102 protein-coding genes, 4 tRNA genes, 1 other RNA gene, 2 pseudogenes and 1 riboswitch (1 of these 110 only partly in view) are annotated in these 113,862 nt (G+C 65.0%); of the genes and pseudogenes, 67 read left to right on the top strand and 42 right to left on the bottom strand.

The window, feature by feature from the left end; genetic code table 11:
* The 8 genes from AB3X94_RS27335 to AB3X94_RS27300 form a co-directional block, all read left to right on the top strand.
* A protein-coding gene (locus tag AB3X94_RS27335; RefSeq protein WP_368613218.1) for a gluconate 2-dehydrogenase subunit 3 family protein crosses the window boundary here: on the top strand, positions 1–559 show its 3' portion. Its footprint begins 107 nt before the window's first position; the window shows 559 of its 666 coding nt (coding positions 108–666); its start codon lies beyond the left edge, outside the window; the stop codon is at positions 557–559.
* On the top strand, positions 549–2,192 hold the full coding sequence (locus tag AB3X94_RS27330; RefSeq protein ID WP_368613217.1) for a GMC family oxidoreductase: 1,644 nt from the start codon (positions 549–551) through the stop codon (positions 2,190–2,192). The genes AB3X94_RS27335 and AB3X94_RS27330 overlap by 11 nt, the downstream gene beginning before the upstream one ends.
* 31 nt (positions 2,193–2,223) lie before the next feature.
* Positions 2,224–2,613 carry a VOC family protein gene (locus AB3X94_RS27325; RefSeq protein ID WP_368613216.1) on the top strand — a complete coding sequence of 130 codons (390 nt, stop codon included), beginning with the start codon at positions 2,224–2,226 and terminating at the stop codon, positions 2,611–2,613.
* 261 nt (positions 2,614–2,874) lie between these two features.
* Entirely contained in the window at positions 2,875–4,011 is a 1,137-nt protein-coding gene (locus AB3X94_RS27320; protein WP_368613215.1) for a muconate/chloromuconate family cycloisomerase, read from the top strand.
* 27 nt (positions 4,012–4,038) lie between these two features.
* Positions 4,039–4,329 carry a muconolactone Delta-isomerase gene (gene catC / locus AB3X94_RS27315; RefSeq protein WP_013090220.1) on the top strand — a complete coding sequence of 97 codons (291 nt, stop codon included), beginning with the start codon at positions 4,039–4,041 and terminating at the stop codon, positions 4,327–4,329.
* Positions 4,330–4,408: 79 nt separating this feature from the next.
* Complete coding sequence (gene catA / locus AB3X94_RS27310) at positions 4,409–5,344, top strand: catechol 1,2-dioxygenase (RefSeq protein WP_176105309.1); 936 nt, start codon at positions 4,409–4,411, stop codon at positions 5,342–5,344.
* A gap of 103 nt (positions 5,345–5,447) precedes the next feature.
* Entirely contained in the window at positions 5,448–6,704 is a 1,257-nt protein-coding gene (locus AB3X94_RS27305) for a GTPase (RefSeq protein WP_368613214.1), read from the top strand.
* Complete coding sequence (locus AB3X94_RS27300) at positions 6,701–8,281, top strand: GTPase (protein WP_368613213.1); 1,581 nt, start codon at positions 6,701–6,703, stop codon at positions 8,279–8,281. The genes AB3X94_RS27305 and AB3X94_RS27300 overlap by 4 nt, the downstream gene beginning before the upstream one ends.
* Before the next feature lie 81 nt (positions 8,282–8,362).
* Here the strand turns inward: AB3X94_RS27300 and AB3X94_RS27295 are convergent, their stop codons facing one another.
* From AB3X94_RS27295 to AB3X94_RS27280, 4 genes are all read right to left on the bottom strand, one after another.
* Complete coding sequence (locus tag AB3X94_RS27295) at positions 8,363–8,998, bottom strand: riboflavin synthase (RefSeq protein ID WP_184226352.1); 636 nt, start codon at positions 8,996–8,998, stop codon at positions 8,363–8,365.
* A gap of 15 nt (positions 8,999–9,013) precedes the next feature.
* Complete coding sequence (gene ribD, locus AB3X94_RS27290) at positions 9,014–10,165, bottom strand: bifunctional diaminohydroxyphosphoribosylaminopyrimidine deaminase/5-amino-6-(5-phosphoribosylamino)uracil reductase RibD (RefSeq protein WP_176124409.1); 1,152 nt, start codon at positions 10,163–10,165, stop codon at positions 9,014–9,016.
* Positions 10,166–10,228: 63 nt separating this feature from the next.
* Positions 10,229–11,512, bottom strand: a complete 1,284-nt coding sequence (gene hemL, locus AB3X94_RS27285) for a glutamate-1-semialdehyde 2,1-aminomutase (protein WP_368613212.1) — start codon at positions 11,510–11,512, stop codon at positions 10,229–10,231.
* A gap of 157 nt (positions 11,513–11,669) precedes the next feature.
* Complete coding sequence (locus AB3X94_RS27280) at positions 11,670–12,146, bottom strand: hypothetical protein (protein WP_176105314.1); 477 nt, start codon at positions 12,144–12,146, stop codon at positions 11,670–11,672.
* Between the two features lie 203 nt (positions 12,147–12,349).
* Here AB3X94_RS27280 and AB3X94_RS27275 point away from each other — a divergent pair, with 203 nt between their 5' ends.
* From AB3X94_RS27275 to AB3X94_RS27265, 3 genes are all read left to right on the top strand, one after another.
* Positions 12,350–13,570, top strand: coding sequence for a Bcr/CflA family multidrug efflux MFS transporter (locus AB3X94_RS27275; protein WP_176105315.1), 1,221 nt, complete (start codon positions 12,350–12,352; stop codon positions 13,568–13,570).
* Positions 13,571–13,785: 215 nt separating this feature from the next.
* Positions 13,786–14,016, top strand: coding sequence for a hypothetical protein (locus tag AB3X94_RS27270; RefSeq protein ID WP_176105316.1), 231 nt, complete (start codon positions 13,786–13,788; stop codon positions 14,014–14,016).
* A gap of 68 nt (positions 14,017–14,084) precedes the next feature.
* Complete coding sequence (locus AB3X94_RS27265; protein WP_368613211.1) at positions 14,085–14,489, top strand: RidA family protein; 405 nt, start codon at positions 14,085–14,087, stop codon at positions 14,487–14,489.
* 185 nt (positions 14,490–14,674) lie between these two features.
* Here AB3X94_RS27265 and AB3X94_RS27260 read toward each other — a convergent pair whose 3' ends face one another.
* The 5 genes from AB3X94_RS27260 to rph form a co-directional block, all read right to left on the bottom strand.
* Positions 14,675–15,094, bottom strand: a complete 420-nt coding sequence (locus tag AB3X94_RS27260; RefSeq protein WP_368613210.1) for a DUF4279 domain-containing protein — start codon at positions 15,092–15,094, stop codon at positions 14,675–14,677.
* Positions 15,095–15,547: 453 nt separating this feature from the next.
* Positions 15,548–15,637, bottom strand: a tRNA-Ser gene (locus AB3X94_RS27255).
* 55 nt (positions 15,638–15,692) lie between these two features.
* On the bottom strand, positions 15,693–16,922 hold the full coding sequence (gene hemW / locus AB3X94_RS27250) for a radical SAM family heme chaperone HemW (RefSeq protein WP_368613209.1): 1,230 nt from the start codon (positions 16,920–16,922) through the stop codon (positions 15,693–15,695).
* Entirely contained in the window at positions 16,919–17,524 is a 606-nt protein-coding gene (gene rdgB, locus AB3X94_RS27245; RefSeq protein WP_368613249.1) for an RdgB/HAM1 family non-canonical purine NTP pyrophosphatase, read from the bottom strand. Before rdgB ends, hemW begins: the two co-directional genes overlap by 4 nt.
* A 53-nt stretch (positions 17,525–17,577) precedes the next feature.
* Positions 17,578–18,315 (bottom strand): ribonuclease PH, encoded by a 738-nt coding sequence (rph, locus tag AB3X94_RS27240; RefSeq protein ID WP_368613208.1) that lies wholly within the window; start codon positions 18,313–18,315, stop codon positions 17,578–17,580.
* A gap of 337 nt (positions 18,316–18,652) precedes the next feature.
* Here rph and AB3X94_RS27235 point away from each other — a divergent pair, with 337 nt between their 5' ends.
* The 5 genes from AB3X94_RS27235 (at position 18,653) to AB3X94_RS27215 (ending at position 23,609) form a co-directional block, all read left to right on the top strand.
* Positions 18,653–19,576 carry a YicC/YloC family endoribonuclease gene (locus AB3X94_RS27235; protein WP_176105321.1) on the top strand — a complete coding sequence of 308 codons (924 nt, stop codon included), beginning with the start codon at positions 18,653–18,655 and terminating at the stop codon, positions 19,574–19,576.
* Positions 19,577–19,595: 19 nt separating this feature from the next.
* Entirely contained in the window at positions 19,596–20,279 is a 684-nt protein-coding gene (gene gmk / locus AB3X94_RS27230) for a guanylate kinase (protein ID WP_368613207.1), read from the top strand.
* 60 nt (positions 20,280–20,339) lie between these two features.
* Positions 20,340–20,543 (top strand): DNA-directed RNA polymerase subunit omega, encoded by a 204-nt coding sequence (gene rpoZ, locus AB3X94_RS27225; protein ID WP_008921215.1) that lies wholly within the window; start codon positions 20,340–20,342, stop codon positions 20,541–20,543.
* A 99-nt stretch (positions 20,544–20,642) separates the two neighbouring features.
* Positions 20,643–23,003 carry a bifunctional (p)ppGpp synthetase/guanosine-3',5'-bis(diphosphate) 3'-pyrophosphohydrolase gene (locus tag AB3X94_RS27220; RefSeq protein ID WP_176105323.1) on the top strand — a complete coding sequence of 787 codons (2,361 nt, stop codon included), beginning with the start codon at positions 20,643–20,645 and terminating at the stop codon, positions 23,001–23,003.
* A 120-nt stretch (positions 23,004–23,123) separates the two neighbouring features.
* Positions 23,124–23,609 (top strand): phage protein NinX family protein, encoded by a 486-nt coding sequence (locus AB3X94_RS27215; RefSeq protein ID WP_176105324.1) that lies wholly within the window; start codon positions 23,124–23,126, stop codon positions 23,607–23,609.
* Positions 23,610–23,676: 67 nt separating this feature from the next.
* Here AB3X94_RS27215 and AB3X94_RS27210 read toward each other — a convergent pair.
* Together AB3X94_RS27210 and AB3X94_RS27205 are read right to left on the bottom strand one after the other, a co-directional pair.
* A tRNA-Arg gene (locus tag AB3X94_RS27210) sits at positions 23,677–23,753 on the bottom strand.
* A 75-nt stretch (positions 23,754–23,828) separates the two neighbouring features.
* Positions 23,829–23,905 (bottom strand) — tRNA-Arg (locus tag AB3X94_RS27205).
* Positions 23,906–24,028: 123 nt separating this feature from the next.
* Between AB3X94_RS27205 and greB the strand changes: the two genes are divergently transcribed.
* On the top strand, positions 24,029–24,598 hold the full coding sequence (greB, locus tag AB3X94_RS27200) for a transcription elongation factor GreB (RefSeq protein WP_176105325.1): 570 nt from the start codon (positions 24,029–24,031) through the stop codon (positions 24,596–24,598).
* A gap of 108 nt (positions 24,599–24,706) precedes the next feature.
* Here greB and AB3X94_RS27195 read toward each other — a convergent pair whose 3' ends face one another.
* Both AB3X94_RS27195 and AB3X94_RS27190 read right to left on the bottom strand, forming a co-directional pair.
* The gene (locus AB3X94_RS27195) at positions 24,707–25,870 is read right to left on the bottom strand and encodes a porin (RefSeq protein ID WP_176105326.1); all 1,164 of its coding nucleotides are present in this window, start codon (positions 25,868–25,870) and stop codon (positions 24,707–24,709) included.
* A gap of 524 nt (positions 25,871–26,394) precedes the next feature.
* Positions 26,395–26,637: a hypothetical protein gene (locus AB3X94_RS27190; RefSeq protein ID WP_246391779.1), complete on the bottom strand. Its 243-nt coding sequence runs from the start codon at positions 26,635–26,637 to the stop codon at positions 26,395–26,397.
* Between the two features lie 398 nt (positions 26,638–27,035).
* Here AB3X94_RS27190 and AB3X94_RS27185 point away from each other — a divergent pair, with 398 nt between their 5' ends.
* Positions 27,036–27,239, top strand: coding sequence for a cold-shock protein (locus tag AB3X94_RS27185; RefSeq protein ID WP_013090197.1), 204 nt, complete (start codon positions 27,036–27,038; stop codon positions 27,237–27,239).
* A 312-nt stretch (positions 27,240–27,551) separates the two neighbouring features.
* Positions 27,552–28,700: an exonuclease domain-containing protein gene (locus AB3X94_RS27180; RefSeq protein ID WP_368613206.1), complete on the top strand. Its 1,149-nt coding sequence runs from the start codon at positions 27,552–27,554 to the stop codon at positions 28,698–28,700.
* A gap of 38 nt (positions 28,701–28,738) precedes the next feature.
* Here AB3X94_RS27180 and AB3X94_RS27175 read toward each other — a convergent pair whose 3' ends face one another.
* A complete protein-coding gene (locus tag AB3X94_RS27175; RefSeq protein ID WP_368613205.1) occupies positions 28,739–29,335 on the bottom strand; it encodes a chorismate mutase in 597 nt (198 codons plus the stop codon).
* A gap of 282 nt (positions 29,336–29,617) precedes the next feature.
* Positions 29,618–29,767 (bottom strand): hypothetical protein, encoded by a 150-nt coding sequence (locus tag AB3X94_RS27170; protein ID WP_008921206.1) that lies wholly within the window; start codon positions 29,765–29,767, stop codon positions 29,618–29,620.
* A gap of 668 nt (positions 29,768–30,435) precedes the next feature.
* On the opposite strand from AB3X94_RS27170, the gene AB3X94_RS27165 reads away from it, so the two are divergent.
* Positions 30,436–30,633, top strand: a complete 198-nt coding sequence (locus tag AB3X94_RS27165) for a hypothetical protein (protein WP_368613204.1) — start codon at positions 30,436–30,438, stop codon at positions 30,631–30,633.
* 217 nt (positions 30,634–30,850) lie between these two features.
* Here AB3X94_RS27165 and AB3X94_RS27160 read toward each other — a convergent pair.
* From AB3X94_RS27160 to pepN, 5 genes are all read right to left on the bottom strand, one after another.
* Positions 30,851–30,926: transfer RNA gene (locus AB3X94_RS27160), tRNA-Thr, on the bottom strand.
* 73 nt (positions 30,927–30,999) lie between these two features.
* Entirely contained in the window at positions 31,000–32,016 is a 1,017-nt protein-coding gene (locus AB3X94_RS27155; RefSeq protein WP_176105331.1) for a class 1 fructose-bisphosphatase, read from the bottom strand.
* Between the two features lie 86 nt (positions 32,017–32,102).
* Positions 32,103–32,555 (bottom strand): HigA family addiction module antitoxin, encoded by a 453-nt coding sequence (locus AB3X94_RS27150; RefSeq protein WP_176105332.1) that lies wholly within the window; start codon positions 32,553–32,555, stop codon positions 32,103–32,105.
* Positions 32,556–32,571: 16 nt separating this feature from the next.
* Complete coding sequence (locus AB3X94_RS27145) at positions 32,572–32,853, bottom strand: type II toxin-antitoxin system RelE/ParE family toxin (protein WP_368613203.1); 282 nt, start codon at positions 32,851–32,853, stop codon at positions 32,572–32,574.
* A 205-nt stretch (positions 32,854–33,058) separates the two neighbouring features.
* Complete coding sequence (gene pepN, locus AB3X94_RS27140; protein WP_368613202.1) at positions 33,059–35,755, bottom strand: aminopeptidase N; 2,697 nt, start codon at positions 35,753–35,755, stop codon at positions 33,059–33,061.
* Positions 35,756–36,079: 324 nt separating this feature from the next.
* Here pepN and AB3X94_RS27135 point away from each other — a divergent pair, with 324 nt between their 5' ends.
* Entirely contained in the window at positions 36,080–36,769 is a 690-nt protein-coding gene (locus tag AB3X94_RS27135) for a DUF4136 domain-containing protein (protein WP_176105335.1), read from the top strand.
* 1 nt (position 36,770) lies between these two features.
* Here AB3X94_RS27135 and AB3X94_RS27130 read toward each other — a convergent pair whose 3' ends face one another.
* Positions 36,771–37,343 (bottom strand): TMEM165/GDT1 family protein, encoded by a 573-nt coding sequence (locus tag AB3X94_RS27130; RefSeq protein WP_176124388.1) that lies wholly within the window; start codon positions 37,341–37,343, stop codon positions 36,771–36,773.
* 11 nt (positions 37,344–37,354) lie between these two features.
* Positions 37,355–37,567, bottom strand: a riboswitch (yybP-ykoY riboswitch).
* A 497-nt stretch (positions 37,568–38,064) separates the two neighbouring features.
* Here AB3X94_RS27130 and AB3X94_RS27125 point away from each other — a divergent pair.
* From AB3X94_RS27125 to AB3X94_RS27045, 17 genes are read left to right on the top strand one after another with little or no spacing between them, the layout of a single operon-like run.
* Entirely contained in the window at positions 38,065–38,790 is a 726-nt protein-coding gene (locus AB3X94_RS27125; RefSeq protein ID WP_176105337.1) for a beta-ketoacyl synthase chain length factor, read from the top strand.
* Positions 38,774–39,568, top strand: a complete 795-nt coding sequence (locus AB3X94_RS27120) for a 1-acyl-sn-glycerol-3-phosphate acyltransferase (RefSeq protein WP_368613201.1) — start codon at positions 38,774–38,776, stop codon at positions 39,566–39,568. Before AB3X94_RS27125 ends, AB3X94_RS27120 begins: the two co-directional genes overlap by 17 nt.
* A complete protein-coding gene (locus AB3X94_RS27115) occupies positions 39,543–39,848 on the top strand; it encodes a phosphopantetheine-binding protein (protein ID WP_176105339.1) in 306 nt (101 codons plus the stop codon). Before AB3X94_RS27120 ends, AB3X94_RS27115 begins: the two co-directional genes overlap by 26 nt.
* Positions 39,845–40,096: an acyl carrier protein gene (locus AB3X94_RS27110; RefSeq protein WP_368613200.1), complete on the top strand. Its 252-nt coding sequence runs from the start codon at positions 39,845–39,847 to the stop codon at positions 40,094–40,096. The genes AB3X94_RS27115 and AB3X94_RS27110 overlap by 4 nt, the downstream gene beginning before the upstream one ends.
* A 20-nt stretch (positions 40,097–40,116) precedes the next feature.
* Entirely contained in the window at positions 40,117–40,764 is a 648-nt protein-coding gene (locus AB3X94_RS27105; RefSeq protein ID WP_246392105.1) for a hypothetical protein, read from the top strand.
* Entirely contained in the window at positions 40,764–42,461 is a 1,698-nt protein-coding gene (locus AB3X94_RS27100) for an AMP-binding protein (RefSeq protein ID WP_368613199.1), read from the top strand. The genes AB3X94_RS27105 and AB3X94_RS27100 overlap by 1 nt, the downstream gene beginning before the upstream one ends.
* A complete protein-coding gene (locus tag AB3X94_RS27095; protein ID WP_368613198.1) occupies positions 42,461–44,197 on the top strand; it encodes a glycosyltransferase in 1,737 nt (578 codons plus the stop codon). The genes AB3X94_RS27100 and AB3X94_RS27095 overlap by 1 nt, the downstream gene beginning before the upstream one ends.
* A complete protein-coding gene (hutH, locus tag AB3X94_RS27090) occupies positions 44,184–45,803 on the top strand; it encodes a histidine ammonia-lyase (RefSeq protein WP_368613197.1) in 1,620 nt (539 codons plus the stop codon). Before AB3X94_RS27095 ends, hutH begins: the two co-directional genes overlap by 14 nt.
* Positions 45,800–46,240, top strand: coding sequence for a thioesterase family protein (locus AB3X94_RS27085; protein WP_176105345.1), 441 nt, complete (start codon positions 45,800–45,802; stop codon positions 46,238–46,240). The genes hutH and AB3X94_RS27085 overlap by 4 nt, the downstream gene beginning before the upstream one ends.
* Entirely contained in the window at positions 46,228–46,911 is a 684-nt protein-coding gene (locus AB3X94_RS27080; RefSeq protein WP_368613196.1) for an outer membrane lipoprotein carrier protein LolA, read from the top strand. The genes AB3X94_RS27085 and AB3X94_RS27080 overlap by 13 nt, the downstream gene beginning before the upstream one ends.
* Positions 46,911–49,370, top strand: a complete 2,460-nt coding sequence (locus AB3X94_RS27075; RefSeq protein WP_368613195.1) for an MMPL family transporter — start codon at positions 46,911–46,913, stop codon at positions 49,368–49,370. The genes AB3X94_RS27080 and AB3X94_RS27075 overlap by 1 nt, the downstream gene beginning before the upstream one ends.
* Positions 49,367–50,551 carry a beta-ketoacyl-[acyl-carrier-protein] synthase family protein gene (locus AB3X94_RS27070; RefSeq protein WP_368613194.1) on the top strand — a complete coding sequence of 395 codons (1,185 nt, stop codon included), beginning with the start codon at positions 49,367–49,369 and terminating at the stop codon, positions 50,549–50,551. The genes AB3X94_RS27075 and AB3X94_RS27070 overlap by 4 nt, the downstream gene beginning before the upstream one ends.
* A gap of 5 nt (positions 50,552–50,556) precedes the next feature.
* Positions 50,557–51,045 carry a beta-hydroxyacyl-ACP dehydratase gene (locus AB3X94_RS27065; RefSeq protein ID WP_176105349.1) on the top strand — a complete coding sequence of 163 codons (489 nt, stop codon included), beginning with the start codon at positions 50,557–50,559 and terminating at the stop codon, positions 51,043–51,045.
* The gene (locus AB3X94_RS27060; RefSeq protein WP_176105350.1) at positions 51,042–51,767 is read left to right on the top strand and encodes a 3-ketoacyl-ACP reductase FabG2; all 726 of its coding nucleotides are present in this window, start codon (positions 51,042–51,044) and stop codon (positions 51,765–51,767) included. The genes AB3X94_RS27065 and AB3X94_RS27060 overlap by 4 nt, the downstream gene beginning before the upstream one ends.
* Entirely contained in the window at positions 51,767–52,993 is a 1,227-nt protein-coding gene (locus AB3X94_RS27055; RefSeq protein ID WP_176105351.1) for a beta-ketoacyl-ACP synthase, read from the top strand. Before AB3X94_RS27060 ends, AB3X94_RS27055 begins: the two co-directional genes overlap by 1 nt.
* Complete coding sequence (locus AB3X94_RS27050) at positions 52,990–54,270, top strand: beta-ketoacyl synthase (protein WP_368613193.1); 1,281 nt, start codon at positions 52,990–52,992, stop codon at positions 54,268–54,270. Before AB3X94_RS27055 ends, AB3X94_RS27050 begins: the two co-directional genes overlap by 4 nt.
* Positions 54,267–55,511: an NAD(P)/FAD-dependent oxidoreductase gene (locus AB3X94_RS27045; RefSeq protein ID WP_368613192.1), complete on the top strand. Its 1,245-nt coding sequence runs from the start codon at positions 54,267–54,269 to the stop codon at positions 55,509–55,511. The genes AB3X94_RS27050 and AB3X94_RS27045 overlap by 4 nt, the downstream gene beginning before the upstream one ends.
* 23 nt (positions 55,512–55,534) lie before the next feature.
* On the opposite strand, the gene guaD is transcribed toward AB3X94_RS27045, so the two are convergent.
* The 7 genes from guaD to AB3X94_RS27010 form a co-directional block, all read right to left on the bottom strand.
* Positions 55,535–56,899 (bottom strand): guanine deaminase, encoded by a 1,365-nt coding sequence (gene guaD / locus AB3X94_RS27040; protein ID WP_368613191.1) that lies wholly within the window; start codon positions 56,897–56,899, stop codon positions 55,535–55,537.
* 145 nt (positions 56,900–57,044) lie between these two features.
* The gene (locus AB3X94_RS27035; RefSeq protein WP_368613190.1) at positions 57,045–58,094 is read right to left on the bottom strand and encodes an adenosine deaminase; all 1,050 of its coding nucleotides are present in this window, start codon (positions 58,092–58,094) and stop codon (positions 57,045–57,047) included.
* Positions 58,095–58,141: 47 nt separating this feature from the next.
* Positions 58,142–59,158: a xanthine dehydrogenase accessory protein XdhC gene (xdhC, locus tag AB3X94_RS27030; RefSeq protein WP_176105356.1), complete on the bottom strand. Its 1,017-nt coding sequence runs from the start codon at positions 59,156–59,158 to the stop codon at positions 58,142–58,144.
* The gene (gene xdhB / locus AB3X94_RS27025) at positions 59,139–61,652 is read right to left on the bottom strand and encodes a xanthine dehydrogenase molybdopterin binding subunit (RefSeq protein WP_368613189.1); all 2,514 of its coding nucleotides are present in this window, start codon (positions 61,650–61,652) and stop codon (positions 59,139–59,141) included. Before xdhB ends, xdhC begins: the two co-directional genes overlap by 20 nt.
* Complete coding sequence (xdhA, locus tag AB3X94_RS27020; RefSeq protein WP_368613188.1) at positions 61,652–63,190, bottom strand: xanthine dehydrogenase small subunit; 1,539 nt, start codon at positions 63,188–63,190, stop codon at positions 61,652–61,654. Before xdhA ends, xdhB begins: the two co-directional genes overlap by 1 nt.
* 321 nt (positions 63,191–63,511) lie before the next feature.
* The gene (locus AB3X94_RS27015) at positions 63,512–64,021 is read right to left on the bottom strand and encodes a disulfide bond formation protein B (RefSeq protein WP_176105359.1); all 510 of its coding nucleotides are present in this window, start codon (positions 64,019–64,021) and stop codon (positions 63,512–63,514) included.
* Positions 64,022–64,115: 94 nt separating this feature from the next.
* On the bottom strand, positions 64,116–65,495 hold the full coding sequence (locus tag AB3X94_RS27010) for an amidase (RefSeq protein WP_176105360.1): 1,380 nt from the start codon (positions 65,493–65,495) through the stop codon (positions 64,116–64,118).
* A gap of 213 nt (positions 65,496–65,708) precedes the next feature.
* On the opposite strand from AB3X94_RS27010, the gene AB3X94_RS27005 reads away from it, so the two are divergent.
* Complete coding sequence (locus AB3X94_RS27005) at positions 65,709–67,466, top strand: cation:proton antiporter (protein ID WP_368613187.1); 1,758 nt, start codon at positions 65,709–65,711, stop codon at positions 67,464–67,466.
* Positions 67,467–67,593: 127 nt separating this feature from the next.
* Positions 67,594–69,045 (top strand): gamma-glutamyl-gamma-aminobutyrate hydrolase family protein, encoded by a 1,452-nt coding sequence (locus tag AB3X94_RS27000; RefSeq protein ID WP_368613186.1) that lies wholly within the window; start codon positions 67,594–67,596, stop codon positions 69,043–69,045.
* A gap of 77 nt (positions 69,046–69,122) precedes the next feature.
* Here AB3X94_RS27000 and AB3X94_RS26995 read toward each other — a convergent pair whose 3' ends face one another.
* Both AB3X94_RS26995 and AB3X94_RS26990 read right to left on the bottom strand, forming a co-directional pair.
* Entirely contained in the window at positions 69,123–70,094 is a 972-nt protein-coding gene (locus AB3X94_RS26995; protein WP_368613185.1) for a hypothetical protein, read from the bottom strand.
* Between the two features lie 179 nt (positions 70,095–70,273).
* Positions 70,274–70,798: a GNAT family N-acetyltransferase gene (locus AB3X94_RS26990; protein ID WP_176105364.1), complete on the bottom strand. Its 525-nt coding sequence runs from the start codon at positions 70,796–70,798 to the stop codon at positions 70,274–70,276.
* A gap of 326 nt (positions 70,799–71,124) precedes the next feature.
* Between AB3X94_RS26990 and AB3X94_RS26985 the strand changes: the two genes are divergently transcribed.
* Positions 71,125–72,426: an MFS transporter gene (locus AB3X94_RS26985; RefSeq protein ID WP_368613184.1), complete on the top strand. Its 1,302-nt coding sequence runs from the start codon at positions 71,125–71,127 to the stop codon at positions 72,424–72,426.
* A gap of 77 nt (positions 72,427–72,503) precedes the next feature.
* On the opposite strand, the gene AB3X94_RS26980 is transcribed toward AB3X94_RS26985, so the two are convergent.
* Positions 72,504–74,351: a tetratricopeptide repeat protein gene (locus AB3X94_RS26980; RefSeq protein WP_368613183.1), complete on the bottom strand. Its 1,848-nt coding sequence runs from the start codon at positions 74,349–74,351 to the stop codon at positions 72,504–72,506.
* 191 nt (positions 74,352–74,542) lie between these two features.
* Between AB3X94_RS26980 and AB3X94_RS26975 the strand changes: the two genes are divergently transcribed.
* On the top strand, positions 74,543–76,267 hold the full coding sequence (locus tag AB3X94_RS26975) for an FAD-dependent monooxygenase (protein ID WP_368613182.1): 1,725 nt from the start codon (positions 74,543–74,545) through the stop codon (positions 76,265–76,267).
* 63 nt (positions 76,268–76,330) lie between these two features.
* Here AB3X94_RS26975 and AB3X94_RS26970 read toward each other — a convergent pair whose 3' ends face one another.
* The 4 genes from AB3X94_RS26970 to AB3X94_RS26955 are packed head-to-tail and all read right to left on the bottom strand — an operon-like array spanning position 76,331 to position 81,629.
* Positions 76,331–76,582: a formate dehydrogenase subunit delta gene (locus AB3X94_RS26970; protein WP_176105368.1), complete on the bottom strand. Its 252-nt coding sequence runs from the start codon at positions 76,580–76,582 to the stop codon at positions 76,331–76,333.
* 8 nt (positions 76,583–76,590) lie between these two features.
* Entirely contained in the window at positions 76,591–79,557 is a 2,967-nt protein-coding gene (gene fdhF, locus AB3X94_RS26965) for a formate dehydrogenase subunit alpha (RefSeq protein ID WP_176105369.1), read from the bottom strand.
* Positions 79,558–79,572: 15 nt separating this feature from the next.
* A complete protein-coding gene (locus AB3X94_RS26960; protein ID WP_176105370.1) occupies positions 79,573–81,147 on the bottom strand; it encodes an NADH-quinone oxidoreductase subunit NuoF in 1,575 nt (524 codons plus the stop codon).
* Entirely contained in the window at positions 81,144–81,629 is a 486-nt protein-coding gene (locus AB3X94_RS26955; RefSeq protein WP_368590496.1) for an NAD(P)H-dependent oxidoreductase subunit E, read from the bottom strand. Before AB3X94_RS26955 ends, AB3X94_RS26960 begins: the two co-directional genes overlap by 4 nt.
* Positions 81,630–81,764: 135 nt before the next feature.
* On the opposite strand from AB3X94_RS26955, the gene AB3X94_RS26950 reads away from it, so the two are divergent.
* Positions 81,765–82,844: a substrate-binding domain-containing protein gene (locus AB3X94_RS26950; protein WP_176105372.1), complete on the top strand. Its 1,080-nt coding sequence runs from the start codon at positions 81,765–81,767 to the stop codon at positions 82,842–82,844.
* A 130-nt stretch (positions 82,845–82,974) separates the two neighbouring features.
* Complete coding sequence (locus tag AB3X94_RS26945; protein ID WP_176369263.1) at positions 82,975–83,241, top strand: hypothetical protein; 267 nt, start codon at positions 82,975–82,977, stop codon at positions 83,239–83,241.
* Between the two features lie 166 nt (positions 83,242–83,407).
* Here the strand turns inward: AB3X94_RS26945 and AB3X94_RS26940 are convergent.
* The 5 genes and pseudogenes from AB3X94_RS26940 to ompA all read right to left on the bottom strand — a co-directional run.
* Positions 83,408–83,521, bottom strand: a pseudogene (locus AB3X94_RS26940) (hypothetical protein); the annotation flags it as partial.
* Positions 83,522–83,642: 121 nt separating this feature from the next.
* Positions 83,643–84,012, bottom strand: a transfer-messenger RNA (tmRNA) gene (ssrA, locus tag AB3X94_RS26935).
* Positions 84,013–84,099: 87 nt separating this feature from the next.
* Positions 84,100–84,813 carry a phosphoglycolate phosphatase gene (gph, locus tag AB3X94_RS26930; protein ID WP_368613181.1) on the bottom strand — a complete coding sequence of 238 codons (714 nt, stop codon included), beginning with the start codon at positions 84,811–84,813 and terminating at the stop codon, positions 84,100–84,102.
* Between the two features lie 41 nt (positions 84,814–84,854).
* Positions 84,855–85,553, bottom strand: a complete 699-nt coding sequence (gene ubiG, locus AB3X94_RS26925) for a bifunctional 2-polyprenyl-6-hydroxyphenol methylase/3-demethylubiquinol 3-O-methyltransferase UbiG (protein ID WP_176105375.1) — start codon at positions 85,551–85,553, stop codon at positions 84,855–84,857.
* Positions 85,554–85,788: 235 nt separating this feature from the next.
* Entirely contained in the window at positions 85,789–86,436 is a 648-nt protein-coding gene (gene ompA, locus AB3X94_RS26920; RefSeq protein WP_026228725.1) for an outer membrane protein OmpA, read from the bottom strand.
* Between the two features lie 476 nt (positions 86,437–86,912).
* Between ompA and gyrA the strand changes: the two genes are divergently transcribed.
* From gyrA to cysM, 17 genes are all read left to right on the top strand, one after another.
* Entirely contained in the window at positions 86,913–89,543 is a 2,631-nt protein-coding gene (gyrA, locus tag AB3X94_RS26915; protein ID WP_176105376.1) for a DNA gyrase subunit A, read from the top strand.
* 124 nt (positions 89,544–89,667) lie between these two features.
* On the top strand, positions 89,668–90,273 hold the full coding sequence (locus AB3X94_RS26910; protein ID WP_176105377.1) for a DUF2059 domain-containing protein: 606 nt from the start codon (positions 89,668–89,670) through the stop codon (positions 90,271–90,273).
* Positions 90,274–90,479: 206 nt separating this feature from the next.
* Positions 90,480–91,562: a 3-phosphoserine/phosphohydroxythreonine transaminase gene (serC, locus tag AB3X94_RS26905; RefSeq protein ID WP_176105378.1), complete on the top strand. Its 1,083-nt coding sequence runs from the start codon at positions 90,480–90,482 to the stop codon at positions 91,560–91,562.
* Positions 91,563–91,625: 63 nt separating this feature from the next.
* Positions 91,626–92,705: a prephenate dehydratase gene (pheA, locus tag AB3X94_RS26900; RefSeq protein WP_176105379.1), complete on the top strand. Its 1,080-nt coding sequence runs from the start codon at positions 91,626–91,628 to the stop codon at positions 92,703–92,705.
* Between the two features lie 82 nt (positions 92,706–92,787).
* Positions 92,788–93,909, top strand: coding sequence for a histidinol-phosphate transaminase (gene hisC / locus AB3X94_RS26895; protein ID WP_368613180.1), 1,122 nt, complete (start codon positions 92,788–92,790; stop codon positions 93,907–93,909).
* A 61-nt stretch (positions 93,910–93,970) separates the two neighbouring features.
* The gene (locus AB3X94_RS26890) at positions 93,971–94,912 is read left to right on the top strand and encodes a prephenate dehydrogenase (protein ID WP_176105381.1); all 942 of its coding nucleotides are present in this window, start codon (positions 93,971–93,973) and stop codon (positions 94,910–94,912) included.
* Between the two features lie 18 nt (positions 94,913–94,930).
* On the top strand, positions 94,931–96,235 hold the full coding sequence (gene aroA / locus AB3X94_RS26885) for a 3-phosphoshikimate 1-carboxyvinyltransferase (protein ID WP_368613179.1): 1,305 nt from the start codon (positions 94,931–94,933) through the stop codon (positions 96,233–96,235).
* Positions 96,236–96,282: 47 nt separating this feature from the next.
* Entirely contained in the window at positions 96,283–96,969 is a 687-nt protein-coding gene (gene cmk, locus AB3X94_RS26880; protein WP_176105383.1) for a (d)CMP kinase, read from the top strand.
* A 162-nt stretch (positions 96,970–97,131) separates the two neighbouring features.
* On the top strand, positions 97,132–98,865 hold the full coding sequence (gene rpsA, locus AB3X94_RS26875) for a 30S ribosomal protein S1 (protein WP_008921410.1): 1,734 nt from the start codon (positions 97,132–97,134) through the stop codon (positions 98,863–98,865).
* Between the two features lie 21 nt (positions 98,866–98,886).
* Entirely contained in the window at positions 98,887–99,210 is a 324-nt protein-coding gene (locus tag AB3X94_RS26870) for an integration host factor subunit beta (protein ID WP_006050255.1), read from the top strand.
* A 301-nt stretch (positions 99,211–99,511) separates the two neighbouring features.
* Entirely contained in the window at positions 99,512–99,805 is a 294-nt protein-coding gene (locus AB3X94_RS26865; protein ID WP_176105384.1) for a lipopolysaccharide assembly LapA domain-containing protein, read from the top strand.
* A 71-nt stretch (positions 99,806–99,876) separates the two neighbouring features.
* Positions 99,877–101,052 (top strand): lipopolysaccharide assembly protein LapB, encoded by a 1,176-nt coding sequence (lapB, locus tag AB3X94_RS26860; RefSeq protein WP_176105385.1) that lies wholly within the window; start codon positions 99,877–99,879, stop codon positions 101,050–101,052.
* A 126-nt stretch (positions 101,053–101,178) separates the two neighbouring features.
* A complete protein-coding gene (locus AB3X94_RS26855; RefSeq protein WP_176105386.1) occupies positions 101,179–102,582 on the top strand; it encodes a UDP-glucose/GDP-mannose dehydrogenase family protein in 1,404 nt (467 codons plus the stop codon).
* On the top strand, positions 102,548–103,555 hold the full coding sequence (rfaE1, locus tag AB3X94_RS26850; RefSeq protein WP_217709831.1) for a D-glycero-beta-D-manno-heptose-7-phosphate kinase: 1,008 nt from the start codon (positions 102,548–102,550) through the stop codon (positions 103,553–103,555). Before AB3X94_RS26855 ends, rfaE1 begins: the two co-directional genes overlap by 35 nt.
* A 96-nt stretch (positions 103,556–103,651) precedes the next feature.
* The gene (gene rfaD / locus AB3X94_RS26845) at positions 103,652–104,644 is read left to right on the top strand and encodes an ADP-glyceromanno-heptose 6-epimerase (RefSeq protein ID WP_368613178.1); all 993 of its coding nucleotides are present in this window, start codon (positions 103,652–103,654) and stop codon (positions 104,642–104,644) included.
* A 78-nt stretch (positions 104,645–104,722) separates the two neighbouring features.
* The gene (locus AB3X94_RS26840) at positions 104,723–105,097 is read left to right on the top strand and encodes a ComEA family DNA-binding protein (protein ID WP_368613177.1); all 375 of its coding nucleotides are present in this window, start codon (positions 104,723–104,725) and stop codon (positions 105,095–105,097) included.
* 238 nt (positions 105,098–105,335) lie between these two features.
* Positions 105,336–106,238 (top strand): cysteine synthase CysM, encoded by a 903-nt coding sequence (gene cysM / locus AB3X94_RS26835; protein WP_368613176.1) that lies wholly within the window; start codon positions 105,336–105,338, stop codon positions 106,236–106,238.
* Between the two features lie 111 nt (positions 106,239–106,349).
* Here the strand turns inward: cysM and mltB are convergent, their stop codons facing one another.
* Positions 106,350–107,528: a lytic murein transglycosylase B gene (gene mltB / locus AB3X94_RS26830; RefSeq protein WP_176105390.1), complete on the bottom strand. Its 1,179-nt coding sequence runs from the start codon at positions 107,526–107,528 to the stop codon at positions 106,350–106,352.
* Positions 107,529–107,862: 334 nt separating this feature from the next.
* Here mltB and AB3X94_RS26825 point away from each other — a divergent pair, with 334 nt between their 5' ends.
* Both AB3X94_RS26825 and AB3X94_RS26820 read left to right on the top strand, forming a co-directional pair.
* Entirely contained in the window at positions 107,863–108,786 is a 924-nt protein-coding gene (locus AB3X94_RS26825) for a histone deacetylase family protein (RefSeq protein ID WP_026228729.1), read from the top strand.
* A gap of 3 nt (positions 108,787–108,789) precedes the next feature.
* Positions 108,790–109,599 (top strand): enoyl-CoA hydratase, encoded by an 810-nt coding sequence (locus tag AB3X94_RS26820; protein WP_184226307.1) that lies wholly within the window; start codon positions 108,790–108,792, stop codon positions 109,597–109,599.
* Positions 109,600–109,626: 27 nt separating this feature from the next.
* Here AB3X94_RS26820 and AB3X94_RS26815 read toward each other — a convergent pair whose 3' ends face one another.
* A complete protein-coding gene (locus AB3X94_RS26815) occupies positions 109,627–110,532 on the bottom strand; it encodes a lysophospholipase (RefSeq protein WP_368613175.1) in 906 nt (301 codons plus the stop codon).
* Between the two features lie 239 nt (positions 110,533–110,771).
* On the opposite strand from AB3X94_RS26815, the gene AB3X94_RS26810 reads away from it, so the two are divergent.
* From AB3X94_RS26810 to AB3X94_RS26795, 4 genes and pseudogenes are all read left to right on the top strand, one after another.
* The gene (locus AB3X94_RS26810; protein ID WP_368590512.1) at positions 110,772–111,806 is read left to right on the top strand and encodes a methionine ABC transporter ATP-binding protein; all 1,035 of its coding nucleotides are present in this window, start codon (positions 110,772–110,774) and stop codon (positions 111,804–111,806) included.
* Entirely contained in the window at positions 111,796–112,449 is a 654-nt protein-coding gene (locus AB3X94_RS26805; protein WP_368613174.1) for a methionine ABC transporter permease, read from the top strand. Before AB3X94_RS26810 ends, AB3X94_RS26805 begins: the two co-directional genes overlap by 11 nt.
* 48 nt (positions 112,450–112,497) lie before the next feature.
* Entirely contained in the window at positions 112,498–113,295 is a 798-nt protein-coding gene (locus AB3X94_RS26800) for a MetQ/NlpA family ABC transporter substrate-binding protein (RefSeq protein ID WP_176105396.1), read from the top strand.
* A 236-nt stretch (positions 113,296–113,531) separates the two neighbouring features.
* Positions 113,532–113,862 (top strand): annotated as a pseudogene (locus tag AB3X94_RS26795) (electron transfer flavoprotein subunit beta/FixA family protein); the annotation flags it as partial.

Genomic DNA, 113,862 nt, shown 5'->3' with positions numbered 1-113,862 from the left:
CGAACGCCTCGCGACACCGCTCGAGCCGCGCTTTTTCAGCGCCGTCGAATGGCTCGCGGTCACGTCGCTGTGCGCGCGCATCGTGCCGCAAGCGAACGCGCATCCGGTGGTGCCGCTCGCCGCGCTGCTCGACGCTCACCTCGCCGGCAACAGCAACGACGGCTACCGCGACGCCCGTTTGCCGCCGATGCGCGACGCCTGGCGCATCGGCCTCGCCGCGCTCGATGCCGAATCCCGCGAGCGCGGCGGCCTGCCGTTCGCGAGCCTCGCGCAGGACGCGCAGATCGCGCTGCTCGGCGACATGCAGCGCGGCGAACTGACGAACCCCGCGTGGCGCGGCATGCCGTCGAAGCTGTTTTTCAGCGAGCGGGTGCTGCACGACATCTGCGGGCTCTACTACTCGCATCCGCACGCGTGGAGCGAGATCGGTTTCGGCGGCCCGGCGAATCCGCGCGGCTACGTGCGCATGTACCTGAACCGGCGCGATCCGTGGGAGGCGATCGAATCGACGCCCGACACGCACGAGCAGGCCGCGAGGGAGAGCCGCCGTGTCCGATGACGCGCAGCAACGGCCGCGCGGCAAGGACGGCCGCGCCCCCGACGTGTTCCAGCGCGGCGGCTGGGTGCCGATGCGCACGTACTCCGACGGCGAAGAAGTAGATTTCGCGATCGTCGGCACTGGCGCCGGCGGGGGCACGCTCGCGTGCCGGCTCGCGGAGCAAGGCTTCAGGGTAGTCGCGTTCGATGCCGGCGCGTGGTGGCGTCCGCTGGAAGAGTTCGCTTCGGACGAGGCGCATCAGGAAAAGCTGTTCTGGACCGACGAGCGCATCTGCGACGGCGACAATCCGCTGAAGCTCGGCCACAACAACAGCGGCAAGGCGGTCGGCGGCAGCACGGTCCATTTCGCGATGGTGTCGCTGCGTTTTCGGCCCGAGTGGTTCAAGTCGCGCAGCGTGCTCGGCTATGGCGCCGACTGGCCGCTCGACTGGCGCGAGATGTGGCGCTACTACGGCGAGGTCGAGGACGCGCTGAAAATCTCCGGACCGGTCAACTATCCGTGGGGTCCGAAGCGGCCGCGCTATCCGTATCGCGCGCATGAGCTGAACGCGGCGGCACTGGTGCTCGCGCGCGGCGCCGAGGCGCTCGGCATCGGCTGGTGCCCGACGCCGCTCGCAACCATCTCCGCGCCGCGCGGCCGCGCGCATCCGTGCGTGTACCGCGGCTTTTGCGTGTCCGGCTGCGCGACCAACGCGAAGCAAAGCGCGCTCGTCACGTGGATTCCGCGTGCGCTGCGTGCCGGCGCCGAAGTGCGCGATCTGGCGATGGTCGGCCGCGTCGTCACCAACGACGCGGGGCTCGCCACCGGCGTCGAATATCTGCGCGAAGGGCATTGGCGATTCCAGCGCGCGAAGCACGTGGTGGTGGCCGGCTACGCGATCGAAACGCCGCGCCTGTTGCTGATGTCGGCCAACAGCCGCTTTCCGGATGGACTCGCGAACAGCTCGGGACTCGTCGGCAAAAACCTGATGGCGCAGTCGAATCAGGCCGTCTACGGCACCTTCGACGAAGACATCCGCTGGTACAAGGGCCCGCCGTCGCTCGCGCTCACCGAGCACTGGAACTACGAAGACAAGGGCAAGGACTTCTTCGGCGGCTACTGCTACATGAGCCAGGGGCCGCTGCCGAACGGCTGGGTCGCGGTGCAGAACGGCCGTGGCTTGTGGGGTGACGCGCTCGGCGCGGAGATGCTCAAGTACAACCACCAGGCGGGGCTGAAGATCGTCGGCGAGATGCTGCCGCAGCAGCGCAACCGCGTGACGCTTGCAGACGAAAAGGACCAGTACGGGCTGCCGATCGCGCGCGTCACCTATTCATGGTGCGACAACGACAAGCGGCTCATCGCGCATTCGCTAGACTTCATGGAGCAGGCGCTCGCAGCCGCGGGGGGCAACGAGATCTGGCGCGAGACCGACGACACCTGCCATCTGAACGGCACCGCCCGCATGGGCGACGATCCGGCGACGAGCGTAGTCGATGCGGACTGCCGCAGCTGGGACATCCGCAACCTGTGGGTGTGCGACGGCTCGGTGTTTCCGACCGTCGGCGGCGTGAATCCGTCGTTGACGATCCAGGCGATCGCGTGCCGCACTGCCGACCGCATCGCCGCGCTGGCCGCGCGCGGTGAGCTATAGGTTTCGCATCGTTCGCCGGATGGAGGCTTGTATGAAGCGCACCTGGGCGATCATCGGGGTCGATGACGTGGCTCGCAGCTTCGGCTGGTATCAGCAACTGTTCGGTCAGCCGCCGACGTCGCCCGCTCACGACGACTTCGGACAGATCCGCGACACGGACGGCACCGTGTTGCTGTGTCTGCATCAGTGGGGCGCGCATGAACACCCAACGTTGACGAGCCGCGACAATGGTCTACCCGGCAACGGCCTGCTGCTGTTTTTCCGGGTGGACGATTTCGATTCGTGCGTCGCGCGGGCCCGGGCGCTCGCCGATCGCTTCGAAGAACAGCCGCGCATCAATTCGCACACGGGCACGCTGGAATTCGCGCTGCGCGATCCGGACGGGTACTACGTGATGGTCAGCGCGCTGTCCGAGGCGTGAGGCTTTGTCGCCAGTCACACCTACCGCGCACAACATGCTCCGCGAGCATCGAAGCTTGGCGCAGATCATGTTCGCGGCGAGAAAACGGCCTCTTTTTCAATGCGCAGCATGCATGGTGCGACGCAAAATCCATAGAAGGGCCGGGGTTGTGAGCCTCACCATACCTTGAGGGTATGAAAGAGGACGGGAAAAGTATTGGACGGGCTAAATGGGCGAGGGGTATAAAAACATCCAATGAACTCACTTCCCGCCGCAGCCGCCATGACCCAAGCGACCATCGAACGTATCGAAACCCGCCTCGTCGATCTGCCGACGATCCGCCCTCACAAGCTGTCGGTCGCCACGATGTACGGGCAGACGCTGATGCTGGTCAAGGTGTACTGCAGCGACGGCATCGTCGGGATCGGCGAAGGCACCACGATCGCCGGCATGGCCTATGGCCCGGAAAGCCCCGAGGCGATGAAGCTCGCGATCGACGCCTACTTCGCCCCGGCGATGATCGGCAAGGACGCGACGCAGATCCAGGCGCTGATGGCGCACCTCGGCAAGCTGGTCAAGGTCAATCATTTCTCGAAGAGCGCGCTGGAAACCGCGCTGCTCGACGCGCAAGGCAAGCGCCTCGGCGTGCCGGTGAGCGAGCTGCTCGGCGGACGTCGCCGTGAGCGCCTGCCGGTTGCGTGGACGCTCGCGTCGGGCGATACCGCGAAGGACATCGCCGAAGCCGAGCACATGCTCGACGTGCGCCGCCACAAGGTCTTCAAGCTGAAGATCGGCGCGAAGGAACTGAAGGCCGACATCAAACACGTCGCCGACATCAAGAAAGCAGTCGGCGAGCGCGCCGCGGTGCGTGTCGACGTCAATATGGCGTGGAGCGAGACCCAGGCCGCCTGGGCGATTCCGGCGCTGGCCGAAGCGGGCTGCGATCTGGTCGAGCAGCCGGTTGCATCCGCCGCGGCGCTTGCGCGCCTGATGCGGCGCTTCCCGGTCGCGCTGATGGCCGACGAAGTCCTGCAAGGTCCGGACAGCGCGTTCGAGATCGCGAAGAACGGCGGCGCCGATGTGTTCGCGATCAAGATCGAACAGAGCGGCGGCCTGTTCGCCGCGCAGCGCGTGGCCACGATCGCCGATGCCGCCGGCATCGAGCTGTACGGCGGCACGATGCTCGAAGGCGCGTTCAGCACGGTCGCGTCGGCGCATCTGTTCGCGAGCTTCGCGAACCTGCAATGGGGCACCGAACTGTTCGGGCCGTTGCTGATCACCGAAGAAATTCTGACCACGCCGCTTGATTACAGCGACTTCGAACTGACCGTGCCGAATGGCCCGGGTCTCGGCATCGAACTCGACGAGGCGAAGGTCAAGCGATTCACTCGAGACGGGCTGATGAAGGTCACCCGCTAAACGGATTCGGATCAAGAGGAGTCAACGATGCTTTTCCATGTGCGAATGGACGTGAACCTGCCGGTCGACATGCCGGCCGAAGTGGCGAACGAAATCAAGACCCGCGAGAAGGCTTACTCGCAGGAACTCCAGCGTAGCGGCAAGTGGCGTCATATCTGGCGCCTCGTTGGCGAGTACGCGAATTACAGCATCTTCGATGTAGAGAGCAATGCCGAACTTCACGACATTCTGTCCGGTTTGCCTCTGTTCCCGTACATGAAGATTTCGGTGACGCCTCTGTGTCGTCACCCGTCGTCGATTCGGGACGACGACATCTGAGCCCAGGGGCCAGGCGCTGTTTGAAGGCGAGCGCATCCAAAGCCATCTTTTCCCCCTATACCAACTGGAGACAGTCATCGTGAGCGTCAAAGTATTTGAAACCAAAGAAGTGCAGGATCTGCTGAAGGCCGCTTCCAACGTCGATGCCGGTAACGGCAACGCACGTTTCCAGCAGATCGTTTTCCGTCTGCTGGGTGACCTGTTCAAGGCAATCGATGACCTCGACATCACGCCCGACGAAGTCTGGGCCGGCGTCAACTATCTGAACAAGCTCGGCCAGGACGGCGAAGCAGCGCTGCTCGCAGCCGGCCTCGGTCTCGAGAAGTACCTCGACATCCGCATGGACGCCGAGGACAAGAAGATCGGTCTCGAAGGCGGCACGCCGCGCACGATCGAAGGCCCCCTGTATGTGGCCGGCGCGCCGGTGCGCGACGGCGTGTCGAAGATCGACATCAACGCCGACGAAGACGCGGGCCCGCTCGTGATCCGCGGCACGGTCAAGGATCTGGACGGCAAGCCGGTCGCCGGCGCGCTCGTCGAGTGCTGGCACGCGAACTCGAAGGGCTTCTATTCGCACTTCGATCCGACCGGCGCACAGACCGAGTTCAACCTGCGCGGCGCGGTGAAGACCGGCGCCGACGGCAAGTACGAGTTCCGCACGCTGATGCCGGTGGGCTATGGCTGCCCGCCGCACGGCGCGACGCAGCAACTGCTGAACGTGCTGGGCCGTCACGGCAACCGTCCGGCGCACGTGCACTTTTTCGTGAGCAGCGACGGTCATCGCAAGCTGACCACGCAGTTCAACATCGAAGGCGATCCGCTGATTTGGGACGACTTCGCGTATGCAACGCGCGAAGAGCTGATTCCGCCGGTCGTCGAGAAAACCGGTGGCGCGGCCCTGGGCCTGAAGGCGGATGCGTACAAGGACATCGAGTTCAACTTCACGATCACGCCGCTGGTTCAAGGTAAGGACAACCAGCTCGTCTATCGTCTGCGCGCTTCGGCCGAAGCGTGATCGCACGAGGCGGCGCCGTGGCGACACGGCCGCCGCCTTTCGTTGCCAACGGCCGGCAGTCCTGTCGGCCGGACCAATCCCCTGAAGCGTCGAGGAGTCGACGGTGTCGAGCAAACTTCGTGAGCAGGCAGCGCACGATGTCGCGTTCGTGCTGCCCGAGCGGGCTCACGATCTGGCGCGCCTGCTGATTCTGATCGACGACAGTGAGCCGGTCGTCACCGTCGTCGGCAAATACAACCACGGCAAGAGCAGCCTGCTCAACGAGCTGTTGGGCCGCGATGCGTTCGCGGTGTCCGACCGGCGCGAAACGGTGCGCCTGTCCGACAGCGTGCACCAGGGCGTGCGCTGGCTCGACGCGCCGGGACTCGACGCCGACGTCGGCAGCGAAGACGACCGCGAAGCGTTGCGCGCCGCGTGGCTGAAGTCCGACATTCGCCTGTTCGTGCACGCCGCGAAAGAGGGCGAGCTCGATGCGAAGGAACGGACGCTGCTGACCGAGCTCAACGCCGATCGCGTCAGGACCGGGCGGCAGACGCTGTTCGTGCTGTCACAAGTCGACCAGCTGCCCGACGACGCCGCGTTGCGGAACATCGGCGCAGCGATCGACCGGCAGATGCCCGGCATCACGCTGAACGCGGTGTCGTCGATGCGGCATCGCAAGGGGCTCGACGGCGGCAAGAAACTGCTGCTTGAAAAGAGCGGCATCCCCGCGCTGCATACCGCGTTGCGCGCGGAACTCGCGCGTGTGCCGGGTGCGCGCGCTCACGAAACCACGCTGCTGATCGGCGAAATCCGCGACGAACTGCAACGGCTGCGCGCGGCACGGCTGACGTCGCTGGAGATTCTGCGCACCACGCAGCAGCAACAAAAGCAGGCCTTCGATCGGAGCCTCGCGGCCGTCATCGACAAAGTCAGCGGGGACATCGGCGCGATGTTGAATGCGCTCGGCACCGATCACGCGATCGTGCCCGATACCGCGAAGGACGCCTACGCGATCACCGCGGGCAAACTGGAGCGAGCGCGCATCCAGATCGCGTACTCGCGCGCGTGCATCGAGATCGATGCGATGCTGGCCGGGCACGGTGTCATCGGTCTGCCGGCGGAGCAGCACACCGCGGCGAAAAGCCTGAACTCGGTGATGATCGCGGTGATGGGCGTGTCGGTGAAGTTTCGCAAGGATCTGCGCCGCATGTTCTGCGAAGCGACGGGACGCGAACGCATGCAGCGCGAGTTCACGCACTACTACGAGTTGTCCGCCGACCGCAAGGCGCTTGCCGTGCAGATCGCCGATACGCAAGCAGCGCTCGTCGCATCGGACGACGCGACGGCCGCGATGCGGATACTGGAGGCGCGCGCATGAAAGCCGACGCGAGCCACGAGCAACGATTCATCGCCGAGGTCGATGCATTCGACTTCATCGCCGAGGATACCGACGCGCTGCTGCATGCGCTGAACGACTGGCTCGCGAAGCTGAACGCCGAACTGCGGACCGGCTGTTTGACGTGCGACGGCTTGCACGCAAACAACGCACTGGCCATTCAGGCCGACACGATCAGCACGCTGCTGCGTGACAGCGTGCAAGCATCGATGCAACAGTGGTCGAGCCTCGAAGCAGTTCGAAACCTCGCCGATCATTTCGACGATCAGGCACTGCTGCTCGTGTTCGGCAAGTTCAACGCGGGCAAGAGCTCGTTCTGCAATTTCCTCGCCGAGCGCTTCGCCGCGCACGAGCGCAGCGTGCAGTATTTCCATGTGGATGGGGGCCGCGTCGTCGAGACATCGGAGCCCTTTACCGAAGGCGCGACCGAAACGACTTCGCGGCTGCAGGGCGTGCGTCTCGGCGCAAAGCTGGTGCTGCTCGACACGCCGGGATTGCATTCGGTGACGCCGGAAAACGCAGCGCTAACGCAGCGCTTCACCGATAGCGCCGACGGTGTGTTGTGGCTGACCAGCTCCACCTCGCCCGGCCAGGTGCAGGAGCTCGACGAGCTCGGCCGCGAATTGCATCGGAACAAGCCGCTGCTGCCGGTCGTGACTCGTAGCGACGAGTACGAGGAAGACGAAGTCGACGGCGAACTCGTCAAGTGTCTGGGCAACAAGAGCGCGTCGCGTCGCGCGCTGCAGGAGCACGACGTCAGCGTGCGGGCGGAACACAAGCTCGTCGCGATGGGCGTCGACAAGGCGCTGCTGAAACCGCCGGTGTCGGTCTCAGCGTATGTGGCGCGCGAGGCGGGGCAGACCGCGGCGGCCATGAGTGACGCGGGCTTCGAGCGACTGTACGCCGCGTTGCTCGACATCGCCGGACCGGCGCTCGCGTATAAACGGCGCAAGCGGGCCGAGGTGCTGCTGCATCATCTGGAAGAGAATGTGCTCGGCAACCTGCGAAGCGATGTGCTGCCGTTGCTTGCCGAACTTGGCGAGTCGTCGCAGGCGGCGCTCGAGCGGCTCGAGCAACAGCAGGAGCAGCTGGCCAACGCGGTGTGGCGCGGCATCGTGCCGACGCTGCCCGCGTTGCTCGATGCGCATGCGGCGACGCGTGACGCGATCGGGCTGTGCAATGCGCTGTCGCAATCGATATTCGAGCTGTATCGGCGCGAGGCAGACAGGCTGCTGGGCGATTATCTGATCGAGCCCGACGCTTCGCTCGCACGCATCGAACTCGCTGACGATGCCGGTTTCGACGATATCGTCGTCGAGCGTTTGGTCGGAAATGGACCGATGACCGAGGTCGCGGGCGTCGACTATGGCCGCCTTCACGCCGCGCTCAGCCGCGCGATTCGCGAGTGCGTGCTGAATCTGTCCAACCATGCCGCGCAACGGTGCCGCGCGTCGATCGCTCAGTTGATGAAGCTCGCGCGGCGTCTTGCAGCGTCGTTAGCGACGCATGAGGAAGGCTTGCTCGATCTGAAGTCGCAGGTGCGATCGGAATCTGTCTGACGCGCCGTGCAAATGCCGTGTCTCACCGTTCTCATCGCGCGGCATCGGATTGGAGCGCTTGACCGCCTCGACGGCGCGCGATTACTTCAACGATTGATCGCCATCGCGCGGCGCATTGAGCATTCGCTCCACATACCGCGCAATCAGATCGATTTCCAGATTCACTTTCACGCCATCGCGCAGATGCTTGAGCGCCGTTACCTGCACGGTATGCGGAATCAGATTGATCGAAAACTCGCAGCCGTCATCGCGATCAGCGACGGAGTTCACGGTCAGGCTCACGCCGTTGACCGTAATCGAACCCTTGTACGCGAGATAGCGGCCGATGTCGCGCGGCGCGAGGATGCGCAGCTCGTGCGATTCGCCGACCGGCGCGAAACGCGTGACGGTACCGAGCCCGTCGACGTGTCCGGACACGATATGTCCGCCGAGCCGGTCATGCGCGCGCAGCGCTTTCTCGAGATTGACCTCGCCGGTTTCGCCGAGACCGGCCGTGCGGTTCAGGCTTTCGCGCGATACGTCGACTTCGAACGAATGAGCGGTCTTCGCGACCACCGTCATGCAGGCGCCCTGGATCGTGATGCTGTCGCCGAGCTGCACGTCGGCGAGGTCGAGGCCGCCAGCTTCGACGTTCAGGCGTACGCCCGCGTCGCCGCCCGCGCCGAGCGGCTTGACTGATTCGATGCGGCCCACTGCCGCGACGATTCCTGTAAACATCGTGCTAATCCTTGATCATTTCGAAACGGTGGGGGACACGGCGTCGGTCCCGGGTACGGCCGCCTGCGCAAAGCGCGCGAGAATCCGCAGATCGTCGCCGATCCGCTCGACCGTGTGGAAATTGAGCTTCACACGGTCTTCGAGCAGGTCGGGCGCGTCCAGATTGAACATGCTCATCGAGTCCACGCCGAGCAGGCTCGGCGCCAGATAGACGAGCAGTTCATCGACGCAGCCTTCGCGCAGCAGCGAGCCGTTCAGCTTGTAGCCGGCTTCGACGTGCAATTCGTTCACGTTGCGCTCGCCGAGCACGCTCAGCATGCGCGGCAGATCCACTTTGCCGAACGCGTTCGGCAGCGGCACGATCTCGGCGCCGCGCTCGCGCAGCGCAACCGCGCGTTCTTCGAGACGCGCATCGAGCTCGCCGCAGAAAATCAGCGTCGGCGCGCCGGCCAGGATCTGCGCGTCGAGCGGCACGTCGAGCTGGCTGTCGATCAGCACGCGGTGCGGCTGGCGCGGCGTATCGACCGCCCGCACGGTCATGCGCGGATTGTCTTCGCGCACGGTGCCGATGCCCGTCAGGATCGCCGACGCGCGCGCACGCCACGCATGACCGTCGGCGCGCGCGGCCGCGCTCGTGATCCACTGGCTCTCACCCGAAGGCAAGCCGGTGCGGCCATCGAGCGATGCCGCCACCTTCATGCGCACCCACGGACGGCCGCGCGTCATGCGCGACACGAAGCCGATGTTCAGCTCGCGCGCTTCGTTTGCGAGCAGCCCGCAGCGCACTTCGATACCGGCTTCGCGCAGCATCGCGAGACCGCGGCCGGACACCTGTGGATTGGGATCTTCCATCGCCGCGATCACGCGGCCGATCTGTGCTTCGATCAGCGCGCTGGCGCACGGTGGCGTGCGGCCGAAATGGCTGCACGGTTCGAGCGTCACGTAGGCGGTCGCGCCGCGCAGGTCGTGGCCGCGCGAGCGCGCGTCCTTCAGCGCGCGAATCTCGGCGTGATCCTGACCGGCAGGCTGCGTGTAGCCTTCGCCGATCACCTCGCCGTTTCTGACGAGCACGCAGCCGACGCGCGGATTCGGGTCGGTCGTGTACATGCCGCGCTTCGCGAGCGCGAGCGCGCGTTCCATATGGACGAAATCGGTTTGCGAGAACATCGGTGTCCGTTGTGGTGCGGTGTCTGGGTCGTGCGGGTTGCGGCTTTTGCCTGAAGTCCGGGTTTAGCCCTTCAACGCTGCGAACGCGCCGCGCGCGGCGTCGATCGTCGCGTCGATCACTGCGTCGTCGTGCGCGCTCGACACGAAGCCCGCCTCATACGCGGACGGCGCGAAGTACACGCCCGCGTCGAGCATCTTGTGGAAGAACGCGTTGAAGCGCGGCACGTCGCTCTTCGTGACGTCGGCGAAGCTCGTCGGGATCGATTCGCGGAAGTAGATGCCGAACATGCCGCCGAGCGCATCGGCTGCGAACGGCACGTTTGCTTCGCGGGCGACCTGCGCGAGCCCTTGCGCGAGACGCGTGGTGCGCGCGGCGAGCGTGTCGTAGAAGCCGGGCGCCTGGATCAGCTGCAGCGTCTTCAGGCCGGCCGCGACCGCGATCGGATTGCCCGACAGCGTGCCCGCCTGATAGACGCCGCCGAGCGGCGCGAGGTGGGCCATGATGTCGCGCCGTCCGCCGAACGCCGCCGCCGGCATGCCGCCGCCGATCACCTTGCCGAGGCACGTAAGGTCCGGCGTGATGCCGTAGAGCTGCTGCGCGCCGCCGAGCGCAACGCGGAAGCCGCACATCACTTCGTCGAAGATCAGCACCGAGCCGTACTCGGTGCACAGTCGCCGCAGCGCCTGCAGGAATTCGGGGGTCGCGCGCACGAGGTTCATATTGCCCGCAACCGGCTCGACGATCACCGAGGCGATCTCGTTGCCGAACGCCTCGAACGCTTCTTCGAGCTCGGCGACGTTGTTGTATTCGAGCACGGTGGTGTGCTTCGCGATATCGACCGGCACGCCCGCCGAGGTCGGATTGCCGAAGGTCAGGAGGCCCGAGCCAGCCTTTACGAGCAGGCTGTCCGCATGGCCGTGATAGCAGCCTTCGAACTTGACGATGCGGCTGCGGTTCGTGAAGCCGCGCGCGAGACGCAGCGCGCTCATCGTCGCCTCGGTGCCGCTCGACACCATGCGCACCTGTTCGATCGACGGCACCAGCTTGCAGATTTCCTCGGCGATCTGGACTTCCGACTCGGTCGGCGCGCCGAACGAGAAGCCATTCACGAGCACGCGCTGCACGGCTTCGAGCACTTCGGGATGAACGTGGCCGAGGATCATGGGACCCCACGAGCCGATGTAGTCGGTATAGCGCTGGCCGTCCGCGTCCCAGAAGTACGGGCCTTGCGCGCGCTCGATGAAGCGCGGCGTGCCGCCGACGGAACGGAAAGCGCGCACCGGCGAATTCACGCCGCCGGGGATCGTGCGTTGCGCGCGTTCGAAGAGGGTTTCGTTTCTGGACATGGCGATGGCTGGAATAGGGAGCAAGGGTTGCGCAGCGGCGCAAAGGGCCTCGGACGATTCCCGCGGACACTTCGCGCGATGCTGGGATGGATCGAGAAATTGTACCGGACTCGGCGCCGGCGGGCTGTGCGTGCGGGCGGCCGCGGCGGCGGGAATTTCAGGCCCGGCTGCCCGGTGCGGGCAGCGCCGGCGGCTTGCGCTTGCCGGTCAATTCGGCCCAGCGCTTCTCCAGCGCGCCTTCGGCGATCGGCTTGATGATCGTGCCCGAGCTTTGCGCATCCCACGTCTGCACCGAGAACGGATGCACACGCAGCTGATCGCGCGGGATGACCGGCGCATGATGCGCATCGACGAGCCAGTCGTAGACGAAGTCGATGCACAGCCGGTAACCGCGTTTGGTCGACGCGTCGGGGACTTCGTACGGCGCGCGCGTCACGTAGCCCGAACCGAAGATACCCTTCGGCTCCTGCGCGACGCGATGCAGGAACACGCGATCGCCGGGCAGGATACCGCGCGCGAAGCCGCAGCCCCACGCGTCGGTCACCGCTTCGCCGGCCGCCACGCGTTTCGCGATGTCGGGCAGCTCGGGCCACGGCCATTTTTTGGGGCTCCAGATCAGCAGAAAGGCGGTCATCGCGGGTTCGAACGGGAGCGGGGGAAGGGGGTGGGCATGCAGGCGGCAGCTTAACCGATCGACGGTGTTTGCGCCGCGCGGCGCTGCCTCGCGCACAGTCAGCGGGTTAACCGTCGCGTACAATCGAGGCGGTCAGCTGATGGCCGTTTCCGCTTCACCCGTTCCGCTGCCGATGCCGGCGCGGCGTTCCATCCGGATTTCCCATGTCTCACGTCGTCAAACGCCGGCCCGATGGCCGGCTGATCCTGTTGCTCGGCGCGCTGGCCGCGTGCGGGCCGATTTCCATCGACATGTATCTGCCGAGCCTGCCGACCATCGCGCAGGCTTTCGCGGTCGGCACGGGCGCCGCGCAATCGACGTTGACGAGCTTCATGTTCGGCTTCTCGATCGGCATGCTGCTCTACGGTCCGCTGTCCGATACGTATGGCCGTCGGCCGATCCTGCTTGGCGGCATCATCATGTATGCGCTCGCGAGCATCGCCTGCGCGCTGTCGATCTCGATCGGCTCGCTGGTCGGCTTTCGCTTCGTGCAGGCGTTGGGCGCGGGGGCGGCGTCGGTGCTGGCTCGCGCGATCGCGCGCGACGCGCACGAGCCCGGCGATGCGGCGCGCGTACTGTCGATGATCGCGATCGTCACTGCGATCGGTCCGCTGCTCGCGCCGCTGATCGGCGGACAGTTGCTGCTGCTGGGCGGCTGGCGCGCGGTATTCGTCGCGCTGACGCTGTTCGGGGCCGTGTGCGCGGTGACCGCATTCCTGAAGGTGCCGGAGACGTGGCCGCGCGAGATGCGCGCGCAGTCGGCGCTGCTGAAGTCGTTCGGCGCGTATGGCACGCTGCTGCGCGATCCGGTCGCGTGGGGACATATGTTGTGCGGCGGCATGGCGTTCGCGTCGATGTTCGCGTACATCACGGCGACGCCGTTCGTCTACATCGAGTATTTCCACGTGTCCGCGCAGCACTATGGCTTCCTGTTCGCGCTGAATATCGTCGGCATCATGTTCGGCAATTACCTGAATACGCGGTTCGTCGGCCGGCTCGGGCCGGTGCCGATCATCTCGTTTGCGGCGACCGTGAGCTTCGTCGCGTCGCTGTTCGTGTCCGTCGTGTCGCTGACTGGGTGGGGCGGCTTGTGGTCGATCGTGTTTGGCCTCTTTTTCGTCGTCAGCGTGGTGGGCGTGTTGTCCGCCAACTGCACGACCGATCTGATGCATCGCTATCCGGTCAACGCAGGTGCCGCGGCGGCCGTGTTCGGCGCGGTGCAGCTCGCGCTGGGCGCGTTGTCGAGCCTCGCGGTCGGACTGTGGCAGGACGGCACGCCGAAGGGCATGGGCATCGTGGTCGGCGTGGCGGGCTGCCTGTGCTTTGTCGGACGCAGGCTCGTGATGCGCTGGAACGGGACGAAGTCGCCGGTTGCGGCTGTGTAGCGTGTGCTGTTTGGGTATTGAGGTCGAGCACTGCGCGGGCGCTGTGAAAACGGCGTGAAAGCCATATGACGCTCGAGCTACACGGGCTGTCGGTATCGACCGACGCGTGAGTTCACCGGGCGCGTCTCCGGAAAACACCTGGTGTTGCGCGCGCACCACCGTGCGTCGCGGTTTGCATTGCTATGATGAAGTCACTGTTCCTCGGAGCGGCAATCATGGCGATCAAAGACCTGATAAACGGCGAACGGCAATTTGCCGCATTCGCCGAAGCACAACGGCTGGCCGACAGCGGCGCTTACTACGATTACACCGACATCGAATATGTGTTGCGCTTTGATCACGGGTTGACGGATGTATCGGCTCTGCTCGATAGCCAGCTGATGCATCGCGATCTGAATCGCCGTTGTGCCGATGCGCGCGAGAAGCTCGAGATCGCGGATGCGTGATGCGCGGGTTTGCGCTGAATGAAGCACGGCGATGAACCGCTCCGGGAATTTCACTTCTGGAGTGGTTGATGACCGATAGCACGCACGCCTCACGTTTGCCTCACACCGACAACCCAGCCGCGCTGGCCAAACCCGGCGGTCACTACAGTCATGTCGCGGTCGCGAATGGCTTCGTCTTCGTGTCCGGGCAATTGCCGATCAATGCGCAAGGCGACAAGCTTGCCGATGCGTCATTCGACGCGCAAGCCGAACAGGTTCTGGCCAATGTGAAGGCGGCGCTCGAAAGCGTCGGCAGCAGCGTCGCGCAATTGGTGCAGGTGCGCGTGTATGTCGTCGATGTCGAACATTGGGCTAGCTTCAATCAGATCTACGCGCGCTGGGCCGGTGAGGCCAAATCGGCGCGCGCGGTTGTGCCGGTGCCGCAGTTGCACTATGGGTTCAAGATCGAGGTTGAGGCGGTGGGGGTGGTTTAGTTCGGGGTGGTGCAAGCGAGTACCTGAAGCTTCGCAGGCTTTTCTCGTTTTCACGATCAGATCCTGCCGAAGCACGCGGCAAAGGTCGAGCATCAACCGGCGATGCCTTGGCGCGACCCTTGCCGAACGGGCGCTTGCGCATACTGTGTCGAGCAAGGGATCGGCTTGTGCATTCGAGCGAGGCTCTATCGATATTCGTCAATCTCAACGGTGCCGCCCATGGCTTCCATCAGGGTGCGGATATCGTCGGGCACATCAGGCACGCGGTCGCCGCTCTCGTTGTCCCAATAACAGAAGAAACGCATCTGTGCGCCAGTGCGCTTGAGCAATTCGGGCAGGTCCAATCGGGGCAATGCCAAGCGTTCGACAAGATAGCGAAGGTGAGGCGCGAGAAGATCACTCTGAACATGCCCCTTGCTATCCACACTCCATACACCAATTCGAGCGGGGTACTTGCTAGTGCGCCCAGACGGTGTAGTGCGGAATTGCCCCCGAACGCTCTGCATGTCCGGTTCAACGCCAAAATAGTTTGTCCAGAATTCGGGCCGCTCCACGTCCTGATAGATAGTGAAAGAAGCATGTGCAAGTTGATGGGTCGTTACCATAACATTCCTTCAGGGTGCCCAACTGTGCATGTTGTCGATAACCACGCCGTTAAATTCCACGTCTCCATCGTCATGCCAGATCACGTTGTTGTCGCCGCGCAATTTGTTGTACTGCTTCATAGCGTGAAGCATGTCGCTGAACGTACATAGGTGTGTCGATGGTCTATCTGAAGCCGCTGCCGGTGTTGACAGCAGTCAGATAAGTACCGTGCGACAGGCAGTCCGTACATGGGCGACCGCCCAAAATCTCCACGGGTTTCGACGAAACAGATAAAAGCGCCCGCAAGAACATTGCGATTTTTCGCGCCCGTAGTGCGGTTGCTCGCGGGGAGCGACCGTAACTCTCGTCTATGATCTTTCCAGTCGCTGAGGGCACTCGCGCAGCGGATCATCGGGATAAGAAAAACAAAAACCCCGTAAGTCGCTGAACTTACGGGGTTTTTCTTGGGAGACTGGCGGAGGCGGTGAGATTCGAACTCACGGAAGGATTGCTCCTTCGCCGGTTTTCAAGACCGGTGCCTTAAACCACTCGGCCACACCTCCAAACCGCGAATTGTAACCTGGAAAGACTTCGCTGCCGAGTCCAGGCGAGTCGCCATCACTGCGGATCTTTCAGAAACAGCGCCTGCAGATCGTTCAGGAACGCCTGCCCAAGCGGCGTCGGCGCGATCCGTTCGTGGTCGCGGGTGATCAGCTTGCGCCGTTCCGCTTCCTGCAACGCGGGTTCGATCGTCGTGATCGACAGACCCGTGCGCTCGATGAACCGATGCACCGGAAACCCTTCCACCAGGCGCAGCGCGTTCAGCATGAACTCGAACGGCAGATCGCGTGGCCCGACCTCGTGCTCTTCCTGCACGCTTGCCCCGGCCTTGGCCTGCTCGATGAACGTGGTCGGATGTTTGTAGCGCGCCTGACGCACGATGCGATTCGGAAACGACAACTTCGTATGCGCGCCCGCGCCGATGCCGAGATAGTCGCCGAAACGCCAGTAGTTCAGATTGTGTTTGCTCTGGCGATGCGGCCGCGCATACGCGGACACCTCGTAGCGCTCATAGCCGGCCTCGGCGGTGCGTTGATGAATCCAGTCCTGCATGTCCGCGGACGCGTCGTCGTCGGGCAGCGCGGGCGGGAACTTGGCGAACAGCGTGTTCGGTTCGAGCGTCAGGTGATACAGCGACAGATGCGGCGGTGCAAACGACAACGCCGTTTCCACGTCGGCCTGGCATTCGGCGAGCGTTTGCCTGGGCAGCGCGAACATCAGGTCGAGGTTGAAGTTGTCGAACGTGGTCGCGGCGACTTCGACCGCGTGGCGCGCTTGCGCCGCGTCGTGAATGCGGCCGAGCGCCTTCAGATGCGTTTCGTTGAAACTCTGGATGCCCACCGACAGCCGGTTCACGCCGCTCGCGCGAAACTGCGCGAACTTGTCGGCTTCGAACGTGCCGGGGTTCGCTTCGAGCGTGATTTCCGCGTCGGCGTCGAGGGGCAGCAAAGCGCGAATATCCGACAGCATGCGATCGAGCCCCGCCGCCGACAGCAAACTCGGCGTGCCCCCGCCGATGAACACCGTATGCACCTGGCGGCCCCAGATCAGTGGCAACGCCATTTCCAGATCGGCGCGCAATGCGTCGAGGTAGTCGTTCTCCGGGAACGTTTCGCCCTTCCACTCATGCGAATTGAAGTCGCAGTACGGGCACTTGCGCACGCACCACGGAAAATGCACGTACAGCGCGAGCGGCGGCAGGGACGTCAAACGGATGCCGCCTGGCGACGTGAATGCCTTGACGACACCGTTGCCGATGTCCGCCGGTGTCGATCGGATCGGAATCACGCTTCCTCCGACAGGCGAGCGAGCAGTTGCCGCAGCGCGATCGCGCGATGACTGCTGGCGTTCTTGACCGCTGGCTCGAGCTCGGCGGCGCTCGCGTTAAGCGAGGGCAGATAGAAGTACGGGTCGTAACCGAAGCCATGTTCGCCGCGCGGCGCGTCGAGGATTTCGCCATGCCAGCGGCCTTCGGCGATCAGCGGTTCGGGATCGTCCGCGTGACGCACGAGGGCGAGCACGCAGTAGTAATAGCCGCGCCGATCGCTCACGCTCCGCAGTTCTTCGACGAGTCGCGCGTTGTTCGCCGCGTCGCTTTTGTCGCCGCCGGCGAGTTGCGCGAAGCGGGCCGAGTAGACGCCCGGCGCGCCGCGCAGTGCACGCACGCAAAGGCCCGAGTCGTCGGCGAGCGCGGGCAGGCCGGTCAGCTTCGCCGCGTGACGAGCCTTGGCGAGCGCGTTTTCGACGAAGGTGGGGTGCGGCTCTTCCGCTTCCGGTACATTGAGCGCGCCTTGCGGGATCAACTGGATGCCGGCCGCGCCGAGCAGCGCCGCGAATTCGCGCAGCTTGCCCGCGTTGTTCGACGCGAGCACGACTTTTTTCAACGGCATGCCCGACGTTATGCCGAGAGCATCGTTCCCGCCGCCGTCCTGACGAACCTCATTCACTGCTGCACTCCCAGCGCTTCTTTCTGCTTCGCGATCAGCGTGCTGATGCCGTCGCTCGCGAGATCGAGCAGCGCATTCATTTCTTCGCGCGAGAACGCCACGCCTTCCGCGGTGCCCTGAATTTCGACGAAGCCGCCCGCGCCCGTCATCACGACGTTCATGTCGGTGTCGCACTGCGAGTCTTCGTCGTAGTCGAGGTCGAGCACCGGCACGCCGTCGTACACGCCGACCGAAATCGCGGCGACGTAATCCGTGATCGGCGAGCTTTCGATGCGGCCCGTGGCGAGTAATCTGGCGACCGCATCATGCGCGGCGACGAACGCGCCGGTGATGCTCGCGGTGCGCGTGCCGCCGTCGGCCTGGATCACGTCGCAGTCGAGATTGATCGTGCGCGCGCCGAGCTTCTCGAGATCGAACACCGAGCGCAGCGCGCGGCCGATCAGCCGCTGAATTTCCTGCGTGCGGCCGGTCTGTTTGCCGCGCGCGGCTTCGCGATCGCTGCGCGTATGCGTGGCGCGCGGCAGCATGCCGTATTCGGCGGTGAGCCAGCCCTGGCCGCGATCACGCAGGAACGGCGGCACGCTCTCGCTGACGCTCGCGGTGCAGATCACCTTGGTGTCGCCGAACTCGACCAGCACCGAGCCCTCCGCATGCTTCGTGTAGTGACGCGTGATGCGCACGTCGCGCAACTGGTTGGGCTGGCGGCCGCTGGGGCGTGGGGTGTCGTTGCTCATGTCGGAATGGGTCGCGTTGAGTGCCGAAAGGCCGGAAGAGGGGCGGAGGAAAAACTCTAATTTTACCGCCGATTGAATCGGGCGGTTGCCCATACGCATGGCACACGAGCTTGCGGGCGATGAGCGCCGCTTGAGCACGCGAGAGTCATCGTTACGACGAGCGGCAATCCGTACCGTGAAAGCAGCCGCGTGCCGGGCCGCATCCGTGCTCGCTCACGAGCGGATGGCGCCGCCAAAAATGGGATAATGCCGGTTCCCCGCCCCGCGTCTCGTACACGCCGGGCGATCCGCTTCTCAGGCCATCGTTGAACGCATGGCCGCAATCGCGAGATATACGATGATCTACAGCATGACTGGCTATGCGAGCGCCACGCGCGAACTCGTGGCGGCCTCGGGCACGGGCGGCGTCAGCGTGTCGGTCGAATTGCGCACGGTGAACTCGCGCTTTCTCGATCTGAACTTCCGCATGCCGGAGGACGTGCGCGTCGTCGAACCGACGCTGCGCGAAATGCTGATGAACAAGCTGTCGCGCGGCAAGGTCGACATTCGCGTGAATCTGCAGCGCAGCGAGCAGTCGGCGAACGCGGGCGCGATCAACCACGACGCGCTCTCGCAGCTCGCGCAGCTGGAACGCGCGGTGCTCGACACGTTTCCGGAAGCCGGCCGTCTGCGGACTGGCGAAATTCTGCGCTGGCCGGGCGTGCTCGCCGAAAGCGGCATCGCGCCCGAGACGTTGCGCGACACGGTGCTCGCGTGCGGCAAGCAGGCGATCGCGGATCTGATCGACGTGCGTGCGCGCGAAGGCGCGCAACTCGCGACGATGCTGCTCGGCAACGTCACCGAAATGGAAACGATCGTCACGAAGATCACGCCGCTCGTGCCCGAGCTGATTGCGCGGCATCAGCAGAAGATCGTCGAGCGTCTGCAGGAGGCGCTCGGCATCGCCGCACCGGATGCGGCTGTGACGATCGTGTCGCGCGAAGAGATCAACGAGCGGATTCGCCAGGAAGTGACGATGTACGGCATTCGCATCGACATCGCCGAAGAGCTGTCGCGCCTCACCGCGCACCTGAACGAAACGCGTCACGTGATCGAGAAGGGCGGCAAGGTCGGCAAGCGGCTCGACTTCATGATGCAGGAGCTGAACCGCGAAGCGAACACGCTCGGTTCCAAGGCGGCGGCGAAGGAACTCGCGGATTCGTCGATGACGCTGAAACTACTGATCGAACAGATGCGCGAGCAGGTACAGAATCTCGAATAAGGCTGGAGCACTACACATCATGACTGACCACCATCCACGCGAAGCCGGCGCGCCGCGCCATCCGTACGCCGGCGCCTATCCCGGCAATCTGTTCATGGTCGTCGCGCCGTCGGGCGCGGGCAAGTCGACGCTCGTGAACGCGCTGCTCGCGTGCGACGACGCGATCCGTCTGTCGATCTCGTACACGACGCGCCCGCCCCGTCCGAAGGAGCAGGACGGCGAGCACTATCACTTCACGACCGTCGAAGACTTCATGCGGCGTCACGACGCGGGCGAGTTTCTCGAAAGCGCGGAAGTGCACGGCAACTACTACGGCACGTCGCGCGTGTGGATCGAGGAGCAGATGAAAAACGGCCATGATGTGCTGCTCGAAATCGACTGGCAGGGCGCGCAGCAGGTGAAGAAGCAATTCCACAACGCGGTGGAGATTTTCATTCTGCCGCCGTCGCTCGAAGCGCTCGAAGAGCGTCTGAAAAAGCGCGGCCAGGACGAACCGAACGTGATCACGCGACGCCTGCTCGCGGCGGGCGGCGAGATCGCGCACGCGGCCGAAGCGGAGTACGTGGTGATCAACGAAAACTTCGATCGTGCGCTGGCTGAATTGCAGTGCCTCGTCGGCGCGACGCGCTCGCGCTTTGCATCGCAGTACGCGCGTCACACGCAGCTTTTCATGCAGCTCGGCATCCACCTGCCGCACGCGTGAGCGCGGCGTGCCGTCAGGCACATAAGGTAGAATAAGCAACATACTGAGAAGGAACCCAACATGGCCCGCATTACCGTCGAAGACTGCCTCAAACAGATCCCGAACCGTTTCGAACTCGCGCTTGCCGCGACCTATCGCGCGCGTCAGCTAGCTCAAGGCCACACGCCGAAGATCGAAAGCCGCGACAAGCCCACCGTCCTCGCGCTGCGTGAAATCGCATCGGGTCAGGTCGGCGTCGAAATGCTGAAGAAGGTGCCGGTCTAAGGCGCACGGATTTTCGTTTTCGACTTGTCCGGTATTCGCCACACCGGATTGCTCAACGTGCAGAACTGTGTCCAACCCTGACCGCTACCGGAGGCGACCATGAGTGCTACCCCGCCCACCGCCACGGAAGCGGAACACGACACCGACGCGCCGTCGTCTGCACGCAAGTACATCGACGCGGTCCTCGAGCAATCGTTTCGTCATCTGTTCGGGCCGACCGCCACGCCGGAGCAGCCGCGCCGGCATGACGTCGTCTCCATCGCCAATCTGACGTCCGCGTTGTCCGGCTATCTGCCGCCGGAAGAAATCAAGGACATCAAGGCGGCGTTCCACTTCAGCGACGAAGCCCACCTCGGCCAGTATCGCCAGAGCGGCGAACCCTACATCACCCATCCGGTCGCGGTCGCGGAAATCTGCGCGGGCTGGAATCTCGACGCCCAGGCGATCATGGCCGCGCTGTTGCACGACGTGATGGAAGACCAGGGCGTGACCAAAGCGGAGCTCGCCGAGCGCTTCGGCGCGAAGGTCGCAGAACTGGTCGACGGGTTGTCAAAGCTGGACAAGATGGAGTTTCGCAATCGCGAGGAAGCGCAGGCGGAGAACTTCCGCAAGATGCTGCTCGCGATGGCGCGCGACGTGCGCGTGATCCTCGTGAAGCTCGCCGACCGGCTGCACAACATGCGCACGCTCGGCGCGGTGCCGCCGGAGAAACGTCGCCGCGTGGCGCGCGAAACGCTCGACATCTACGCGCCGATCGCTCACCGGCTCGGCCTGAACAATACCTATCGCGAGTTGCAGGACCTGAGCTTCGCGAATTTCAACCCGCATCGTTACGCGACGCTCGAAAAAGCCGTGAAGGCGGCGCGCGGTAATCGTCGCGAAGTGGTCGGCAAGATTCTCGAATCGGTGCAGCGCGCGATTGCCGACGCAAAGCTCGACGCCGAAGTCACCGGTCGCGAGAAAACCATCTTCAGCATTTACAAGAAGATGCGCGACAAGCAGCTGTCGTTCTCGCAGGTGCTTGACGTGTATGGTTTTCGCGTGGTCGTCGACAGCGCGCTCGAGTGCTATACCTGCATCGGCGCGCTGCATGCGCTGTTCAAGCCTGTTCCGGGCAAGTTCAAGGATTACATCGCGATCCCCAAGGTGAACGGCTATCAGTCGCTGCATACCACGCTCGTCGGCCCGTTCGGCGCGCCGATCGAGTTTCAGGTGCGCACCCGCAAGATGCACGAGATCGCCGAGGCGGGCGTTGCCGCGCATTGGCTTTACAAGAACGGCAGCGCGGACCTGAACGACGTGCAAAAGCGCGCGCACCAGTGGCTGAAGTCGCTGCTCGACATTCAGAGCGAAGCGGGCGATTCGAGCGAATTCCTCGAGCACGTGAAGATCGACCTGTTCCCGGACGCGGTCTACGTGTTCACGCCGAAGTCGAAGATCATGGCGCTGCCGCGCGGCGCCACCGCGCTCGACTTCGCGTATTCGATCCACAGCGACCTCGGCAACCAGTGCGTCGCGGTGAAGATCAACAACGAGCTGCTGCCGTTGCGTACCGAACTGAAGAGCGGCGACATCGTCGAGGTCATCACGGCGCCGTATTCGAAACCGAACCCCGCATGGCTCGGCTTCGTGCGCAGCGGCAAGGCGCGCTCGGCGATCCGTCATTATCTGAAGACGATGCGCCTTAACGAGTCGGTGCAGCTCGGCGAGCGTCTCGTCGATCAGGCGTTGAAGGGCTACGGCCTCGCGCTGTCGGACGTGACGCCGGAAGCGTGGGAAAAGCTCGTGCAGTGGACGGGCAACAAGAACCGTCAGGAAATTTTCGCGGACATTGGTCTCGGCCGACGGGTCGCCGCGGTGATGGCCAAGCGCATCGAAGTGCTGATGAGCGGGCGCGACGGCGACGACGACGGCTCGCGCTCCGAGTCCGGCTCGACGCCGCATGCGCCGCCGGTCGTCATCACTGGTACCGAGGGCATGTCGGTGCAGCTGTCCGCGTGTTGCCGTCCGATACCGGGCGACGACATCATGGGTTATATCGGCATCGGCCTCGGCATGGCGATCCACACCACCGACTGCCGCGTCGCGCAGCGTATCCACCGGCGCGATCCGGGGCGCTGGATCGACGTTGCGTGGGCGCCGCAGCCGGGGCGTCTGTTCGATGTCGCGGTGAAGGTGCTGGTCAAGAATACCAAGGGCGTATTCGCCCGCGTAGCGGCCGACATCACGTCGGCGGACGCGAACATCGTCCATATCGCGATGGACGAAGATCTGTCGCAGGAATCCACAATTCTGCGCTTCGTGATTCAGGTCAGCGATCGTGTGCACCTGGCCAATGTGATGCGGCGCGTGCGCACCAATCCGGACGTGATGCGCATCGCGCGTGAACGGCCAAGCGAAGAAGGGCATCACCGCCACGACGGCGGCATGCGTATCGACCGCGAGCGCGCGGATTACTGAGCGGCTTCCGGCTGGGCGTCGGCGCGGCCTGGACTGGCGCTTCACGCCAGTCTGGCATCTTTCGTGCGGCTCAGGATACAACTGAAGGCAAGTCTCACCTGAACCCCGGGGAGAACGCAGATGAACGTATCCGACCTCGCTGGCGTGGCGCTCGATTACTGGGTGGCGCGCAGCCTGCACGACTTCGTGCGCGAAATCTACTTTACCGATAGTGGCGAGACTGTTGCGATCCGCGGCAACGATCGTGGTCGTCCGTGGGACGGGCGCTTCACGCCTTGCGCGTCATGGGAAACGGCCGCCGTTGTGCTCGAGCGCGCGATACGGCTCGATGTGCGCGAGCAGAGCGAAAAAGGCGCGTTGTGCGTCGCGGAGTTCAAGGGCGGACAGCGGGCCTCGGAGGGGAGCGGCGACTCGCTGCGCATTGCTTTGCTGCGGGCGTTCGTCGCGAGCCATTTCGGCGATACCGTCGACGACGTGCTGCGCGAGCGCCAGGCACTGACCGGCATGCGGGCCGAGACGATCAGCGAGCAGACGGTAGGCGGGGTCGTCGAGGACTTGCCGCACCCGGACGGGCAGATTGGGGATATCCAGTCGCCGCCGCGTTGAACTGGCGCACCGGGTATGGTGCGCCAGAAAAAACAAAGGGCCTTCCGACTGGAAGGCCCTTCATAGGTGGCGCGGCTGGCAGGATTCGAACCCACGACCCCTTGGTTCGTAGCCAAGTACTCTATCCAACTGAGCTACAGCCGCACGCAAAACGGTGATGCTTGTTGCAAAAACCGGTCAAACCTGAGAGCTCCCGGCAAGGAAGCTCTCGCAAAAAAGTGGCGCGGCTGGCAGGATTCGAACCCACGACCCCTTGGTTCGTAGCCAAGTACTCTATCCAACTGAGCTACAGCCGCACACAGAAACGAGATTATAGCCAACGGAATTAAAAAATGGAAGCCCATCACGGCGATTTGTGTCGCGGGCCCGATCGTGTAACCTTTAATCAGGTTGTTGCTAGCTGCTGTTATTGGATGATTATGAACAAGGCCTTTGTCAAAGAGTCGAGCGAGGACAACGACGACGATCTCGACGTCACCCAGCCCGACGTGCCCGCAGGCACCAAAAATTACATGACTCCCGCCGGTCATCGGCGTATGCGCGATGAGTTGCTGCATCTGATCGATGTCGAGCGGCCCGAGGTCGTCAAGCTCGTGTCGTGGGCGGCGTCGAACGGCGACCGCTCGGAGAATGGCGACTACATCTATGGCAAACGACGTTTGCGCGAAATCGACCGGCGCATCCGTTTCCTGACCAAGCGGCTCGATCTGGCCGAGGTCGTCGATAGCAGCCAGCAGGAAAACCTCGACCAGGTGTTCTTCGGCGCGACGGTCGACTATGCGACCGAGGACGGCGAAGAGCATAAGGTGACGATCGTCGGTGTCGACGAGGTCGACCTGGACATTGGGCACGTGAGCTGGATTTCGCCCATTGCGCGTGCGCTGCTGAAGGCCAAGGTCGGCGATACGGTCACGCTGTTCACGCCGGCCGGCCCTCAGCCGATCGACATTCTCGACGTCAAGTACCCGCCACCTGATGCCGACCGCTAGGGCGCTGGCGGAGGAGCAGGCAAAGTCTGGCGAAAGACCCCTTCGGCGCGAACATAAAAAAAGGCGCCGCGAACGGCGCCTTCTCTACTGTCAGCCCTTGCGCAGTGCTTAGAAGCGGTGACGCAGACCAGCCGTCACGGCGACTTGCTTGTTGTTGCCCGAAGCGTTACCCACGCCATTGATGAAGGCGGGGACGATCGAGTCTTCGTTTGCCGCCTGATACACGCCTTGCAGATACACGTCGGTACGCTTGGACAACGCGTATGCGGTTTGCAGGTCGACCTGGTTCCAGTGCACGTGCTGGCTGGACAGGTTAGCGCGGGTGTACGTGTACGCAGCGGCAATGCTGATCGCCGGTGTCAGAGCGTAACGAGCGTTACCCTCGAAATTCTGGAACTGGGCGCTGTTGGACGGGAAGCCGATACCGCCCGAGACACCCGATGAGCCCTGGCTGATGCCGACGAGGCCATGCAGGTTCGTCTGCGAGTACACGATGCCAACGGTTGCCGGGCCGAACGCGTAGTTGGCGCCTGCGCCCCATGTTTGCTGACGTTGCGCGAAGAAGGTGTTGTCGCCCGATACTGCGCCACCCGAATTGAACGCTGCGGCCGCGCCGGTTGCGCCGTTGGCGTTCAGTTGCAAGTAAGCGGCTGCGACGTTCAGGCCGCCCCAGTTGTACGATGCGCCCGCGCTGTATGCGCGGTTGTTCGCGAAGCCGCTAGCCTGGTTCGAAAAGCCGTACAACGCGCCGAACTTGAAGCCGCCGTAGTTCGCGCTCGTGTACTTGGCCGAGTTGTTGATACGGAACGAGTTGTTCAGGTTGTCGTTGTCGAACGGGTGGGCGAACTGGGTGCCGCCGTATTGCGTGCCGGTCAGCGCCAGCGGGCCGACGAAGTCGACCATGCTGTCATATTGACGGCCGAGCGTGACAGCGCCGAACTGGTCGCTCGACAGACCGACGAATGCCTGCCGGCCGAACATACGGCCGTTCTGCTTGAGCGTGCCGTCGTTGATTCCAAAGCCGTTTTCCAACGTGAAGATGGCCTTCAGACCACCGCCGAGATCTTCAGCGCCACGCAGGCCCCAGCGGCTACCGTTCACCGAACCGCTCGTCATCGCAACGTTGGCGCCGTGCTGGGTAGCACTGACGCGCTGGTTATTCGTATAAGTAATCCCGGCGTCGATCAGGCCATACAGGGTGACGCTACTTTGCGCGTGCGCTGCCGTGACGAAAACGCCGGACAGGGCAGCGACCATGAGTGTCTTCTTCATTGATATAACTCCAAGAGCGAGAGAGGTATAAAACCCTGGCTTAGGAGACCTTCACGCGAGCGCTGCGAGAAGCGGAATCCGCGTGAGAAGCGCGCTGACCAGATCCGCGCCGGTTTCCGATTACGCAGAGTGTAGAGAGACACTTCCAGGAGTTGATGTTCCGATTTGCGCAATAAAGTATTACGCATCAAGAAACGATCGTGATTCGCCATTCGGGCCTTATGGATAAAGGCTTTGCGACGACTCGGCGGAATTCAGCGTCTGATTTTTCCTAAACCGCGTTGCTGATTCGCGACACCAAACGATGCGGAAAAACAACGGGAAGAAATGCGGAAAAACCATTGTTGTTATTGCGGCAATACACGATTGTCAATTGTGTGAATAATCGAAATCGCATACGACCGCTATACTTTAGTTTCTGCTTTCCGAAGCAGACTTTTTCGTTGACGAAAAAGATCTCCAAACCTTTGTCAGCGCGACCTTCAAGTCGCGCTTTTTTTATGGCGGACGACCTTCGAACTGCTCTAGTGAGCGGGGGCGGTGCCTTCCGTGTCGTCCCAATCGCCCTGCGCGGACACGCTCCAGTCTTCCATCACATAACGGCGCGCATCCATCGGCGAGGAGAGCAGGTTCTGCCAATGGTCTCCATGCCACATCGGATCGAAGTCGAAAACCGTGGATGATTCCGCGGTTGCAGGTTGATCTGGTATGACCTTTGCATGCGAATGAGTTAGCCAGGCGAACAGACGGCGAATTTCCTGGAACATGACAACCTCCTGAAGCACATCGCTGCAACTCATCTGCATCATGCGAGTCGGACTGCGCAGCAACAAGTCGGACAAACACTTACGCAAAGATGGATTTTGTTACATTCGCATTGCATATTTTTCGCAAATTTTTCCGTTTCCAGTCTGGGCTAAATCATTCCAGGTAAGTTTGACGGGTTGACCTGTATCGATGCGATTTGAAGCATTATCTTTTTATACGCTAAACGCATATGAAAAGTTTACTTGACGGCGATTCTCTGTTCCCCGTATAACGGCAAAGCCGAATTTGATTGGCTGTTTCTGGTTTTTGTCTTGATCAGATATGGGCAACTGAATCGGGGTTGGATCGATTCAAGGGCAATGCCCGCTTTGGATAAATCACCGAGGAAAAACAGGAAATGGAAACTGGTGTCGTCAAATGGTTCAACGATGCTAAGGGTTTTGGCTTCATTACGTCGGACGCGGGTGGCGAGGATCTTTTCGCCCACTTTTCGGAGATCCGCAGCGAGGGCTTCAAGTCGTTGAAGGAAAACCAGCGGGTGTCTTTTGAAGTCAAGACCAGCCCGAAGGGCAAGCAGGCGGCCAACATTCAGCCGCTGTAAGTGCGCTGCGCCAGGCGTGCCGGCCCACGCAGTCGGGAGCGAAAAACCCTCGCCGTCGCGCGAGGGTTTTTTATTGTTATTGAATCCCAGCCGAGCTTCGGTGACTCCATGTTCAACAATTATTGTCGGAAGATGATTCACTGAAGCGAAATTGGCTACGTCCGGATTAATGATTTAAGCGTCTGTGGGATATCTGCGCAAAATTGAGGGGCCGCCGACCAGTTTCTGCCTCAGCACGGCGCTCAGTGTGGATGCGCACCGTCCAGCTGGTGCATACTTGCCGCAAATTCACGCATCCGAATCTCTTGCCCCATGTCTGAACTGCTTTCGCCGGAACCGGCGCTCGATACACCCATCGTTTTTGTCGACCTCGAAACGACCGGCGGCTCGACGAGCGAGCACCGCATTACTGAGGTGGGCGTCGTCGAAGTCGGGCCGGCCGGCGTATCGCGCTGGAGCAGCCTCATCGATCCGCGCCAGCCCATTCCGTCGTTCATCCAGCAACTGACCGGTATCACGAACGACATGGTGCGCGGCGCACCGACGTTCGAGTCGATCGCGCCCGCGCTGTTCGAGCGCCTGAACGGCAAGCTGTTCGTCGCGCACAACGCGAGTTTCGATCGCGGATTTTTACGCAGCGAATTTCGTCGCGCGGGAATTGCGTTCGATCCGGACGTGCTTTGCACGGTGCGGCTGTCGCGCGCGCTGTTTCCCGGCGAAAAGCGCCATGGTCTCGATGCGCTCGTCGAACGTCATGCGCTGGTGCCGTCCGACCGTCACCGCGCGCTCGCCGACGCCGATCTGATCTGGCAGTTCTGGCAGCGTCTGCCGACGCTCGTACCGCTCGAAGCGCTGCGCGCGCAGATCGAGCGCACGACGCGTCGCTACCGGCTCGCCGGCGACATCACCGAAGACCTGCTCGACACCGCGCCGGCAGGCTGTGGCGTGTATGCGTTCTATGGCGAAGGAGATGCACCGCTCTATGTCGGCCGCAGCGTGCGCGTGCGTCAGCGGCTGCGCTCACATCTGACCGGCGAGCGGCGTTCGTCGAAGGATATGCGGCTTGCGCAGCTGGTGCGGCGCGTCGAATGGCGCGCGACTGGCGGCGAACTCGGCGCGATGCTCGCGGAGGCGCAGTGGATCGCGACGCTGCGGCCGGGCCACAACCGTTTGCCGCGCGTGACGAAGAGCGATCCCGCGAACGCGCCGTGGCCGTTCGAGGGGCCGATCGTTTTCGAGGAGCGTGAGGACGCGCAGCGCATCTTCCACGTGGTCGATCGCTGGCGATACCTCGGGCACGCGCCGTCGCTCGTGCAGGCGGCGCAACTGCATGCGTCGACACTGGCGGGGTCGTTCGAACTCTCGACGTACCGTATCCTGCAAAGCCATCTGGCTCGTGGTCTGCGCGTGATGCCGTTGAGCGTATCGCGTGACACGCCGGAGTCGAGCATCGTCGTGTGACGCCTATGCAGCGTGCGCTCGTGGTAGCGTTGGCGGAATCAGCCGGTCGCGCCAACTCCACCGGTCTCGCACACGTGACCTAGCGCGCGCGTCATCGCGCTCGAATGCGCGGAGTCATAGCGCGTCAGCGTTTTCCAGTTAGCCAGCGATTGCGCGATGCGCGACGGACAATCGTCCGCTGCGCGCAGCGGCTGCACGCGCGCCAGACTCGCCATCAACGATTGCGTCAGCTCGTCGAGCCGTGGTCGCGTGCTGGTTGCGAGATCGGGTGCGGGACCTTGCGGTGGCTGCGTGCTGCGCCATTTCGCGAACAGCGCGTTCTGCACGTCTTTGCTCGCATCGATCTGGTCCTGGAAGAACGCGCGCGCGAACGCCGGGTCGACGTTTGCCGCCGCAGCGCGCTTTTCCACATCGGCGAGCAGCGCGTTTTCACGCGGCGTATCGGTGATCGGCTGGTGGTTCGCCCATTTCCAGCGCGCGACCGGCTCGGCGAGCGCAAGGCGCTGCGAAACCAGTCCGATCAGGTTCGTGAGCGCGGTGTCGTCACCATCGGCAAGGGCGGGGGCGGGCGAGAAAGCGACGGTGGCGGCGATGGCGAGCGCGCATGACGCGCCGAAGCGATGCAAACGATTCATGAGGTGGACGTGGCCGGGCGGCCGTTGACGGAAAAACCAGAAGAATAAATGATGCCCGGCAAACCTCGCGCGACGGGCCACTTTACACAGTTGTCGGAGAGGAAATTGGTGCGTGAAGGACGCGCGTATTCGTACGCTCGAGCCGTGTGGCCCAGTATAGCTGCTGTGATCAGGCGGACTGATCCAGCGTCCTGACGGAGGTGTCGGACGCGTAATGAGGGCGCGAGTACTCACCGCGCAGGACATCAACGAGCGCGAATGCTGCGTCGCGCCAGTGGTCCGTTACTTCGGATCGCACGACTTGCGTTGTTCGTCGAAGAAAGCGCGAACATGCTCGGGCAGCTCGGCTCCCAAAAACTCGACGGCCACAGGTTCCGGATCCGGGTAAAAAACCTTGTCCGGGGTCGGAATCTTCGGTGGTTTGGCATCCATGATCTTTCTCCTTTGCGAACCGATTATCGGCCTCGTTCCCCGCATGGCACCAGTGCCCAATGCGAGTCAAACATACTCTGTTGCTTTAACGGCACAAGCCGACACATCAGCAGAGGGATTGAATAAAATTTATCGTCTAACTATCGCTTGGGTTTCGCGATCTGCCTGATCCGCTTAATTCCCAGCGTGAAATGATCTCGATCCGGCTCCCTCCGCCATTCGCTCTCGCGCCGTGCCACACCTCGGTTTGAGCACGTCCGATCGATATTTCCCCGCACTGCATCTGACGTTCTCGTGTGAAAAAACGTGACAAATTTGTGCGTTGCCGCATCGGCAGGATTTTCCCGTTTTCTGAATTGAACGTTCCTAATTTGCCGATTGCATAACTGCGTGCCTAATACTTGGTAAACGGCACATTCCGCGCCGCGTTGACCGGACCAAGCGCTGTTTAAAGATTTTTGTCGTTTAATTAAATGCTGACAGTTGGTTGGCATACCCATTCCCCATATTGCTGTGACAAAAGGAACGCATTTTGCGACATGTCGAACATACGCGATCGCGCCTCCTATGATTGAAGCGACTACCGATGTTTCGACGTGCGTTGACAGACGGACACGCGACCCGCAGAGCGGATCATGACGTTCTTCATGTTGGGGGAGAGGTCGCCGATGGAAAACGCTGTCTACTGGAGCGGACGTCAGGTTGGCATCGAGTGCGCCGGCAGGATCTTGTGGTTCGCGTCGGCACCCGCGCAAGCGCTAGCCGCATACGGCGCGTCCGAGCAGCCGACCCCACAGGCCGATACTGTCGTTGCGCGGAACCTCGCGATGCCACGGTCATACGACCCGCTCCACGTTCCCGACTAGGCTGGCCCGCGCGCACCGCGCTAGAGAACGTGCTGCTCGTCCACGCACGGGGAACAGGCTCAGCAGGAGCTTCGTGTCGTGGTCGATCAGCGCCGAATGCCATTGCCGGCTACCGGCTGTTTCAGCTCGTCAAGGGAGTGGGAGGTCGGCAACGTCTCGCGCGACGGCAAAACAAAAAGCCCAGTCACGAGGACTGGGCTTTTTGCTTGAAACTTGATGGTGCCGGAAAGAGGAATCGAACCCCCGACCTTCGCATTACGAATGCGCTGCTCTACCGTCTGAGCTATTCCGGCATCAGGAGAAACGAGATTATAGGGACTACTTCAGTGACTTGGCAAGCCCCTTGATGCATTTTTTCTTTCGCGATCACTTCTTCGCTTCGAGGTGATAGCGGGTTACGCGATCGACCTCGTTCTTTGAGCCGAGGAACACCGCGACGCGCTCGTGCAGGCTCTTTGGCTGGACGTCGAGAATACGCTTCTCGCCGTTGGTTGCGGCGCCGCCCGCCTGCTCGACGATGAAGGCCATCGGATTGGCTTCATACATCAGACGCAGCTTGCCGGGCTTGTCCGGTGTGCGCTTGTCAGCCGGGTACATGAAGATGCCGCCGCGATTCAGGATGCGATGTACGTCGGCGACCATCGATGCGATCCAGCGCATGTTGAAGTCGGCCTGGCGCGAACCGTCCTTGCCCGCTTTCAGTTCGCCGATGTATTGCTGAACCGGCGGATACCAGTGGCGTTCGTTCGAAGCGTTGATCGCGTACTCGCGAGTTTCGACGGGAATACGCATGTCGCTTTGCGTGAGCACCCACGAGCCGAGTTCGCGATCGAGCGTGAAGCAGTTCACGCCGTTGCCGGTGGTCAGCACGAGCACTGTTTGCGGGCCGTACACCGCATAGCCCGCGGCGACCTGCTCCGTGCCCGGCTGCAGGAACGATTGCTCGGTGGCCTGGTGGCCGTCCGGGCAGCGCAGCACCGAGAAGATCGTGCCGATCGACACATTGACGTCGATGTTCGACGAGCCGTCGAGCGGATCGAACACGAGCAGATATTCGCCCTTCGGATAGTTGGCCGGAATCGGGAAGAACTGTTCCATTTCCTCGGAGGCCATGCCTGCGAGGTTGCCGCCCCATTCGTTCGCCTCGAGCAGAATTTCGTTCGACAGGATGTCGAGCTTCTTCTGCACCTCGCCCTGGACGTTTTCGCTGCCCGCCGAGCCGAGGGCATCGCCGAGCGCGCCCTTGCTGACGTGGTAGCTGATCGCCTTGCACGCGCGCGCGACGACTTCGATCAACAGGCGCAGATCGGCGGGCAGGTTGTTGGTTTCACGCTGCTGCTCGATCAGGTACTTCGTGAGAGTGGTACGACGTTGCAAAGACATTGCTGTACTCCGGGAAGGCTAGAAGAATGATGGGATTTTAACCGCTCGTGTGTGTCGGCTCCGTGCTTTTGGCCGCACGGCCGCCTTCAGGTCTTGCGGCGCGTCCTGGCCGAGACGGTGCCGCGGACGCTGGCCGCGAGCGCCGCGGCCCGGGCGTGCCCGGCGGGCACGCTGGGCAGTTTCGGGCGCTCGGCGCGCGGCATCGGTTCGATTTCCCGTTCGATCTGCTCGCCGGCGGCGGCGGTGGCGACGCGCAGATCGTAGGCAATCTGCAGATTGAGCCAGAACTGCGCGCTGGCGCCGAAATAGCGCTCGAGCCGCAGCGCGGTATCGGCGGAGATGGCGCGGCGGCCGCGCACGACGTCGTTGATGCGCGGCGCCGGCACCCGCAGTGCAAGGGCGAGCGCGTTGACGGACATGCCGAGCGGCTCGAGAAACTCGCTGCGCAGAATTTCGCCTGGATGGATCTCGTCAATGGCCGCGCCCGTATCGATGTCGGAGAAATCGATGCTTTTCAGCGCGGAGCGTTTGATGACCATGTCGGTCTCCCAGTAGTCAGTGATAGTCGACGATCTCGACATTCAGCGCGTCCTCGCCGACGAAATGAAAACAGATGCGCCACTGCGCATTGATGCGGATGCTCCATTGCCCGCTGCGCTCGCCTTGCAACGCTTCGAGCCGGTTTCCGGGCGGCGCGTGCAAATTCGCGATGGAGCTCGCGGCGTCGATCATCAGCAGCTTGCGATGTGCTAGCGGCTGGATCGAGTGCGGCAACGTATGCACGAACCTGCCCTGGAAAATTCTTGCGGTGGCCTTGTCTGCGAACGTCGTGATCATCGAATCGTATAACGCATTGCGTTAAATGTAAATCATTAAACGTGTGCGTATGCTTTCTCCCCGCCGAGGTCCGATGAACAGTCGGCCAAATGGCTAACGCCGTGCCACGACCGGGGTAGCGCAGCCCATCAACGAAAAAGCAGCGCGAAAAAAAGCCGGCAACGCGTGCCGGCTTTCCGAAGCGACTCGAGAACTCAGCGAGGCATCACGCCAACGCCTTCTCGACGATCTCGCGCACGTCGCGCGACTTGACCTGCGCGGCCACTTTCTCGAGCGCCGCGCGCATGCTGTCGCGCAGCGCCGGCGTGAAGCGTCGCCACAGCTCGAGCGAACGCGCGAGGCGCGCGGCCACCTGCGGATTGAGCGCGTCGAGCGCGATCACCTGCTCGGCCCAGAATGCGTAGCCGGAGCCATCTGCCGCGTGGAACTGCGCGGGGTTCGCCGCGCAGAAGCTGAAAATCAGCGAACGTGCCCGGTTCGGGTTCTTCAGGTTGAAGGCCGGATGCGTCATCAGCTTGCGCACCGTATCGATCACCGGATGCTGTGCGCCGCCGCGCTGCGTGGCCTGCAACGCGAACCATTTATCGATGACGAGCGGCTCCTTCTCGAAGCGTCGATAGAAGTCGTCGAGCGCGTGCTGCGCCTCGGGGCTGCCGCCTTGCGGCGCGGCCGCGTTGAGCAGCGCCGACAGCGCGGCCGCGCGGTCGGTCATGTTGTTCGCGGCTTCATATTGCGCGGAGGCAAGACGTACGGCGTCCGCGGAATCGTCGAGCTCGGTCAGATACGACAGCGCGAGATTCTTCAACGCTCGATGACCGGCCGCCTCCGGCGTCGCCTCGTAGGCGCCCGGCGTGCGATGCTGCTCGTAGACCTTCAGCCAGTCGTCACGCAGCGCATTGGCGAGGCGCTTGCGCACGAACTGCCGTGCCGCGTGCACCGCGGCCGGATTCGACTCGGCCATCTGCTCGGCCAGATACGCTTCGGACGGAAGCATCAGCGCGAGTTCACGGAATGCCGGCGACAGCGTCTCGTCGGTCAAAACACGCGCGAACGCGGCGACCACCGAGTCGTCGAACTGCAGCGCCGCGCCCGTGGCCGCACGCCCAGCGAGCGCGAGCAGCTCGCGGGTGGCGAGTCGCTGGCCGGCCTCCCAACGGTTGAACGGATCGCCGTCGTGCGCAAGCAGGAACGCGAGCTGTTCGGCCGTGTAGTCGTATTCGACGATCACCGGTGCCGAGAAATTGCGCAGCAGCGACGGCAGCGGTTCCTGCCCGACGTTGACGAACGTGAAGGTCTGCTCGGTCTGCGCGAATTCGAGCACGCGCGTGGTCGACTCCGACGCCTTCGCCTCGCCGTCGAGCTGCAGTGGCAGATCGCGGCCGTCCTTGCCGATCAGACCGATCGCGAACGGAATCAGCAGCGGACCCTTCTGCGTTTCGCGCGCGGCTGGCACGGCATCGCCGTAGCCTTGGCGCAGCGTCACGCTGTAGCGCTGCTGCGCGGCGTCGTAGCGCGCGCGCACCGACACCCGCGGTGTGCCGGCCTGGCTGTACCAGCGCTCGAACTGCGCGAGGTCGCGGCCGTTCGCGTCGGCGAGCGCGTGACGGAAGTCGTCGCAGGTCACGGCCTGGCCGTCGTGACGCTTGAAGTACAGGTCCATGCCCTTGCGAAAGCCGTCGCGGCCGAACAGCGTCTGATACATCCGCACGACTTCCGAGCCTTTCTCGTACACGGTCATCGTGTAGAAGTTGTTGATCTCGACGTAGCTCTCCGGGCGCACCGGATGCGCCATCGGACCCGCGTCCTCGGCGAACTGCAATTGACGCAGCACGCGCACGTCCTCGATGCGCTTGGTCGCGCGCGCGGCTTCGTCGCTGGCGCCGCCCGCCATGTCGGCCGAGAACTCCTGGTCGCGAAACACGGTCAGGCCTTCCTTCAGGCTCAGCTGGAACCAGTCGCGGCAGGTCACGCGGTTGCCGGTCCAGTTGTGGAAGTACTCGTGGCCGACCACCGCCTCGATGTTCGCGAAGTCGGTGTCGGTGGCCGTTTCGGGATTCGCGAGCACGTACTTCGTGTTGAAGATGTTGAGCCCCTTGTTCTCCATCGCGCCCATGTTGAAGTCGCTGACCGCGACGATCATGAAGCGGTCCAGATCGAGCTCGAGCCCGAAGCGCTCTTCGTCCCAGCGGATCGAGTGGATCAGCGAATCCATCGCGTGACGGGTCTTGTCGAGATCATGCGGCTCGACCCACACCTGCAGCAGCTTTTCCTTGCCCGAGCCAGTCTTCACGCGTTCTTCGAGCGCGACGAGCTTGCCCGCGACGAGCGCGAACAGATAGCTCGGCTTCTTGAACGGATCTTCCCAGCGCGCGAAATGACGGCCGTCGGGCAGCTCGCCTTCTTCGAGCAGATTGCCGTTCGACAGCAGCACCGGATAGTCGGTCTTGCTCGCGCGCAGCGTGACCGTGAAGCTCGCCATCACATCGGGGCGGTCGAGGAAGTAGGTGATGCGGCGAAAGCCCTCGGCTTCGCACTGCGTGAAGAAGTTGCCGCTCGACACGTACAGCCCCGACAGCGTGGTGTTTTCCGCGGGATTGCAGATGCTCGTGAGGGTCAGCTCGAAGCTGTCCGGCACGTTGTCGAGCAGCAGGCCATGTTCGTGCGGGTGGGCGTTCGGGAACGGCTGCCCGTCGATCTCCGCGCTGACGAACTCCAGCTGCTCGCCCATCAGTTCGAAATGCGCGGCGCGCGAAGCATCCGGGTTGCGGCGCACGCGCATCGTATTTCTGACAACCGTGCGTTCGGGGACCAGATCGAACTCCAGCGCGACGGTGTCGATCAGGAAGGCGGGCGGCGCGTAATCGGCGCGGCGGATCACATTGGGCGTTGCGGTATCGGCCATGGTGTTCTTTGGTGGTGTACTCGAGCGGTCGGGCGCGCAAACGGCGCGCGAGCCGGGCTTGGTCGACTCATTGTACAAAGCCTCGGGCGATCGTGCGGAGGGGAAGGGGGCCGAGTTTCGGCGCCGGGCAGCGCGTCCGGTTTTGGACGGGCAGGGCAAGAACCTTTTGCTCGCTGCCGAGGTCAGCGTATTATCGGGCGCCGTGCGCGGCGGGGACCCGGCAGCGTCAGCCGGCGAGCGCATCGCACGACGGAATAATTGCGGCCGAAGCAGAGTTTTAACCGAAGCTGAATAGATGCAACCAGAGGCATCACGAGGCAGACCATGAACTTCGATCGATGGACCCGCCGCGTCGCGTTGCTGTTCGTCGCGCTGAGCGTGCTGTTGTCCGGCTGCACGACCTACGTGACGACACAGGTCACGGCGTTCTCCGACTGGACCGGCAGCGACGCAACCCGCACCTATGCGTTCACGCGCCACGAGGATCAGAAGAACAATCTCGAACTGAGCGCCTACGAGCGGATCGTCGCAAACGAGCTCGCCGTGCACGCGTTCCGCGAAGTCCCTCGCGACGAAGCGCGCTATCTGGTGGAACTCGCCTATGGCATCCGCTCGGATGTCGTGACCGTCGCGCAGCCGGTCTACTACAACCCGTGGCCCGGCCCTTACTGGGGCCGGCCGTTCGATCCGTGGGGTCCGTGGGGGCCGTTCCCGGCGACATACGTGAACCAGAGCTACCCGGTATTCACGCATCTGCTCGGCATCCGGATTACCGAGCGTGCGAGCGGCCGGGAGGTCTACAACGTGACGGCGCGCAATTTCGGCGAGGAGTCGTCGCTGGTTCGGGCGATGCCTTATCTGGCGCGTAGCGCGCTGGCGGACTTCCCGCTGGCCAACGGCGCCGTGCACACCGTGAAGATCCCGCTCGGCGGCGGCGCGGCTGCGAACGAAGTGTCTCTGCCAGCGGCGACGCCGCCCGCGGGTTCGGCGTCGGCGCCGAAGGCCGCGCAGTAGCTTAGACCCCGACCCCGAACAAGGCCATCGCGCCCAGCACGACGAACATCACCGCGGCGATGCCGTGCACGAGCTTCGTCGGCAGACGATGCGCGAAGCGGTCACCGAGCAGGATCGCCGGGACGTTCGCGATCATCATGCCGAGCGTCGTGCCGGCCACCACGCCGAAGAAATCGTGAAAGCGCGCGGCGAGGGCGACCGTCGCGATCTGCGTCTTGTCGCCCATCTCGGCGAGGAAGAACGTGACGACCGTGGTGCCGAACACGCCGAAGTGCGTGCGGTTCGTGTTGGCTTCCTCGTCTTCGAGCTTGTCGGGCACCAGAATCCACAGCCCCATGCCGACGAACGACGCCGCCAGCGCCCAGCGCATGACGGTCGGCGTCAGCATCGAACCGAGCCACGCGCCGAGCGCGCCGGCGCCCGCGTGATTGATCAGCGTTGCCGCGAACACGCCGAGAATGATCGGCATGGGCTTGCGATAGCGCGCGGCCAGCACGAGCGACAGCAGTTGCGTCTTGTCGCCGATTTCGGCGAGCGCGACCGCGCCGGTCGAAATGAGAAAAGCTTGAGTCACGTTGAATGGATTCCTCGGGCCGAAGATGAACGAGCGACGACCCACGACACGCCGGGCCCTGTTGCGGCGCGTGTGGATCATCGGTCTCGCCAGGCCAAAGGCTGCGACTGCCATGGCCGTGCTGGCCAAGTGTGTTGACAGGCGCCCCCGCGAGCCACACGTGCGACGCACCGGCGAAGCGGTGCGGACGTGCCGCGGGGCGGCTACTCCCCAATGAGGGGCGGAGTATAACAGGCGCCGCAGCATCGCTGTGACGAATGTTGTTCGCGTGCGGACGACGACCCTGCGGAGGTGTTTTCGCTCTACGACGTATTCCGCGAAAGACCAATGAAAGGTTTTTTGGTGGATTCTGTCGGCGTTGGCACGCCAGCGTCGACGCGCGAAACGGCCTTGCGGTGCGTCTCCGCAGCCGGCTTTGTCAAATCGTCTAACAATGTGTTGCGCCTCAGGCGCGGATACAGATGGATACGTCTTTCCTCGACGATTTGCTTCAAAATATCCGGTACTATTCGGCCACAAAAGGAGCCCGAGCCGCCATCCACCACACCGATTGTCAGGGGCGCCTGACAAGTCAGGCCGATCGCCGGTGCTGCATTCCCATGCCAGCTGACCGGTCGATCCCGGCTGGAACCTCCCGATCCGCGCGGCGCCGCTCGCTGTGACGGCTGTGTATTCCGTCAGGCGCTTGAGCCCCTTTCCCGTTTCTACGCGCGAACACCATATGCCCGATCTGCACTGGACCATTCCGGTCGGTCGCTGGTCTAGCTGGCCGGCTACCTCGTCTGCTGCACCCGATGTCGGCTTTATCGAGCCGATCGTGCGGCGGCGTCTCAGCACGCTGTCCAAGGTCGCGCTCAAGGTCGCGCACGACTGCGTCGCGCAGGAACCCGCGCGCGTGGTGTTCGCGTCGCGGCACGGGGAATTGCGGCGTACCACCGACATCCTGCGCAGCATCAGCGCGGGCGAACCGGTGTCGCCGACCGCCTTCAGCCTGTCGGTGCTGAACGCGATGACCGGCGTGTTCGGGATCGCGCGCGGCGACCGTTCGGCCGCGAGCGCGGTATCGGCTGGTGCGCAAACGCTCGGCTATGCGCTGCTCGAAGCGTACGCGCAATTCGCGACACAACCGGACGTGCCGGTGCTGCTCGTCTATGCCGACGAACCGGCCGATCTCGCGTACGGCACGATCGAAGACGAAGTGCACGGCGGAGCGATTGCGGTGTTGCTCGACAAGGATGCGTCGGCAGGGCGCGTTGTTTGCTCCCTGACCCGCGCCGACGAGGAGGCGGCCGGGCAACCCGGCGAGCCGCGAACCCCACTGAGCGGCGCCGCGAGCTTTCCGACCCAGAGTCAGGCGCTGCTGCACTGCCTCGAAACCGGCCAGCCCGCGCGCTGGCAGCGCGCCGGCGCGCTGTGGCACTGGAGGTGGGATGAGCGCGCGGCTTGATTACGCGTGGCGTTTTTGCGCGACCGGCCTCGCCTTCGTCGCGTTCGGCGTGTGCGGCGTGCTGTTTTCGGTGCTCGTGTTTCCGCTCGCGTGGCTGTGGCCGCATCGCGCGTCGCGGCAGCGTGCGGTGAGCGTCCTGATCCATCGGTTCTTTCGCGCGCTCGTCGCGGTGCTGCGCCGCCTCGGCGTGATGGAACTCGAAGTATCCGGTGCCGAGGCGTTGCGCGCGGGCGGACCGGCGATCGTCGTCGCGAATCACCCGACTTACCTCGACGTGATGGTCCTGCTGTCGCTGGCGCCGCGCGCATGCTGTGTCGTCAAGCACGCGCACTGGCACAACCCGTGTTTCTGGGGCATCGTGCGCGCGGCCGAATACGTGAGCAACGCGGACGCGATCGCGCTCGTCGAGGCGGGAGCCATGCAGCTCGCGGCCGGCTACACGATGATCATTTTTCCGGAGGGCACGCGCAGCCCCGCGCCCAACCGGCTGCACGCTTTTTCGCGCGGTTTCGCGCACATGGCGCTGAAGGCCGGCGCGCCGATCGTGCCGGTGTTGATGGATTGCGATCCGCCTGCGTTCACGCGGCAGATGCGCTGGTACCACGTGCCGGCGCGCGCTTTCCGGATGCGCGTGAACGTGCTCGCGCCGCTTGGCGTCGCCGAACTGGCCGCGCACGACACCACCCCGGCCATTGCGGCGCGCAGCGTGACGAATGCCGTAGAAGCCCACATTACCCAGCACCTGTTCGATTATGGATTCTTTAAAACTGGAAATTAAAAAGCTTCTGATCGAAGCCCTCGATCTCGAAGACCTGAGCCCCGCCGATATCGACGACGACGCCCCGTTGTTCGGTTCCGACGGCATCGGTCTCGATTCGATCGACGCGCTCGAAATCGGCATCGTGCTGCGCAAACAATACCAACTGACCATCGCGGCGAACGACGAACGTACCCGCGAGCACTTCCGCTCGATCAACACGCTCGCCGCGTTGGTCGCGAGTCAGCGCGAAGCGGCGCACGCTGCGAACGAAACCGCAAGGAAGGGGATTGAATCGTGACCGAGACCGAGATTCTCGAGCGCATCCGCGCGATCTTTCAGGAAAACTTCGCGATCGAGCCGCAGCGCGTGACGCAGGACGCTCATCTGTTCGAAGACCTCGATCTCGACAGCATCGACGCGGTCGATCTCGCGATCAAGCTGCAGGAGATGACCGGCCGCCGCATCAAGCCGGAGAACTTCAAATCCGTGCGCACGGTCGGCGACGTGATCGGAGCGGTCGAATCGCTGCTCGCGGCGCAAGGCTGATGCGGGCCGCGCACCCGCGCATGCAGATGTCGGAGCCACCGCACGCCGCAAGCGGGTCCGGCGCGCGGCCTCGCTGGAGCAGGACCGTCGTGCTGGTGCTGCTGAAACTCGCTTACCCCGTGCTGATCCTGTGTGCCTGGCGCTGGGATGCGCCGCGCCTCGTCGGCGGCATGCTGCTCGTGACCTTGTGGCTGCAGCGCTGGGCCGGCGGCGGTCCGGTCGCGATACCGCTGCGGCAGCTTTCCAGACTCGACTGGAGCGTGGTGGCGATGCTGAGCTGCGCGTCGGCGACGATCGTCGTCACCGATAGCGAACTGCTGCTGCGCTTCTATCCATTGCTCGTCAATCTCGGTTTGCTGATCGCGTTCGGCGCGACGCTCGTGCGCGGGCCGTCGATGATCGAAAAATTCGCGCGCCTCGGCAGTCCCGATCTGCCGCCGGGCGCGGTGCGCTATACGCGGCGCGTGACCCAGGTGTGGTGCGCGTTCTTCGTGCTGAACGGCGCGTTTTCCGCCTATACCGCCCTCTATTGGAGCCGCGCGGCCTGGTCGCTGTACAACGGCGCGATCGCTTATGGACTGATCGGCCTGCTGCTGGCGGGCGAATACGTGTGGCGACGCCTGTTCGTGCTGCCGCGCGCCGCGCGCGCGGATTCGGAGTCGGCCTGATGATCGCGTTGCATGACCTGTTGTCGGCCGATGCCGCGCTCGCGACGCCCGCCGCACCGGTGTGCCGCGACGGCGCCGTGCTGCTCGATCGCGCGGCGTTCCGCGCGCGCGTCGCGGGCTTGATCGAACTCGTGCAAACGCACGATGCGCGGCGCTGCGCGCTTTGTATCGACGATCCGTTCGAGTTCGCCTGCGCGTTGTTCGCGCTGTTCGCGTGCGGCAAGGAGCCGGTGATTCCTGCCAATGCAACGCCGGGCTATCTCGCCGATCTCGCGGATGCGTACGACTTTCTGCTGACGGACGCGGATCTGCCGCCGTTCGTCGCAGCGACGCATGTCGTCACGGCCAACACCGCGCAGCCGATCGACCCCCGCGCACCGCTGACGCTCTACACATCCGGCAGCACCGGCGCACCGAAGCCGATCCGCAAGACGCTCGCGCAATTCAACGCCGAAGTGCACACGCTCGAACAGCAGTGGGGCGCATTGCTCGGCGACGCGACGATGCTCTCGAGCGTGCCGCATCACCACATCTACGGTCTGCTGTTTCGTGTGTTGTGGCCGCTCGCGGCGGGCCGCGCGTTCGATCGCGCAATCGGCATGGAGCCGCTGCAACTACAGGCGCGTATCGCGCAATGCGGCGCGACGGCGGTCGTCTCGACGCCCGCGCAGCTTTCGCGCTGGCCCGCGTTGCCGGGCTTCGGCGCGCTCGCACCCGCGCCGCGCGCGTTCTTTTCGTCGGGTGGCCCGCTCGCGACCGACGCCGCGCAGGCCTATGCGGTGAGCTATGGCGCGGCGCCGCTCGAAATCTACGGCAGTACGGAAACCGGCGGGATCGCGTGGCGGCGTCAGGATCAGGGCGACGCGTGGCAGCCGGTCGCCGGCGCCGAGGTGCGCCGCGACGACGATGGAGCGCTGTGCGTGCGCTCGCCGCATCTCGACCACGACGGCTGGCATCGCACGGGCGATCGGATCGCGTTCGATGCCGACGGGCGCTTCCATTTGCAAGGGCGCCTCGACCGCGTGCTGAAGCTCGGCGGCAAGCGCGTGTCGCTGCCGGAGCTCGAGGCGCGTCTCGCGCTGCATCCGTATGTCGCGCAGGCGGCGCTGGTGCCGCTCGAAGGCGCGACGCGAGAGCGGGTCGGCGCAGTGGTCGCGCTGACCGAAGCGGGCGGCGCGACATTGCGTAACGAAGGCCGCGTCGCGCTCGCGAAAACGCTGCGCCGACATCTGGCCGATTACTTCGATGCGGTCGTGCTGCCGCGTCACTGGCGTTTTCGCGTGGGTCTGCCATTCGACGCGCGCGGCAAGCTGCCCGCAAGCGCGGTCGCGGCCGCGTTCGCGCCGCTCGCCGAGGGCATGGAAGTGCTGGCCGAAACGCGCGTCGGCAACACGCTGCACTTTGTGCTGCGTGTGCCGCTGTCGCTTCAGCATTTCGCCGGCCACTTTCCGGGCCTGCCGATTCTGCCGGGCGTCGTGCAGGTCGACTGGGCGGCGCGGCTCGCGGCCGGGCATTGGCCGCGGGTGCGCGCGGTGGCGTCGGTCGATCGCCTGAAGTTCATGGCGCCGGTGGCGCCCGGTGCGGTGCTCGAGCTCACGCTCGCCTACGATGCCGCGCGCCGGCGCATGCAGTTCGCGTACCGGCTCGATGGACGCGAATGCGCGTCGGGCGTGCTCGTGCATCGGGAGGACGCGTGATGAAGTTCGCGCCCTGCATCGTCATCCCGATCTACAACCACAAGGACGCGATCGGCGCGACCGTCGCCAATCTCGCGGTGCACGGCTTGCCGATCTTCGTCGTCGATGACGGCAGCGACGAGCCGACCCAGCAGGTACTCGCCGCGCTCGCGCTGCAATGCGCGCAGCAGATGACGCTGCTGCGTCTGCCCGAAAACGGCGGCAAGGGCGCGGCGGTGATGGCGGGTCTGCGCGCGGCGCGCGCCGCGGGCTACACGCATGCGCTGCAGATCGACGCCGACGGCCAGCACGACGCGACCGACGTGCCGCGCTTCATCGATGCCGCGCGCGCCGAACCCGGCGCGGTGATTCTCGGCCGTCCCGTGTACGACGACAGCGTGCCGAAGGCACGCCTGTACGGCCGCTATCTGACTCACGTGTGGGTGTGGATCGAGACGCTGTCGCTGACGATCCGCGATTCGATGTGCGGCTTTCGTCTGTATCCGCTCGCGCTCGCGTGCGAGCTGATCGACGGCGTGCGGCTGCCGACGCGCATGGACTTCGACATCGAGATCCTCGTGCGACTGCACTGGCGGCGCGCCGCGTTCCGCTCGATCCCGACCCGCGTGACCTACGCGGCCGACGGCGTGTCGCATTTCGACGTGCTGTGGGACAACGTGCGCATCAGCCGCAGCCATACGCGGCTCGTGTTCGGCATGCTGATGCGTCTGCCGATGCTGCTCGCGCACAAGCTGATGCCACGCCGCGGCGCGCTTGCCGACACAGCGGACGACTGTGCCGACGAACCCCGGCCCGAAGCCTGGTGGCGTATCGCCGAACGCGGCAGCCGGCTCGGCATGAGCCTGCTCGCGCTGAGCTGCAAGCTGTTCGGCCGCCGCCTTACCGCGCTGTGGCTGCATCCGGTCGTCGCGTACTTTCTGGTGACGGGCCGCGCCGCGCGCGCCGCGTCGGGCAACTACTTCGCGCATCTGAACGCGGTCGCGCCGTCGGCGGAGATGCCGCGCCCGGGGTGGCTGTCCGCGTATCGCCATATGCTCGCGTTCGCGCAATCTGGCTTCGACAAGCTCGCCGCATGGACCGGCCGCGTCGACGACACAGACGTGACGTTCGACGATCCCGCGGCATTCGAAGCCTTGATCGCGAGCGGCAAGGGCGCGCTCGTGATCGGCGCGCATCTCGGCAATCTGGAGATGATGCGCGCGCTCGCGATCCGCGGCGCTCACGCGAAGGTCACGGCGGTCGTCTACACCGAGCACGCGCGCCGCTTCAACGACGTGCTGGCGGCGTCGAATCGCGAGTTCGCGCGGCATTTGCTCGAAGTCGGCGACTTCGGTCCCGAGACCGCGGTGTTGATGCAGCAGCGCATCGATGCGGGCGAACTGCTGGTGATCGTCGGCGACCGGGTGCCGGCGCGTGAGGCGGGGCGCACCACCGACGCGCAATTTCTCGGCGCGAGCGCGCCGTTCGCGCAAGGGCCCTACGTGCTCGCGCATGCGCTCGGCTGTCCGGTCTATCTGTTCTTCTGCCTGAAGGAACGCGACGGCTATCGCATGTACTTCGAGCCGTTCGCCGAGCGAATCGAGCTGCCGCGCCGCGATCGCGCGCGGCATCTGGCCGCGTGGGCGCAACGCTATGCGCTGCGCCTCGAACACTATTGCCGCAAGGCCCCATATCAATGGTTCAACTTCTTCGATTTCTGGGCCAGCTCCGAGGGAGGCGCGAATGGCCGATCATGATCTGAACGATGTGCGACCCGCGCGCGTTGTTGCGAATGCCGCTTCCGCCGCCGGCTGCACGCCGATCGTCGTCGGTGCGCGCCGACTGACGATCGAAGAGGTCGTCGCGATTGCGCGGCAGCGGGCGTGCGTCGCGCTGAGCGACGATGCCGTATGGCGTGCGCGCATCGAGCGCGGCGCGGCGTTCCTGCGCCGCCAGTTGGCCGCCGGCGCGACCGTGTACGGCGTCAACACCGGTTATGGCGACGCCTGCGTGGTCGACGTGCCGACGGCGCTCGTCGAGGCATTGCCGCTGCAACTGACGCGTTATCACGGCTGCGGCATGGGCGCGTATCTCGACGATGCGCAAACCCTCGCCGTGATCGCCGCGCGTCTGAATTCCCTCGCGTATGGTTTTTCGGGCGTGCGCACGGTGCTGCTCGAACGCCTCGCGGCGTTGATCAATCATCGCGTGTTGCCGCGCATCCCGTCCGAGGGCTCGGTCGGCGCGAGCGGCGATCTGACGCCGCTGTCATACGTGGCGGCGGCGCTCGCGGGCGAGCGCGACGTGCAGTACGCCGGCGCGTTGCGCGCGGCGCGCGACGTGTGGATCGAGCTTGGTGTCGAGCCGCTGACGCTCGCGCCGAAAGAGGGCCTCGCGCTGATGAACGGCACCGCCGTGATGACGGGTCTCGCGTGTCTCGCGGTGGCGCGCGCGGAGCACTTGACGCGGCTGGCCGCGCGTTTGACCGCGCTGGCGACCGTCGCGCTCGACGGCCGCGCCGCGCACTTCGACTCGGCGCTGTTCGACGTGAAGCCGCACGCGGGCCAGGCCGAAGCGGCCGCGTGGATTCGCGCCGATCTGGCCGGCCGCGCCGACACGCCCGGGCATCGTCTGCAGGACCGCTATTCGATTCGCTGCGCGCCGCATGTGATCGGCGTCGCGCGCGATGCGCTGGGCTGGGTGCGCCGCGACGTCGAAAACGAGCTGAACAGCGCGAACGACAATCCGCTCATCGATCCCGACAACGAACGCATCTTGCACGGCGGCAACTTCTACGGCGGCCATATCGCGTTCGCGATGGATGCGCTGAAGGTCGCCGTCGCGAATCTGGCGGATCTGATGGACCGGCAGCTCGCGCTGCTGGTCGATATCAACTTCAACAATGGCCTGCCGCGCAATCTGTCGGGCGCGGCGCCCGCACGCTCGGCGATCAATCACGGGTTCAAGGCCGTGCAGATTTCGTCGTCCGCCTGGACCGCCGAGGCGCTGAAGAACACGATGCCCGCGAGCGTGTTTTCGCGCTCGACCGAAGCGCACAATCAGGACAAGGTCAGCATGGGCACGATCGCCGCGCGCGACTGCCTGCGCGTGCTCGAATTGACAGAGCAGGTCGCCGCCGCGCACACGCTCGCGACGGTGCAGGCCGTGCATTTGCGCTTGCGCATCGATAGCGCGACGCCGGTGCCCGCGCCGCTGCGCGCATTCATCGACGAGGTGGGCGCGCATTCGCCCTTCGTCGACGAGGACCGTGCGCTCGAAGGCGAGCTGCGCGCGCTCACCGCGCGCATTGCCGCGTGCGAACTGCTGGACATGATCGACGATCAGGAAGGAGTCAAGCTATGAGCGTGCCCGCGAAAACGCAGCACGTGCTCGCCGCGAGTGCGACCGTCGAAGTGCCGTTTCACGACGTCGACGCGATGAACGTGTGCTGGCACGGCAATTATCTGAAGTACTTCGAGCTGGGCCGCGCGGCGCTGTTGCGCGCGTTCGACTACGACTATCGCCAGATGCGGGCGTCCGGCTATCTGTGGCCGATCGTCGAGGCGCATCTGAAGTACGTGCGGGCCGCCGTGTACGGACAGAAGCTCGAAGTGCGCGCGCAACTGCTCGAATACGAAAACCGCCTGAAAATAGGCTATGAAATCGTCGATTGCGCATCCGGTGCGCGGCTCACGAAGGGCTATACGATCCAGGTTGCCGTCGATGCCGCCACCGAGGAATTGCAGTTCGTGTCGCCGCAGGTCGTATTCGACAAGCTGGAGCGCGTATGGGGACGATGAACCGAGGTGCGTCCGTGTTGCGGATCGCGGGCGTGATCGGCACGATCGGCGCGACGTGCGTGCCTGGATGGGTGGCACCAGCGCATGCGGCAACGGCTAACACTGCGCCCGCCAACGCCGCGCTCGTCTCGCAGATCGCCGCGCATCTCGCGCAGCCCAAGGGCGTGCGCTCGCAATTCACGCAGACGCAGACGCTCGCCGCGATGAAGCAGCCGCTCGTCAGCAACGGCACGTTGCTGTTCTTGCGCGAGCGCGGCGTGATCTGGCAAATCGACACGCCGTACAAGGCCACCTACGTGATCACCGATGCGGGCGTCGTGCAGGTCGACGCCAGCGGCCGCCGCGTAAGCACACATAGCGCGCAGGGCACGCGAGGCGTCGCACAGGTGTCGAAGATGATGCGCGCGATGCTCGGCGGCGATCTGTCGGCGCTGTACTCGCAGTTCGACGTGAGTGCCGAAGGCAGCGCCGCGCAATGGCGCATGCGCCTCACGCCGAATCAACCGCAGCTCGCGCAATCGATCAAGGGCCTCGACATGAGCGGCGGCGCTTATCTGCAAAGCCTGCGCATCACGCTCGCTAACGGCGACGTGACGAAGCTCGAGTTCGCGAACAGCACGGCCGTCGCCGAGCCGACGCCGGACGAGCGCAGCCTGTTCGGAGCGCCGTGATGGAGATACCGCAGCAGCGAGCCGCGAAACGCGCATGGGGCGTGCGCGCGGCATGGCTCGCGCTCGCGCTGCTGGCGGCGCTGTATTGCGGCTGGCGCTTCACCGGACCGTCACCGCTCGAAACCAATCTGCTCACGCTCTTGCCCGCAACCGAAGCGGACCCGGTCGCCGAAAAGGCGGTCGACACGCTCGCGAGCGCGCTCGGCGATCGCACCGTGCTGCTCGTCACGAGCCGCGACGATGCGCACGCGAAAGCGGCCGCGAAGCAGCTGGGCGCGTCGTTGCGAAAGAGCGGCGCATTCGCGTCGGTGACGGCCGAACTGCCGCCGTTCGACCTGTCGCAGATCTCGGCGCTGTATCTGCCGTACCGCTTCGGCCTGCTCGCGCCGGCCGATCGCAGCGCGCTCGCGAGCGCCAGCGCGACGACGTTGCACGACATGCTCGCGCAGCGCATCTACAGCCCGCTGCAAGGCGGCCTCAGCACGCAACTCGCCGACGATCCGTTCGGCTGGCTCGAACGCTGGCTCGGCGATCTGCCGCTCGCGGCCACGAATCTCGCGGTCGAGGACAACCTGCTGGTGTCGCATGGTCACGACGCGCAGGGCGATAAGACCAGCGTGCTGATCGTCGCGACGCTGCCTGGCTCCGCTTATGAAACGAAGACGCAGCGCGCGGTACACGCGGCGCTCGCCGACGCCGAAAACAGGTTGCGTCAGGCGTTCCCCGATGTATCGGTCGCGCGCACCGGCGCCGTGTTCTACGCCGAGGCTGCGCGCAGCGCTGCCGAACGCGAGGTGCACGTGATCGGCATCGCATCGCTATGTGGCATCGCTCTGCTGATGATGTGGGTGTTCCGCTCGCCGCGTCTGTTGCTGCTCGGCTTCGTTTCGACCGCGCTCGGCATTGTCTGCGCGCTGGCGGCGACGCTGCTGATCTTCGGCAAGCTGCATTTGTTGACGCTTGTGTTCGGCGCGAGCCTGATCGGCGAGGCCGTCGATTATTCGATCCAGTACTTCGTCGTCTATCTCGGCGCGGGCCGCGACTGGGACGCGCGGCAGGGCGCGCGCAGCGTGCGACCCGCGCTGAGCGTGGCGCTGGCGACGAGCCTGCTCGGCTACGCGATCCTGATGTGGGTGCCGTTCCCCGCGTTGAAGCAGATCGCGTGCTTCGCAATGGTGGGCATCACGACCGCGTTCGCGTCGGTGCTGTGGCTGCTGCCCGCGCTGCTCACGCGCGCGCCGAAGCACAGCCCGCGACACCTGTTCGCGAGCGCGGCGCGGCTGCTCGCGCGCTGGCGGCATGCGCTCGGCGGCAAGCGCGCGTGGCTGGTCGCCGCGCTGCTGCTGATCGCGTCGGTGCCCGGCTGGCTGCGGCTGAGCAGCGACGACGACATCCATCTGCTGATCCAGCGCGATGCGTCGCTGGCCGCGCAGGAAGACACGGTGCGCGCAGCGGTCGGCGTCGATAACAGCGCGCAGTTTTTCGTCGTGCGCGGCGCGAGCGAGGAAGCGGTGCTGCAACGCGCCGAAGCGCTCGGCGCGAAGCTCGATGCGCTGAACGGCAGCGCGGATAGCGTCGGCGGCTATCAGTCGGTCGCGCACTTCGTGCCGTCCGCGCAACGTCAGAGCGAAGATCGCGCGCTGCTTGCACAGCATGTGTTCGGCGACTCCGCCGCGTTGCGCGCGACGCTGCTGCAAGCGGGCTTCAAGGACGAAGTCGCCGAGGCGTGGCTCGCCGGCTTCGCCCGGCCGTCCGCGCCGCTGACCGTCGAGCGCTGGCTCGCGGCGCCTTGGTCGCAGCCGTACCGGCATTTGTGGCTCGGCGCGGTGGGATCGAACGACGCGAATCGGGCGCATGAAACAAGCTATGCGGCCGTCGTGATTCCGCAAGGCGTGACGCCGCGCAACGAACCCGCGCTGATCGCGCTCGCGCGCGGCCTGCCCGGCGTCGTGTTCGTCGACAAGGCCGCGAGCGTGTCGAAGCTGTTCGGTGCGTATCGCGTGGATAGCGGCTGGTGGCTGGGCGGCGCGCTCGTGCTCGTGTGCGTGCTGCTGATGGTGCGTTACGGGGCGCGCGGCGGTATCGCCACGACCTTGCCCGTGCTGTTCGCGGTCGGCGTCGCACTGGCGGTGTTCGGCTACGCGGGCGTGCCGCTCAATCTGTTCAACTGGCTCGCGCTGATGCTGGTGCTCGGCGTCGGCGCAAACTATGCGGTGTTCCTGCGCGAAGGCTGCGCCCGCGCGGACGCGGATCTCGGCGCGGTGTGGACCGGCGTGCTGCTGTCGGCGGCGACCACGTTGTTGTCGTTCGGCATGCTCGGCCTCAGTGCGATGCCCGCGCTCAGGAGTTTCGGCACCACGCTCGCGCTCGGCATCGCGGTTGCCGTGTTGCTCGCGCCTATCGGCATGCCATCGGCGAAGTCATCCGGCAAGTCATCAGAATCACGGAGAGCGGCATGAAAGCGCCAACAGTTTATTTGCACGCGCTCGGCATGATCAACGCGCTCGGTGGCGACGTCGGCCAGATCGTGCCGGCGCTCGCCGCCGCGAATTCGCCCGGCATGGGCAACGTGCATACCGGCATCGGCGACGCGTTCGTCGGCAGCGTGCTGACGCCGCTCGAACTCGCGCCGCGCGCCGATCTCGCGCGCTACGACTGCCGCAACAACCGGCTGCTGCTCGCGGCATTGGCGCAGATCGCGCCCGCGATCGAAGCCGCGCGCGAGCGCTATGGGCCGGAGCGGATCGGCGTCGTGCTCGGCACCAGCACGTCGGGCATCGAAGCGGCCGAAACCGCGTTCGTCTATCACGCCCGAGCCGGCGAGCTGCCGCAGAGCTTCAACTACCGGCAGATGGAAATCGGCACCGCCGCGCCATTCGCGGCCGCCGCGCTCGGCGTGCACGGGCCGGCGTTTACGATTTCGACCGCGTGCACGTCGAGCGCGAAGGCGTTCGCATCGGCGCGTCGGCTGCTGCAATTGCGGCTGTGCGATGCGGTCGTCGTCGGTGGCGTCGATTCGCTCTGCGAATTGACGGTGCAGGGCTTTGCGTCGCTCGAATCGACCAGCGGCACGCGCACCAATCCGAGGAGCCGCAATCGCCGCGGCATCAACGGCGGCGCGGGCGCGGCCGTGTTCCTGTTGAGCCGCGCCGAAGCGGCGGTGCGGCTCGCCGGCGTCGGCGAGTCGAGCGACGCGCATCATATTTCGGCGCCGGACCCGCAGGGCGTCGGCGGCGAACTCGCGCTTCGCGACGCGCTCGCGGACGCGGGCATCGCGGCGTCGGCGGTCGGCTATGTGAATCTGCACGCGACCGCCACGCAGAAGAACGACGAAATGGAAGCGCATCTGATGGCGCGCGTGTTCCCCGCTGGCGTCGCCGCGAGCGGCACCAAGCCGCTGACCGGCCATCAGCTCGGCGCGGCCGGCGCGACCGAACTCGGCTTCGTGTGGCTCACGCTCGCGCACGAGAACGCGACGCTGCCGCCGCATCTGTGGGACGGCGAAGCCGATCCCGCGCTGCCCGCGCTCGACCTCGTCGCCGGCGCGCGCCATTTGCCGCGCGGCACGGGCACGCAGTACGCGATGAGCAATTCGTTCGCGTTCGGCGGCAGCAATGTCAGCCTGATCCTCGCCCGGTAAAGCGCATGACGACTCCGCCACTCACCGTCGAGCAACTCGTGCGTCAGCCGATCGAAGCGATCATCCCGCATCGCGGCAGCATGCTGCTGCTCGACGCGATCGATACGTTCGCCGACTCCGCGCTCAGCGCGTTCGCCTGCGTCGATCCGCACGCATGGTATGCCGACGCCGCCGGCGCAATGCCCGCGTGGATCGGCATCGAGGTGATGGCGCAGGCGATCGCCGCGCACATCGCGCTCGTCGCGATGCGCGGCGGCGGCCATGCGCGTCACGGCGTGCTGCTAGGTTCGCGCAGCTATCAGGCGTTGCAGCCGGTGTTCCGAAGCGGCGCGCGCTTGCGCGTTCACGTGAGCGAACTGCTGCGCAGCGACGCAGGCCACAGCGCCTACGAATGCACGATCGACGACGGCGAGACGCGCTGCGCCGAAGCCGTGATCAAGGTGTTTCAACCGCCCGATTTCCAGTCATTCATCGAAGGGAGTATCAGTACATGAGCCGGCGAGTTCTCGTTACCGGCGCAAGCCGCGGCATCGGCCGAGCGATTGCGTACAAGTTGGCCGCCGACGGTTTCGCCGTGACCGTGCATTGCCGCACCGGACGCAGCGAAGCCGACGCGGTCGCGACAGGCATCGCCGCGCAGGGCGGCACGGCGCGCGTGCTGCAGTTCGACGTGCGCGAACGCGCCGCGTGCCGCGAGGCGCTCGAAGCCGACGTCGCCGCGCACGGTCCGTACTACGGCATCGTGTGCAGCGCGGGCGTCACGCGCGACGCGGCGTTTCCAGCGCTCACCGAAGAAGACTGGGACGTCGTGATCGAAACCGGCCTCGATGCGTTCTACAACGTCGTGCATCCGCTGACGATGCCGATGGTGCGCGCGCGTCAGGGCGGTCGTATCGTCACGATCGCTTCGGTGTCGGGCGTGATGGGCAATCGCGGCCAGGTCAACTACAGCGCGGCGAAGGCGGGGCTGATCGGCGCGACCAAGGCGCTCGCGGTCGAACTCGCGTCGCGCAGTATCACCGTCAATTGCGTCGCGCCCGGGCTGATCGAAACCGGCATGCTCGAACAGGTCACGGTCGACCACGCGTTGAAGACCGTGCCGATGAACCGCGTCGGCCAGCCGGCGGAGGTCGCGTCGGTGGTGAGCTTTCTGATGTCGGATGGCGCGTCGTACGTGACGCGCCAGGTGATCGGCGTGAACGGCGGGATGGTCTGATGAAGCGTGTCGTCATCACCGGCATGGGCGGCGTGACCGCGTTCGGCGATAACTGGGACGCGGTTCAAGCGCGCCTGAAGCGCGGCGAGAACGCGGTGCGCCGCATGCCCGAGTGGGACTACTTCGAGTCGCTGCATACGCGGCTCGCGTGTCCGCTGCCCGAGTTCACGACCCCCGCGCATTACCCGCGCAAGAAGGTCCGCTCGATGGGCCCGGTGTCGCTGTACTCGGTGCGCGCGAGCGAACTTGCGCTCACCGATGCAGGCCTCGCCGAAGACACGGCCATCGCCGACGGCCGCATGGGCGTCGCGTACGGTTCGTCGTCGGGCTCGGTGCAGCCGATCCGCGCGTTCGGCACGATGCTCGAAACCGGCTCGATGAGCAACGTCACGTCGAACAGCTATGTGCAGATGATGCCGCACACGGCCGCCGTCAACGTGAGCCTGTTCTGGGACCTCAAAGGCCGCATCATCCCGACCTCGTGTGCGTGCGCGTCGGGCAGCCAGGCGATCGGCTATGCGTACGAGGCGATCCAGTCCGGCAAGCAGACGCTGATGCTGGCGGGCGGCGCGGAAGAGTTGTCGGGTCCGGCGGTCGCCGTGTTCGACACGCTGTACGCGACCAGCACGCGCAACGACGAGCCGCATCTGACGCCGCGTCCGTTCGATGCCGCGCGCGACGGCCTCGTGGTCGGCGAGGGCGCGGCGACGCTGGTGCTGGAAGAGTACGAGCACGCAATGGCGCGCGGCGCGCGGATTCATGCCGAGGTGGTCGGCTTCGGCTGCAACTCGGACGGCGCGCACATGACGCAACCGACCGCCGACACGATGGCGCTCGCGATGCAGCTCGCGCTGCGCGACGCGCAATTGGCGCCCGAAGCGATTGCCTATGTGAACGCGCACGGTACGTCGACCGATCGCGGCGATATCGCCGAAAGCCATGCGACCGCGCAGACCTTCGGCGCGCGCATGCCGATCAGCTCGCTGAAAAGCTATGTGGGCCACACGCTCGGCGCGTGCGGCGCGATCGAAGCGTGGTGGACGATCGAGATGATGAAGCACAACTGGTACGCGCCGACGCTGAATCTCGATCACGTCGATCCGGCTTGCGCGCCGCTCGATTACATCGTCGGCGGCGCGCGCGAGATCGACGCCGAGTACGTGATGAGCAACAACTTCGCGTTCGGCGGCATCAACACGTCGCTGATTTTCCGGCACGTTCGATGAGCGGCGGCCTGCAACGCGTGGTCGTGACCGGCATGGGCATCGTGTCGTGTCTCGGCAATACGCTCGACGAAGTTTCCGCTGCATTGCGTGCGGGGCGCTCGCGCATCGAGCGTATCGACGCGTGGCGCGAGCGCGGGTTTGCATCGCAGGTTGCCGGCGTCGCGTCGGTCGCGCACGAGGCGCCGTTCGAGCGCAAGCTCGAACGCTTCATGGGCGACACCGCGCGCTTCGCGTGCCACGCGGCGCAACGCGCGATCGCCGATGCGGGGCTAGACCTCGTTTCGTTGCAGTCGCCGCGCGCGGGCGTCGTGATCGGCTCGGGCGTCGGCACGTTAGCGAGCTACGACGCGGCGCTCGCAATCGCGCAAACGCGCGGCGTCGACAAGGTGCCGCCGTACACGGTGCCGCAGGCGATGAGCAGCACCGCGTCGGCGAACGTCGCGCAGATGTTGGGGCTCGAAGGCGTCAGCTATTCACCGTCGTCGGCATGCACGACATCGGCGCTCGCGATCGGGCAGGCGATGCAACTGATCCAGACCGGCCGCCAGCAGATCGTGCTCGCGGGCGGCAGCGAAGCGCTGCACGACAACACGACGCTGATGTTCGACGCGATGGGCGCGTTATCGCGCCGTTTCAACCACACGCCGGCGAGCGCATCGCGTCCGTACGACACGCAGCGCGACGGCTTCGTGATCGCGTCGGGCGGCGGCGTGCTGGTGCTCGAAGCGCTCGATCATGCGCTCGCGCGCGGCGCGCGCATTTACGCGGAGCTGAGCGGCTTCGACGATTGCACCGATCCCGCGGGCATGGTCGCGCCGCGTGCGGCCGGCATCGCGCGCGCGATGCGCGGCGCGCTCGCGCAGGCGGGCCGCCGTCCCGACTACGTGAACACGCATGCGCCGTCTACGCCGCTCGGCGATCTCGAAGAACTGCATGCGTTGCGCGACGTGTTCGGTGCATCGGCGCAAGGGGTGCCCGCGTTTTCGTCGACCAAGGGCATGACAGGTCATTCGCTCGGCGCGTGCGGCGCGCACGAAGCGATCTATACGCTGCTGATGATGCGCGACGGCTTTATCGCGGGCACGGCGCTGGTCGAGACGCCGGAGCCGCAAGTGCGTGATATGCCGCTCGTGCGCGCGACGCGCGACGCGCGCATCGACACGGCGATGTCGGTTTCATTCGGGTTCGGCGGTAGTTGCGCGAGCCTGATGTTCGAAGCGTGGCGCGGTCCGCATACGGCGCGGCCGCCCATGCAAACCGTTGGAGGAGTGATTTGAACAGCGATTCTTCAAAGCGGACCGTGGTCGACGTTGCGATCATCGGCGCGGGTCCGGCCGGCGCGGTAGCTGCCGCGCTATTGCGCAAGGCCGGCCGCTCGGTGCTGGTGCTGGAGCGTCAGCATTTTCCGCGCTTCTCGATCGGCGAGAGCCTGTTGCCGCAAAGCATGGCGTACCTCGAAGAGGCCGGCATGCTGCAGGCCGTCGTCGAGGCGGGTTTCCAGTACAAGAACGGTGCGTATTTCGTGTATCGCGACCAGACCTCGTCGTTCGACTTCCGCGACAAGCATTCGCCGGGCTGGGGCACCACGTACCAGGTCGAACGCGCGCTGTTCGACGACGTGCTGATTCGCTGCGCCGCCGGGCAAGGCGCCGACGTGCGCTTCGGTCATACCGTGAGCGCAGTAAAAACGGGTGCGGCGCCGGTGCTCGACGTCGCCGATGAAGCTGGGCACACATATCAGGTCGAAGCGGGATTCCTGCTCGACGCCAGCGGCTTCGGGCGCGTGCTGCCGCGCCTGCTGAAGCTGGAGACCCCGACGCGCATGCCGACGCGCGCCGCATTGTTCACGCACGTGCGCGACGGCCTCGCGCTCGATGTCATCGATCGCAACAAGATCTGCATCGCGACGCATCCCGAGCGTCGCGACGTGTGGTTCTGGATGATTCCGCTCGCGGGCGGCCGCTCGTCGGTGGGATGTGTCGCCGAGGCGAGCTTTCTCGACGTGCCGGAAGGCGAGCGCGAGGCGGCGCTGCGCGCGCTGATCCAGCAGGAGCCGACGCTGAACCGGCTGATCGGGCAGGCGCCGTTCCTGATGCCGGTGCGGAGAATCGGCGGCTACGCGGCGAACGTCGCGAGTCTGCACGGGCCGGGCTATGCACTGCTCGGCAATGCGGGCGAGTTTCTCGATCCGGTGTTTTCGTCGGGGGTGACCATCGCCCTGCGCTCCGCGCATCTGGCGGCGCGCGCGCTGAACCGGCAGCTCGACGGCGAGAAGGTGGACTGGTCAGCCGATTACGACGTGCCGTTGCGCAAGGGCATCGACACGTTCCGCGCGTTCGTCGAGCGCTGGTACACGGGCGAGCTGCAGGACATCATCTACTACCCGGAGCAGGTGACGCCGATCCGTCGGATGATCTGCGCGGTGCTCGCCGGTTATGCGTGGGACGAGTCGAATCCGTATGTCGCGGACCCGGCGCGGCGGCTCAACGCTTTGCACGAGGTGTGCAAGGCGGGCTGAGGCCCCCGTCAACCGAGCGAGTCTCAAGCCGCGATCTTCGCGCGCCCCGGCACGTGCTGGCGCGCGTCGTCGCGGCGGTGCACGCGCTTGCCGGCCGCATACGTTTCATACACCGCACGATCGTCGCCGAGCAGCGCGAACGCGAACAGCAACTCTTCGAGCGATTCGCGCCGCGCGGTGCGGCGCGCGAGCAGCGGCGTCGCCTGCGGATCGAGCACGACGAAATCCGCTTCTGAGCCGTCCCTCAGCGTGCCGACCTTGTCGCCGAGATCGAGCGCTTCGGCCGCGCCCGCGGTCGCCAGATAGAACATGCGCGTCGCCGTCAGATGATGGCCGCCGAGGCGCGCAACCTTATGCGCTTCGTTCATCGTCTGCAGCATCGAGAACGACGTGCCGCCGCCGACGTCGGTCGCGAGCGCGATCGGCATGCCGGCCGAGTCGGCCTTCTCGAAGTCGAACAGCCCGCTGCCGAGGAACAGGTTCGACGTCGGGCAGTGCGACGCGAGCGCGCCGGTTTGCGCCATGCGCTTGCGGTCTTCGTCGTCGAGGTAGATGCAATGGCCGTACACCGCGCGGCGGCGTAAAAGCCCGTAGTGATCGTAGATGTCAAGATAGCTGCGGTGGCCGGGGAACAGCTCGGCGACCCATTTCACTTCGTCGGTGTTTTCCGCGACGTGGCTCTGGATGAACACGTCCGGATGCAGTCGCGCGAGCGCGCCGCATGCTTCGAGTTGCGCCTCGGTCGAGGTCGGCGCAAAGCGCGGTGTCAGCGCGTACATCTGGCGGCCGCGATTGTGCCAGCGGCCGATCAACTCGGCGCTGTCGTCGTAGCCCGATTGCGCGGTGTCGCGCAGGAATTCGGGGCAGTGGCGGTCCATCAGCACCTTGCCGGCGACCATGCGCAGATTGCGCGCTTCGCTCTCGGCGAACAGGGCGTCGGCGGATTCCTTGTGCACCGTGCAGTACACGAGTGCGGTCGTCGTGCCGCAGGCGAGCAGTTCATCGACGAAAAAGCTCGCGGTGTCGCGCGCGTGGTCGATGTCGGCAAAGCGGTGCTCGGTCGGGAACGTGTACGTATCGAGCCACGGCAGCAGACCCGGCGCCGGCGACGCGATCATGTCCGTCTGCGGATAGTGGATGTGCGTATCGATGAAGCCCGGCACGATCAGCTTGTCGCGTCGCTCCACGATCTGGGTGCCGGGCGCGAGCCGCGATGCGAACGCCGCATACGCGTCGGCCGCGACGACGCGGCCGTCTTCGACGATCAACAGACCGTCCTCGTGAAACACAGCGGCGTTCGGCGCGTGCGCCGGATCGCCGTTGAAGGTCAGCAGCGGCGCACGGAATGCAGTCTGTGCCGCTTGCGCGGTATGAGCCGATTCAGTCATGGAAAAGCTGTCTCCGAATGTTGAAAGCTGGGCGGCGCAGGCAACGGTTTCCCGGTTCGGGGTCTTACCGATCCCTGAACGAAGCGAAACCGCTGGCCGCCGACGTCAGTCGAGGCCGGTCAGTTGAAATCCATTAACGCGTGGCTTACTGCCGCCAGTGCGCGTCGAGCTTAGCGATCAGCATCGCGCGTTCCTCGGGCGTCACGAACGACGCCTCGAAGCCGTTGCGGATGATCGTGTAGACCTCGGCGTCGTCGAGCTTCAGCGCGTCGATCGTCGCCAGATAGTTCGCGTTCACGTAGCCGCCGAAATAGGCCGGATCATCGGAATTGACGGTCACCGCGACGCCGCGATCGAGCAGCTCCTTCAGCGTGTGTTTGGTCAGGTCGTCGAACACGCACAGCTTCAGATTCGACAGCGGGCACACGGTGAGCGCGACGCGCGTGTCGGCGAGGCGCGTGACGAGCGCCGGGTCCTCGATGCTGCGCACACCGTGATCGACGCGGTCGACTTTCAGCACATCGAGCGCTTCGTAGATGTAGGACGGCGGGCCTTCCTCGCCCGCATGCGCGACGAGCTTCAGACCGAGCGCGCGGGCCTTCGCGAATACGCGCTCGAACTTCGACGGCGGATGACCGCGCTCCGACGAATCGAGCCCGACGCCGATCAGCCGATGCTGGTACTGCTCGAAGAGGGGCAGCGCTTCGTCGAAGGTGGCGAGCGCGTCGTCCTCGGACAGATGGCGCAGGAAGCACAGGATCAGCTTGCTCGTGATGCCGCGCTTCTCCGCGTCGGCCAGCGCGCGTTCGATGCCGGCCACCACGGTTGCGATCCGCACGCCGCGCTCGGTGTGCGTCTGCGGGTCGAAGAAGATTTCGCTATGCACGACGTTGTCGGCGACACAGCGCTCGACGTAGGCCATCGTCATGTCGTAGAAGTCCTGCTCGTGCAGCAGCACGCTCGCGCCCGCGTAGTAGATGTCGAGGAACGATTGCAGATCGGTGAACGCATAAGCCGCGCGCAATGCTTCGACCGAGTCGTACGCGAGCTTCACGCCGTTGCGCTGCGCGAGCGCGAAAATCAGTTCCGGTTCGAGCGAGCCCTCGATGTGGATATGCAGCTCGGCCTTCGGTGCGCGCGCGGTTTTCTCGGCGAGCGCAACGGCGGAAACGGGGGTAGCGGTTGTCGTATTCATGGTGATTTGGAATTGTGTATGGGGTAGTGAGCGGTGCGGCTCGCGGATCAGACCGACTGCGTCGCGTGGCGCGCGCCCGCGTTCGCCTCGACCGCCTGCAATACCTGCGCGGCCGCCGAGATCGCGATGACCTCGGGCGACTTGTCGACGATGCCCTCGACGCCGAGCGGACACTTCATCCGCGCGATCCGCGCCGGATCGATGCCGTGCGCCGCGAGCCGGTGCTCGAACTGCTTGCGCTTGGTGTGCGAGCCGATCATGCCGAAGAACGCGAAATCGCCGCGCCGCAGGATGCGCTCGGCGAGGTCGAGATCGCGCGCGTGGTTGTGCGTCATCACGATGAAGTACGTGTTCGGCGCGGCCTGATCGATCGCTTCGTCGGGTGCGTCGTTCGCGTCGATCGTCACGTTCGGCGCATGCAGCGTATCGAGCGGCGGAAACTGCGCGTCGCGTTCGTCGACCCAGCGCACCGTGCACGGCAGCGTCGCGAGCACGCGCACGAGCGCCGCGCCGACGTGACCGGCGCCGAACAGCACGACGGCGAATTCGCCCGGCGCGATGGTTTCGGTCAGCAACGCGCTGCTGTCGTCGAAACCGGCGCCGTCCCACAGCAGACAGTCGGCTCCGTCGATGCCGGGCTCGGGCTCGGACAGCATCACCGCATCCGGCGCGGGGCCGAATGATACGCTACGCACCGTCGATTGCCCCGCCGCGAGGCGCTTGGCGAGCGACGCGAGCCAGCCGAGATCGCCGACGTCGAGCCGCTCGAATGCGAGGACCACGGCGCCGCCGCAGCACTGCCCGAGGCTCGGCCCCAGCGCGAAGCGTTCGAGCCGCCGCATGTGCGGTGCGCGCATGCCGTCGCGCAGCACCTGGCGCGCGGTCTCGATCGCCTTCCATTCGAGGTGGCCGCCGCCGATCGTATGCCTGGCCGCCTCGCGCGTGACGATCATCTTGGTGCCGGCTTCGCGCGGCGCCGAACCTTCGACGCGCGCGACCGTCACCAGCACGGCGGCGTCGCCATGTGCGAGCAGATGTTGCAGGTCAGTGAGCCAGGCTTGCATCCGGCGATTCTCCTTGCGGGGCCGCGTCGGGTGTCGGCGCGGCGGGTGGCGTGGGGGTGTCGGCGCTGTCGGGGTGCGCGGCGGCTTCGGTCGGATCTGCGTGCTGGGACGCGTCCGACGCGCTCAACGCGTCCAGCGCGTCGAGTATCGCCTCGGGCGTCGCGGGCGCGCGCAACAGCGGAGCATGTTGCGCGCCCGGCACCGCGGCTGCGATCGCGTCGCGAATCGCTAGAAACACCGAGAACGGCAGCAGCAACGGCGGCTCGCCTACGGCCTTCGAGCGGAACACGGTCGGCTCCGCATTGCTGTTGTCGTAGAGCCGCACGTGGAACGCGGCGGGCGTGTCGCTGACCGCGGGAATCTTGTATGTCGACGGCGCGTGCGTCATCAGGCGGCCGTCGCGGTTCCACCACAGCTCTTCGGTGGTGAGCCAGCCCATGCCCTGAATGAAGCCGCCTTCGATCTGGCCGAGATCGATCGCCGGATTGATCGATTGGCCCGCGTCGTGCAGCACGTCCGCGCGCACGAGCTTCCACTCGCCGGTCAGCGTATCGACGACGACCTCCGACACCGCCGCGCCATACGCGAAGTAATAGAACGGATGACCGGTCAGCGTCTTCGCATCCCAATGCACTTTCGGCGTCGCGTAGAAGCCGTCCGACCACAACTGCACGCGCGCGAGATACGCGGCGTTGACGAGCTGTTCGAACGGCAGCGCGCCACCGTTCACCGATACGCTGCCGCGCGCGAACTGCACGTCGCTCGCGTCGCCGCCGAGCTGGCGCGCCGCGACTTCGGCGAGCCGTGCGCGGATCGTCTGCGCGGCGGCTTCGGCTGCCATGCCGTTCAGATCGCTGCCGGTGGAAGCCGCGGTCGCGGAGGTGTTGGCGATCTTCGAGGTATCGGTCGCCGTCACCCGCACGCGCGATAGCGGCAAGCCGAACTGATTCGCGACTACCTGCGCGACCTTCGTGTTGAGCCCCTGGCCCATCTCGGTGCCGCCGTGATTGACGAGCACGGAGCCGTCCTTGTACACGTGCACGAGCGCACCGGCCTGATTCAGGAACGGCACGTTGAACGAGATGCCGAACTTGACCGGCGAAAACGCGAGGCCGCGTTTGAGCACGGGACTCTTCGCATTGAATTCGGCGAGCGCCGCGCGCCGCGCGCGGTAGTCGCTCGAAGCGAGCAGCGCGTCCGTCAGCGGCGCGATGATGTTGTCTTCGACGCGTTGTCCGTATGGCGTCGTATCGCTTTCGCCGACGCCGTAGTAATTCGCGAGCCGTACGTCGAGCGGATCGAGCCGCAACTCGCGCGCGATGCCGTCGAGCAGCACCTCCATCACGAGCGCGCCCTGCGGTCCGCCGAAGCCGCGAAACGCGGTGTTCGACTGTGTATTGGTCTTGCAGCACAGCGCGACGATATCGACGTCGGGCAGGTAGTACGCGTTGTCGAAGTGGCATACGGCGCGCGTCGCGACCGCGCCCGACAGATCCGCGGAGTAGCCGGCGCGCAGCGCGATTTCGACGCGCACGCCGAGCAGGCGGCCCTGATCGTCGAAGCCCGCCTCGTATTCGTAGACCGCGTCGTGGCGCTTGCCGGTGATCAGGAAGTCGTCGTCGCGATCGGCGCGCAGCTTGACCGGCCGACGCAAGCGTTGCGCCGCGAGCGCGGCCACGCACGCGAATAGCGCCGATTGCGATTCCTTGCCGCCGAAACCGCCGCCCATGCGCCGGCATTCGCACACGACGTTATGCGCGGGCCAGTCGAGCATATGCGCGACCACCTGCTGCATTTCGCTCGGATGCTGCGTCGAACTGTAGACGAGCATGCCGTCCATCTCCTTCGGCACCGCATAGGCGATCTGGCCTTCGAGATAGAACTGCTCCTGGCCGCCGACCTCGAACGTGCCGGCCAGTCGATGCGGCGCGGCGGCGATCTTCGCGTCCGGATCGCCGCGCCGCAGATGCAGCGGCGGCAGCACGAACTGCTTCGCGGCTTTGGCATCGGCGGCGGTGAGGATCGCGTCGAGCGGCTCGTAGCGGATCACGTCGTCGCTTTTCGCGAGCGCGGCCGCGCGGCGGGCGAGTTCGTGAGTTTCGGCGATCACCGCGAAGACCGGCTGACCGAGGTACAGCACTTCGCCGTCGGCGAGGATCGGATCGTCGTGCAGCACCGGGCCGCAATTGTTTTCGCCGGGGATATCGTCGGCGCCCAGCACCGCGATCACGCCGGGCGCGTTTCTGACCGCGGCGAGATCCATCGACACGATCCGCGCATGCGCATGGCGCGATAGGCCGAGCGCCGCGTGCAGCGTGCCGTGCAGCTCGGCGATGTCATCGGTGTAGGTCGCTTCGCCGCTCACGTGCAGCGCGGCGGATTCGTGCGGCAGCGGCACGCCGATCGACGCGCTGCTACTGCCATCGTTAGGCGTTGCATCGCGTTGATCGGCATGCTCGCCCGCGCGTTCGATAAAGGCATCGGTCCGGTTCATCACGGCGACTCCTTCGCGACGGCTGTGTCCGCTTCGAACGCGAACGCGTTGACATCGCAGAGCGCGAGCGGCGCGTCGTCGCGCGTTTCGAGGTAGAAGCGCCACAGCAGATTGCGCGCGACCTTCAGCCGATATGCGCTCGATGCGCGCATGTCGGTGAGCGGCTGGTAGTCGGCGGCGAGCGCGTCCATCGCGCGACGGGCGGTTTGTTCGTTCCACGCCGCGCCGTCGAGCGCGGCTTCGGCATGCGCGGCGCGCTTCGGTGTCGCCGCCATGCCGCCGAACGCGACGCGCGCCGCGCGGATCGTGCCGTCTTGCGCGACGTGCAGCGCAAACGCCGCGCACACCGCCGAGATGTCCTGGTCGTAACGCTTCGCCACCTTGTAGGTGCGAAACCGCAGCGCGCCTGCCGGGCGCGGCACGCGCAGCGCGCTGACGAATTCGCCGGCCGCGAGCGCGGTCTTCTGATAGCCGAGGTAGAACGCGTCGAGCGGCAGCGTGCGGGTCGTGCGATCGCGGCGCAGTTCGACCTCGGCGCCGAGCGCGAGCAGTGCCGGCATCGAATCGCCGATCGGCGAGCCGTTCGCGACGTTGCCGCCGAGCGTGCCCGCATTGCGGATCGGCAGCGAGGCGAAGCGCGTCCATAGTTCGGCGAGCTCGGGGTAGTCGGCGGTGAGCGCCGCGTACGCGTCTTCGAGCGTGGCCGCCGCGCCGATCGTCAGCGTTTGCGCGTCGCGCGCGATCGTCTTCAACTCGGCGACGTTGCCGATGTACAGCAGGTCGCCGAGATCGCGAAACTGCTTGGTGACCCACAAGCCGACGTCGGTGCTGCCCGCGACGATGCGCGCGTCCGGATACTGCGTGCGCAGCGTCGCGAACGCGTCGAGCGTGAGCGGGGCGTGGAAGGTGGGTGCGCCGAACGCGGCGCCACGGGTGTCGGGGGCGCTGTATTCGAACGTGTCTTTGCGCTGCAGCGTGCGCAGCGTGGCCGCGACCGCATCGCGGTCGAGCCCGACGCGCGGATGCTGCGCGTAGTCGAACATCTTCTGCGCGGCATCGATGATCGGCCGGTAGCCGGTGCAGCGGCACAGATTGCCGGACAGCGCGGCGTCGATTTCGTCGCGGGTCGGCAGGCCGGCGCTGGCGGGCTGGTTCTCGTAGAGCGCCCACATCGACATCACGAAGCCGGGTGTGCAGAAGCCGCATTGCGAACCGTGACAGTCGACCAGCGCCTGCTGCACCGGATGCAGCGCGCCGTTCGCGGCGCGCAGGTCTTCGACGGTGAAGAGGGCGCGGCCGTCGAGCGTCGGCAGGAACTGGATGCAGGCGTTGACCGCCTTCAGAGTGAGCTCGCCGCGCGCGTCGAGTTCGCCGATCACGACCGTGCACGCGCCGCAGTCGCCTTCCGCGCAGCCTTCCTTGGTGCCGGTGCAGCGCAGATCCTCGCGCAGGTGCTGCAGCACGGTGCGCGTCGCCGGAACGCCCGCGACCTCGCGGACGGACCCCTGGTGATAGAAGCGGATGGTTTGCGTTGTCATGGCGGATCGGAAGACAGTGCGGACCGGGCGCGCGTTACGCATGGGGTCGCAAAAGCCGGCCTCGCGCACGTAGATCGCCATCCATACCCGAAGATAGCACTACCCCGGCCCGAAAATATTTCCCCCGTCGCATGAAGCTCATGCGGCGGCGATCATGATCCTGGTACGATTCGCGCGGCAGCGAGAAGTTGCGTACGCGGGGCGGGGAGCGACGACAATGGTGCGCGATCGGTGGACATCGCGCAGAAAAAAACGCCGGACTCCGGTGGCCCAAGCATGGGCGACATGAAGTCCGGCGTCATTGGCAATGCGGATCGGTCGTCAGGACACCCGATGGCGATTGCGCACCAGGCTCAGCACCAGCGCGACGAACGCGACGATGAACGCGACCCCCGACCACATTGGCAGCGTCAGCCCGAGAATCGGCGGATATGCGGTTTCGCACAGGCCCGCGACCTTGAAAACGCTCGGCAGCCAGTGCGCGGGCGGCAGGCTGTCAACGATCGGCTGCAGCTCGTCGAAGCCGCAGCTGAAGCCAGGATTCGCCTGGATGTACACATGGCGCGCGGCGGTCGCGATGCCGGCGAGCGCCGACAGCGCCGCCATCACTTCGAGCAGGCGCACGCCGCGCCAGTTCTTGAAGCGCGCGCCAAGGAACGCGAAGATCGCGATCAGCAGAAAGAAATAGCGCTGGATGATGCACAGCGGACACGGGTCTTCGCGCAGGCCGAACTGCAGGTACAGCGCACCGCCCACGAGGGCGAGACAGATCAGGCCGAGCAGATTCAGCAGGGTGCGCTCGCGGCGCAGCATCGCGGAGTCGTTAGTCATGGATCTTCGATTGGTCTGGAGACGATAGAGCGGGTGCCGGCGATTCTAGCGCGAACGCCTTTCGCGCCGCTTCTCGCCTGACGATTGCCGCGCTTTAGCGGATCGCTTTCAACACCGCCTCGGCCGCGCGGCCGATTGCGAGCAGCGCGTCGTCGGCGTGCGGCGCGCCCGCCAGCATCAGTCCGACCGGCGCGTCGCCGCGCAGATGGCACGGCAGCGACAGCGCGCAGCTATCGAGGAAGTTGAACACGCTCGGGTTGCGCAGGATCAGCGCGTTAGTGTGGCCGAACGTGTCGTCGTCGTCGAGCAGGTCGGCGAGGCGCGGCGGCACGACCGGCACGGTGGGCGCGACGACCGCATCGAAACGCTGCCACAGCGTGCGCGCGGCTTCGTCGAGCATCGCGGCGCGCTCGGCGAGCAGGTCCAGATAGTCGACCGCGGTGGCCGGCTGTCCTTTCATGATGCGCACGAGCACGCGCGGGTCGTACTGCTCGCGATGCTTGTCGAGCAGCGGGCGATGCCACGCATATGCCTCGATCGGCGAAAAGCCGAAGCGGTTGATTTCCGGCAGGCGGTCGAGCGGCGCAAAGCGCACCTCGCTGACGATCGCGCCGGCCGCCTCCAGGTGCTTGAGCGCGGTGTCGATCGCGCGCGCGACTTCGGGCTCGACGCCGTCGGTCACGAAGTTGGTCAGCACGCCGAGACGCACGCCTTCGAGCGGCCGCGCGGCCGGGATGCGCGGCTCGAGCCCGGCGAGCATCCGGTCGACCAGCGCGCAGCAGGCGACCGATACGCCGATCGGCCCGAACGAATCGAGCGTCGACGACAGCGGCACGCCGCCCTGTTTCGGGATGCGCGCGGCGGTCGGCTTGAAGCCGGTCAGCCCGCACAACGCGGCTGGAATGCGGATCGAGCCGCCGGTGTCGGTGGCGAGCGCGACCGCCGCCATGCCGTCGGCGACCGATGCCGCCGCGCCCGACGACGAGCCGCCCGAAACCCGCTCGTCGCCCTTCACGCCGCGCCGGTACGGCGACAACGGATGGCCGTAGTGCGGATTCAGGCCGAGCCCGGAAAACGCGAACTCGCTCATGTTGGTGCGCCCGACGATCACGGCGCCGGCCCGCTTCAGCCGCGCGACCGCGACCGCGTCGGCTTTCGCGGCTGGCGCATCGGCGAGCACGACGGAGCCCGCGCGGGTCGGCTGGCCTTCGATGTCGAACAGGTCCTTGACCGACACCGGAATCCCGGCGAGCGGCGACAGCACGGTGCCGGCCGCGCGCAGGCGGTCGTGCGCGTCGGCGGCGGCGCGCGCGGCATCGGCGTCGACGTGCATGAAGACGGCGGCGCCCTGGCCGGCGGGGTCGGCGATCCGGTCGAGCGCGGTTTCGACGAGCGCGCGGCTGGTGGTGCGGCCGGCGGCGAGATCGGCGGCAAGCTGGGCAAGCGGCGGGAACGGAGCGAAGTCAGTGGCCATGATGTCGGTAGAGATCCGGTTGAGCGCGGCTCGGGCGCATGAGCGGGGCGGTGTCGAGCCAACGGAAAGGTCCGTCCGCATTGTAGAGCAAGGTTTTGCGGCCGAGCGGCCTGCCAGGGCCGGCGCGGCGCGGCGCGAGAATTCGCCAAAAACATCGCCGGCCCGTTTGTTACACTGCGCCTTCCGAGATTACCGTTTGTAAGGAAAACGCTCATGCACCATGGCATTGGCTTCATCCAGGATCTGGCTGTCGTGATGGCGCTGGCGGGCGTCGTCACCGTGCTGTTCCATCGCCTGAAGCAGCCGGTGGTGCTCGGCTATATCGTGGCCGGCGTGATCATCGGACCGTACACGCCGCCGTTCCAGCTGATCCATGACGAACAGACGATTCAGACGCTCGGCGAGCTGGGCGTCGTGTTCCTGATGTTTTCGCTGGGCCTCGAATTCAGCCTGCGCAAGCTGTTCAAGGTCGGCGCGACGGCGATCGTCGCCGCGCTGTCCGAGATCGTGCTGATGCTGTGGATCGGCTACGCGATCGGCAATGCATTCGGCTGGAGCCCGATGGATTCGCTGTTCCTCGGCGCGATCCTCGCGATCTCGTCGACCACGATTATCGTGAAGGCGCTGTCCGACCTCGGACTCAAACGCGAAAGCTTCGCCCAGCTCGTGTTCGGCATCCTGATCGTCGAAGACATTCTGGGCATCGCGATGCTCGTGCTGCTGACCGGCATCGCGCAGACCGGGCAGTTGTCGGCCGGGCTCGCGGCCGTCACGCTCGGCAAGCTGCTGCTGTTCATGACGGTGTCGCTGCTGGTCGGCGTGCTGCTCGTGCCGCGCGCGCTGAACTACGTCGCGCGCACCGGCAGCAGCGAGATGATGCTCGTGTCCGTGCTCGGCTTCTGCTTCGGCTTCTGTCTGCTGGTCGTCAAGCTCGATTACAGCATCGCGCTCGGCGCGTTTCTGATCGGCGCGATCATGGCCGAGTCGCGCCATCTGCATCGGATCGAGCATCTGATCGCGCCGCTGCGGGACGCGTTTTCCGCGATCTTCTTCGTGACGATCGGACTGATGCTGAACCCGGCCGTGATACTCGACTACGGATGGCCGATCGCCGTGATCACGCTCGCGGTGATCGTCGGCAAGATCGTGTCGTGCGGGCTCGGCGCGTTTCTGTCGGGGCAGGACGGGCGCACGTCGATGCGCGTCGGCATGACCGTGTCGCAGATCGGCGAGTTCTCGTTCATCATCGCGACGCTCGGTTTGACGTTGAAGGTGACGAGCGGGTTTCTGTATCCGATCGCGGTCGCCGTGTCGGCGTTGACCACGCTGACGACACCCTATCTGATCCGCGTCGCCGATCCGCTGACGCGCCGCATCGCGAACGCGATGCCCGCCACGTTATCCAACGCGTTCGGCATGTACGGGCAATGGCTGCGCAGTTTGATCGCGGCGCGCGGCGAGCCGACGCTGATCAGCATGACGCGGCGCATCGTCGTGCAGATCGGTGTGAATCTCGCGCTCGTCGCGGCGATTTTCCTGGTCGTGTCGTATAGCGCGCCGCATAGCGGCCGGCTGCTCGCGCACTGGCTCGACGATGAGCCATTGCAACGCGTCGTGCAGTGGAGTGTCGCGCTGGTGGTGTCGCTGCCGTTCCTCGTGGCCGTGTATCGCAAGACCAAGTCGCTCGCGCTGCTGCTCGCCGAAGTCAGTGTGCTGCCGACCACTGCCGGGCGCTTCACCAGCGCGCTGCGTCACGCGATCGCCGACCTCGTGCCGATCGTGTCGATGATCGGCGTGTTTCTGCTGGTGGCGGCGCTGTCGGGCAGCATCCTGCCGCCGACGGGCCTGCTCGTCGCGGTGCTCGTGTGCGCCGCGCTGCTGCTCACGCTCGTGTGGCGATGGTGCGTGAAGATTCACGCGTCGATGCAGATCGCGTTGCGGGAGACTTTCGACGAGCGGCCAGACCCTTGATTCAGAGGGTCTGTGTAAAGCTTCGCAACAATGTGAGTAATTGTTTGCGGGTTTGCCGGGCCTGCTGCACTGACGGATAATCAGGGCATATTCATTCGTTCGCGCGGAAGGCGCCCGTCCGACAGTCATGAGCGACAAACCCGAAAACGCCGGCACGACCGGCAGCCCACCGCCGAGCTCGCCCGCGCCGAGCGGCACGCCGGCCGCACCGGCGCCCTCGCTTCCTCCGTCGCATGAAGATGCCACCCAGTCGGCCGCCAAAGACACGAGCCCGGCCATCGAGGAGGCGACCGCGCGGTCGTCGACCGACGATCCGATCAGCGCATCGTCAGTCACTCGCGAAGATCCGCGCGCGGCGCGGTTGCGCGACGCGGTGGAGGCACGCAGCGCCGCCGCCGAATCGACCGCGCGCCAGGAAGCCGCGGTGCACGAGCGCGAAGCGCGGCGCGCCGGTACGCGCCCCGGCGGCGCGACCACGGTGAAACCCGAGCCAGCCGTCAAACCGACGGCAGCCGCCGGCCAGCCTCTAGTGGGTGGCGGCCTCAGCGCCGCGGACGTCGCCACCGACGGCGAGATCGCCACCGAGGAAACCGCCGCGCGCGCGGCGCGCGCGCCCGGCTCGCCGCCGCCCGGATTCGGCGCGGCACCCGATTTCAGCGCCACCAATCCGCCTCCGCCCAACGCCCTTCCGCCGTCGCCGCCGCGTTATCTGAAGCAGAGCGATTCGGCGTGGAGCGTGTTCGGCCGTATCGTCGCGGCGCGCGCGCGGCAGCTGTTCGATCGCGCGGGACAGCGGATCACGCAGCGCACGCTGCGCATCGGCGTGTCGGCGCGCATCTTCCACCCGGAACCGGGCGCGAAGGGCTTGCGCGGCAAGACGCTGCAGTATCTGGAAGAGTCGATCGCGCACTGGGTGATGTCGCGCGACGTGCTGGTATTCATGATCCCGACCGTCGGTCATCAGGGCATGCTGCACCCGAGCAACATCCGTCTGCGCGACTATGCGAAGCATCTCGACGGCCTGCTGCTGCAAGGGGGCGCCGACGTGTCGCCGCAGACCTACGCGGAAACGGCGAGCAGCCACGAATGGCCCGGTGACCGCGTGCGCGACATGTACGAGCTCGAACTGCTGCACGAGTTCGTCGAATCGGGCAAGCCGGTGCTCGGCGTGTGCCGCGGCTGCCAGCTGATCAACGTCGCGTTCGGCGGCACGCTGTATCAGGACATCGCGACCGATGTGCCTACCGCGAACGCCCACGTCAACGAGAACTACGATCAGCACCGGCACGGCGTGCATTTTCCCGATGGTTCGACGCTGCTGAACATGTTCCCCGGACGACGCGACGCGATCGTCAACTCGATCCACCATCAGGCGGTGAAGACGCTGGGCCGCGATCTGAATATCGAGGCGGTGTCGGCGTCGGACGGCATCATCGAGGCCGTGCGCTATCGGCGGGCGCCGTTCGTGATGGGCGTGCAGTGGCATCCGGAGTTTCATCGCGCGGGCGGGCCGGAGCTACTCGATTGCACGCCGTTGCTCGATACGTTCCTGCGGGTCGCGCGGGAGACCCGGTTTTGAGCAGGGCGGGTTCGCGTCGGCCCGACGGGGCCGTCCCACCCATTTGACGCACTGCCACGCTATGTGGCTGGCGGCGATCATTGCGCGAATTGTTCCGGGATTTCGGTGACGCGTCGCTGCGATATGTGATTCATCCACTCGGAGCTGTCCGCCGGCCGATCGTTCGACACGGTGGAGCGCGGCAGCGGCGCGGCGTCGTGTGAAGACATCATCGCGAAGGTCGTCACATCGGCGTATTCGTGATCGCCGACCCGGGTTCGAACGCGCGCTTCATGCGACGACTCGTTTGCGGCATGGCGATTTACCGAAAGCGGACGCGTTTGCGCGCGAAGCGCACGACTCGCTGGCGCGGAGTGAATCGCATCACGCGGCGTGCGCGGATTTCGCGTGGTGTTGCGCTGAGGCAAAGCCGCTATGGGCGCGGGTGCAGCGGCGGCCACGTCGACAGGTAATGGCGGAAGCACAGCGGCCGGTGTGACGGCCTCGGCAATCACCGGCGCATCGCGATGCGGCATCAAAGCCTGCGCCGACTTCAGCATCTCGGAGGCCATCTGCCGCGGCGCCAGAGGCTGATCGACGATCCACCACACTAGCGCCGCGACGCAGCCGACTACCCCGGCACTCGCCGCGACCGTACGTCGATTCCAAACTGAGCGCCGTTGCGCGATTCGCGGCGAGCGGGCCTTGAGCGCGATACGCATTGGACCCTGAGGCACCTTCCGTTGCATGGCGGGACGCGTCACCGTCGCGGTATGCGCCGCTTCCGCGGCATGCTGCGTGGCGTCCGCGACCCGAGCCTCCGCCGGACGCTTCACGTCGCTCAGCGCGCCCTCGATCGACACCCACTGCCCATACGACAGCAACGGCTGATCCCTGATGCAGACGGTGCGCAGCAGCGCGGCATACAGCGAATCGAATCCGGCTCGCCAGCACTGAGCGTCGGGCAGCAATGCCCAATCGCGGCCGAACCGTTCGGAAAGTTGATTGAGCGGACGGAGAGGGGGAAGGGCGAATGCGCCTTCGATCAAGGTGAGCGGCGTGCTGGTCATCGGTTTCTTCCGGTGTCTCGTGACAGGACGACCGGCGAGGCAGGGACGGAATCTGTAGGGGACCGATGAAGCCATCGGCGACAGAATATCGTGCCTCGAAACTACCTTGTCCACCCTTCGGATGACTCCGAAAACGGGGACATCACGGGTGTTCGCTTCGCGCAGCCCAACTGCGATGCTCAGGGCTTCAACCGGTACACGTAGCGCAGCGCGGTGATATCGACGCCGCCCATATGGTCGGGCTCCGCGCCGACCAACTGCCAGCCGTGCCGCTCGTAAAAGCCAATCGCCGCCGTATTGCCCTCGAGCACGTACAGATACAGCTGTGCCTCGCCTTGGGCGCGGGTCCAGTCAACGGCTGCGTGCATCAGTGTTTTACCGACGCCGATGCCCTGATAACCGGGCAGCGCATGCAGGTTGTCGAGCAGCACGCCCCATGCGGACTCGGGCTGTCGCTCGACACACACGAAGCCGATCGGCTCGCCGGCCAATTCGGCGATCAGCACGATGCGGCGCTCGCCGCCCGGCGCGCCGAGACGCGCTTCCCAATAGGCGGCGCGTTCGCGCGTGACTTCGCCGTCGAGGAACGCGTCGGGCAACAGACCGCGATAGGTCGCCTGCCAGCTGGCGCTGTGGATCGACGCGATCAGCGCGGCGTCCTCGAGCGTGGCGGGGCGCAGGGAGAGAGCAGGGGTGGTTTGCATCGGAGTAATCAACTGAATGGCTTGCGCGGGCAGTCTACCGCCGCCCGCAGGTGTCGCGCGTAAGCAAACTGTATGCGTTTCGCGGCGACCTTATCAGCAGTAACATTACGTGGCATCGGCCCCGCATCAAGCTCAGCGTTTACCCTGATCCCGGATGAACGCCGTGGACAGCAGGATGCGGCGTCCCCGGGCGCGCTTCCCTAATCGATAACCGCGTGTCCGCCTGTGTGATCCGCTTGCCAATCGCGGTGGATCGTTCCAACTGCCCGCTCGTCACCGTCCGCGTCGATCCGTCCGACTGGGCGGCGGGCCTCTCCGAGAGTGTCATGTCTACCGCGACCCACGCCGCTTCCAATACCAAAGAATCCAAGGTCAAGACAGTGTTCCGCGTCGTCAGCGGCAACTTTCTTGAGATGTACGACTTCATGGTCTACGGCTATTACGCTTCCGCGATCGCCAAGACCTATTTCCCGAGCGGCAGCGATTTCGCGTCGCTGATGCTGTCGCTGTCCGTGTTCGGCGCGGGGTTCCTGATGCGTCCGCTCGGTGCGATCGTGCTCGGCGCCTACATCGACCATCACGGCCGTCGCAAAGGCCTGATCCTCACGCTGAGCCTGATGGCGCTCGGCACGCTGACGGTCGCGACGATACCGGGCTACGCGACCATCGGGCTCGTGGCGCCCGTGCTCGTGCTGCTCGGCCGGCTGCTGCAAGGTTTCTCGGCCGGCGCCGAGCTCGGCGGCGTGTCGGTGTATCTGTCGGAGATCGCGACGAAGGGCAACAAGGGCTTCTATTGCTCGTGGCAGTCGGGCAGCCAGCAGGTCGCGGTGGTATTCGCCGCGCTGATCGGCGTGGGGCTCAACAAGATTCTTCCCGCCGATCAGATGTTCGCGTGGGGCTGGCGCGTGCCGTTCCTGATCGGCTGTCTGATCGTGCCGTTCCTGTTCATCATCCGCCGCTCGCTGCAGGAGACCGAGGAGTTCACGGCTCGCAAGCATCGTCCGGGCATGGGCGAGATCCTGAAGTCGATGGCCGCGAACTATCCCGTAGTGCTGGGCGGCATGGGCATGGTCGTCATGACGACCGTGTCGTTTTACATGATCACGGCTTATACGCCGACCTTTGGCAAGGAGGTGCTGAAGCTGACGGCGATCGACGCGCTGGTCGTCACCGTCTGCGTCGGCATCTCGAACCTGATCTGGCTGCCGGTGTCCGGCGCGTTGTCCGATCGCATCGGCCGCCGTCCGGTGCTGCTCGCGTTCACGATCCTGACGATCCTCACCGCGTATCCGGCGCTGCAATGGCTCGTCGCCGACCCGTCGTTCGCGCGTCTTCTCGCCGTGCAGCTGTGGCTGTCGTTCCTGTATGGCTGCTACAACGGCGCGATGGTCGTCGCGCTGACCGAAGTGATGCCGGTCGAAGTGCGGACCGCCGGCTTCTCGCTCGCGTACAGTCTCGCGACCACGATCGGCGGCTTCACGCCGGCCATCGCCACGCTGCTGATCCACGTGACCAACAACAAGGCGGCGCCGGGTCTGGTTCTCGGCGTGGCGGCGATCTGCGGTCTGCTCGCGACGCTGTTCCTGTATCGCACGCCGGAGGCGCGCAATCAGTATCGGGCGGCCTGACGGGTTCGCCCGATGTTCTGAAAGCAAAAACCCCGCGCAAGCGGGGTTTTTGCTTGTTGGCGGAGCGTGGTCCGTCGCTACCCGTGGCGCAATTCGTTGGCGACCGCTTCGACGACTTCATCCCACGCGCCCGGCCGCGGCTGACGCACCAGCGTCGCGCCCGGATACCACGGGCTGCGCGTGTCGCCGTCGAACCAGCGCCAGTCGGCGGCGAACGGCAGCATCAGCCACAGCGGCTTGCGCAGCGCGCCGGCGAGGTGCGCGATCGAGGTGTCGATCGACACCACCGCGTCGAGCCGCTCGACGATCGCCGCGGTATCCGCGAAGTCGCCGATGCGCTGGTCGAAGCGATGGATCGCGGCCGCGCGCGGATGTGCGTCGAGCGCCGCGCGTTCGTCGTCGGACAGATCGGGCTGCAGCACGATCCAGTCGATGCCGTCGAGGGCGAACAGCGGCTCCAGCGCGGCGAGCGGCATCGTGCGGGTTTCGTTGCGCTGGATGCGCCCCGACCACGCGAGCCCGATCTTGCGCTTCGCCTGACCGCCGAGCGAGCCGCGCCATTTGCGGCGATAGGCCGGCGGCACGCTCAGATAGGGCGTGCGTGCTTCGATCGTGTCGTAGCGCGTGCCGAGCGCGAGCGGCAGGCTCAGCAGCGGAATCTGCAGATCGGCGGCGGGGCGCGGCTGACCTTGCGCGATCAGCGAGACGCGCCACGCCTGCGCGACGGGCGCGAGCAGCGGCACCAGCTGCGGCTGCACTTCGAGCACGACGCGCGCGGCGCGTTGCGTGGCGAGCGGCACGAAGCGCACGAATTGCAGCGTGTCGCCGAAACCCTGTTCGGCATGGATCAGTAGCGTGTACTCGTCGATTGACTCGCCGTGCCAGCGCGGCAGCGTCTGGATCGCCGGTTGCACGACGGTTTGCAGGCGCCATTCGTATTCGGGCAGACCGCGCTCGAAGTCGCGCATCGCAAGCCACGCGAGCGCTCGGTTCATATGCGCGGACGCGAGGTCGGGGCGCAGCCGCAGCGCCTGATCGAGCGCGCGCACCGCGGCCGCGTGCGCGCCGAGCGCCTGGTGCGCGGTGCCGAGCGCGACCCACGCGAGTGCGAATTGCGGGTCGAGTCCGACCGCGCGCTCCAGATACGGCAAGGCCTGCTCGGCCCGGCCGAGCGCCGCGAGCGCGTTGCCCATGCCATAGATCGCGGGCGGCAGGTTCGGCTGCAGCCGCAGCGCCGCTTCGAATGACGCGACTGCCTGCGCATGTCGGCCGGTCGCATCGAACGTGTTCGCGAGGTTGAAGTGCGCGGCGACGAAGCGCGGCTCGGCGGCGAGCGCGGCCTCGAAGCAGGGCACCGCTTCGTTCGGCCGATCGAGCGCGTTCAGCGACATGCCCATGTTGTTCAGCGCGCCCGCGTGACCGGGGCGCAGTTCGAGCGCGCGCCGGAACGACGCGATCGCGTCCGCGTGACGGCCGAGCGCGTGCAGCGCATTGCCGAGATTGTTGTGCGACGACGCGTCATCCGGCTGCAGGCGCAGCGAGCGTTCGAACGCATCGGCGGCGTCTTCGTGACGGCCCAGCGACGCGTATGCGTTGCCGAGGTTGTAGTGCGCCATCGGGAACGTCGGCGCGAGCGTCAGCGCGTTGCGGAACTGCTCGATCGCGGCGTCGATCTGGCCGAGCGCCTTCAGAGCATTGCCGAGGTTCAGCTGCAGCGCCGCATCTTCGGGGCGCAGGTCGACCGCGCGCCGCACGAGCGCCGCGGCTTCGGCGTGCTGGCCCTGCTGGTGGCGCAGCACGCCGAGCAGATGCAGCGCATCGACATGGCTGGGGTCGTGGTCGAGCGTGGCGCGGTAGCCGCGTTCGGCGTCGTCGAGGCGGCCGTCACGATGCGCCGCGAACGCGCGGTCAAATACAGGTTGCATGACGGGGAGGGCATTCGGATCAATCAGACTGGGCCGCATTTTCCCATACTTGCGCAAGGGGCCCGGATTTGCGCGGCTCGCAGGCGCCTCTACAGCGCCGCGGCGTCCCTTCTGCGCGATTGATGCAGCGCACCGGTGTGCGCGAGGGCGGCGGCGTACACTAGAACGCATTGTTGCCTCCGGAGTTCCGCATGGACGCTGCCGCCTACGACGCGTCGCCGGTGCTGATCGTCGGGGCCGGTCCCACTGGACTTGCCGCAGCGATGAGTCTCGCGCGTGCTCACATCCCCGTGCGTTTGATCGACAAGGCGCCGCAGCCGAACCCTTACTCGCGCGCGATCGGCATTCAGGCACGCACGCTCGAGCTGCTCGAGCAGCATCGGCTGATCGAGCCGTTTCTCGAACTCGGCCATCGCGCGCGCGTCGCGAATCTGTTTTCGAACGGCATGCGGCTTGCGCAGCTCGATTTCGACCCGCTGCACACGCGCTATCCCTATCTGCTGTTTCTCGACCAGTCGGTGACCGAACGGCTCCTGACCGAGCATCTGGCGACGCTCGGCGTGAAGGTCGAGCGCGGCGTCGAACTGATGGCGTTCATGCAAGGTTCCGCGAGCATTCAGGCGACCCTGCGCCGCGCGGACGGCCGTACGGAAGGCATGCGCCCGTCATACATGATCGCCGCCGACGGCGCGCATAGCTCGATTCGCCATCGCCTCGGCCTGAACTTCGAGGGCAAGACCTTCGAGCAGACCTTCCTGCTCGCCGACCTGCACGCGGAAACCGACTGGCCCGACGACGAGTTCCATATCTTCGCGTCGGGCGACGGTCTCGTCGCGCTGTTTCCGATGGGCCACGGCCGCCATCGTTTGATCGCCGATCACGCGGTCGAGCCGTCCGGCAGCGCCGCGGCGCCGACCCCCGCGGTGCTCGGCGAGCCTCCGCTGGACGAGGCTCCGGCGCCGTCGCTCGAACAATGCAAGGCGCTGATCGCGCGACGCGTGCGCGAGCGTGTCGACGTGTCGGATCTCGCGTGGTCGGCGTATTTCCACGTGAATAGCCGGATGGTCGATCGGCTGCGCGTGGGCCGCATCTTCCTCGCCGGTGACGCCGCACACGTGCACAGCCCCGCCGGCGCGCAAGGCATGAACACCGGCATCCAGGAAGCGCTCAATCTCGGCTGGAAGCTCGCGCGCGTGATCGGCGGCGCGGCGCCGGATCGCCTGCTCGACACGTACCACGCCGAACGGCATCCGATCGAGCGCGAGGTGCTGCGGCAGACCGGCTTCATCACGCAGATGGCCGAGGCCGATCACGGTCCGCTGAAGCTGCTGCGCGAGCGCGTGATGCCGGTGCTGGCCGCGCTCGGGCCGCTGCGCGATGCCGCGCGCGCGACCATCAGCGAGCTGTCGATCCAGTACCGGCGCAGTCCACTGACGCTCGAGCGCGTGCTCGACGGCGGCCCGCGCGCGGGCGAGCGCGCGCCGGATGCGCTGGTGCATGTCGTCGACGGTCCGCTCGGGCGCGCGCCCGGCGTCGGCTGCATTTTCGATCTGCACAATCCGGCGTTCTTCTCGCTGTTTCTGCTGGTGCCGCCGCTGCCCGTCGATGGCACGCCGCTCGATCCGGCCGCGAAGCATGCGGCGCCGCCGGACCCGGAGGTGGAAAAGCTCGCCGCTGAGGTCGAGCGGCTGCTGCCGAACGCGGTGCGGATCTGGCGCGTCACCGATACGACCGGTGATGGCGGCCCGGCGCTTTCCGAATCGTATGGGCGTACGCGGCCGTCGTTTTATCTGGTGCGGCCCGACGGCTATATCAGCGCGCGCGGACGCACCGGCTCGGACCTGCACGGTCTCGTACGGCACTGCGAGGCGTGGTTTGCGGTGGGCGGAGAGATAGCGGAGCAGGCGACGTTGTGATCAGGATTGCCCGTTGCGCGGCGGCGAATCTTGCCGCCGCGCCTTGCTGACTAAAGAAATGGCCTAAGCCTGAGCCTGGGCCGGCGTCAACTTCTCGCGATACCTGACGATCGCCTCGCGCGTGAAGTTCGTCAGAGCGATGTCATAAGTGTCCGGCGCTTCGTCGAGCGTTGCGAGCAGCGCGCGACGCATGCGCGGCTCCCAGAAGCGGCGAATGTGTTCGGCGACGCCGGTCAGCGCTTCCTCGTGGTCGGGCATCGACTCGAAGAAGTCGCCGATCCGGTTCGCCATGTCGATCAGATTCCGATTGTCCATGGTTCGCCTCACTTGCCCGCGGTAACGGCCGCGGCCGAATCGGCCTGTTCGCGCCGTTTCAGCAGATCGAGCTGTTCGCTACTGAAGCGCGAATAGTCCTTCTGCCATTGCGACGGCTGCTCGACCGGCATCACCTGCACCGCGGTCACCTTGTATTCGGGGCAGTTGGTCGCCCAGTCGGAACTGTCGGTCGTGATCACGTTCGCGCCCGATTCGGGGAAGTGGAACGTCGTATAGACGACGCCCGGCTGCATGCGCTCCGTCACCTTCGCGCGCAACACGGTCTGCCCCGCGCGCGATTCGATGCCGACCCAGTCGCCGGTCTTGATACCGCGTTCCTCCGCATCGTCCGGATGCAGTTCGAGCCGGTCTTCGTCATGCCAGAGCGAGTTGTCGGTGCGGCGCGTCTGCGCGCCGACGTTGTACTGCGACAGGATGCGCCCGGTCGTCAGCAGCAGCGGATACTTGCGCGTGACCTTCTCCGGCGAGGCGATGAATTTCGTGATCACGAACCTGCCCTTGCCGCGCACGAAGGTACCGACGTGCATCGTCGGCGTGCCGTCGGGCGCGTCCTCGTTGCATGGCCACTGGATGCTGCCCAGTTCGTCGATCTTCTGGAACGACACGCCGTGGAAGGTCGGCGTGAGCCGTGCGATTTCGTCCATGATCTCGGATGGATGGGTGTAGTCCATCTCGTAGCCGAGCGCGCGCGACAGCAACTGCGTGACTTCCCAGTCCGCGTACCCGCCGAGCGGCGGCATCACCTTGCGCACGCGCGAGATGCGGCGCTCGGCATTGGTGAACGTGCCGTCCTTTTCGAGGAACGACGAGCCGGGCAGCAGCACGTGTGCATACTTGGCGGTCTCGTTCAGGAAGATGTCCTGCACGACGATGCATTCCATCGACGACAGCGCCGCCGCCACGTGATGCGTGTTCGGGTCCGACTGCACGATGTCCTCGCCCTGGCAGTACAGGCCCTTGAAGCTGCCGTGCAGCGCGGCGTCGAACATGTTCGGAATGCGCAGGCCCGGTTCCGGTTGCAGCGTGACGTTCCAGGCGTTTTCGAACTGCGTGCGCACGAGCGGATCGCCGATGTGCCGATAGCCGGGCAGCTCGTGCGGGAACGAGCCCATGTCGCACGAGCCCTGCACGTTGTTCTGGCCGCGCAGCGGATTCACGCCGACACCTTCGCGGCCGATGTTGCCGGTCGCCATCGCGAGGTTCGCGATGCCGATCACCATCGTCGAGCCTTGCGCGTGTTCGGTGACACCGAGGCCGTAGTAGATCGCCGCATTGCCGGCGCTCGCGTAGATGCGCGCGGCTTCGCGCACCTGTTGCGCGGGCACGCCGGTTGCCGCTTCGGTCGCTTCCGGCGAGTTCTCCGGCAGCGCGACGAAATCGCGCCACTGCTCGAACGCGCGTGTTTCGCAGCGCTCGGCGATGAACGCTTCGTCGAGCAGGCCTTCGGTGACGATCACATGCGCGAGCGCGTTGACGATCGCGACGTTGGTGCCGGGCCGCAATTGCAGATGATGCGACGCCTTCACGTGCGGCGTATCGACGATATCGATGCGGCGCGGATCGACCACGATCAGCTTCGCACCCTCGCGGACGCGGCGCTTCAGGCGCGAGGCGAACACCGGGTGGCCGTCGGTGGGATTCGCACCGATCACCATGATGACGTCGGCCTTATCGACCGAGGCGAACGTCTGGGTGCCCGCCGATTCGCCGATCGTCGTCTTCAGGCCGTAGCCGGTCGGCGAATGGCAGACTCGCGCGCAGGTGTCGACGTTGTTGTTGCCGAACGCGGCGCGCACGAGCTTCTGCACGAGGTAGGTTTCCTCGTTCGTGCAGCGCGACGACGTGATACCGCCGATCGAATCGCGGCCATGCTTCGCCTGGATGCGGCGGAATTCCGACGCCGCATACGAGATCGCTTCGTCCCAGCTGACTTCGCGCCACGGGTCGGTGATCTTCGCGCGGATCATCGGTTTCTTGATGCGGTCCTTGTGCGTCGCGTAGCCCCACGCGAAGCGGCCCTTCACGCATGCATGGCCTTCGTTGGCCTGGCCGTTCTTGTGCGGCACCATCCGCACGACCTGATTGCCCTTCATCTCGGCCTTGAACGAGCAGCCGACGCCGCAATACGCGCAAGTGGTGACGACCGAGTGCTCGGGCTGGCCGAGCATCACGACGGTCTTTTCCTGCAAGGTCGCGGTCGGGCACGCGGCCACGCACGCGCCGCACGACACGCACTCCGATTCCATGAACGGCTGGTTCTCGCTCGCCGCGACGCGCGATTCGAAGCCGCGTCCGGTGATCGTCAGCGCGAACGTGCCCTGGGTTTCCTCGCACGCGCGCACGCAGCGATTGCAGACGATGCACTTCGACGGGTCGTACGTGAAGTACGGATTCGATTCGTCCTTCCTGTCCTTCAGGTGATTCTCGCCGTCGAAGCCGTAGCGCACTTCGCGCAAGCCCGTCACGCCGGCCATGTCCTGCAGTTCGCAGTCGCCGTTGGCGGGGCAGGTCAGGCAATCGAGCGGATGATCGGAGATGTACAGCTCCATCACGTTGCGACGCAGCGTCTGCAGACGGTCGGTCTGCGTGCGCACCTTCATGCCGGCTTCGACCGGCGTCGTGCACGAGGCCGGATAGCCGCGCCGTCCTTCGATTTCGACCAGACACAGACGGCATGAGCCGAACGGTTCGAGAGAATCGGTCGCGCACAGCTTCGGCACGTTGACGCCGGCTTCGGCCGCCGCGCGCATCACCGACGTGCCGGCGGGCACGGTCACCGCCTGGCCGTCGATTTCGAGCGTCACGTCGACGTCCGAGTGGCGCGCGGGGGTGCCGTAGTCGGTGTCGTCGGTGAACGGGTTGGCGGCGCGTGCCATGGCTTGCGACTTGCACGCGCAGTTGCCTGAGCCGCAGCCGCCCCCCAGGGGGACGGGAGAGTTGAACTGGTCGGACATGGTGAACTCCTGGTGTCAGGCCGCGGCCGCTTTGCTGGCGTGGTCGGCAGTGGGATCGGCGGCGAGACCGAAGTCTTCAGGGAAATGATCGAGCGCGGACAGCACCGGGAACGGCGTCATGCCGCCCATCGCGCACAGCGAACCGGACACCATCGTGTCGCACAGATCGCGCAGCAGTTGCACCTGACGCGTCGAGGTATCGCCATTACGAATCCGCTCGATCACTTCGACGCCGCGCGTCGAGCCGATCCGGCACGGTGTGCATTTGCCGCACGATTCGAGCGCGCAGAAGTGCATCGCGTATTGCGCGAGCTCGGCCAGGTTCGACGTGTCGTCATGCACGACGAGACCGCCGTGGCCGATCACCGCGCCGACTGCCGCGTACGCTTCGTAGTCCATCGGGATGTCCCACTGGCTTTCCGGCAAATATGTGCCGAGCGGACCGCCGACCTGCACTGCGCGCGCCGGTCGGCCACTCGCGGTGCCGCCGCCGAAGTCGTCGAGCAGTTGGCGCAATGTCACGCCGAACGCGAGTTCGACGAGGCCGCCTCGCTTGATGTTGCCGGCCAGTTGGAACGGCAATGTGCCGCGCGAGCGGCCCATGCCGAAGTCCTTATAGAACGCCGCGCCGCGCGCGAAGATGATCGGCACCGTGGCGAGCGTGATCACGTTGTTGATCACGGTGGGCTGGCCGTAGAGACCGACGAGGGCGGGCACCGGCGGCTTCGCGCGGACGATGCCGCGCTTGCCTTCGAGCGATTCCAGCATCGCGGTTTCTTCGCCGCACACGTACGAGCCCGCGCCTTTCGCGACGAACAGCTCGAAGCGCTGCCCGCTCGAGAGCACGCTGTCGCCGAGCCAGCCGGCTGTGCGCGCGCGGGCGATGGCCGCTTCGAGCGTCGCGATCGAGTGCGGGTATTCGCTGCGCACATAGATGTAGCCGACGGTTGCGCCAGTTACGATGCCCGCGATGATCATGCCTTCGATCAGCACATACGGATCGCTTTCCATCACCAGGCGATCGGAGAAGGTGCCCGAATCGCCTTCGTCGGCATTGCAGACGACGTACTTCTGCGCGGCCTTCGCGCCGCGCACCGTGCGCCACTTGATGCCGGCCGGGAAGGCCGCGCCGCCGCGGCCACGCAGGCCGGATTGGATCAGCGCTTCGCACGCGGCATCGCCGTCGGTTTGCAGCGCGTTGCGTAGGCCTTCGAGGCCGCCATGTGCGACGTAGTCGTCGATGGACAGCGGGTCGGTGATGCCGATCCGCGCGAAGGTCAGGCGCTGCTGCTTCTTCAGATACGGAATCTCGTCGACCACGCCGACGCGCCGCGCATGCTCGCCGCCGTCGACGAAGCCCGCGTCGAACAACGCAGCGACGTCTTCCACGTCGACATTCGCGTAGCCGATACGGCCTTCGGGCGTCGCGACTTCGACCAGCGGTTCGAGCCACAGCAACCCGCGCGAACCGTTGCGGATCAGTTCGATCGCCATGCCGCGGCGCGCGGCTTCGCTGGCGATGGCTTCGGCCAGCGCATCGGCGCCGAGCGCGAGCGCCGACGAATCTCGCGGAACATAGATGCGCGTCATGCCGGCACCTCCACGCGTTTGCTGGCTGCGGCGAGCAGCGCGTCGAATTTCTGTGGCGTAACGCGTGCGTGCAGCGTGCCGTTCAGCATCATCGCCGGCGACAGCGCGCATTGGCCGAGGCAGTACACCGATTCGAGCTCAACCGTCGCGCCGTCATGGTGACCGGTGTCAAAGCGACAACCCGTGTGCGCCTCGATGTGCTGGGCGAGCGCCTCGGTGCCCATGCTGCGGCATGCTTCGGCGCGGCACAGCTGTACCGTGACGGGCGCGGCCGGCGTGGTGCGGAAGTGATGGTAGTAGGTGATGACGCCGTGCACTTCCGCGCGCGACAGGTTCAACGCGCGGGCGAGCGGTCCGACTGCGGCAGGTGGCACAAAGCCGAGTTCGTCCTGGATCGCATGCAGGATCGTCATGAGCGTGCGGCCCGGTTGCGCGTGTCGTTGCACGAGCTGATCCGGCGCCGTGGCGAGAGAATCGTCCAAAGTGGGGGCTCCTCCAAAGCGATATATGCACTTGTTATTCATAATATGTGCACGTATGCTTCGCTTATTCGATATGGTATAGCCGAAAGATAGGCGGGCTAACCGGCGCGTGCAATAGGAAACGGTCAAACATATATGGTCAGGATCGAATGTCAGGTCGAGCTGGTCGTGAAGGGTGCGGACGGCCGCGAGGCCAGCCTGTCTGACGTGGTGCCGCTACTCGCGCTTGTCGATGAATCTGGCAGCATTGCGCAGGCGGCGGCGCTTAAGGGTTTGTCCTACCGGCACGCGTGGGGTTTGCTGCGCAGCATCGAGGAGCGGCTTGGCGGTCCGCTGATAGCGAAAGAGCGGGGGCGCGGCTCGGTTTTGTCCGACCTCGGACACGCGGTGCTGCATGGGCAGCGGCTCTGCGGTGAGCGGCTCGACGGCAATCTGCAGGCGCTCGCGAGCGAAGTGGCGAGCGATCTGAACCGCTGGCTCGCGCCCCCCACCGATAACGTGCGCATCCACGCGTCGCACGGTTATGCGGTGGCCGCGCTCGTGACTGCACTGGTCGCCAACGATCTGCCGGTCGAGATCAAGTACCGCGACGGCGCCGACGCGGTCAGCGCGCTCGCGCGCGGCGAGTGCGATCTGGCGGGCTTTCACCTGCCGCTCGGCGAGTTTCGCGCGGTGTGCGCCGATACCTACCGGCGCTGGCTCGATCCGCAACGGCATGTGCTCGTGCATCTGACCCGGCGCAAGCAAGGGCTCTTCATCGGCAAGGGCAATCCCAAGGGAATCGGTGGGCTCGGCGATCTGGCGCGCGACGACATCCGTTTCGTCAACCGCCAGCCCGGCTCGGGTACGCGGATGCTGCTCGATCTCGCGCTGCGACAGATCGGGGTGGACCCGGACCGCGTGAATGGCTATGCGTCGACCGAGCTGACGCACTCCGCGATCGCGGCGTTCGTCGCGAGCGGCATGGCGGACATAGGCTTCGGCGTGCAGCCCGCTGCGCATCATTTCGGGCTCGACTTCATTCCGATCGTCGACGAGGACTATTACTTCGCGTGCGACCGCGCGCACCTGTCACGCGCGCCGCTCGCGACGGTGATCAATCTGTTGCGCGGCAGCGCGTTTCACCATCGCGTCGAGCAGCTCGCCGGCTACGATCCGTGCGACTGCGGCAGGCTCGTCGATCTCGACGAGGGGCTCGGCGGCGCGCTAGCTTAACGGCGGCGTAAGAGCTCGTAATCAGAAACTCGATGGCGCTCGGCGCGCACTGCTGCGCGGCAAGCCGGTTTCGGCTACTCTCTTGGCTTCGTATCCGCTCTAACCGCGCGGCAAGCCGCGCCGAACCAACATGAAAGCTCTTTTCCACGCATGCGCCGCCGCTGCCGCGGCTGGTGTGCTCTGTGCCACCGTCTCCGTCGCTTACGCGCAAAACTCGCCTGGCGTGCCGGGGGGCATCCTGAACGATGAATTCCGCCTCAACGAGCATCCGCAGATGCCGTTCGCCGCGTCCGCGCCGTCGGACAAGTATCAGCACGGCAAACGATCGGCAGCGCGCAAGCGCGGTGACATGGGCGATCCGAGCGGCTGCAATCTGCAGTGCCCGAAGGACGACTGAGGAACGGCGCGGGCTTCGCCCGAGCTTCGAGGTTTGACGCAACGCCGGTCCTTGGGCCGGCGTTGTGCTTTGTGGCGGGTGCAATGGTGGCGCAGTTTGCGGACCGGCTGTGTCCTTGAAGCCGTCCCTTTGCATCGCCGGCTTGCTTGTCGGCCGCGTAGTGGTGCAGCGGATGGCCCTTGTACGCCCATCGCTGCTTGCCGTCCGAGCTCGGGATTAGAGTCCAGTCGCCCGACGGCTTGTCGGTCGGCGCCGCCGTGGCCGTCGGCCAGTTGCTCATGCAGCCGGCGGTGCTACCGGGTCATGTTGTTGGTCGCGGACGGTACCGAAAATAAAAAACCCCGGCAGCGTGAAGCTACCGGGGTTTTTCGGAGCCGTTCATTGCGAACGTGCCAGGTATTTGGTGGAGGCGGCGGGAATCGAACCCGCGTCCAGAAGTCCTCTACGACCAGTTCTACATGTTTAGTTCTGTCTTTTGATTTAACCGCAGCGACGCGGACGAACACGCTGCGCTACGGCGATTCACTAGATTTTCGACCCGGACGTCGTGACGCCGCCAAGGCTTAACTGACGTATATGACCTCTGTCGGTATTGCTACCGGTCTTGCGACACTAGCCCGTCAGTGAACTAGGCAGAGGACGGCGGCCCTTAGGCTGCCAGTGCGAACGTATCGTCGTTTGCAGTTACGTTTTTCCCATTGATTAACGAGGTGACGGGTCCTCGACATGCCCTAGCCGCTTCGCAACCCCTGTCGAAACCAGGTCGCCCCCGCGGTTCGTTGCTCACATATATGAGCCAAAGGAGATTTTACAATAGATTGACGGCACGGGTCGCACGCATTGGCTGGCCGGACCTGGTCAGACAATGTCGCGCAGCAGCGTCTGCAACTGGGCCGTCGACTCCACCACGTGTTGCGCGTGCCACCGTGTCGGCGGAATGTCGTTGCCGCAATAGCCGTACGCGGCGGCGACGGTCTTCATGCCGGCAGCAAAACCGGCCTGCACGTCGCGCAGATCGTCGCCGATATAGACGACGCGCTCCGGCGCGATGTCCAGCTCACGCGCCGCGTGCAGCAGCGGCGCGGGGTGCGGCTTCGAATGTGGGGTCGTGTCGCCGCTCACCACGCAGCCGGCGCGCTCCTCGAGCCCGAGTTGCGCGACGAGCGGTTCGGTGAGCCGCGCGACCTTGTTCGTGACGATGCCCCAGCGCACGCCGCGCGCGTCGAGTTCGTCGAGCACTTCCGCGATGCCCGGAAAGAGCGTCGTCTCGATGCACAGGTCCGCTTCGTAGTTCGCGAGAAACTCCTCGCGCATCGATGCGAATTCGTGATGATCGGGCCCGATGCCGAACGCGCCGCAGATCAGTCCGCGCGCTCCGGCCGAGGCGAGCGGGCGCAGCTTCTCGAGCGGCACCATCTCGAGTCCCCGGTCGTGGCGCATTTTATTGACGGCTGCCGCGAGGTCGGGCGCCGTGTCGGCAAGCGTGCCGTCGAGGTCGAAAAGCACGGCGAGGCAAAAGCCGAGCGTGTCGTCGTTGTCTTCGCGTTGCGGCAGGGGAGTCGGGTCGCTCATTGTTCGTTTCGGATACGGCGGATCGGGGCGGTTCTGGCAGGTCAGGCGTCGCGGCGACAGGCGAGCATATAGTTGACGCTCGTGTCGGACGACAGCGCGAAATGCTTGCTGAGCGGGTTGTACACGATGCCCTTGATGTCGGCCGTGCGCAGATCGGCGGCGCGCACGAAGCCGGCGAGTTCCGACGGGCGGATGAAGCGCGCGTAGTCGTGCGTGCCCTTCGGCAGCATTCGTGCGATGTATTCGGCGCCGATCACCGCGAACAGATACGACTTCACGTTGCGGTTCAGCGTGGAGAAAAACACCCACCCGCCCGGCTTCACGAGATTCTTGCAGGCCTCGACGATCGCGGCCGGCTGGGGCACGTGCTCGAGCATTTCCATGCAAGTGACCACGTCATAGGTGCCCGGTTCGCGCGCGGCCAGCGCCTCGGCCGCGATTTCTTCGTAATCGACAGTTACACCGCTTTCAAGGCTGTGAAGATCGGCGACGCCGAGTGCCTGCGTCGACAGGTCGATGCCCTTAACATGCGCGCCCAAGCCTGCCATCGATTCCGACAGGATGCCGCCGCCGCAACCGATATCGAGCACCTTTTTGCCGGCGAGATGCGCGTGCGCGTCGATCCAGCGCAGGCGAATTGGATTCAGTTCGTGCAGTGGTTTGAATTCGGCGTTCGGGTCCCACCAACGATGCGCGAGGTCGCTGAATTTCTGTAGTTCGTGGGGATCGGCGTTGGTCATGGCGAAGGCTGCCTCGATGAAAGCGGTGAGCGGACGCTCGAGGATAAACTCTGAGTATATAGGGCAAGAGAAAGAGCGGCAAAAGCGCGCCAGCGAGCGGCTGCCAATCCGAGCTGCGAGCCGCTAGTAGCGGAACGGGGTGTTCCTCCGCCGCGCATCACGCCACGTGGCGGCACCCGCACATAAAAAAAGCCCCGCCGAAGCGGGGCTTTCGATACTGCGGTAATTTTCCAGCTTACTGCTTCGGCGTACCGACAACTTCGACTTCCACGCGGCGGTCCGGTGCGAGGCAGGCGATGAGTTGCTTGCGGTTCTTCTGGTTGCAACCGGTGGTAACCGGGTTGCGGCGGCCCTTGCCTTCCGTGTAGATACGGTTGGCTTCGACGCCCTTGCTGACCAGGAAGGCCTTCACAGCTTGAGCACGACGCAGCGACAGACGGTCGTTGTAAGCGTCCGAACCGATGCGGTCGGTGTGGCCCGTAGCAACGACGACTTCGAGGTTGATGCCTTGGATCTTCGATGCCAGTTCGCTCAGACGTTCCTTGCCAGCCGGCTTCAGGATTGCCTTGTCGAAGTCGAACAGCGCATCAGCTTGATACGTAATCTTTTCGCTGGAGATTGCCGGGGCCGGAGCGACCGGTGCCGGCGGGGTCGGAGCCTGAGCAACCAGAGCGCCGTCGCACTTGGCGTTAGCCGTTGCGGGCGTCCAGAATGCATCGCGCCAGCAAAGCTCGTTCGTGCCGTTCATCCACACGTATTCGCCAGTACCATTCACCCAGTTGTCGTTGGTAGCTTGTCGCGACGCCGGCACCGACTGCGCCATGGCGGATGCAGCCATAACTGCGGTAGCTGCAATGAACGCGAGCTTTGAAAGTTTATTCATATTTCTCCTCTCGAAATTGAGATTACCGCAGGTTTACTGCGAGCCTGTTGACGGATGACCAGTCATACATTGCTCGAAGTATAACATTGGTGCGGAACAAAAACCGGCTGTATAGACTTCGAGCAGTGTCTGACTCTTTGTGCGTTGGCATTTTGCCATATCGTTCCCCTCCGACGAAAAAAAAATCTGCCCCCATTCAAATCCCCCTCCAAATGTGGTGCATGCGCAACAAATGTTTTCGTCTGAGCGGTCCGCCGGCTCTGGCTGAGCGGGGAATTGGCCCTACGCAGGAATCGAGCCTGGTGAGCCTGAAAGTGCGGGATCGGCGAGGTGTTGGCGGGTGCCCCTCTAATATGTATACGTACCTGCGTCGGGCGCGGATGCGTGGCATGTTAGAATCGCGTGATGCGTTGCGCCTGCAATGCTTACGCGAAGTTGCGGCGAACCCCCGCCTTCGCACGTAAAAGATACGGATAATGGATCAATTCGCCAAAGAGACTCTGCCAATCTCCCTTGAGGAGGAAATGCGCCGTTCGTATCTCGATTACGCGATGAGCGTGATCGTAGGGCGAGCGCTTCCCGATGTCCGCGATGGCCTGAAGCCGGTGCACCGGCGCGTGCTGTACGCGATGCATGAGCTGAACAACGACTGGAACCGCGCCTACAAGAAGTCGGCGCGTATCGTCGGCGACGTCATCGGTAAATACCATCCGCACGGTGACACTGCTGTCTACGACACGATCGTACGGATGGCGCAGGACTTCTCGCTGCGCTACATGCTCGTCGACGGCCAGGGGAACTTCGGTTCGGTCGACGGCGACAACGCCGCGGCGATGCGTTACACCGAAATCCGCATGGCGAAGATCGGCCACGAACTGCTGGCCGACATCGACAAGGAAACGGTCGACTTCGTGCCGAACTACGACGGCAGCGAGAATGAACCGGCCATCCTGCCCGCGCGCATCCCTAATCTGCTGATCAATGGCTCGTCCGGCATCGCGGTCGGCATGGCGACCAACATCCCGCCGCACAACCTCAACGAAGTCGTCGACGCGTGTCAGCATCTGCTGAAAAACCCGGAAGCGACGATCGACGAACTGATCGAGATCATCCCCGCACCCGACTTCCCGACCGCCGGCATCATCTACGGCGTGGCCGGCGTGCGCGACGGCTATCGCACCGGTCGCGGCCGCGTTGTGATGCGCGCGCTGACGCACTTCGAGGAAATCGACCGCGGCCAGCGCATGGCAATCATCGTCGACGAATTGCCGTATCAGGTGAACAAGCGCTCGCTGCTCGAGCGTATCGCCGAGCTCGTCAACGAGAAGAAGCTCGAAGGCATCTCCGACATCCGCGACGAATCCGACAAGAGCGGCATGCGTGTCGTGATCGAGCTCAAACGCGGCGAAGTGCCCGAGGTCGTGCTGAACAATCTGTACAAGGCGACCCAGCTCCAGGACACGTTCGGCATGAACATGGTCGCGCTCGTCGACGGCCAGCCGAAGCTCCTGAATCTGAAGGAAATGTTGACGTGCTTCCTGTCGCATCGCCGGGAAGTGCTGACGCGGCGCACCGTCTACGAGCTGCGCAAGGCGCGCGAACGTGGCCATGTGCTCGAGGGTCTGGCGGTTGCGCTCGCGAACATCGACGAATTCATCGCGCTCATCAAGGCCGCGCCGACGCCGCCTATCGCCAAGCAGGAACTGATGTCGCGCTCGTGGGATTCGTCGCTCGTGCGCGAAATGCTGTCGCGCGCCGAGACGGATAACGCGTCGGCGGGCGGTCGCGAAGCATATCGTCCGGAGGGGTTGAACCCGTCGTTCGGCATGCAGGCCGACGGCCTCTACCGTTTGTCCGATACCCAGGCGCAGGAAATCCTGCAGATGCGTCTGCAGCGCCTGACCGGTCTCGAGCAGGACAAGATCATTGGCGAATACCGCGATGTGATGGCGCAGATCGCTGACCTGCTGGACATTCTGGCTCGCCCGGAACGCATTTCGGCGATCATCGTCGACGAACTCTCGTCGATCAAGGCCGAATTCGGCGATGCGCGTCGCTCGAAGATCGAGTTGAACGCGACCGAACTGAACACCGAAGACCTGATCACGCCGCAGGAAATGGTCGTGACGATGTCGCACGCGGGCTACGTGAAATCGCAGCCGCTGTCCGAATATCGGGCCCAGAAGCGCGGTGGTCGTGGCAAGCAGGCCACTTCCATGAAGGAAGACGACTGGATCGACACGCTGTTCATCGCCAATACGCACGACCACATCCTGTGCTTCTCGAATCGCGGCCGGGTGTACTGGGTCAAGGTCTACGAGGTGCCGCAGGGCTCGCGCAATTCGCGCGGCCGGCCGATCGTCAATATGTTCCCGCTGCAGGAAGGCGAAAAGATCACGGTCGTGCTGCCGGTCAAGGAGTTCTCGGCCGACAAGTTCGTGTTCATGGCAACCGCGTTAGGAACGGTAAAGAAGACCCCGCTCGAGGCATTCAGCCGGCCGCTGCGCAAGGGTATTATTGCGGTCGGTCTCGATGAGGGTGATTACCTGATCGGCGCCGCGATCACCGATGGCCAGCACGACGTGATGCTGTTCTCTGATTCGGGCAAGGCAGTGCGCTTTGACGAGAACGACGTGCGTCCGATGGGCCGCGAGGCGCGCGGCGTGCGCGGCATGCAACTCGAGGACGGCCAGAACGTGATCGCGTTGCTGGTGGCCGGCGACGAGCAACAGTCCGTGCTCACCGCAACCGAGAACGGCTTCGGTAAACGCACCCCGATCACCGAGTACACGCGTCACGGCCGCGGCACGAAGGGCATGATCGCGATCCAGACGTCGGAGCGCAATGGCAGGGTCGTTGCCGCGACGCTCGTGGATTCGGAAGCGCAGATCATGCTGATTACCACGACGGGCGTGCTGATTCGCACGCGCGTGTCGGAAATTCGTGAAATGGGACGCGCAACGCAAGGTGTTACACTCATCAGCCTTGACGAAGGGACCAAGCTGTCCGGTCTGCAACAGGTAGCTGAGGCCGAGGGCGAGTCGGAAAGCGATTCCGACGGCTCCGCTGAAGGTGATAACGGCGGTGAGGGCGGCGGCGCGGCTTGATCCGTGCCAGCGGCTTTCAGTCTCAGTTAATACGTTGAAGCTACGCTGCGGGTCAACGCGTATCAGGCCGGTACGCTTTCCCGTGCGGCGTGCGGTTCAAGTTAATTTCTCTTAGGGAGTAATGATGCAAAAACGATTCAAACAACTGATGTTGCTGGCTGCCATCGTGCCGACCTTCGCCATGGCTCAAGCGCTGCAGAACCAGGCGCCCGCAGCTCCGGCTGCCGCAGCAGCACCGGTTGATCCGGCCAAGCAAGCTGCCATCAAGGACCTGCTCGACGCCATCGACGCGCAGAAGCTGGTTGGCGCAATCGGCAATAGCGCGCAGATGCAGGCCAAGCAGCTCGTGCCGGCAATCCTGTCGGACGCGCTGACCGAGAACAAGACGATGACGGACAAGCAGAAGCAGGCCGCCGTGCCGACCCTGCAGAAGAACGCGGTGCCGAAGCTGGTGGACGCGGCAGGCCAGGTCTTCGCAACCGACGGCTTCCGTCAGGACGCGATGCAAGCTCAGTACGATGCATACGCGAAGTACTACAGCGTGTCGGAAATCAAGGACCTGACCACGTTCTACAAGAGCCCGACCGGACGCAAGTTTATCCAGGTGCAAGACCAGGTTGGCCGCGACGTCGTGAACGGTCTGATGCAGAAGTACATGCCGGAATCGATCAAGGCAACGCGTGACCAGGCCGACAAGGAAGTCGCATCGGTCAAGCCGGCTGCCAAGTAAATTCCGCTCGCAGGCCGCGCTAATCAGCCGGCCTGTCGCCGCGCCCATTGGGCCACCCGGCGTGGCGGGTTGGCGGCGACAATGCGATAATGGCCGTTTGCGCACTGGCGCAGACGGCCATTTTCTTTTTCGGCGAGCCATTTCGCAGTTCTTTTCGCCGATTCCCGCGCGACTTCGTTATTTCACGCCCGCTTCCAGGACCTCACATGCGCGTTTTTAATTTCTCCGCCGGCCCGGCGGCCATGCCCGTAGAAGTGCTGCGCCAGGCAGCCGACGAGATGCTGAACTGGCAAGGTAGTGGTATGAGCGTGATGGAAATGAGCCATCGCGGCAAGGAATTCATGTCGATCCACGAAGCAGCGCTGACCGATCTGCGCGAGTTGCTGCAGGTGCCGGCAAGTCACCGCATCCTTTTCCTGCAGGGCGGCGGGCTCGGCGAGAACGCGATCGTGCCGATGAACCTGCTCGGCTCGAAACCGCGGGCGGACTTCGTCGTCACCGGCTCGTGGTCGCAGAAATCGTTCAAGGAAGCGGAAAAATACGGCAGCGTGCATCTTGCCGCGACCGGCAAGACGGCCGAGGGCTACACGCGCGCGCCGGCGCGTGCGGAATGGCAACTGTCGGACGATCCGGCTTACGTGCATTTGTGCACCAACGAGACCATTCACGGCGTCGAAACCTTCGAGATTCCCGACCTCGGCGATATTCCGCTCGTGGCGGACGCGTCGTCGCACATCCTTTCGCGCCCGATGGACATCGCCAAATACGGCGTGCTGTTCGGCGGCGCGCAGAAGAATATCGGCATGGCGGGCGTGACGGTCGTGATCGTGCGTGAGGACATGCTCGATCGCGCAATGCCGATTTGCCCATCGGCGTTCGAATGGAAGACCGTCGCCGAGAACAACTCGATGTACAACACGCCGCCCACCTATGCGATCTATATTGCCGGGCTCGTGTTCAAGTGGTTGAAGAACCAGGGCGGCCTCCAGGCGATGGAGGCGCGCAACCTCGAAAAATCGAAGCTGCTGTACGACACGATCGACTCGAGCAGCTTCTATCTGAACAAGGTCGAACGTGGCTCGCGCTCGCGGATGAACGTACCGTTCTTCCTCGCCGACGAGTCGCGCAACGAAGATTTCCTGTCCGGCGCGAAAGCGCGGGGATTGGTGCAGCTAAAGGGCCACAAGTCCGTCGGCGGCATGCGGGCGTCGATTTATAACGCCGTCCCGCTCGAAGGCGTCAAAGCGCTTGTCGAATACATGAAGGAATTCGAACAGCGCAGCGCCTGAGTCACACTGACCGGCAGGCGTGCGCATCTTTTCCAGCAGTTACCCGGCAGAGCCGTTTTACGCATGGACGACGAACTCAATACACGACTCAAACCTCTGCGCGATCGCATCGACGCGCTCGACGCGCAGCTGATCGCGCTCCTGAACCAGCGCGCGTCGGTCGCGCTCGAAGTGGGCGAGATCAAGAAGCATTTCAACGCGCCGGTGTTCCGGCCCGAGCGCGAGATGCAGGTGATCGCGCGCCTGCAGGAAATGAGCGCGGGGCCGCTCGCGGACGAACACATCAGCGCGATCTGGCGCGAGATCATGGCCGCGAGCCGCGCGCTAGAAAAGAGCATCAAGGCCGCGTATCTCGGGCCGGTCGGCACCTATAGCGAACAGGCGATGCACGAGTACTTCGGTCAGTCTATCGAAGGGCTGCCGTGCCCCTCGATCGATGAAGTATTCCGCTCGGTCGAGGCGGGCGCCGCCGACTACGGCGTCGTGCCGGTCGAGAACTCGACCGAAGGCGCGGTGTCGCGCACGCTGGATCTGCTGCTGCAAACCCAGCTGACCATCGGCGGCGAACTCGCATTGCCGATCCATCACAACCTGCTCACGCAAAACGGGCTCGCTGGCGTCACGCGCGTATGCGCGCATGCGCAGGCGCTCGCGCAGTGCCAGCGCTGGCTGTCGACCAATGCGCCGCATCTCGAGCGCCAGGCGGTGTCGAGTAATGCCGAAGCTGCACGGATGGCGGCCGAAGACCCAACTGTCGCGGCCATCGCCGGCGATCGTGCCGCGATCCACTACGGCCTGCAGGTCACCAACGCGCTGATCCAGGATGATCCGCACAACCGCACGCGCTTTGTAATGATCGGCAAGGAGCCGACCGGTCCGAGCGGCTACGACCAGACCTCGCTGATCGTGTCGGTCGCGAACGAACCGGGCGCGATGGTCAAGCTGCTCGAGCCGCTCGCTCGCCACGGCGTGTCGATGACACGTTTCGAATCGCGTCCGGCGCGCGTCGGCACGTGGGAGTACTACTTCTATATCGATGTCGAAGGCCATCGCGACGATCCGGCTGTGGCTGCCGCGCTCGCCGGTCTCGGCGAGAAGGCCGCGTTCCTCAAAATACTCGGCTCATATCCGCGCGCCCGCTAAGGGCTGGCAGCGCAGTCCGGGCGGCGCCGCGTGCGCTGCCCGAACGCAGGTTTCACTTATCCATCGTCGTTCGGAGATTTTCATGACAGCGTCTTTCGGCCCTTCCTATGTGCGCGCGATCGCGCCGTACATCGCCGGCAAGCCGATTTCGGAAGTGGCCCGCGAGTTCGGTCTCGACGAGGCGAGCATCGTGAAGCTCGCATCGAACGAGAATCCGCTCGGCATGCCGGAATCCGCGCAGCACGCGATGGCGCAGGCAATCGCCGATCTTGGCCGTTATCCGGACTCGAACGGTTTCGAGTTGAAGGCGGCGCTCGCCGCGCGCTACGGTGTGCCGGCTGAGTGGATCACCCTCGGTAACGGCAGCAACGACATCCTCGAACTCGCCGCGCACGCGTTCGTCGAGAAGGGCCACGCGGTCGTGTTCTCGCAGTATTCGTTCGCGGTCTATGCGCTCGCGACGCAAGGCGTCGGCGCGCGCGCCATCGTCGTGCCGGCGGTGCGCTATGGTCACGACCTCGACGCGATGCTCGCCGCAATCGACAACGACACGCGTCTCGTGTTCGTCGCGAATCCGAACAATCCGACCGGCACGTTCGTCGACGGCCCGACGCTCGAGGCGTTTCTCGACAAGGTGCCGCGCCACGTGGCCGTCGTGCTCGACGAGGCGTACACCGAGTATCTGTCGGCGGACAAACGCTATGACTCCATTGACTGGGTGCGCCGCTATCCGAACCTGCTGGTTTCGCGTACGTTCTCGAAGGCGTTCGGGCTTGCGGGCTTGCGCATCGGTTTCGCGATCGCGCAGCCCGGGTTGACCGATTTGCTGAATCGACTGCGTCAACCGTTTAACGTAAATACGCTCGCGCAAGCCGCGGCGATCGCGGCACTGAACGACAGCGCGTTTCTGCAGAAAAGCGCGGCGCTGAACGCGCAGGGCTATACGCTTTTGACAGAGGCGTTCGACAAGCTTGGCCTCGAATACGTGCCGTCCGAAGGCAACTTTGTGCTCGTGCGCGTTGGCAGCGACGACAAAGCCGGCGCCCGCGTGAACCTTGCGCTGCTGAAGCAGGCCGTGATCGTGCGACCGGTCGACAGCTACGGCTTGCCGCAGTGGCTGCGCATCACGATCGGCTTGCCGGAGGAAAACGAAGCGTTCCTCGCGGCGCTCGAAAAGACGCTTGCCGAGCCTGACGCAGCGTAAGCCTTGATCCTTGACCCCGCGCGTCGACCGGCAGGAGTGGCGCGCTTAATGTCCGTATTGTGTGAGCGACGTGGCCGCGTTTTCCTTTAACAAGTTGGTGATTTTCGGTGTTGGCCTGATCGGCGGATCGCTCGCGCGCGCGTTGCGTGAACGCGGCGAGGCTGGCGGGGCACGCATGGTGGTTGGGGTCGGACGGACCTCCGCGTCGAGCGAACGGGCGTTGGCGCTTGGTGTGATCGACGGCGCCGCGGCGCTCACCGACGACGCCGCGCTGCGCGGCGCGCTCGCGGGCGCGGACTTCGTGCTGCTCGCGGCGCCGGTCGCGCAGACCCAGCCGTTGCTCGAGCGCATCGCGCCCCATCTCGACGCCAACACGATCGTCACCGATGCGGGCAGCACCAAGTCCGACGTGGTCGCCGCCGCCCGCACGGCGCTCGGCGCCCGGATCGGCCAGTTCGTGCCGGGCCATCCGATCGCCGGTCGCGAGTCGAGCGGGGTCGATGCCGCGTTGCCCGATCTGTACGTGAACCGCAACGTCGTGCTGTGCCCGCTGCCCGAGAATACGCCGGACGCGGTCGAGCGCGTCGCGGCGATGTGGCGCGCCACCGGCGCATTGGTGCGGGACATGACGCCGCAGCAGCACGACCGCGTGTTCGCGTCGGTCAGTCATCTGCCGCACGTGCTGTCGTTCGCGCTCGTCGAGCAGATCCTCAATTCGCCCGACGCTGCGTTGAAGTTCTCGTTCGCGGCGGGCGGTTTTCGCGACTTCACGCGCATCGCCGCGTCGAGTCCGGAGATGTGGCGCGACGTCTGTGTCGCCAATCGCGTGGCGCTGCTCGACGAACTCGACGCGTACACCGCGGTACTCGCGCGCCTGCGCACGGCGATCGAAGCCGGCGACGGCGCCGCGCTCGAAGCCGTGTTCGCGCGCTCGCGCGTCGCACGCAGTCAGTGGCAGGAGCAGCGCGCGGCTGGCGTGGCCAGCGGCGACGCGTCGAAATAACCGGAAACTGGACACATCATGGAATTCCTCGATCTCGGACCTTTTTCCCGTGCGTCCGGCACGGTTCGTCTGCCCGGCTCGAAGAGCATCTCGAACCGCGTGCTGCTGCTCGCCGCGCTCGCCGAAGGCGAGACGACGATCACGAACCTGCTCGACTCCGACGACACCCGCGTGATGCTCGACGCGCTCGAAAAGCTCGGCGTACGTTTGAAGCGCGACGGCGACACCTGCGTCGTGACCGGCACGCGCGGCGCGTTCACCGCGCGCACGGCCGACCTGTTCCTCGGCAATGCTGGCACGGCGGTGCGCCCGCTGACCGCGGCGCTCGCCGTGAACGGCGGCGACTACCGGATTCACGGCGTGCCGCGCATGCATGAACGGCCGATCGGCGATCTCGTCGACGGCCTGCGCCAGATCGGCGCGAAGATCGACTACGAGCAGAACGAAGGCTATCCGCCGCTGCGCATCCGTCCCGCCCAGATAACGGCCGACGCGCCGATCCGCGTACGCGGCGACGTGTCGAGCCAGTTCCTGACCTCGCTGCTGATGACGCTGCCGCTGTTGCGCACCGCGAGCGGCGTCACCACCGTGCAGGTCGACGGCGAACTGATCTCGAAGCCGTACATCGAGATCACGATCAAGCTGATGGCGCGCTTCGGCATTGAGGTCGAGCGCCACGGCTGGCACCAGTTCGTGGTGCCGGCCGGGAAGCGGTATCAGTCGCCGGGCACGATCATGGTGGAAGGGGATGCGTCGTCGGCGTCGTATTTCCTCGCCGCGGGCGCACTCGGCGGCGGGCCCCTCAGAGTCGAAGGCGTGGGCCGCGCGAGCATCCAGGGCGACGTCGGATTTGCCGATGCGCTGATCAAGATGGGCGCGAACCTGCAGATGGGCGACGACTGGATTGAAGTGCGTGGCGTCGGCAACGACCACGGCAAGCTCGATCCGATCGACATGGACTTCAACCTGATCCCCGATGCCGCGATGACGATCGCGGTCGCCGCGCTGTTCGCGGACGGCACGAGCACGCTGCGCAACATCGCGAGCTGGCGCGTGAAGGAAACCGACCGCATCGCCGCAATGGCGACCGAGCTGCGCAAAGTCGGTGCGAAGGTGCAGGAAGGCGAAGATTTCCTCGTCGTCACGCCACCCGAAAAGCTGATCCCGAATGCCGCGATCGACACTTACGACGACCACCGCATGGCGATGTGCTTCTCGCTCGTGAGCTTGGGCGGTGTGCCGATCCGCATCAACGACCCGAGGTGCGTCGCCAAGACGTTCCCCGATTATTTCGAGCGCTTTACGGCGCTCACACAACCCTGATGCAACCCGGATTCGCGTGCGAATCGCCCGATGTGCGACATTTTTAGATGAAACCGACTCGTCCCTTTCACCAGACGCCCGTCATTACGATCGACGGCCCTAGTGCCTCCGGCAAAGGCACTGTGGCCGCGATGGTGGCCGCCAACCTCGGCTTTCACCTGCTCGACAGCGGCGCGCTGTATCGGCTCGCGGCGCTCGCGAGCCTGCGCTATAGCATTGCGGCGGACGACGTCGACGCACTTGTCAACCTGATCGATGACCTCCATATCACGTTTCGCGAGGGGCTCGCGCAGCTTGACGGGGTCGATGTATCGACCGAAATCCGCGCCGAGGAAGTGGGCAGCCGCGCTTCGGCGATCGCCGTGCATGCGCCGGTGCGAACCGCGCTGGTGGCGCGCCAGCGGGCGTTTCGCAAGGAACCGGGACTGGTCGCCGACGGCCGCGACATGGGCACCGTGATCTTCCAGGACGCCGCGCTGAAGGTGTTCATGACCGCGAGCGTCGAGGCCCGCGCGATGCGCCGGCATAAGCAATTGATCCAAAAAGGATTTTCTGCTAATATAGATGACTTGCTCCGGGATTTGCGTGAGCGTGACGAGCGTGACAGTCAGCGCGCGGCCGCGCCGCTCAAGCCCGCGGCGGATGCAAAGCTGCTTGATACCTCCGCATTGTCGGTCGACCAGGCGGTCGAGCAGGTGGTGCAATGGTATGAAGCGCTGGTCCCGCATGCGTGACTGAAAACGGTCGCGCAGAAGTGGCCAGCAGCGGCAGTCCCGTTGTTGGTAGGTGCTTCGCAATGGTCGCGAAGCGTTGTTTTTAACCCTTTAACCCCGCGTGGCGTTCGCGTATATGCCGCAGTTGCTGACCGGTCCGGTGAGCCAGGCGTTGCGAAGACCATGCAAACTCTGATTTTTATGTCCGACCTGCAAACCTCTACCCCGAATACCGAATCTTTTGCGGCTCTGTTCGAAGAGTCGCTGACCAAGCAGGACATGCGCGCTGGCGAAGTAATCTCCGCCGAAGTCGTGCGTGTCGACCACAACTTCGTGGTCGTGAACGCTGGTCTGAAGTCCGAAGCCTACATCCCGCTCGAAGAGTTCCTGAACGACGCGGGCGAGGTAGAAGTGCAGGCGGGCGACTTCGTTTCCGTCGCGATCGACGCGCTGGAAAACGGCTATGGCGACACCATCCTGTCGCGTGACAAGGCGAAGCGTCTGGCTTCGTGGTTGTCGCTGGAAAAGGCGCTGGACAACAACGAACTCGTGACCGGCACGATCACGGGCAAGGTCAAGGGCGGTATGACCGTGATGGTCAACGGCATCCGCGCGTTCCTGCCGGGTTCGCTGGTTGATACGCGTCCGGTCAAGGACACGACCCCGTACGAAGGCAAGACCCTCGAATTCCGCGTCATCAAGCTCGACCGCAAGCGTAACAACGTCGTGCTGTCGCGCCGCGCTGTCATCGAGGCAACGCAAGGCGAGGAGCGCGCGAAGCTGCTCGAAACGCTGAAGGAAGGCGCGATCGTCGAAGGCGTGGTCAAGAACATCACCGACTACGGCGCGTTCGTGGACCTCGGCGGCATCGACGGCCTGCTGCACATTACCGACATCGCATGGCGTCGCGTGCGTCACCCGAGCGAAGTTCTGTCGGTTGGCCAGGAAGTCACCGCGAAGATCCTCAAGTTCGACCAGGAAAAGAACCGCGTTTCGCTCGGTATCAAGCAACTGGGCGACGATCCGTGGGAAGGCATCTCGCGCCGTTACCCGTCGGGCACGCGTCTGTTCGGTAAGGTCACGAACATCACCGACTACGGCGCATTCGTCGAAGTGGAATCGGGCATTGAAGGCCTCGTCCACGTGTCGGAAATGGACTGGACCAACAAGAACGTTGCTCCGTCGAAGGTTGTCCAGTTGGGCGACGAAGTCGAAGTGATGGTTCTCGAAATCGACGAAGACCGCCGTCGTATCAGCCTCGGCATGAAGCAGTGCAAGCCGAACCCGTGGGACGACTTCAGCCGCAACTTCAAGAAGGGCGACAAGATCAGCGGCGCCATCAAGTCGATCACCGACTTTGGCGTGTTCATCGGTCTGCCGGGCGGCATCGACGGTCTGGTTCACCTGTCGGATCTGTCGTGGAGCGAAACCGGCGAGGAAGCCGTTCGCAAGTACAAGAAGGGCGACGAAGTGGAAGCGATCGTTCTCGGCATCGACGTCGAGAAGGAACGTATTTCGCTGGGTATCAAGCAGCTCGAAGGTGACCCGTTCAGCAACTATGTTGCAATGAACGACAAGGGTTCCGTCGTCGACGGTACCGTCAAGTCGGTCGACGCGAAGGGTGCCGTGGTCCAGCTGTCGGGCGAAGTCGAAGGCTACCTGCGTGCTTCGGAAATCGCCCAAGACCGCGTGGAAGACGCTCGCAACGTGCTGAAGGAAGGCGACAAGGTCAACGCGATGATCATCAACATCGATCGCAAGTCGCGCGGCATCAACCTGTCGATCAAGGCGAAGGACTCGGCTGAGCAGCAGGAAGCCATCCGCGGTCTCGCTGCTTCGGATTCGAGCGCAGCCGCTACCGGCACGACGAACCTCGGCGCGCTGCTGAAGGCCAAGCTCGACGGCCAGAACCAGTAAGCCTGAGAGGTCTGCTGCAGTATGACCAAATCGGAATTGGTCGCCCAGCTGGCTACGCGATTTCCGCAACTTGTTCTCAAGGATGCGGATTTCGCGGTGAAGACGATGCTTGATGCGATGTCGGAGGCGCTTGCCAAAGGTCATCGCATCGAAATTCGTGGCTTCGGCAGCTTCGGCCTCAACCGCCGTCCCTCCCGCGTCGGACGCAATCCGAAGTCGGGCGAGAAGGTGCTGGTACCCGAGAAGTACGTACCGCACTTCAAGCCGGGCAAGGAATTGCGCGAGCGGGTCGATCGTCGCGCGGGCGAGCCGCTGAAGGCCGAGGAGCCGGATGACGACCTTTAATGACTCCGCTGTGTGTGTATGTTGCAGCGTGGCATAGCTAGCGTCAGCGGCCAAGGCCAGTCGGCAAAAGACCAGGAAAAGCGCCTTCGGGCGCTTTTTTTTCGTCCATCATTTGAGAAGTCGCGCCTTCCGCTGCGGCCTTTGCATTTCGCGAATGGCCCGTAAGTCCGGCATCCCGCCACTTGCTGCCCAGCCGCGAGGGCATCCATTACAATACGGGTCACTTCGGCGCGGGCAACACCGTGGCGCGACGCGTCATCAAGCCGGCGTCATCCCGCAACTGCCGTGAAGAGATTTATTCATGAAATTTATCGTCTGGCTGATCCGTGTGCTGGTGTTCGTGCTGCTGCTCGTGCTCGCGCTCTCCAACACGCAACCCGCTACGCTGAATTTCCTCGCCGGCTACGTCTGGTCGGCGCCTCTGATTCTGATCGGCCTCGCGTTTTTCGTGATCGGCTTGCTCGCCGGGCTCGTGTCGGCGATGCCGGCCGTCGTGCGTCTGCGCATGGAGAATAGCCGGCTCAGGCGCGAGTTGCGCGTGGCGCGCGAGACTCCCGCCGTGGTAGAGCAGCCGCCGATGCCGCCGCTGATTTGAGCTGTCTTGCGCCGTGCGTGCTCCGAGCGCGGCTTTTCGTTTTCGCTTTTCCGCACATTTGCATTAATCGCATGGATCTAGACTTCTGGTGGCTGCTGGTCATACCCGTCGCGTTCGCGTTCGGCTGGATGGCGGCGCGCTACGACCTCAAGACGCTGCTGTCCGAAAGCGCCAACCTGCCGCGGTCGTATTTTCGCGGCCTGAACTTCCTTCTCAACGAGCAGCCCGACCAGGCGATCGATGCATTCATCGAAGTCGTCAAGCTCGACCCTGAAACGGTCGAATTGCATTTCGCGCTCGGCAATCTGTTCCGCCGGCGCGGCGAAACGGACCGCGCGATTCGCGTGCATCAAAATCTGCTGAGCCGCGCGGACCTGCCGGTCAACGAGCGCGATCACGCGCTGTACGAGCTCGGCCAGGACTTCCTGAAAGCGGGTCTGCTCGACCGTGCCGAAGAAACGTTCCGCTCGCTGCAAGCGGGCGATTACGCGCTGGGTGCTCAACGCGCGCTGTTGACGATCTACGAGATCGAGAAAGACTGGGTCAAGTCGATCGATACCGCGCGCCACCTCGAAACGATGGGCGCACCGTCGCTCGACAAGGAAATCGCGCAGTTCCACTGCGAACTTGCGCAGGAAGCGCTGCAGCAGAAGAAACCGGACGAGGCACGTCATCAGCTCGGTCTCGCGCTGAAGGCGAACCCGACCAACGTGCGCGCGACGATCCTGTTCGGCGATGTCGACGCGGCCGGCGGCGCGCCGGAAGCGGCGATTGGGCAATGGCGCCGCGTCGAGGAGCAGAACCCCGCGTATCTGCCGCTCGTCGCCGAGAAGATCATGAAAGCATATGAAGTGCTCGGCCGCGCGCAGGAGGGCGCCGATCTGCTGACCACGTGGGTCGACCGTCATCCGAGCAACGATCTGCTCGACGTTGCGTATCAGCACGTCGCATCGCTGCGCGGCGCCGATGCTGCGCATGCGCTCGCGCGCACGCAGATGCAGAAGTCGCCGAATCTGGCCGGCATGACGCGTCTGCTCGAAGCGCAGCAGGCCGTCGCCGAAGAGCCGCGGCGCGGCGAGCTCGAACTGATGCGCACACTGATCCGCCAGCGCACCAAGAATCTGCCACGCTATACGTGCCAGAATTGTGGTTTCAGGGCCCGGCTTTTCTACTGGCAGTGCCCGGGATGCAGCGGTTGGGAAACCTATGCGCCGCGCCGCGTCGAGCCGATCGCCGCGCCGAACTGACGCCGCAAGCGCGGCGGTGGCCGCGTCGGCGTTCATTGGCGCGCAATCGCCCCGCGAATTTCGCAACGAGTTTATCGCCGGCCTCACGAGCGGCATTCATCACCGGAACCATCTACCGGACAGCGTATGAAAATCACCATTATCGGCACCGGCTATGTGGGCCTTGTCACCGGCGCGTGTCTCGCCGAAATCGGCAACGACGTCTTCTGTCTCGACGTCGATCAGCGCAAGATCGACATCCTCAACAAAGGCGGCGTGCCGATTCACGAACCGGGCTTGCAGGAGATGATCGCCCGCACGCGCGCGGCCGGCCGCATCACGTTCTCGACCGATGTCGCGGCGAGCGTCGCGCACGGCGACGTGCAGTTCATCGCGGTCGGCACGCCGCCCGACGAAGACGGCTCCGCCGACCTGCAATACGTGCTCGAGGCCGCGCGCAACATCGGCCGCACGATGAACGGCTTCAAGGTGATCGTCGACAAATCGACGGTGCCGGTCGGCACCGCGCAACGCGTGCGCGCGGTGATCAACGAAGAGCTCGCGTTGCGCGGGCTCGCCGGCAGCGCGCAGCATCGCTTCTCGGTCGTGTCGAACCCCGAGTTCCTGAAGGAAGGCGCGGCCGTCGACGACTTCATGCGCCCCGACCGTATCGTGATCGGTATCGACGAAGACGAATCGGGCGCGCGCGCGCGCGAAATGATGAAGCGTCTGTACGCGCCGTTCAACCGCAACCACGAACGCACGCTGTACATGGACGTGCGCTCGGCCGAGTTCACCAAGTACGCGGCCAACGCGATGCTCGCGACGCGCATCTCGTTCATGAACGAGATGTCGAATCTCGCGGACAAGGTCGGCGCCGACATCGAGGCGGTGCGCCGCGGCATCGGTTCAGATCCGCGCATCGGCTATCACTTCCTGTACGCGGGCTGCGGCTATGGCGGTTCGTGCTTCCCGAAGGACGTGCAGGCGTTGATTCGCACCGCGAGCGAGAGCGGCCACAACCTGCGCATTCTCGAGGCGGTCGAGGAAGTGAACGACCAGCAGAAGGACGTGCTCGTGAACAAGATCGCCGCGAAGCTCGGCGAGGATCTGAGGGGCCGCACGTTCGCGGTGTGGGGCCTCGCGTTCAAACCGAATACCGACGATATGCGCGAGGCGCCGAGCCGTCGCGTGATCGGCGAGCTGCTCGCGCGCGGCGCGAACGTGCGCGCGTACGATCCGGTCGCCGTGACCGAGGCGCAGCGCGTGTTCGCGATGGATCTGCACGCGGCGCCCGAGCAGCTCGCACGTCTCACGTTCACGAGCGCACAGGACGAAACGCTGACCGGCGCCGACGCGCTCGTGATCGTGACCGAATGGAAGGAGTTCAAGAGTCCTGATTTCGTGCATCTGAAATCGGTGCTGAAGACACCGCTGATTTTCGACGGCCGCAATCTGTACGAACCGGACGCGATGATCGAGCTCGGGATCGACTACCACGCCATTGGACGCCCCTATGCCCAACCCTCTGAACTTCCGGCCGATGCCTGAGGCCATGCCCGCGGCGCCCGCGTCCACCACGGCGCAGAAGCTCACGTTCGTGCCGCGCGGACAGCTCAATGCGGCGCGCGTGCTGGTGGTCGGCGACGTGATGCTCGACCGTTACTGGTTCGGCGACGTCAACCGCATCTCTCCGGAGGCGCCCGTGCCGGTCGTGCACGTGCAGCGCCAGGAAGATCGCCTGGGCGGCGCGGCGAACGTCGCGCGCAACGCGGTCGCGCTCGGCGCGCAAGCGGGTCTGTTGTGCGTGGTCGGTCATGACGAGCCCGGCGAGCGCATCGTGCAGCTGCTCGACGAAAGCGGCGTGACACCGCATCTCGAACGCGATCCGGCCTTGCTGACGACGATCAAGCTGCGCGTGCTGTCGCGTCAGCAGCAACTGCTGCGCGTCGATTTCGAAAACTCGCCGGCGCATGAAGTGCTGCTAGCGGGGCTTGCGCGGTTCGATGAGCTGCTGCCGTCGCACGACGTGATCCTGATGTCCGACTACGCGAAGGGCGGCCTCACGCATGTCACGCAAATGATCGCGAAGGCGCACGCGGCCGGCAAACCGGTGCTCGTCGATCCGAAGGGCGACGACTGGGAGCGCTATCGCGGCGCGACGCTGATCACGCCGAATCGCGCGGAATTGCGCGAGGTCGTCGGACAGTGGAAGTCGGAGGAAGACCTGATCGCGCGTGTCACGAAGCTGCGCGCCGAACTCCAGTTCAAGGCGCTGCTGCTGACGCGCTCGGAGGAGGGCATGACGCTGTTTGCCGACGATGGCATCCTGCACGCGTCGGCCGTTGCGCGCGAAGTGTATGATGTGTCGGGCGCGGGCGACACCGTGATCGCGACGCTTGCCGCGATGCTCGGCGCGGGTCTTTCTCTGGTCGACGCAGTCGGGCTCGCGAATCGCGCGGCCGGCATCGTGGTCGGCAAACTGGGCACCGCCACCGTCGACTACGACGAACTCTTCTCCTGATGCAGCCCGCGGGGCTGCCGTCGTCCGACGGACCAGCGGACCCCGCGGCGTTGACTGAACGAAGCTCACTACAAAGCTCACTACGGCAGGATCATCATGACCGTCATCGTCACCGGCGCGGCCGGTTTTATCGGCAGCAATCTCGTGAAGGCGCTCAACGAGCGCGGCGAACAACGCATCATCGCGGTCGATAACCTCACGCGCGCGGACAAGTTCAGGAATCTGGTTGATTGCGAAATCGACGACTATCTCGACAAAGCCGAATTCGTCGATCGCTTCAGGCGCGGCGACTTCGGCAAGGTGCGCGCGATTTTCCATGAAGGCGCCTGCTCGGACACGATGGAAACCGACGGCCGCTACATGATGGACAACAACTACCGCTATAGCCGCGACGTGCTCGACATCTGTCTCGCGCAGGACGTCCAGTTCCTGTATGCGTCGTCGGCGGCGACGTATGGCGGCTCGAGCCGCTTCGTCGAGGAGCGCGAGGTCGAGCAGCCGCTCAACGTGTACGGCTATTCGAAGTTCCTGTTCGACCAGGTGATTCGCCGCGTGCTGCCCACGGCGAAAAGCCAGATCGTGGGCTTCCGTTATTTCAACGTGTACGGTCCGCGCGAAACGCATAAGGCGCGCATGGCATCGGTCGCGTTTCACAACTTCAATCAGTTCCGCGCCGAGGGCAAGGTCAAGCTGTTCGGCGAATACAACGGCTATCCGGCTGGTGAGCAGACGCGCGATTTCATCTCCGTCGAAGACGTCGTCAAGGTCAATCTGTTCTTCTTCGATCATCCGGAGAAGTCGGGCATTTTCAATCTCGGCACCGGCCGCGCGCAGCCGTTCAACGACATCGCGAGCACCGTGGTCAACACGCTGCGCGCGCTGAACAACGAGCCGGCGCTGTCGCTCGCGGATCAGGTGCAGCGCGGCCTGATCGAATACATTCCGTTCCCCGACGCGCTGCGCGGCAAGTACCAGTGCTTCACGCAGGCCGATCAGTCGAAGCTGCGTGCGGCCGGCTACGACGCGCCGTTTCTGAGCGTACAGGAAGGTGTCGATCGTTACGTGCGCTGGCTGTTCGGCCAGGTGTAATTAGTACGCCGTCCTCTTTAAACTGGAATCTCCTGGCCGGTGATGGTCGCCGGCCAGTGGCAACAGGGAGATTCCAATATGTTTCGAAAAGTACTGGTTACCGCGGCGATGCTCGCCGCTTTCGGCCACGCGTATGCGGCGCTCGACGTCAATACGGCTAACGAGGACGCGCTGCGCGGCATCAAGGGCATCGGTCCGGCAAAAGCCAAAGCGATCGTCGACGAACGCAATGCGCACGGCCCGTTCAAGGACGCGGCCGATCTCGGCAAGCGCGTCAAGGGCATGGGCGGCCACACCATCGAGCGCCTGCAGGCGGAGGGTCTCGCTGTCGGACCGGCTGGCGCGGCTGCTAGCACGCAGGTTGCGGCAGCTGCAGCGGGCAAGGAGCCGGCCGCTGCGGCCGCGCCCGCCGCCACGCAGAAGGGCGCCGCCGCAGTGGCGGTGAAGAAGTAAGCGGCCGCGAGCCTTGCGCATGCCATGCTGACTCGCGGCTTGCGGCGCGCAAGGTCCGCGAACATCCCATTGCTTCGATTTGCACACATCACTTCCCGCGGCTCGCAGCCGCGGGCTTTTTGCGCCGCAAGCGGCATGCATCCATGCGGACAGAAGGGCTGCAGGCCAGCGCCGGAGTTCGTGGTTTAGAATCGATGGATTGAAGACACTCTTTCGCGCATCGACCGCTAGACCCCATATGGCATACAAAACGATTGAAGACACGGTCGGCAACACGCCGCTCGTACAACTCGTCCGGCTTCCCGACGACGAGATCCGCAGCCGCAACAATGTGATCCTCGCGAAGCTCGAGGGCAACAACCCGGCGGGGTCGGTGAAGGACCGTCCGGCATTGTCGATGATCAAGAAGGCCGAAGCGCGCGGGCGCATCAAACCGGGCGACACGCTGATCGAGTCGACCAGCGGCAATACCGGCATCGCGCTCGCAATGGCCGCGGCGGTCCGCGGCTACAGGATGGTACTGATCATGCCGGAAGATCTGTCGGTCGAGCGCCGTCAGAGCATGGCCGCCTATGGCGCGGAAATCATTCTGACGCCGGTCAAAGGCGGCATGGAGTACGCGCGCGATCTCGCCGAGCAGATGCAGCGCGAAGGCAAGGGCATCATCCTCGATCAGTTCGCGAACCCGGACAATCCGGCTTCGCACATCGAAGGCACGGGCCCGGAAATCTGGCGCGACACGGAAGGGCGCATCACGCACTTCGTATCGTCGATGGGCACGACCGGCACGATCATGGGCGTGTCCACGTATCTGAAAACGCAGAACCAGCAGATCGAAATTATCGGCGCGCAGCCGGAAGAGGGCTCGCGTATTCCGGGTATTCGCAAGTGGCCGGAAGCGTATCTGCCGAAAATTTTCGACCGTAGCCGCGTCGACCGTGTGGAGAGCGTCAGCCAATCCGCGGCCGAGGCGATGGCGCGCCGGCTGGCGTCGGTCGAAGGCATCTTCGCGGGAATTTCGTCGGGCGGTGCGTGCGAAGTCGCGCTGCGCATCGCGCGTCAGGTCGAGAATGCGACGATCGTGTTCATCGTCTGCGACCGCGGCGACCGTTATCTGTCCACGGGAGTATTTCCCGCGTAAGCGGGTCGCCGGGCGCCTTCGCGGGCGCACGAGCCAATGAAAAGCGCCGGTCGAGCCGGCGCTTTTTTACGTCCTTCAACGCGAGGCGCGCATGGCGACTCGCGGGGCGACTCACTGCGAATTTGAGTTCGACTGATCTGTCTGACCTTGCGACGCGCCGCCGTTGTTGACCGCCTTCGCGGCATTCGCAGTGTCGATTGCTTCCATCTGGGCCTTGACCTTCTGACCGAGTTGATACACCGCAAGCGCATAGAAGAAGCTGCGGTTGTAGCGGGTGAGCACGTAGAAGTTCTTCAGGCCGAGCACGAACTCGGTGCCCCGTCCCGGGGTCGGCAGATCGACCACCGTGACCGGCGTACCCGCTTCGGAAGCAATGTCGAGGTTCGGCTCGTTCAGCACGAGACCGGCGCGCAGCAACTGGTCGAGCGGCCAGTGCGGCTCCGGCTGGCCAGTGGCCGCCGCCTGCGCGACACCGAGGCTGCCCGCGTCCGAGCCGATTCGCCATACCACCGGCCGGCCGCTTTCCCAGCCATTCTGGCGCAGATAATTCGCGACGCTGCCGATCGCGTCGGCATCGCTCGTGCGCAGATCGATGTGCTTGTTGCCCTCGTAGTCGACCGCGTACTGGACGATGCTGCTCGGCAGGAACTGCGGAATGCCGATCGCGCCCGTGTACGAGCCGAGCACCGTGTTCGGGTCGATCTGCGCGTCGCGCGTCCACACCAGGTAGTCTTCGAGATTCTTGCGGAAGGTCGCTTGGCGGTCCGCGCGATTCGCGGTGTTCGGATAATCGAAGCTCAGCGTGGTCAGCGCATCGAGCACGCGGAAATTACCCATGTAGCGACCGTAGATCGTCTCGACGCCGATAATGCCGACGACCATCTCCGGCGGCACGCCGAACTCCTGATACGCGCGCTGCAGCGTGGCCCGGTTCTCGCGCCAGAACTGCACGCCGGCATTGACGCGCACCGGGTCGAGGAAGCGCGCCTGATACGAGCGCCAGTTCTTGACCGACGGCGTCGGCGACGGCGTGACCAGCTTCACCGCGGTCGCCGAGTAGCTGACGCCGGCGAACAGCGCGTGCAGCGACGCTTCGTCGAAATCGTAGCGCGCGACCATCTCGTTGATGAACGCATCGACGTTCGCGTTGTTCGCATAGCGCTGCGGAATGATCTCTTCCTCAAACGTTTGCCCTTGCGGTACCGGCTGTTGCGGCTGGCTCTGCGCGAGCTGCACCGATGCTTTGCGCGTGGCGCTTTGTGCGTTCGCGGGACTTGCCGCGATGAACATGCACGATGCGACGGTCAGTGAGGCGGCGAGGTTCTTGAGGCGAAGCCGGTTGCGTGGGGATCCTGCGGACAGAGCAAGCTTGACGGTCATGGTGAGCAGTGAGCGCGATGCGTGAAAGGCTGGAAGCAGTCGGAAAGCGGCAGGAACGAAACGGCGAATAACGGGTCGGGGAAGTATACCCGACGGCTTCCGCAAAACCGTGCTGAATCGGCGACAGCGGTGTCGTGTGGTAACTTGACGAATGTAGGCGCGCGGGGGCGCGCGCCGCTCGACGGAGACACGCCGCGCGCGCAATTGATGCGCCGCGCCGTAGAAGAGACGCACAACACGAACTATGGCAACAGGTTTCTATTCCCATCCCGACTGTCTGCTGCACGACATGGGACAGTGGCATCCCGAGTGCCCCGCGCGCCTGCAGGCGATCGAGGATCAGCTGATCGCGAGCCGCATCGACGCGCTGATCGAGCGCGAGTCGGCGCCGCTCGTCGACGAGGCCGCGCTGCTGCGCGTGCACACGCAGGCGCACGTCGACTACATCCGCGGTCGCTCGCCGGTCGAGGGCGTCGCCGAAATCGATCCCGACACGACGATGAACCCGCACACGTTGCGGGCCGCGTTGCGCGCGGCGGGCGCGGCCGTCGCCGCCACCGACGCGGTGATCGAAGGCCGCTACGACAACGCGTTCTGCAGCGTGCGCCCGCCCGGCCATCACGCGGAGCCGGCGCGCGCGATGGGCTTCTGCTTCTTCAACAACGTCGCGATCGCCGCACGCCACGCGCTCGACGTGCATGGTCTCGCGCGGGTCGCCATCATCGACTTCGACGTGCATCACGGCAACGGTACCGAGGCCGCATTCGCGGGCGACCCGCGCGTGCTGATGTGCAGCATCTTTCAGCACCCGTTCTATCCATTCACGGGCGCCGACAACCAGGCGTCCAACATGTGCAACGTGCCGATGCCGGCGCGCTCGAACGGCATGGCCGTGCGCGAAGCGGTCGATATGCTGTGGTTGCCGCGCCTGCACGAGTTCAGGCCGGAGATGCTGTTCATCTCGGCCGGCTTCGACGCGCATCGTGAGGATGACCTTGGCAACATGGGCCTCGTCGAAGACGATTACGCGTGGATTACCGACCAGGTGCGCGAGATCGCGCGGCGCTACGCGCGCGGGCGCATCGTCAGTTGTCTCGAGGGCGGCTACAACCTGTCGGCGCTCGGGCGCAGCGTGGTCGCGCACGTGCGCTCGCTCGCGGAGATCTGAGCCATGAACGTCAACCCCGTCAATACCGGCGACGCGTCGCTGGTCACGATCGAACCCGACGCGTATCGTGTACCGGGCGTCGTGCGCGTAACGATGAACCGGCCCGATGCGTTCAACGCGCTGTCCGAAGCGCTGCTCGACGAACTTCAGCGGACGCTGACCGACATCGCGAAGACCGATGCCCGCGTGGTCGTGATCGCCGGCGCGGGCCGCGCGTTCTGCGCCGGGCACGACCTGAAGGAAATGCGCGCGGCGCCGTCGCTCGCGTACTACCAGCAGCTGTTCGCGCGCTGCACGAAGCTGATGCTGACGATCCAGCGCCTGCCGCAGCCGGTGATCGCGCGCGTGCACGGCATCGCGACCGCGGCCGGCTGCCAGCTCGTCGCCATGTGCGATCTCGCGGTCGCCGCCGAGACCGCGCGCTTCGCCGTATCGGGCGTGAACCTCGGGTTGTTCTGCGCGACCCCGTCGGTGCCGCTGTCGCGCAATCTGTCGCGCAAGGCCGCGCTCGAAATGCTGCTGACCGGCGATTTCATCGACGCCGCCGAAGCCCGCAAGCAGGGGCTCGTGAACCGCGTCGCCCCAGCCGATGCGCTCGACGACGAAGTCGCGCGGCTCGCCGCGAGCATCTGCGCGAAGCCGGTCGAAGCGGTCAGCGCAGGCAAGGGCCTGTTCTACCGGCAGCTCGAAATGGGCATCGAGGCCGCGTACCAGCTCGCCGGGCAGACGATGGCCTGCAACATGATGGACGACTCGGCGCTCGAAGGCGTGCAGGCTTTCATCGACAAACGCGCGCCGGAGTGGAAGCGCTAGCCGACGGCTACCACGCGCCGCATCTTCTCAACTCCGTCCCACCGACCGTCTTTCAATCCAATCGACCAACCCCGCGATCACCCGATCGCGGTCGAGGTCGTTCATCGTCTCGTGATAGCTGCCCTCGTGCAGCGTGAGCGTCTTGTCAGGCGAACCCGCGTGCTCGCCGAACGCGCGGCTGCCGTCGGGCTCGGTCAGTTTGTCGTCGGTGCCGTGAAACACGAGCAGCGGCATGCGCAGCCCCGCGCGGCCACGTTCGATGCGCGCCATCGCCAGCAACAACTCGGCGCCCGTGCGCGCCGGAATCGCGTCGTGATGCACGAGCGGATCGTTGAGGTTGGCTTTGACGACCGGCTGAAGGCGCGACAGCAGCGCGGGGTCGATCTTCATCGCCGGGAAGCCCGGATAGACGCGGCTGATCACCTGGCTCAGCGCGAGCATCCACTTCGGCACGTCGCGCCCCGGCGCAAGCGCGGGGCTCGACAGGATCAGACCACTCAAGCGCCTCCCGCTGGCGTCGAGGCGTTCGATCGCGTACAGCGCGGCCACCGCGCCACCCAAGCTGTGGCCCATCAGGAAGAGCGGCGCGCAGCTTTGCGCGGCGGCGTCGAGCAGCGCCTGCGCATCGAGCAGGTAGTCGTCGAAGCGCTTCACATAGGCGCGCCTGCCGGGCGCGTGGCCGTGGCCGCGAAGATCGACCGCGACGAGTTCGATGCCCGCCGCGTTGAGCCGGTCCGCTACGGCCGCGTAACGGCCGGCGTGCTCGGCGAGGCCGTGCAGCAGCGCGACCGTCGCGCGTATCGGCCCGTTCGGCTGCCAGCGATACAGCGGCAACTCGATGCCATCGGCGGTCGTGACCGACGCGCGCTGCGGCGCGTCTTTATTAAGACTGCCGGCGCTCGCGCGCACCGTGTGGCTCGGGGAAGTTTGCATGGCGGTAGGCTGTGCGGAAGGGGGTGGTCCGATCATAGTCGGAGCGGCGCGATGCGCGAGAGCTTTGTACGTAACGCGCGGCTCTAATGCCCTTTGGTTATGAAAAGATCGGAATTGATTATTAAAGGGTATGTCGGCGCTGCGGTAGAATGGCGACCTTAAATCCCAAATAAAAGAAACGGCGGCCGCTTGTCGGGAGCACGACGCTCGCCGGCAGCCTCCGCCGTTTTCGTTTGTCCATGATCGAAATACGCAATGTTTCCCAGCGGTTCGCCGGACCCCGGGGCTGGGTCGAGGCGCTGCACAACGTCAATCTGACGATTCCGGCGGGCGAGGTGTTCGGCATCATCGGCCGCAGCGGCGCGGGCAAGAGCACGCTCGTGCGCACGATCAACCTGCTGACCCGCCCATCCGAGGGCAACATCCTCGTCAACGGCCGCGATCTGACGACGCTGCCCGCCGCGCAACTGCGCGACGCGCGTCGCGAGATCGGCATGATCTTCCAGCACTTCAATCTGTTGTCGTCGCGCACCGTGTACGAGAACGTCGCGCTGCCCCTCGAACTGGCCGGCATGAAGCGCGACGAAATCGAGGCGAACGTGCTGCCGCTGCTCGAACTGGTCGGACTGTCGGCGCAGAAGGACCGCTATCCGGCGCAGATCAGCGGCGGGCAGAAGCAGCGTGTGGGTATCGCTCGCGCGCTCGCGAGCAAGCCGAAGGTGCTGCTGTCGGACGAGGCGACCTCGGCGCTCGACCCCGAGACCACGCGCGCCATTCTTGATCTGCTGAAGCGCATCAACCGCGAACTGAACCTGACGGTCGTGCTGATCACGCACCAGATGGACGTGATCAAGCAGGTCTGCGATCGCGTCGCGGTGCTTGACGCTGGCCGCGTCGTCGAACAAGGCAAGGTGATCGACGTGTTCCTGCAGCCGCACCACGAAGTCACGCGCGCGCTGATCGGCGACGTGATCGCGCAGGAACTGCCGCCCGCCATGAAGGCGCGCGTCGCGCAGCGCCTGAAGACCGGCAGCGGCCATCTTCTGCGCCTCGCGTTCACCGGTTCGGGCGTGGATCAGCCGATCCTGTCGGAGACGATTCGTCGCTACGAGCTCGACTTCAATATCCTGCACGGCCAGATCGACGAGATCCAGGGGCAGGCGTTCGGCTCGCTCGCGGTTCTGGCGGGCGGCGATCCGGCCAAGGTCGCGCAGGCGATCACGTTTCTGCGCGAGCAGGGTGTCGTAGTGGAGGAGCTCTCGCATGTTGAGTGAAATGTTCGATATGTTCGTCCAGTCGTTCTGGGAGACGCTGATCATGGTCGGCACCTCCGGACTGATTGGCGCCGTGGTTGGCGTGCCGCTCGGCGTGCTGCTGTATTTGACCGACCGCCAGGGCGTGCTCGAAAACGTCGCGGTGAATCGCGTGATGGGCGTGATCGTCAATGCGGTGCGCTCCACACCGTTCATCATCCTGCTGGTCGCGGTGATTCCGTTTACGCGGCTCGTCGTCGGGTCGTCGATCGGCACCGCGGCGGCCATCGTGCCGCTGACGATCGCCGCCGCGCCGTTCATCGCGCGCCTCGTCGAAACGGCGCTGCGCGAAGTCGACCGCGGGCTCATCGAGGCCGCTCAGGCGATGGGCGCGACCACCAGCCAGATCGTCTTCAAGGTGCTGTTGCCGGAATCGCTGCCGGGCGTAGTCGCCGGGTTGACGATCACGTTCGTGTCGTTGGTGGGCTATTCGGCGATGGCGGGCGCGATCGGCGGCGGTGGCCTTGGCGACCTCGGCATCCGCTACGGCTATCAGCGCTTCCTGCCGGAAGTGATGCTCGCGGTCGTGCTGATCCTGATCGTGTTCGTGCAACTGGTGCAGTCGTTTGGGGATTGGCTCGTGCGTCGTTTGAGCCATAAGTAAACAAGGGCGTTCGGAAGCCCGCTCATAGAGATTCGGAAAAGGTCCATCATGCAACGTCGCCTCATTCTCAAGTTGGCCGCCGCGCTCGGCGCGGCAACGCTGTTCGCCACCACCGCGGCGCATGCCGAAGACACGATCAAGGTCGGCGTCACCGGCGGCCCGCACGCGCAGATCATGGACGTCGTGAAGACGGTCGCCGCGAAGAACGGCCTCACCATCAAGATCGTCGAATTCTCCGATTACGTGCAGCCGAACGCGGCGCTCGCGAGCGGCGATCTGGACGCGAACAGCTACCAGCACGACCCGTACTTGCAGGCGCAGGTGAAGGACCGTGGCTACAAGCTGATCCGTGTCGCCGATACGGTCACGTACCCGATGGGCATCTACTCTAAGAAAGTGAAGTCGCTCGCCGAACTGCAGCCGGGCGCGAAGATCGCCGTGCCGAACGATCCGACCAACGGCGGCCGCGCGCTTCTGCTGCTGCAGAAGCAGGGCTTGCTGAAGCTGCGCGCCGATGCCGGCCTGAAGGCGACGCCGCTCGACATCGTCGACAATCCGAAGAAGCTGAAGATCGTCGAGCTCGACGCGGCGCAGATTCCGCGTTCGCTGGGCGACGTCGATGCCGCCGCGATCAACACCAACTTCGCGATGGAAGCGGGCTTGAAGCCGAAGCAGGACGCCATCGCGATCGAGGACCCGAAGGGTCCGTACGTGAACGTGATCGCGATTCGCGAAGCGGACAAGAACAAGCCGTGGGTCGCGAAGCTCGTCGCGGCGTACCACTCGCCGGAAGTGAAGCAGTTCGTCGACAGCAAATTCGGCGGCTCGGTGATCACCTCCTGGTGATGCAATGATCCACGAACCAGGCAGAACACGACGGCAATGGGAAATTAGAGGTCGGAGTCGGAACCCGGGGTTGTTTCCCGGGTTTTTTAGAGATTAAAATAGAACGATCGTTCGATATTGCCGTCACGCCGCGGAGGAGCGATATCCTTCCGCAAAGCGCCCGCGACACGGCTGCCATGAGGGCAGTCGCTATAATGTCTGTCGGGTTGACGTATTCGTAACTTTGGAGCGTGTGCATGAAAATTCTGGTGCCAGTGAAAAGAGTGGTCGACTACAACGTGAAGGTCCGCGTGAAATCGGACGGTACGGGCGTCGATATTGCGAACGTGAAAATGTCGATGAATCCGTTCGACGAAATCGCGGTTGAAGAAGCCGTGCGTCTGAAGGAAGCGGGTGTCGCGACCGAAGTGATCGCCGTGTCGGCCGGTGTGACGCAGTCCCAGGAAACGCTGCGCACCGCGCTCGCGATCGGCGCGGATCGCGCGATCCTGATCGAATCGAACGAAGACCTGCAGCCGCTGGCCGTCGCAAAGCTGCTGAAGGCGCTGGTCGACAAGGAACAGCCTT

Origin of the sequence: Paraburkholderia sp. BR10923 (assembly GCF_040948765.1) — a bacterium.
Classification (GTDB): Bacteria; Pseudomonadota; Gammaproteobacteria; order Burkholderiales; family Burkholderiaceae; genus Paraburkholderia; species Paraburkholderia youngii.
This window is presented reverse-complemented; position numbering and strand designations above follow the sequence as displayed.

Coding starts and splice junctions, on each gene's coding strand:
- AB3X94_RS27325 (WP_368613216.1), top strand. CDS start 2,224: ATGAAGCGCACCTGGGCGATCATCGGGGTCGATGACGTGGCTCGCAGC.
- AB3X94_RS27320 (WP_368613215.1), top strand. CDS start 2,875: ATGACCCAAGCGACCATCGAACGTATCGAAACCCGCCTCGTCGATCTG.
- catC (WP_013090220.1), top strand. CDS start 4,039: ATGCTTTTCCATGTGCGAATGGACGTGAACCTGCCGGTCGACATGCCG.
- AB3X94_RS27300 (WP_368613213.1), top strand. CDS start 6,701: ATGAAAGCCGACGCGAGCCACGAGCAACGATTCATCGCCGAGGTCGAT.
- AB3X94_RS27295 (WP_184226352.1), bottom strand. CDS start 8,998: ATGTTTACAGGAATCGTCGCGGCAGTGGGCCGCATCGAATCAGTCAAG.
- ribD (WP_176124409.1), bottom strand. CDS start 10,165: ATGTTCTCGCAAACCGATTTCGTCCATATGGAACGCGCGCTCGCGCTC.
- hemL (WP_368613212.1), bottom strand. CDS start 11,512: ATGTCCAGAAACGAAACCCTCTTCGAACGCGCGCAACGCACGATCCCC.
- AB3X94_RS27280 (WP_176105314.1), bottom strand. CDS start 12,146: ATGACCGCCTTTCTGCTGATCTGGAGCCCCAAAAAATGGCCGTGGCCC.
- AB3X94_RS27275 (WP_176105315.1), top strand. CDS start 12,350: ATGTCTCACGTCGTCAAACGCCGGCCCGATGGCCGGCTGATCCTGTTG.
- AB3X94_RS27270 (WP_176105316.1), top strand. CDS start 13,786: ATGGCGATCAAAGACCTGATAAACGGCGAACGGCAATTTGCCGCATTC.
- AB3X94_RS27265 (WP_368613211.1), top strand. CDS start 14,085: ATGACCGATAGCACGCACGCCTCACGTTTGCCTCACACCGACAACCCA.
- AB3X94_RS27260 (WP_368613210.1), bottom strand. CDS start 15,094: ATGGTAACGACCCATCAACTTGCACATGCTTCTTTCACTATCTATCAG.
- rdgB (WP_368613249.1), bottom strand. CDS start 17,524: ATGCCGTTGAAAAAAGTCGTGCTCGCGTCGAACAACGCGGGCAAGCTG.
- rph (WP_368613208.1), bottom strand. CDS start 18,315: ATGAGCAACGACACCCCACGCCCCAGCGGCCGCCAGCCCAACCAGTTG.
- AB3X94_RS27235 (WP_176105321.1), top strand. CDS start 18,653: ATGATCTACAGCATGACTGGCTATGCGAGCGCCACGCGCGAACTCGTG.
- gmk (WP_368613207.1), top strand. CDS start 19,596: ATGACTGACCACCATCCACGCGAAGCCGGCGCGCCGCGCCATCCGTAC.
- rpoZ (WP_008921215.1), top strand. CDS start 20,340: ATGGCCCGCATTACCGTCGAAGACTGCCTCAAACAGATCCCGAACCGT.
- AB3X94_RS27220 (WP_176105323.1), top strand. CDS start 20,643: ATGAGTGCTACCCCGCCCACCGCCACGGAAGCGGAACACGACACCGAC.
- AB3X94_RS27215 (WP_176105324.1), top strand. CDS start 23,124: ATGAACGTATCCGACCTCGCTGGCGTGGCGCTCGATTACTGGGTGGCG.
- greB (WP_176105325.1), top strand. CDS start 24,029: ATGAACAAGGCCTTTGTCAAAGAGTCGAGCGAGGACAACGACGACGAT.
- AB3X94_RS27195 (WP_176105326.1), bottom strand. CDS start 25,870: ATGAAGAAGACACTCATGGTCGCTGCCCTGTCCGGCGTTTTCGTCACG.
- AB3X94_RS27190 (WP_246391779.1), bottom strand. CDS start 26,637: ATGTTCCAGGAAATTCGCCGTCTGTTCGCCTGGCTAACTCATTCGCAT.
- AB3X94_RS27185 (WP_013090197.1), top strand. CDS start 27,036: ATGGAAACTGGTGTCGTCAAATGGTTCAACGATGCTAAGGGTTTTGGC.
- AB3X94_RS27180 (WP_368613206.1), top strand. CDS start 27,552: ATGTCTGAACTGCTTTCGCCGGAACCGGCGCTCGATACACCCATCGTT.
- AB3X94_RS27175 (WP_368613205.1), bottom strand. CDS start 29,335: ATGAATCGTTTGCATCGCTTCGGCGCGTCATGCGCGCTCGCCATCGCC.
- AB3X94_RS27170 (WP_008921206.1), bottom strand. CDS start 29,767: ATGGATGCCAAACCACCGAAGATTCCGACCCCGGACAAGGTTTTTTAC.
- AB3X94_RS27165 (WP_368613204.1), top strand. CDS start 30,436: ATGGAAAACGCTGTCTACTGGAGCGGACGTCAGGTTGGCATCGAGTGC.
- AB3X94_RS27155 (WP_176105331.1), bottom strand. CDS start 32,016: ATGTCTTTGCAACGTCGTACCACTCTCACGAAGTACCTGATCGAGCAG.
- AB3X94_RS27150 (WP_176105332.1), bottom strand. CDS start 32,555: ATGGTCATCAAACGCTCCGCGCTGAAAAGCATCGATTTCTCCGACATC.
- AB3X94_RS27145 (WP_368613203.1), bottom strand. CDS start 32,853: ATGATCACGACGTTCGCAGACAAGGCCACCGCAAGAATTTTCCAGGGC.
- pepN (WP_368613202.1), bottom strand. CDS start 35,755: ATGGCCGATACCGCAACGCCCAATGTGATCCGCCGCGCCGATTACGCG.
- AB3X94_RS27135 (WP_176105335.1), top strand. CDS start 36,080: ATGAACTTCGATCGATGGACCCGCCGCGTCGCGTTGCTGTTCGTCGCG.
- AB3X94_RS27125 (WP_176105337.1), top strand. CDS start 38,065: ATGCCCGATCTGCACTGGACCATTCCGGTCGGTCGCTGGTCTAGCTGG.
- AB3X94_RS27120 (WP_368613201.1), top strand. CDS start 38,774: ATGAGCGCGCGGCTTGATTACGCGTGGCGTTTTTGCGCGACCGGCCTC.
- AB3X94_RS27115 (WP_176105339.1), top strand. CDS start 39,543: ATGGATTCTTTAAAACTGGAAATTAAAAAGCTTCTGATCGAAGCCCTC.
- AB3X94_RS27105 (WP_246392105.1), top strand. CDS start 40,117: ATGCAGATGTCGGAGCCACCGCACGCCGCAAGCGGGTCCGGCGCGCGG.
- AB3X94_RS27100 (WP_368613199.1), top strand. CDS start 40,764: ATGATCGCGTTGCATGACCTGTTGTCGGCCGATGCCGCGCTCGCGACG.
- AB3X94_RS27095 (WP_368613198.1), top strand. CDS start 42,461: ATGAAGTTCGCGCCCTGCATCGTCATCCCGATCTACAACCACAAGGAC.
- hutH (WP_368613197.1), top strand. CDS start 44,184: ATGGCCGATCATGATCTGAACGATGTGCGACCCGCGCGCGTTGTTGCG.
- AB3X94_RS27085 (WP_176105345.1), top strand. CDS start 45,800: ATGAGCGTGCCCGCGAAAACGCAGCACGTGCTCGCCGCGAGTGCGACC.
- AB3X94_RS27080 (WP_368613196.1), top strand. CDS start 46,228: ATGGGGACGATGAACCGAGGTGCGTCCGTGTTGCGGATCGCGGGCGTG.
- AB3X94_RS27075 (WP_368613195.1), top strand. CDS start 46,911: ATGGAGATACCGCAGCAGCGAGCCGCGAAACGCGCATGGGGCGTGCGC.
- AB3X94_RS27070 (WP_368613194.1), top strand. CDS start 49,367: ATGAAAGCGCCAACAGTTTATTTGCACGCGCTCGGCATGATCAACGCG.
- AB3X94_RS27065 (WP_176105349.1), top strand. CDS start 50,557: ATGACGACTCCGCCACTCACCGTCGAGCAACTCGTGCGTCAGCCGATC.
- AB3X94_RS27060 (WP_176105350.1), top strand. CDS start 51,042: ATGAGCCGGCGAGTTCTCGTTACCGGCGCAAGCCGCGGCATCGGCCGA.
- AB3X94_RS27055 (WP_176105351.1), top strand. CDS start 51,767: ATGAAGCGTGTCGTCATCACCGGCATGGGCGGCGTGACCGCGTTCGGC.
- AB3X94_RS27050 (WP_368613193.1), top strand. CDS start 52,990: ATGAGCGGCGGCCTGCAACGCGTGGTCGTGACCGGCATGGGCATCGTG.
- guaD (WP_368613191.1), bottom strand. CDS start 56,899: ATGACTGAATCGGCTCATACCGCGCAAGCGGCACAGACTGCATTCCGT.
- AB3X94_RS27035 (WP_368613190.1), bottom strand. CDS start 58,094: ATGAATACGACAACCGCTACCCCCGTTTCCGCCGTTGCGCTCGCCGAG.
- xdhC (WP_176105356.1), bottom strand. CDS start 59,158: ATGCAAGCCTGGCTCACTGACCTGCAACATCTGCTCGCACATGGCGAC.
- xdhB (WP_368613189.1), bottom strand. CDS start 61,652: ATGAACCGGACCGATGCCTTTATCGAACGCGCGGGCGAGCATGCCGAT.
- xdhA (WP_368613188.1), bottom strand. CDS start 63,190: ATGACAACGCAAACCATCCGCTTCTATCACCAGGGGTCCGTCCGCGAG.
- AB3X94_RS27015 (WP_176105359.1), bottom strand. CDS start 64,021: ATGACTAACGACTCCGCGATGCTGCGCCGCGAGCGCACCCTGCTGAAT.
- AB3X94_RS27010 (WP_176105360.1), bottom strand. CDS start 65,495: ATGGCCACTGACTTCGCTCCGTTCCCGCCGCTTGCCCAGCTTGCCGCC.
- AB3X94_RS27005 (WP_368613187.1), top strand. CDS start 65,709: ATGCACCATGGCATTGGCTTCATCCAGGATCTGGCTGTCGTGATGGCG.
- AB3X94_RS27000 (WP_368613186.1), top strand. CDS start 67,594: ATGAGCGACAAACCCGAAAACGCCGGCACGACCGGCAGCCCACCGCCG.
- AB3X94_RS26995 (WP_368613185.1), bottom strand. CDS start 70,094: ATGACCAGCACGCCGCTCACCTTGATCGAAGGCGCATTCGCCCTTCCC.
- AB3X94_RS26990 (WP_176105364.1), bottom strand. CDS start 70,798: ATGCAAACCACCCCTGCTCTCTCCCTGCGCCCCGCCACGCTCGAGGAC.
- AB3X94_RS26985 (WP_368613184.1), top strand. CDS start 71,125: ATGTCTACCGCGACCCACGCCGCTTCCAATACCAAAGAATCCAAGGTC.
- AB3X94_RS26980 (WP_368613183.1), bottom strand. CDS start 74,351: ATGCAACCTGTATTTGACCGCGCGTTCGCGGCGCATCGTGACGGCCGC.
- AB3X94_RS26975 (WP_368613182.1), top strand. CDS start 74,543: ATGGACGCTGCCGCCTACGACGCGTCGCCGGTGCTGATCGTCGGGGCC.
- AB3X94_RS26970 (WP_176105368.1), bottom strand. CDS start 76,582: ATGGACAATCGGAATCTGATCGACATGGCGAACCGGATCGGCGACTTC.
- fdhF (WP_176105369.1), bottom strand. CDS start 79,557: ATGTCCGACCAGTTCAACTCTCCCGTCCCCCTGGGGGGCGGCTGCGGC.
- AB3X94_RS26960 (WP_176105370.1), bottom strand. CDS start 81,147: ATGACGCGCATCTATGTTCCGCGAGATTCGTCGGCGCTCGCGCTCGGC.
- AB3X94_RS26950 (WP_176105372.1), top strand. CDS start 81,765: ATGGTCAGGATCGAATGTCAGGTCGAGCTGGTCGTGAAGGGTGCGGAC.
- AB3X94_RS26945 (WP_176369263.1), top strand. CDS start 82,975: ATGAAAGCTCTTTTCCACGCATGCGCCGCCGCTGCCGCGGCTGGTGTG.
- gph (WP_368613181.1), bottom strand. CDS start 84,813: ATGAGCGACCCGACTCCCCTGCCGCAACGCGAAGACAACGACGACACG.
- ubiG (WP_176105375.1), bottom strand. CDS start 85,553: ATGACCAACGCCGATCCCCACGAACTACAGAAATTCAGCGACCTCGCG.
- ompA (WP_026228725.1), bottom strand. CDS start 86,436: ATGAATAAACTTTCAAAGCTCGCGTTCATTGCAGCTACCGCAGTTATG.
- gyrA (WP_176105376.1), top strand. CDS start 86,913: ATGGATCAATTCGCCAAAGAGACTCTGCCAATCTCCCTTGAGGAGGAA.
- AB3X94_RS26910 (WP_176105377.1), top strand. CDS start 89,668: ATGCAAAAACGATTCAAACAACTGATGTTGCTGGCTGCCATCGTGCCG.
- serC (WP_176105378.1), top strand. CDS start 90,480: ATGCGCGTTTTTAATTTCTCCGCCGGCCCGGCGGCCATGCCCGTAGAA.
- pheA (WP_176105379.1), top strand. CDS start 91,626: ATGGACGACGAACTCAATACACGACTCAAACCTCTGCGCGATCGCATC.
- hisC (WP_368613180.1), top strand. CDS start 92,788: ATGACAGCGTCTTTCGGCCCTTCCTATGTGCGCGCGATCGCGCCGTAC.
- aroA (WP_368613179.1), top strand. CDS start 94,931: ATGGAATTCCTCGATCTCGGACCTTTTTCCCGTGCGTCCGGCACGGTT.
- cmk (WP_176105383.1), top strand. CDS start 96,283: ATGAAACCGACTCGTCCCTTTCACCAGACGCCCGTCATTACGATCGAC.
- rpsA (WP_008921410.1), top strand. CDS start 97,132: ATGCAAACTCTGATTTTTATGTCCGACCTGCAAACCTCTACCCCGAAT.
- AB3X94_RS26870 (WP_006050255.1), top strand. CDS start 98,887: ATGACCAAATCGGAATTGGTCGCCCAGCTGGCTACGCGATTTCCGCAA.
- AB3X94_RS26865 (WP_176105384.1), top strand. CDS start 99,512: ATGAAATTTATCGTCTGGCTGATCCGTGTGCTGGTGTTCGTGCTGCTG.
- lapB (WP_176105385.1), top strand. CDS start 99,877: ATGGATCTAGACTTCTGGTGGCTGCTGGTCATACCCGTCGCGTTCGCG.
- AB3X94_RS26855 (WP_176105386.1), top strand. CDS start 101,179: ATGAAAATCACCATTATCGGCACCGGCTATGTGGGCCTTGTCACCGGC.
- rfaE1 (WP_217709831.1), top strand. CDS start 102,548: ATGCCCAACCCTCTGAACTTCCGGCCGATGCCTGAGGCCATGCCCGCG.
- rfaD (WP_368613178.1), top strand. CDS start 103,652: ATGACCGTCATCGTCACCGGCGCGGCCGGTTTTATCGGCAGCAATCTC.
- AB3X94_RS26840 (WP_368613177.1), top strand. CDS start 104,723: ATGTTTCGAAAAGTACTGGTTACCGCGGCGATGCTCGCCGCTTTCGGC.
- cysM (WP_368613176.1), top strand. CDS start 105,336: ATGGCATACAAAACGATTGAAGACACGGTCGGCAACACGCCGCTCGTA.
- mltB (WP_176105390.1), bottom strand. CDS start 107,528: ATGTTCATCGCGGCAAGTCCCGCGAACGCACAAAGCGCCACGCGCAAA.
- AB3X94_RS26825 (WP_026228729.1), top strand. CDS start 107,863: ATGGCAACAGGTTTCTATTCCCATCCCGACTGTCTGCTGCACGACATG.
- AB3X94_RS26820 (WP_184226307.1), top strand. CDS start 108,790: ATGAACGTCAACCCCGTCAATACCGGCGACGCGTCGCTGGTCACGATC.
- AB3X94_RS26815 (WP_368613175.1), bottom strand. CDS start 110,532: ATGCAAACTTCCCCGAGCCACACGGTGCGCGCGAGCGCCGGCAGTCTT.
- AB3X94_RS26810 (WP_368590512.1), top strand. CDS start 110,772: ATGATCGAAATACGCAATGTTTCCCAGCGGTTCGCCGGACCCCGGGGC.
- AB3X94_RS26805 (WP_368613174.1), top strand. CDS start 111,796: ATGTTGAGTGAAATGTTCGATATGTTCGTCCAGTCGTTCTGGGAGACG.
- AB3X94_RS26800 (WP_176105396.1), top strand. CDS start 112,498: ATGCAACGTCGCCTCATTCTCAAGTTGGCCGCCGCGCTCGGCGCGGCA.